This is a genomic window from Agrobacterium sp. rho-13.3, assembly GCF_033957765.2.
Taxonomy (GTDB): domain Bacteria; phylum Pseudomonadota; class Alphaproteobacteria; order Rhizobiales; family Rhizobiaceae; genus Agrobacterium.
In genome coordinates, this window is the sequence record NZ_CP192774.1 from 1,297,492 (window position 1) to 1,412,000 (window position 114,509).

112 protein-coding genes and 4 tRNA genes (2 of these 116 only partly in view) are annotated in these 114,509 nt (G+C 56.1%); 62 read left to right on the forward strand and 54 right to left on the reverse strand.

Annotated features, from left to right (window positions below; translation table 11 throughout):
* From RMR16_RS06490 to RMR16_RS06500, 3 genes are all read right to left on the reverse strand, one after another.
* On the reverse strand, positions 1-49 hold the 5' portion of the coding sequence (locus RMR16_RS06490) for a phosphodiester glycosidase family protein (RefSeq protein WP_413786042.1). 704 nt of this gene lie to the left of the window's left edge; 49 of the gene's 753 nt are visible here — the first part of the coding sequence; its start codon is at positions 47-49; its stop codon lies beyond the left edge, outside the window.
* Positions 50-244: 195 nt separating this feature from the next.
* Positions 245-403 carry an entericidin gene (locus RMR16_RS06495; protein WP_320201608.1) on the reverse strand — a complete coding sequence of 53 codons (159 nt, stop codon included), beginning with the start codon at positions 401-403 and terminating at the stop codon, positions 245-247.
* Positions 404-641: 238 nt separating this feature from the next.
* A complete protein-coding gene (locus tag RMR16_RS06500; protein WP_320201607.1) occupies positions 642-1,580 on the reverse strand; it encodes a LysR family transcriptional regulator in 939 nt (312 codons plus the stop codon).
* A gap of 177 nt (positions 1,581-1,757) precedes the next feature.
* Between RMR16_RS06500 and RMR16_RS06505 the strand changes: the two genes are divergently transcribed.
* Positions 1,758-1,973, forward strand: a complete 216-nt coding sequence (locus RMR16_RS06505) for a hypothetical protein (protein WP_320201606.1) — start codon at positions 1,758-1,760, stop codon at positions 1,971-1,973.
* A gap of 125 nt (positions 1,974-2,098) precedes the next feature.
* Complete coding sequence (glgX, locus tag RMR16_RS06510; RefSeq protein ID WP_320201605.1) at positions 2,099-4,174, forward strand: glycogen debranching protein GlgX; 2,076 nt, start codon at positions 2,099-2,101, stop codon at positions 4,172-4,174.
* A 57-nt stretch (positions 4,175-4,231) separates the two neighbouring features.
* On the opposite strand, the gene RMR16_RS06515 is transcribed toward glgX, so the two are convergent.
* Positions 4,232-4,657, reverse strand: a complete 426-nt coding sequence (locus RMR16_RS06515; RefSeq protein WP_320201604.1) for a response regulator — start codon at positions 4,655-4,657, stop codon at positions 4,232-4,234.
* Between the two features lie 60 nt (positions 4,658-4,717).
* On the opposite strand from RMR16_RS06515, the gene RMR16_RS06520 reads away from it, so the two are divergent.
* Positions 4,718-4,888: a hypothetical protein gene (locus tag RMR16_RS06520; protein WP_320201603.1), complete on the forward strand. Its 171-nt coding sequence runs from the start codon at positions 4,718-4,720 to the stop codon at positions 4,886-4,888.
* A 142-nt stretch (positions 4,889-5,030) separates the two neighbouring features.
* On the forward strand, positions 5,031-6,071 hold the full coding sequence (locus RMR16_RS06525) for a GlxA family transcriptional regulator (protein WP_320201602.1): 1,041 nt from the start codon (positions 5,031-5,033) through the stop codon (positions 6,069-6,071).
* A gap of 98 nt (positions 6,072-6,169) precedes the next feature.
* On the opposite strand, the gene RMR16_RS06530 is transcribed toward RMR16_RS06525, so the two are convergent.
* Positions 6,170-7,642: an NAD(P)H-hydrate dehydratase gene (locus tag RMR16_RS06530; protein ID WP_320201601.1), complete on the reverse strand. Its 1,473-nt coding sequence runs from the start codon at positions 7,640-7,642 to the stop codon at positions 6,170-6,172.
* A 347-nt stretch (positions 7,643-7,989) separates the two neighbouring features.
* On the opposite strand from RMR16_RS06530, the gene RMR16_RS06535 reads away from it, so the two are divergent.
* The 4 genes from RMR16_RS06535 to hspQ all read left to right on the forward strand — a co-directional run bounded on the left by RMR16_RS06535 (position 7,990) and on the right by hspQ (position 11,471).
* Entirely contained in the window at positions 7,990-8,328 is a 339-nt protein-coding gene (locus RMR16_RS06535) for a P-II family nitrogen regulator (RefSeq protein WP_038542987.1), read from the forward strand.
* A gap of 67 nt (positions 8,329-8,395) precedes the next feature.
* Entirely contained in the window at positions 8,396-9,805 is a 1,410-nt protein-coding gene (glnA, locus tag RMR16_RS06540) for a type I glutamate--ammonia ligase (RefSeq protein WP_320201600.1), read from the forward strand.
* A 339-nt stretch (positions 9,806-10,144) separates the two neighbouring features.
* Positions 10,145-11,059, forward strand: a complete 915-nt coding sequence (locus tag RMR16_RS06545) for a DMT family transporter (RefSeq protein WP_320201599.1) — start codon at positions 10,145-10,147, stop codon at positions 11,057-11,059.
* An 82-nt stretch (positions 11,060-11,141) separates the two neighbouring features.
* Positions 11,142-11,471, forward strand: coding sequence for a heat shock protein HspQ (hspQ, locus tag RMR16_RS06550; RefSeq protein ID WP_320201598.1), 330 nt, complete (start codon positions 11,142-11,144; stop codon positions 11,469-11,471).
* A gap of 132 nt (positions 11,472-11,603) precedes the next feature.
* Here the strand turns inward: hspQ and RMR16_RS06555 are convergent, their stop codons facing one another.
* Entirely contained in the window at positions 11,604-12,251 is a 648-nt protein-coding gene (locus RMR16_RS06555) for an invasion associated locus B family protein (protein WP_320201597.1), read from the reverse strand.
* Between the two features lie 322 nt (positions 12,252-12,573).
* Between RMR16_RS06555 and RMR16_RS06560 the strand changes: the two genes are divergently transcribed.
* From RMR16_RS06560 to RMR16_RS06570, 3 genes are all read left to right on the forward strand, one after another.
* Entirely contained in the window at positions 12,574-14,400 is a 1,827-nt protein-coding gene (locus RMR16_RS06560) for an extracellular solute-binding protein (protein ID WP_320201596.1), read from the forward strand.
* A gap of 93 nt (positions 14,401-14,493) precedes the next feature.
* Positions 14,494-15,165, forward strand: a complete 672-nt coding sequence (locus RMR16_RS06565; RefSeq protein WP_320201595.1) for a DsbA family oxidoreductase — start codon at positions 14,494-14,496, stop codon at positions 15,163-15,165.
* Positions 15,166-15,218: 53 nt separating this feature from the next.
* Positions 15,219-16,160, forward strand: a complete 942-nt coding sequence (locus tag RMR16_RS06570) for a DMT family transporter (protein ID WP_320201594.1) — start codon at positions 15,219-15,221, stop codon at positions 16,158-16,160.
* 25 nt (positions 16,161-16,185) lie between these two features.
* Here the strand turns inward: RMR16_RS06570 and RMR16_RS06575 are convergent, their stop codons facing one another.
* The 3 genes from RMR16_RS06575 to RMR16_RS06585 all read right to left on the reverse strand — a co-directional run bounded on the left by RMR16_RS06575 (position 16,186) and on the right by RMR16_RS06585 (position 20,443).
* On the reverse strand, positions 16,186-16,506 hold the full coding sequence (locus RMR16_RS06575; RefSeq protein WP_320201593.1) for a hypothetical protein: 321 nt from the start codon (positions 16,504-16,506) through the stop codon (positions 16,186-16,188).
* Between the two features lie 125 nt (positions 16,507-16,631).
* A complete protein-coding gene (gene mfd / locus RMR16_RS06580; protein ID WP_320201592.1) occupies positions 16,632-20,129 on the reverse strand; it encodes a transcription-repair coupling factor in 3,498 nt (1,165 codons plus the stop codon).
* Positions 20,126-20,443, reverse strand: a complete 318-nt coding sequence (locus RMR16_RS06585) for a succinate dehydrogenase assembly factor 2 (RefSeq protein WP_320201591.1) — start codon at positions 20,441-20,443, stop codon at positions 20,126-20,128. Before RMR16_RS06585 ends, mfd begins: the two co-directional genes overlap by 4 nt.
* Positions 20,444-20,683: 240 nt before the next feature.
* On the opposite strand from RMR16_RS06585, the gene recG reads away from it, so the two are divergent.
* The 4 genes from recG to RMR16_RS06605 are packed head-to-tail and all read left to right on the forward strand — an operon-like array spanning position 20,684 to position 23,748.
* Positions 20,684-22,789, forward strand: a complete 2,106-nt coding sequence (gene recG / locus RMR16_RS06590) for an ATP-dependent DNA helicase RecG (RefSeq protein WP_320201651.1) — start codon at positions 20,684-20,686, stop codon at positions 22,787-22,789.
* A gap of 2 nt (positions 22,790-22,791) precedes the next feature.
* On the forward strand, positions 22,792-23,055 hold the full coding sequence (locus RMR16_RS06595; protein ID WP_432354506.1) for a hypothetical protein: 264 nt from the start codon (positions 22,792-22,794) through the stop codon (positions 23,053-23,055).
* A gap of 55 nt (positions 23,056-23,110) precedes the next feature.
* Positions 23,111-23,368 (forward strand): type II toxin-antitoxin system Phd/YefM family antitoxin, encoded by a 258-nt coding sequence (locus RMR16_RS06600; RefSeq protein WP_320201589.1) that lies wholly within the window; start codon positions 23,111-23,113, stop codon positions 23,366-23,368.
* On the forward strand, positions 23,365-23,748 hold the full coding sequence (locus RMR16_RS06605) for a type II toxin-antitoxin system VapC family toxin (protein WP_320201588.1): 384 nt from the start codon (positions 23,365-23,367) through the stop codon (positions 23,746-23,748). The genes RMR16_RS06600 and RMR16_RS06605 overlap by 4 nt, the downstream gene beginning before the upstream one ends.
* A 3-nt stretch (positions 23,749-23,751) precedes the next feature.
* Here the strand turns inward: RMR16_RS06605 and RMR16_RS06610 are convergent, their stop codons facing one another.
* From RMR16_RS06610 to pcsA, 8 genes are all read right to left on the reverse strand, one after another.
* Positions 23,752-24,420 (reverse strand): DUF502 domain-containing protein, encoded by a 669-nt coding sequence (locus RMR16_RS06610; protein ID WP_320201587.1) that lies wholly within the window; start codon positions 24,418-24,420, stop codon positions 23,752-23,754.
* Positions 24,421-24,586: 166 nt separating this feature from the next.
* On the reverse strand, positions 24,587-26,413 hold the full coding sequence (glmS, locus tag RMR16_RS06615; RefSeq protein ID WP_320201586.1) for a glutamine--fructose-6-phosphate transaminase (isomerizing): 1,827 nt from the start codon (positions 26,411-26,413) through the stop codon (positions 24,587-24,589).
* A gap of 173 nt (positions 26,414-26,586) precedes the next feature.
* Positions 26,587-27,942 (reverse strand): bifunctional UDP-N-acetylglucosamine diphosphorylase/glucosamine-1-phosphate N-acetyltransferase GlmU, encoded by a 1,356-nt coding sequence (gene glmU, locus RMR16_RS06620; RefSeq protein WP_320201585.1) that lies wholly within the window; start codon positions 27,940-27,942, stop codon positions 26,587-26,589.
* Positions 27,943-28,267: 325 nt separating this feature from the next.
* The gene (locus RMR16_RS06625; protein ID WP_320201584.1) at positions 28,268-29,341 is read right to left on the reverse strand and encodes a BMP family ABC transporter substrate-binding protein; all 1,074 of its coding nucleotides are present in this window, start codon (positions 29,339-29,341) and stop codon (positions 28,268-28,270) included.
* 35 nt (positions 29,342-29,376) lie between these two features.
* Entirely contained in the window at positions 29,377-30,297 is a 921-nt protein-coding gene (locus tag RMR16_RS06630) for an ABC transporter permease (protein WP_320201583.1), read from the reverse strand.
* Positions 30,297-31,385, reverse strand: coding sequence for an ABC transporter permease (locus RMR16_RS06635; RefSeq protein ID WP_320201582.1), 1,089 nt, complete (start codon positions 31,383-31,385; stop codon positions 30,297-30,299). The genes RMR16_RS06630 and RMR16_RS06635 overlap by 1 nt, the downstream gene beginning before the upstream one ends.
* On the reverse strand, positions 31,375-32,946 hold the full coding sequence (locus tag RMR16_RS06640; protein ID WP_320201581.1) for an ABC transporter ATP-binding protein: 1,572 nt from the start codon (positions 32,944-32,946) through the stop codon (positions 31,375-31,377). The genes RMR16_RS06635 and RMR16_RS06640 overlap by 11 nt, the downstream gene beginning before the upstream one ends.
* A 172-nt stretch (positions 32,947-33,118) precedes the next feature.
* A complete protein-coding gene (pcsA, locus tag RMR16_RS06645; protein ID WP_320201580.1) occupies positions 33,119-33,850 on the reverse strand; it encodes a phosphatidylcholine synthase in 732 nt (243 codons plus the stop codon).
* A gap of 210 nt (positions 33,851-34,060) precedes the next feature.
* Between pcsA and RMR16_RS06650 the strand changes: the two genes are divergently transcribed.
* A complete protein-coding gene (locus RMR16_RS06650) occupies positions 34,061-35,275 on the forward strand; it encodes a UbiH/UbiF family hydroxylase (protein WP_320201579.1) in 1,215 nt (404 codons plus the stop codon).
* On the opposite strand, the gene RMR16_RS06655 is transcribed toward RMR16_RS06650, so the two are convergent.
* Entirely contained in the window at positions 35,253-36,197 is a 945-nt protein-coding gene (locus RMR16_RS06655; RefSeq protein ID WP_320201578.1) for an AEC family transporter, read from the reverse strand. The genes RMR16_RS06650 and RMR16_RS06655 overlap by 23 nt on opposite strands.
* A 36-nt stretch (positions 36,198-36,233) precedes the next feature.
* Positions 36,234-36,980 (reverse strand): cytochrome c biogenesis CcdA family protein, encoded by a 747-nt coding sequence (locus RMR16_RS06660; protein ID WP_320201577.1) that lies wholly within the window; start codon positions 36,978-36,980, stop codon positions 36,234-36,236.
* Between the two features lie 274 nt (positions 36,981-37,254).
* On the opposite strand from RMR16_RS06660, the gene RMR16_RS06665 reads away from it, so the two are divergent.
* Positions 37,255-37,330, forward strand: a tRNA-Lys gene (locus tag RMR16_RS06665).
* Between the two features lie 218 nt (positions 37,331-37,548).
* Here RMR16_RS06665 and RMR16_RS06670 read toward each other — a convergent pair.
* A complete protein-coding gene (locus tag RMR16_RS06670; RefSeq protein ID WP_320201576.1) occupies positions 37,549-38,613 on the reverse strand; it encodes an NAD(P)-dependent alcohol dehydrogenase in 1,065 nt (354 codons plus the stop codon).
* Between the two features lie 111 nt (positions 38,614-38,724).
* A complete protein-coding gene (gene lipB, locus RMR16_RS06675; protein ID WP_320201575.1) occupies positions 38,725-39,459 on the reverse strand; it encodes a lipoyl(octanoyl) transferase LipB in 735 nt (244 codons plus the stop codon).
* Positions 39,460-39,648: 189 nt separating this feature from the next.
* Between lipB and RMR16_RS06680 the strand changes: the two genes are divergently transcribed.
* A tRNA-Leu gene (locus RMR16_RS06680) sits at positions 39,649-39,733 on the forward strand.
* A gap of 226 nt (positions 39,734-39,959) precedes the next feature.
* On the opposite strand, the gene RMR16_RS06685 is transcribed toward RMR16_RS06680, so the two are convergent.
* Positions 39,960-40,106 (reverse strand): hypothetical protein, encoded by a 147-nt coding sequence (locus tag RMR16_RS06685; protein WP_320201574.1) that lies wholly within the window; start codon positions 40,104-40,106, stop codon positions 39,960-39,962.
* A 248-nt stretch (positions 40,107-40,354) separates the two neighbouring features.
* Here RMR16_RS06685 and RMR16_RS06690 point away from each other — a divergent pair, with 248 nt between their 5' ends.
* Together RMR16_RS06690 and RMR16_RS06695 are read left to right on the forward strand one after the other, a co-directional pair.
* A complete protein-coding gene (locus tag RMR16_RS06690) occupies positions 40,355-40,660 on the forward strand; it encodes an ETC complex I subunit (protein WP_320201573.1) in 306 nt (101 codons plus the stop codon).
* 16 nt (positions 40,661-40,676) lie between these two features.
* Positions 40,677-40,753, forward strand: a tRNA-Arg gene (locus tag RMR16_RS06695).
* Positions 40,754-40,830: 77 nt separating this feature from the next.
* Here RMR16_RS06695 and RMR16_RS06700 read toward each other — a convergent pair.
* Positions 40,831-41,100 (reverse strand): DUF982 domain-containing protein, encoded by a 270-nt coding sequence (locus tag RMR16_RS06700; RefSeq protein ID WP_320201572.1) that lies wholly within the window; start codon positions 41,098-41,100, stop codon positions 40,831-40,833.
* Positions 41,101-41,289: 189 nt separating this feature from the next.
* Here RMR16_RS06700 and RMR16_RS06705 point away from each other — a divergent pair, with 189 nt between their 5' ends.
* Positions 41,290-41,538 carry a BON domain-containing protein gene (locus tag RMR16_RS06705; protein ID WP_320201571.1) on the forward strand — a complete coding sequence of 83 codons (249 nt, stop codon included), beginning with the start codon at positions 41,290-41,292 and terminating at the stop codon, positions 41,536-41,538.
* Between the two features lie 100 nt (positions 41,539-41,638).
* Here the strand turns inward: RMR16_RS06705 and RMR16_RS06710 are convergent, their stop codons facing one another.
* Together RMR16_RS06710 and RMR16_RS06715 are read right to left on the reverse strand one after the other, a co-directional pair.
* Positions 41,639-42,124 (reverse strand): DUF192 domain-containing protein, encoded by a 486-nt coding sequence (locus tag RMR16_RS06710; RefSeq protein ID WP_320201570.1) that lies wholly within the window; start codon positions 42,122-42,124, stop codon positions 41,639-41,641.
* Entirely contained in the window at positions 42,124-42,702 is a 579-nt protein-coding gene (locus RMR16_RS06715; RefSeq protein WP_320201569.1) for a cold-shock protein, read from the reverse strand. The genes RMR16_RS06710 and RMR16_RS06715 overlap by 1 nt, the downstream gene beginning before the upstream one ends.
* Positions 42,703-42,892: 190 nt before the next feature.
* On the opposite strand from RMR16_RS06715, the gene RMR16_RS06720 reads away from it, so the two are divergent.
* Both RMR16_RS06720 and RMR16_RS06725 read left to right on the forward strand, forming a co-directional pair.
* Entirely contained in the window at positions 42,893-43,333 is a 441-nt protein-coding gene (locus RMR16_RS06720; protein ID WP_320201568.1) for a VOC family protein, read from the forward strand.
* Between the two features lie 155 nt (positions 43,334-43,488).
* Positions 43,489-44,700: a YcbK family protein gene (locus tag RMR16_RS06725; RefSeq protein ID WP_320201567.1), complete on the forward strand. Its 1,212-nt coding sequence runs from the start codon at positions 43,489-43,491 to the stop codon at positions 44,698-44,700.
* A 102-nt stretch (positions 44,701-44,802) separates the two neighbouring features.
* On the opposite strand, the gene RMR16_RS06730 is transcribed toward RMR16_RS06725, so the two are convergent.
* The gene (locus RMR16_RS06730) at positions 44,803-45,033 is read right to left on the reverse strand and encodes a hypothetical protein (RefSeq protein ID WP_320201566.1); all 231 of its coding nucleotides are present in this window, start codon (positions 45,031-45,033) and stop codon (positions 44,803-44,805) included.
* Between the two features lie 346 nt (positions 45,034-45,379).
* Here RMR16_RS06730 and RMR16_RS06735 point away from each other — a divergent pair, with 346 nt between their 5' ends.
* Positions 45,380-46,318: a DMT family transporter gene (locus tag RMR16_RS06735; RefSeq protein WP_320201565.1), complete on the forward strand. Its 939-nt coding sequence runs from the start codon at positions 45,380-45,382 to the stop codon at positions 46,316-46,318.
* An 86-nt stretch (positions 46,319-46,404) separates the two neighbouring features.
* A complete protein-coding gene (locus tag RMR16_RS06740) occupies positions 46,405-47,532 on the forward strand; it encodes an S-(hydroxymethyl)glutathione dehydrogenase/class III alcohol dehydrogenase (protein ID WP_432354519.1) in 1,128 nt (375 codons plus the stop codon).
* 37 nt (positions 47,533-47,569) lie between these two features.
* Here the strand turns inward: RMR16_RS06740 and RMR16_RS06745 are convergent, their stop codons facing one another.
* The 6 genes from RMR16_RS06745 to coaD form a co-directional block, all read right to left on the reverse strand.
* On the reverse strand, positions 47,570-48,721 hold the full coding sequence (locus tag RMR16_RS06745; RefSeq protein ID WP_320201472.1) for an aminodeoxychorismate synthase component I: 1,152 nt from the start codon (positions 48,719-48,721) through the stop codon (positions 47,570-47,572).
* Between the two features lie 24 nt (positions 48,722-48,745).
* Entirely contained in the window at positions 48,746-49,876 is a 1,131-nt protein-coding gene (gene tgt, locus RMR16_RS06750; RefSeq protein WP_320201473.1) for a tRNA guanosine(34) transglycosylase Tgt, read from the reverse strand.
* A complete protein-coding gene (queA, locus tag RMR16_RS06755; protein ID WP_320201474.1) occupies positions 49,876-50,958 on the reverse strand; it encodes a tRNA preQ1(34) S-adenosylmethionine ribosyltransferase-isomerase QueA in 1,083 nt (360 codons plus the stop codon). Before queA ends, tgt begins: the two co-directional genes overlap by 1 nt.
* A gap of 72 nt (positions 50,959-51,030) precedes the next feature.
* Positions 51,031-51,540, reverse strand: coding sequence for a peptidylprolyl isomerase (locus tag RMR16_RS06760; RefSeq protein WP_320201475.1), 510 nt, complete (start codon positions 51,538-51,540; stop codon positions 51,031-51,033).
* A 97-nt stretch (positions 51,541-51,637) separates the two neighbouring features.
* Positions 51,638-52,207, reverse strand: a complete 570-nt coding sequence (locus RMR16_RS06765; protein WP_320201476.1) for a peptidylprolyl isomerase — start codon at positions 52,205-52,207, stop codon at positions 51,638-51,640.
* Between the two features lie 19 nt (positions 52,208-52,226).
* A complete protein-coding gene (gene coaD, locus RMR16_RS06770) occupies positions 52,227-52,730 on the reverse strand; it encodes a pantetheine-phosphate adenylyltransferase (protein ID WP_320201477.1) in 504 nt (167 codons plus the stop codon).
* A gap of 416 nt (positions 52,731-53,146) precedes the next feature.
* On the opposite strand from coaD, the gene RMR16_RS06775 reads away from it, so the two are divergent.
* From RMR16_RS06775 to RMR16_RS06820, 10 genes are all read left to right on the forward strand, one after another.
* Complete coding sequence (locus RMR16_RS06775; protein ID WP_320201478.1) at positions 53,147-53,326, forward strand: hypothetical protein; 180 nt, start codon at positions 53,147-53,149, stop codon at positions 53,324-53,326.
* A 43-nt stretch (positions 53,327-53,369) separates the two neighbouring features.
* Positions 53,370-53,504 (forward strand): hypothetical protein, encoded by a 135-nt coding sequence (locus RMR16_RS06780; protein WP_320201479.1) that lies wholly within the window; start codon positions 53,370-53,372, stop codon positions 53,502-53,504.
* Between the two features lie 304 nt (positions 53,505-53,808).
* Positions 53,809-55,701: a peptidylprolyl isomerase gene (locus RMR16_RS06785; RefSeq protein ID WP_320201480.1), complete on the forward strand. Its 1,893-nt coding sequence runs from the start codon at positions 53,809-53,811 to the stop codon at positions 55,699-55,701.
* Positions 55,702-55,729: 28 nt separating this feature from the next.
* Positions 55,730-56,743, forward strand: a complete 1,014-nt coding sequence (gene trpD, locus RMR16_RS06790) for an anthranilate phosphoribosyltransferase (RefSeq protein ID WP_320201481.1) — start codon at positions 55,730-55,732, stop codon at positions 56,741-56,743.
* A gap of 9 nt (positions 56,744-56,752) precedes the next feature.
* Positions 56,753-57,568: an indole-3-glycerol phosphate synthase TrpC gene (trpC, locus tag RMR16_RS06795; RefSeq protein WP_320201482.1), complete on the forward strand. Its 816-nt coding sequence runs from the start codon at positions 56,753-56,755 to the stop codon at positions 57,566-57,568.
* Positions 57,565-58,047 carry a cyclic pyranopterin monophosphate synthase MoaC gene (moaC, locus tag RMR16_RS06800; protein ID WP_320201483.1) on the forward strand — a complete coding sequence of 161 codons (483 nt, stop codon included), beginning with the start codon at positions 57,565-57,567 and terminating at the stop codon, positions 58,045-58,047. Before trpC ends, moaC begins: the two co-directional genes overlap by 4 nt.
* Before the next feature lie 45 nt (positions 58,048-58,092).
* Positions 58,093-59,307, forward strand: a complete 1,215-nt coding sequence (locus RMR16_RS06805; RefSeq protein WP_320201484.1) for a molybdopterin molybdotransferase MoeA — start codon at positions 58,093-58,095, stop codon at positions 59,305-59,307.
* Positions 59,308-59,333: 26 nt separating this feature from the next.
* Positions 59,334-60,089: a hypothetical protein gene (locus RMR16_RS06810; RefSeq protein WP_320201485.1), complete on the forward strand. Its 756-nt coding sequence runs from the start codon at positions 59,334-59,336 to the stop codon at positions 60,087-60,089.
* Between the two features lie 134 nt (positions 60,090-60,223).
* Entirely contained in the window at positions 60,224-60,772 is a 549-nt protein-coding gene (locus tag RMR16_RS06815; protein ID WP_320201486.1) for a DUF3885 domain-containing protein, read from the forward strand.
* Between the two features lie 110 nt (positions 60,773-60,882).
* Positions 60,883-61,227 carry a hypothetical protein gene (locus RMR16_RS06820; protein WP_320201487.1) on the forward strand — a complete coding sequence of 115 codons (345 nt, stop codon included), beginning with the start codon at positions 60,883-60,885 and terminating at the stop codon, positions 61,225-61,227.
* 99 nt (positions 61,228-61,326) lie between these two features.
* On the opposite strand, the gene RMR16_RS06825 is transcribed toward RMR16_RS06820, so the two are convergent.
* The 4 genes from RMR16_RS06825 to RMR16_RS06840 form a co-directional block, all read right to left on the reverse strand.
* A complete protein-coding gene (locus RMR16_RS06825) occupies positions 61,327-62,964 on the reverse strand; it encodes a CTP synthase (protein ID WP_320201488.1) in 1,638 nt (545 codons plus the stop codon).
* Between the two features lie 148 nt (positions 62,965-63,112).
* Positions 63,113-63,535, reverse strand: coding sequence for a preprotein translocase subunit SecG (gene secG / locus RMR16_RS06830; RefSeq protein ID WP_320201489.1), 423 nt, complete (start codon positions 63,533-63,535; stop codon positions 63,113-63,115).
* Between the two features lie 102 nt (positions 63,536-63,637).
* The gene (tpiA, locus tag RMR16_RS06835; RefSeq protein ID WP_320201490.1) at positions 63,638-64,408 is read right to left on the reverse strand and encodes a triose-phosphate isomerase; all 771 of its coding nucleotides are present in this window, start codon (positions 64,406-64,408) and stop codon (positions 63,638-63,640) included.
* A gap of 185 nt (positions 64,409-64,593) precedes the next feature.
* Complete coding sequence (locus RMR16_RS06840) at positions 64,594-65,475, reverse strand: alpha/beta hydrolase (protein WP_320201491.1); 882 nt, start codon at positions 65,473-65,475, stop codon at positions 64,594-64,596.
* A 174-nt stretch (positions 65,476-65,649) separates the two neighbouring features.
* Here RMR16_RS06840 and parE point away from each other — a divergent pair, with 174 nt between their 5' ends.
* Positions 65,650-67,716, forward strand: coding sequence for a DNA topoisomerase IV subunit B (gene parE, locus RMR16_RS06845; RefSeq protein ID WP_320201492.1), 2,067 nt, complete (start codon positions 65,650-65,652; stop codon positions 67,714-67,716).
* Positions 67,717-68,064: 348 nt separating this feature from the next.
* Here the strand turns inward: parE and RMR16_RS06850 are convergent.
* Positions 68,065-68,141, reverse strand: a tRNA-Pro gene (locus RMR16_RS06850).
* A 273-nt stretch (positions 68,142-68,414) separates the two neighbouring features.
* On the opposite strand from RMR16_RS06850, the gene RMR16_RS06855 reads away from it, so the two are divergent.
* The 5 genes from RMR16_RS06855 (at position 68,415) to RMR16_RS06875 (ending at position 73,200) form a co-directional block, all read left to right on the forward strand.
* Positions 68,415-69,710, forward strand: coding sequence for an efflux RND transporter periplasmic adaptor subunit (locus RMR16_RS06855; RefSeq protein ID WP_320201493.1), 1,296 nt, complete (start codon positions 68,415-68,417; stop codon positions 69,708-69,710).
* Between the two features lie 14 nt (positions 69,711-69,724).
* Positions 69,725-70,444 carry an ABC transporter ATP-binding protein gene (locus RMR16_RS06860; RefSeq protein WP_320201494.1) on the forward strand — a complete coding sequence of 240 codons (720 nt, stop codon included), beginning with the start codon at positions 69,725-69,727 and terminating at the stop codon, positions 70,442-70,444.
* Positions 70,434-71,642, forward strand: coding sequence for an ABC transporter permease (locus RMR16_RS06865; protein ID WP_320201495.1), 1,209 nt, complete (start codon positions 70,434-70,436; stop codon positions 71,640-71,642). The genes RMR16_RS06860 and RMR16_RS06865 overlap by 11 nt, the downstream gene beginning before the upstream one ends.
* 67 nt (positions 71,643-71,709) lie before the next feature.
* Positions 71,710-72,192: a transcription elongation factor GreA gene (gene greA, locus RMR16_RS06870; RefSeq protein ID WP_320201496.1), complete on the forward strand. Its 483-nt coding sequence runs from the start codon at positions 71,710-71,712 to the stop codon at positions 72,190-72,192.
* 90 nt (positions 72,193-72,282) lie between these two features.
* A complete protein-coding gene (locus RMR16_RS06875) occupies positions 72,283-73,200 on the forward strand; it encodes an MYG1 family protein (protein ID WP_320201497.1) in 918 nt (305 codons plus the stop codon).
* 136 nt (positions 73,201-73,336) lie between these two features.
* Here the strand turns inward: RMR16_RS06875 and sufA are convergent, their stop codons facing one another.
* The 8 genes from sufA to RMR16_RS06915 all read right to left on the reverse strand — a co-directional run bounded on the left by sufA (position 73,337) and on the right by RMR16_RS06915 (position 80,702).
* On the reverse strand, positions 73,337-73,726 hold the full coding sequence (gene sufA, locus RMR16_RS06880) for a Fe-S cluster assembly scaffold SufA (RefSeq protein WP_320201498.1): 390 nt from the start codon (positions 73,724-73,726) through the stop codon (positions 73,337-73,339).
* Between the two features lie 193 nt (positions 73,727-73,919).
* The gene (locus RMR16_RS06885; protein WP_320201499.1) at positions 73,920-74,303 is read right to left on the reverse strand and encodes an SUF system Fe-S cluster assembly protein; all 384 of its coding nucleotides are present in this window, start codon (positions 74,301-74,303) and stop codon (positions 73,920-73,922) included.
* A gap of 23 nt (positions 74,304-74,326) precedes the next feature.
* Positions 74,327-75,577 carry a cysteine desulfurase gene (locus tag RMR16_RS06890; protein WP_320201500.1) on the reverse strand — a complete coding sequence of 417 codons (1,251 nt, stop codon included), beginning with the start codon at positions 75,575-75,577 and terminating at the stop codon, positions 74,327-74,329.
* On the reverse strand, positions 75,570-76,841 hold the full coding sequence (gene sufD / locus RMR16_RS06895) for a Fe-S cluster assembly protein SufD (RefSeq protein ID WP_320201501.1): 1,272 nt from the start codon (positions 76,839-76,841) through the stop codon (positions 75,570-75,572). The genes RMR16_RS06890 and sufD overlap by 8 nt, the downstream gene beginning before the upstream one ends.
* A gap of 23 nt (positions 76,842-76,864) precedes the next feature.
* A complete protein-coding gene (gene sufC, locus RMR16_RS06900) occupies positions 76,865-77,620 on the reverse strand; it encodes a Fe-S cluster assembly ATPase SufC (protein ID WP_320201502.1) in 756 nt (251 codons plus the stop codon).
* Positions 77,621-77,632: 12 nt separating this feature from the next.
* Positions 77,633-77,860: a hypothetical protein gene (locus tag RMR16_RS06905; RefSeq protein ID WP_320201503.1), complete on the reverse strand. Its 228-nt coding sequence runs from the start codon at positions 77,858-77,860 to the stop codon at positions 77,633-77,635.
* Entirely contained in the window at positions 77,860-79,329 is a 1,470-nt protein-coding gene (sufB, locus tag RMR16_RS06910; RefSeq protein WP_320201504.1) for a Fe-S cluster assembly protein SufB, read from the reverse strand. Before sufB ends, RMR16_RS06905 begins: the two co-directional genes overlap by 1 nt.
* A 203-nt stretch (positions 79,330-79,532) precedes the next feature.
* Complete coding sequence (locus tag RMR16_RS06915; protein ID WP_320201505.1) at positions 79,533-80,702, reverse strand: cysteine desulfurase family protein; 1,170 nt, start codon at positions 80,700-80,702, stop codon at positions 79,533-79,535.
* 214 nt (positions 80,703-80,916) lie between these two features.
* Between RMR16_RS06915 and RMR16_RS06920 the strand changes: the two genes are divergently transcribed.
* Complete coding sequence (locus RMR16_RS06920; RefSeq protein ID WP_042615994.1) at positions 80,917-81,594, forward strand: alpha/beta hydrolase; 678 nt, start codon at positions 80,917-80,919, stop codon at positions 81,592-81,594.
* A 229-nt stretch (positions 81,595-81,823) separates the two neighbouring features.
* Here RMR16_RS06920 and RMR16_RS06925 read toward each other — a convergent pair whose 3' ends face one another.
* Positions 81,824-82,945, reverse strand: a complete 1,122-nt coding sequence (locus tag RMR16_RS06925; RefSeq protein WP_320201506.1) for an anhydro-N-acetylmuramic acid kinase — start codon at positions 82,943-82,945, stop codon at positions 81,824-81,826.
* 148 nt (positions 82,946-83,093) lie between these two features.
* Here RMR16_RS06925 and tyrS point away from each other — a divergent pair, with 148 nt between their 5' ends.
* Positions 83,094-84,347, forward strand: coding sequence for a tyrosine--tRNA ligase (gene tyrS / locus RMR16_RS06930; protein WP_320201507.1), 1,254 nt, complete (start codon positions 83,094-83,096; stop codon positions 84,345-84,347).
* A gap of 51 nt (positions 84,348-84,398) precedes the next feature.
* On the opposite strand, the gene RMR16_RS06935 is transcribed toward tyrS, so the two are convergent.
* Positions 84,399-87,806 (reverse strand): DUF3971 domain-containing protein, encoded by a 3,408-nt coding sequence (locus RMR16_RS06935; protein ID WP_320201508.1) that lies wholly within the window; start codon positions 87,804-87,806, stop codon positions 84,399-84,401.
* 179 nt (positions 87,807-87,985) lie between these two features.
* Here RMR16_RS06935 and RMR16_RS06940 point away from each other — a divergent pair, with 179 nt between their 5' ends.
* From RMR16_RS06940 to RMR16_RS07000, 13 genes are all read left to right on the forward strand, one after another.
* The gene (locus RMR16_RS06940) at positions 87,986-88,453 is read left to right on the forward strand and encodes a peroxiredoxin (protein ID WP_320201509.1); all 468 of its coding nucleotides are present in this window, start codon (positions 87,986-87,988) and stop codon (positions 88,451-88,453) included.
* A gap of 138 nt (positions 88,454-88,591) precedes the next feature.
* A complete protein-coding gene (locus tag RMR16_RS06945) occupies positions 88,592-89,860 on the forward strand; it encodes a M23 family metallopeptidase (RefSeq protein ID WP_320201558.1) in 1,269 nt (422 codons plus the stop codon).
* A 198-nt stretch (positions 89,861-90,058) separates the two neighbouring features.
* Positions 90,059-91,570, forward strand: a complete 1,512-nt coding sequence (locus RMR16_RS06950) for a DEAD/DEAH box helicase (RefSeq protein ID WP_320201559.1) — start codon at positions 90,059-90,061, stop codon at positions 91,568-91,570.
* Positions 91,570-91,986, forward strand: coding sequence for an NUDIX domain-containing protein (locus RMR16_RS06955; protein ID WP_320201510.1), 417 nt, complete (start codon positions 91,570-91,572; stop codon positions 91,984-91,986). The genes RMR16_RS06950 and RMR16_RS06955 overlap by 1 nt, the downstream gene beginning before the upstream one ends.
* A 127-nt stretch (positions 91,987-92,113) precedes the next feature.
* Complete coding sequence (locus RMR16_RS06960; protein WP_320201511.1) at positions 92,114-93,187, forward strand: branched-chain amino acid ABC transporter substrate-binding protein; 1,074 nt, start codon at positions 92,114-92,116, stop codon at positions 93,185-93,187.
* Positions 93,188-93,269: 82 nt separating this feature from the next.
* Positions 93,270-93,947: a ribulose-phosphate 3-epimerase gene (gene rpe / locus RMR16_RS06965; protein ID WP_320201512.1), complete on the forward strand. Its 678-nt coding sequence runs from the start codon at positions 93,270-93,272 to the stop codon at positions 93,945-93,947.
* A 219-nt stretch (positions 93,948-94,166) separates the two neighbouring features.
* Positions 94,167-95,474: an adenylosuccinate lyase gene (gene purB, locus RMR16_RS06970; RefSeq protein WP_320201513.1), complete on the forward strand. Its 1,308-nt coding sequence runs from the start codon at positions 94,167-94,169 to the stop codon at positions 95,472-95,474.
* Between the two features lie 229 nt (positions 95,475-95,703).
* A complete protein-coding gene (locus tag RMR16_RS06975) occupies positions 95,704-96,276 on the forward strand; it encodes an RBBP9/YdeN family alpha/beta hydrolase (protein WP_320201514.1) in 573 nt (190 codons plus the stop codon).
* Positions 96,277-96,649: 373 nt separating this feature from the next.
* Positions 96,650-98,959: a sensor domain-containing protein gene (locus RMR16_RS06980; protein WP_413786040.1), complete on the forward strand. Its 2,310-nt coding sequence runs from the start codon at positions 96,650-96,652 to the stop codon at positions 98,957-98,959.
* 381 nt (positions 98,960-99,340) lie between these two features.
* Positions 99,341-100,105, forward strand: a complete 765-nt coding sequence (gene purC, locus RMR16_RS06985) for a phosphoribosylaminoimidazolesuccinocarboxamide synthase (protein WP_320201516.1) — start codon at positions 99,341-99,343, stop codon at positions 100,103-100,105.
* A 17-nt stretch (positions 100,106-100,122) separates the two neighbouring features.
* On the forward strand, positions 100,123-100,365 hold the full coding sequence (gene purS, locus RMR16_RS06990) for a phosphoribosylformylglycinamidine synthase subunit PurS (RefSeq protein WP_320201517.1): 243 nt from the start codon (positions 100,123-100,125) through the stop codon (positions 100,363-100,365).
* Positions 100,366-100,384: 19 nt separating this feature from the next.
* Positions 100,385-101,056 (forward strand): phosphoribosylformylglycinamidine synthase subunit PurQ, encoded by a 672-nt coding sequence (gene purQ, locus RMR16_RS06995; RefSeq protein ID WP_320201518.1) that lies wholly within the window; start codon positions 100,385-100,387, stop codon positions 101,054-101,056.
* 60 nt (positions 101,057-101,116) lie between these two features.
* Positions 101,117-101,524: a hypothetical protein gene (locus tag RMR16_RS07000; protein ID WP_320201519.1), complete on the forward strand. Its 408-nt coding sequence runs from the start codon at positions 101,117-101,119 to the stop codon at positions 101,522-101,524.
* Positions 101,525-101,574: 50 nt separating this feature from the next.
* Here the strand turns inward: RMR16_RS07000 and RMR16_RS07005 are convergent, their stop codons facing one another.
* Positions 101,575-101,868, reverse strand: a complete 294-nt coding sequence (locus tag RMR16_RS07005) for a DUF1127 domain-containing protein (protein WP_320201520.1) — start codon at positions 101,866-101,868, stop codon at positions 101,575-101,577.
* A gap of 92 nt (positions 101,869-101,960) precedes the next feature.
* On the opposite strand from RMR16_RS07005, the gene RMR16_RS07010 reads away from it, so the two are divergent.
* The 3 genes from RMR16_RS07010 to RMR16_RS07020 all read left to right on the forward strand — a co-directional run bounded on the left by RMR16_RS07010 (position 101,961) and on the right by RMR16_RS07020 (position 105,998).
* Complete coding sequence (locus RMR16_RS07010) at positions 101,961-103,385, forward strand: PLP-dependent aminotransferase family protein (RefSeq protein WP_320201521.1); 1,425 nt, start codon at positions 101,961-101,963, stop codon at positions 103,383-103,385.
* A gap of 125 nt (positions 103,386-103,510) precedes the next feature.
* The gene (gene purL, locus RMR16_RS07015; RefSeq protein WP_320201522.1) at positions 103,511-105,745 is read left to right on the forward strand and encodes a phosphoribosylformylglycinamidine synthase subunit PurL; all 2,235 of its coding nucleotides are present in this window, start codon (positions 103,511-103,513) and stop codon (positions 105,743-105,745) included.
* 19 nt (positions 105,746-105,764) lie between these two features.
* Positions 105,765-105,998 (forward strand): BolA family protein, encoded by a 234-nt coding sequence (locus RMR16_RS07020; protein WP_320201523.1) that lies wholly within the window; start codon positions 105,765-105,767, stop codon positions 105,996-105,998.
* 65 nt (positions 105,999-106,063) lie between these two features.
* Here the strand turns inward: RMR16_RS07020 and RMR16_RS07025 are convergent, their stop codons facing one another.
* Positions 106,064-107,218, reverse strand: a complete 1,155-nt coding sequence (locus RMR16_RS07025; protein WP_320201524.1) for a hypothetical protein — start codon at positions 107,216-107,218, stop codon at positions 106,064-106,066.
* A 111-nt stretch (positions 107,219-107,329) separates the two neighbouring features.
* On the opposite strand from RMR16_RS07025, the gene RMR16_RS07030 reads away from it, so the two are divergent.
* The 3 genes from RMR16_RS07030 to RMR16_RS07040 all read left to right on the forward strand — a co-directional run bounded on the left by RMR16_RS07030 (position 107,330) and on the right by RMR16_RS07040 (position 109,394).
* Positions 107,330-107,587: a hypothetical protein gene (locus RMR16_RS07030; RefSeq protein ID WP_320201525.1), complete on the forward strand. Its 258-nt coding sequence runs from the start codon at positions 107,330-107,332 to the stop codon at positions 107,585-107,587.
* A 126-nt stretch (positions 107,588-107,713) separates the two neighbouring features.
* Positions 107,714-108,049 carry a Grx4 family monothiol glutaredoxin gene (grxD, locus tag RMR16_RS07035; RefSeq protein ID WP_320201526.1) on the forward strand — a complete coding sequence of 112 codons (336 nt, stop codon included), beginning with the start codon at positions 107,714-107,716 and terminating at the stop codon, positions 108,047-108,049.
* Positions 108,050-108,185: 136 nt separating this feature from the next.
* A complete protein-coding gene (locus RMR16_RS07040; RefSeq protein ID WP_320201560.1) occupies positions 108,186-109,394 on the forward strand; it encodes a multidrug effflux MFS transporter in 1,209 nt (402 codons plus the stop codon).
* Between the two features lie 69 nt (positions 109,395-109,463).
* On the opposite strand, the gene RMR16_RS07045 is transcribed toward RMR16_RS07040, so the two are convergent.
* The 5 genes from RMR16_RS07045 to RMR16_RS07065 all read right to left on the reverse strand — a co-directional run.
* Positions 109,464-110,288 (reverse strand): inositol monophosphatase family protein, encoded by an 825-nt coding sequence (locus RMR16_RS07045; protein WP_320201527.1) that lies wholly within the window; start codon positions 110,286-110,288, stop codon positions 109,464-109,466.
* Between the two features lie 26 nt (positions 110,289-110,314).
* Positions 110,315-111,142, reverse strand: coding sequence for an inositol monophosphatase family protein (locus tag RMR16_RS07050; protein ID WP_320201528.1), 828 nt, complete (start codon positions 111,140-111,142; stop codon positions 110,315-110,317).
* Between the two features lie 44 nt (positions 111,143-111,186).
* A complete protein-coding gene (ttcA, locus tag RMR16_RS07055) occupies positions 111,187-112,065 on the reverse strand; it encodes a tRNA 2-thiocytidine(32) synthetase TtcA (RefSeq protein ID WP_320201529.1) in 879 nt (292 codons plus the stop codon).
* 54 nt (positions 112,066-112,119) lie between these two features.
* Positions 112,120-113,049 carry a glutaminase gene (locus RMR16_RS07060; RefSeq protein WP_320201561.1) on the reverse strand — a complete coding sequence of 310 codons (930 nt, stop codon included), beginning with the start codon at positions 113,047-113,049 and terminating at the stop codon, positions 112,120-112,122.
* A 171-nt stretch (positions 113,050-113,220) separates the two neighbouring features.
* Positions 113,221-114,509, reverse strand: partial view of a L,D-transpeptidase family protein gene (locus RMR16_RS07065; RefSeq protein WP_413786041.1) — the 3' portion only. 580 nt of this gene lie beyond the right edge of the window; the window shows 1,289 of its 1,869 coding nt (coding positions 581-1,869); its start codon lies off the right edge, out of view; its stop codon occupies positions 113,221-113,223.

The window sequence follows — 114,509 nt, forward strand, 5'->3', positions numbered from 1 at the left end:
CGGTGGTGGAGAACAGAAACGGCAGTAGATATCGTATGAACTTTCTCATCATGTCCCTTGGCGCGTGTCCAGAATCATCATTTCCCGTTGCAGCGACGATAGGTGATGAGAGGACGGCGAGACTATGGCTTTTGGGCGCAGCCTTAAAACGATGGCGCTGAACATCTCGTGATGAAAACAAAAAAGCTGGCGAGATTATCGCCAGCTTTTTCAAGTCGTCACTATGCCATCGAAGTGGAGATTATTAACGCGCTGCGCGCTCCACACTTCTTCCAGCAGCCTGTGTGCCATCAACAGTGCCTGCCACATCCTTGCCGACGCCGCGGATCGTGTTACCGCAAGAGCTCAGCGAAACGAGAGCGATGAGAACGGCGGCAGTGGTTGCGAAGAAACGTGTGGTCATGCGTGTAAACTCCCCTAATGTCTGCGCAAATGGTGCAGACGATGATCTGAATTGCGCGCTGAAAACGCAGGAAAGAACAACCGGTTCCGCACAGCAGCAAAAATAAATCCAAACCGATTAGAAGACGTGACATTGAGAGGAATATTGGCACATCAGACCCATGGCTTACTGCTATAGGCGACGCCTACTCCTCCCTCATTTCTGTGACAAGCACAGGAATGAGGAGAGAGCCTTTTGGTTAAGCGGCCTGCGCCATATCCCGAAAAGCATTGCGAATGCTGTCGGCGACGGCTTGAACCGGACGAGAGGGCTTGTCCACGGTGATGAGCCGAATATCGAAACAGCCAAGCTCTGGCAGCCCTTCTCTGTCACCCAGAATGACCATGTCGTTTTGCACGTAGGAACGCGGCAATGGAGCAATCGCGAGATCCGCTTCAATTGCTGCCTTTTGCGCCATGGTATGACCGCTGAGATAGGCCACGCGAAAACGGCGGTTTTGTTTTTGGAGGGACTCGATGGCCTCTGAACGCCAGATGCAGCCGTCCTCCCAGATGGAAATCGGCAATGGATCACGCAGATGCGCCGTGCCGCACTTCGCACCCGCCCACACCAACCGCTCACGCATCAAGACTTCACCGGTGTTGCGCAGCGGCAGAGCGGCGCAGTTGACGAGTGCAAGGTCCAGCCGTTGCTCATCCATGCGCTTGTAAAGCTGCGAACTGGAATCGATTGTCACATCCACCATGATGGCCGGGAAAGCATCGGCGAAACGCTTCAAGATGCCAGGCAGCAAACCGCGTTCACCAATGTCTTCCGGCGCGCCAAGGCGCACCACGCCGGTCAGTTCCGGCATGACGAAGCGCGACACGGCTTCGTTTGACAACGCAATCATCCGCCGCGCATAGGTCAGCAGCGTTTCGCCATGTGCCGTCAGTGTCACCGACCGCGCATCACGAAGGAACAGCGTCGTCTTCAACTGCTCTTCCAGCTTTTTGATCTGCATGGAAACAGCGGACGGCGTTCGGAAAACCACTTCTGCGGCCGTGGAAAAATTGCCCGTTTCAGCGATCGCGACAAAGGTTCGCAGAATGTCGTTATCCAACAGGGGCAGCGGCTGGCGAAAGGAAACTGTCATGGCACAAGCCTTCAATTTTTTTGAATGATACATCGATATCATTTCGTTTGATTGATTGTCAACATTTCAGCATTCTCCTCATCAAGACAGAAAGCGTACCCGATAAATCATCACGATTTGTCATCGGTGGCATCACATTCATTCGATTGATTGATGTTCAGCAAGGGCGCATATCAGCACTGTCTGAAACCGAACATGGAGCATGAAAGGAGTTTCAACATGACCATGATCACCCACCACAGCAGGAGCCCATCACGGGTCCGGCTACAGTCACACGACTGGTTATCTCGTTTGGTCGAACTCGGCCGTGATCTGCAAACATCGTGGCGCCGCAGACAGTCGCAGCGCGCACTGGAAGCCCTGCCCGCAGACACACTGAAGGATATCGGATGGCCAACGAGCGACAGCAAGCGTATGCGCATTGTAACAAAGTAAAAGCAGTAAAATTCAGTCATTAGATGGCTCGCAGGATTTGATCCTCGCGAGCCATTTTTTTGCACTGCGGAACAAATACCCGGCCACCACATTTTCCACGGCTCCATTCAAGCACGAGGAAACCTATGGCTCAGTTCGGCTCCAGCATTCTGCCCGGCGATTTCACCCGCCTCGGCGCAAATTTCGACGGTGACGGTGTCAATTTTGCAATCTTCAGCGCCCACGCAGAACAGGTTGAATTGTGCCTGTTCGATGCGGACGGCAAAACCGAAATCGAACGCATTACCCTTCCGGAATTCACCAACGAGATCTGGCACGGATATATTCCCGGTCTGAAACCGGGCGCGCTTTATGGCTACCGCGTGCACGGCCCATATGACCCGGAAAACGGCCATCGTTTCAATCCCAACAAACTGCTGGTCGATCCTTACGCGCGTGAACTGGTCGGCGATATCGAATGGGGTACGGAGCAGTTCGGCTACAAGCTGGACAGCGAAGACAAAGACCTGTCCTTCGACGAGAGTGACAGCGCTGCCAAAATGCCGAAGTGCCGGGTTATCGATCCGAGTGACTATGATTGGGCCGGAGATAAAAAGCCGAACATCTCGTGGTCCAAAACCATCTTTTACGAAACCCACGTCAAAGGCTTCACCAAGCTTCACCCCGCTTTGCCAGAAAACCTGCGCGGCACCTATGAAGGACTGGGCGACAAGCACATTGTGGATTACATCAGAAGCCTCGGCGTAACCTCCGTTGAGCTGTTGCCGATCCATTCTTTCCCCGACGATTCGCATTTGCTGGAAAAGGGCCTCAAGAATTTCTGGGGCTACAATTCGCTTGGTTTCTTCTCTCCCGCATCCCGTTATTACGGGCCAAAAGGCATGGCAGGTTTCCGCGATATGGTGCGGGCGCTGCATGACGGCGGCATCGAGGTCATTCTCGATGTGGTTTACAACCACACGGCTGAAGGCAATGAACTCGGACCAACCCTTTCTTTCAAGGGTATCGACAACTTCTCCTATTACCGCACCATGCCAGACCAGCCACGGTATTACATCAACGACACGGGCACCGGAAACACTGTCAACACCTCCCACCCCCGTGTTCTCCAGATGGTGACAGACTCGCTGCGCTACTGGGCTGAGGACATGCACATCGATGGTTTCCGCTTTGACCTTGGCACCATTCTTGGTCGTGAGCCGGAAGGTTTCGATCAACGCGGCGGCTTCTTTGATGCTGTGGGCCAAGACCCGGTTCTGTCAAAGCTGAAACTCGTCGGCGAGCCTTGGGACATCGGCCCCGGCGGTTATCAGGTCGGTGGCTTTCCTCCCGGTTGGGCAGAATGGAACGACAAATACCGCGATACGGTGCGTGAATACTGGAAGGATGAAGACGGCACGGCTGGCGAATTCGCGGCCCGTGTGCTCGGCTCCGGCGATGTCTACGATCTGCGCGGACGCAGGCCATGGTCCAGCGTCAATTTCATCACCGCGCATGATGGCTTCACCTTGAACGATGTCGTGTCCTACAATGAGAAACACAACGACGATAATGGCGAAGACAACAAGGACGGCCACGACGACAACCGCAGCTTCAACTACGGCGTGGAAGGCCCAACGGACGATCAGGACATCAATGCTGTCCGCGACCGCCAGAAGCGCAACTTCCTCGCCACGCTGTTCCTGTCGCATGGTACACCCATGCTGCTGGCGGGCGATGAGTTTGGCCGCAGCCAGATGGGCAACAACAACGGTTACTGCCAGGACAGTGACCTAAGCTGGGTTCACTGGGAAAACCTGCCCGACAGTGCCGAAGAGCTTCGCGCATTCACCACGCGGCTGATCGAGTTTAGGCAATCCCACTCCATCCTGCGGCGCGAAAGCTGGCGCGATGGCACCCACGCCACCTGGCTGAATCCCGGTGGCGGAGAGCAAACCGAAGAACAATGGGACGATGCCGGCAGCACATCTCTCGGCCTGCGTTTGACGCGAGACGCAGAGAGCGACTCTGAAGAATGGCAGGACGTTCTTATCCTGTTCAACCCGCATGATGGCAGCGTTGAATTCAGGCTGCCGGATGCTGAGCAGGGCTGGATGACAGAACTGACCACGGCAGACCCATCCGCTTCGGTCGGCAACATTGCCAATGGCGAGACCTACACAATGGAAGGCCGCAGCCTTGTAATGCTGCGCGCTGCCTAACGACATCATAAAACGCGCAACGAACGCCGGGGGAAACTCCGGCGTTTTCGTTTGTGATTATTGAACCACCGCACCCCGCAGTCGAAATCCACGTATCTTCCTAGCCATCTTGGCTTTGGTGGCAATGGAGGCGCGCAGCGCAAAGAAAATGTCGTCGAAATGGTAAGGCTTGCTGAAGAAGCGCACATCGCCGGGTAAATCCAGTGCATCCGGCGCATGTCCACCAGAGGTGACAATGACCGCCATGTGCTCTTGGGATGTTCCCAGCATGTGCACGAGGTCGAGACCGGACAGGCCACCGGGCATGTCGATGTCGGTAATCACGGCAGAGATATCGCTTTTATTGCCGATAATCGCCACGGCTTCCAGCACATTCGATGCTTCCAGAACGGTGTAACCGGCCTCTTCCAGTGCATCGGTAAGGGTAAATCTGATGATGGGTTCGTCTTCAACGACCAACACGGTCAGGCCAGCTTCATGCATACGCAATACTCCGCTCAAAAGCACAGGACCCAAACCGCAAAGCAGTTTTCGGACAACCCAATGCTGAAACAAAGATGGAGCGGCGGCCAGGTTTGGTTTCAATCCGCCGTTCCATCACTTCGACAGAACGCGCAATTCGGCGATAGTGATGAAAGGCTGCGCCGAAAAATTGAAAACAATATTAATAAAATGCAAAATACCTTTTTTGGGCTTGGCCACGGGAATAAATAACTTCTGTCAACATCGTTCCGGCAGATTTATTTTGAGGGTAGAACTGACGCGTCGTATTTTGTGGCGATGATGTCGCAAATACGATATACAGAGAACTGTTTCCAAGCAAGGAATTGCGTTTCCGCAATGGAGCACCGTCATAATGAGCAAGATTCCTCCCAAGAAGCGCTCAGTAGTCTTTTTTATGGTTCCCCAGTTTACTCTGTTGCCGTTCACCGCAGCGGTAGAAACGCTGCGTATTGCCAACCGTATGTTGGGTTACGCGGCCTATGAATGGCGCCTTGCATCTGCCGACGGGCTAAAGGTTGCCTCTTCCAGTGGTATTGCGCTGGAAGCCAACACTTCGCTCGCAGAAGAGCGCAAATCAGTCAGCGGCGAAAACCGACCCAACATGGTATTGATCTGTTCGGGCATCGATATCGAAGAATACAACAATAAATCCGTCAATGCGTGGCTGCGCGAAGCGAACAATCGCGGCATCGCCGTCGGCAGTCTCTGTACCGGCGCACATGTGCTTGCCCAGGCGGGTCTGCTGAATGGCAAGCGCTGTGCAATCCACTGGGAAAATCTTCCCGGCTTTTCCGAAGCTTTTCCGCAAGTCGAGGTGTATGCCGATCTCTACGAGGTGGATGGCAATATCTATACCTGCGCAGGCGGCACGGCCTCTCTGGACATGATGCTGAATTTGATTGGTCAGGATTTCGGCGAAAACCTCGTCAACCGCGTCTGCGAACAGCAACTGACCGACCGTGTGCGTAACCCGCACGACCGCCAGCGCCTGCCGCTTCGCGCCCGCCTCGGCGTGCAGAACGACAAAGTCTTGTCGATCATCGAGTTGATGGAAAGCAACCTCTCAGAGCCGCTGTCTCTATTGGATATTGCCGATGACGCCGATCTGTCGCGCCGTCAGGTGGAACGGCTTTTCCGGCAGGAAATGGGTCGTTCCCCTGCCCGCTACTATCTTGAAATCCGGCTGGATCGCGCCCGTCATCTGCTGGTGCAATCCGCCATGCCGGTGGTGGAAGTGGCAGTTGCCTGCGGTTTCGTGTCCGCTTCGCATTTCTCGAAGTGTTATCGCGAAATCTACAATCGCACGCCGCAGCAGGAACGGGCCGAGCGCAAACTGGTGATGAGTGCCTCCCGATTGGCAGCCGCCGCCAGTCAGGGTAAACCGGCTCACTAGAGCATTTCCGCCTTTCTCCGAAACGCGAAAACGCTCTAGCTATTTGTTCTACGCATTATCCGGACGCAAAACCGCTTCGCACTTTTGCTGGAAATGCTCTAAACGAAGGGACGAACCGCCGCCGCCAAATCTTCGGCGGTTAATCCGGGGCCAAGGTGTTGCGCGGTTTCACCGTGCAGCCACACCGCCGCAGCGGCTGCTTCAAAGGCGGGAACCTGCTGCGCCAGAAACCCACCCGCAATTCCTGCCAGCACATCGCCCGAACCGGCCGTCGCCAGATAAGACGGCGCGTTTGTGTTGACCACTGCGCGACCATCCGGGGCTGCGATCACCGTATCGGCCCCTTTATAAACAACCACCGCATTGCTGGCCGCCGCAGCAGCCTGTGCTTTTTCGATTTTGCTCATATCAGCATTCGCCGCGATCTTCGGAAACAGCCGACCGAACTCGCCCTCATGCGGGGTCAGGATTCGTGGCGCGTCCGATGCAAACACAGCGAAAAGCTGCTTGGGATCATCTTTAAACGCCGTGATGCCATCCGCATCCAGCACCAGTGCCTTGTCTTTCAACAGGGAAACGAACCGGCGCGCCTTTTCGAAATCGCCAAATCCGGGACCAAGAACATAGGTCGCGTGGCGCCTGTCATCTCGCCATACCTCAAGTTCCTGTTCGTTTTCGATCACCGACACCATGACCGCCGTGAGCGTTGCAGATAGAACGGGCAAAGCTTCCAGCGGTGCCGCAATCGTCACGATACCGGCACCTGCCCGAAAACCCGCCATAGCCGTCATGCGTGCCGCACCCGTGGCATGGGATGGGCCGGAAAATACCGTCAGATGTCCACGCTTGAATTTGTGCGTACCTTCGTCTGCTTTGGGAAAAGCGTCCCTCCAAAGGGCAGGATGGTTGTCGCAGACTGAACCGGCATGCTCTCTCAAAATCCGATGCGGGATGCCGATATCGAACACCTCGACCACGCCGCACAGCGAACGACCCGGCATAAGCACATGCCCCGGCTTGCGCGCCATGAACGTTATGGTTCGCTCCGCAGGAAAGGCCCGCCCAAGCGGAACACCGCGCCGTCCACACAGGCCGGACGGCAAATCGATGGCGATGACTGGTAAGGCCGCCTTATCCACAGCATTGATGACGTCAGCCACCTCGGCTGGCACATCGCGAGAAAGACCCGCGCCGAAAATGGCGTCGATCACCACATCGCCCGAACGTGGGGTGTAGCTATGGAGTGGCTCGATCGCTAGACCGCATCCCTCGAATGCCTGTTTCGCGGCGCCCTTCAATTTGGCGACATCGCCAAACACATAAACGGCAACATCCGCGCCACTATCCCGCAAGGCACGCGCCGCCACAAATCCATCGCCACCATTGTTACCAATGCCGCAAAAAGCAACATAACGAACGGCTTGCGGGTGATGGCTGAGCGCAGAGGCGGCAACCGCCTGCCCCGCGCGCTCCATTAATGATGCGATTGAAATGCCGCTCGCCTCTGCACTGGAATCGATGCGCGACATGGCGGTTGGGTCGATCAAGGTGTGTTCGGCTGAGACTATCATGCTCACATATTCAGCTCAAATTTCGCGAAAAGGCAATCGGCGCAAAATTAGGCAAATTGCAAAGTATAAAAAACAATCAAATGCGCAATTAATCATCACCAACCCCTGTGGATTTACCTTTTGGTAGCACGCTCAAAATTGGGCAAAATCTAAAAAAATCGCGATATTTTTTATTGCAGACGGTATTTTTGCCCACAAAAACAGGCAAGACGCGCCAAATTTCACTCCATCCTGTTATTTTTTGAAGTTTTTTTATTCAAACACGCTTCCGATCTGGCACGATACGTGCATTCTTGTGGGAGAGCGGAAAGACCGCTTTAACGGAATAAGCGGAGAGATATTTTCTCATGAAAAAGATCGAAGCGATCATTAAGCCTTTCAAGCTCGATGAAGTGAAGGAAGCCCTTCAGGAAGTCGGACTTCAGGGAATAACGGTTACGGAAGCAAAGGGCTTTGGTCGTCAAAAAGGCCATACGGAACTCTATCGCGGAGCCGAGTATGTCGTCGACTTTTTGCCGAAGGTAAAGGTTGAGGTCGTGCTTGCAGACGAGAATGCGGACGCCGTTATCGAGGCTATTCGCAACGCTGCCCAGACCGGCCGCATTGGCGACGGCAAGATTTTCGTCTCCAATATCGAAGAGGTCATTCGTATCCGTACGGGTGAGACAGGCGTAGACGCCATATAAAAAGACTGGGCTTGAGCGAAAGCTCAAGGCTTCACCTCGTCATCAATACACTCAAGGAAAAGTTTCAATGACGACCGCAAACGATATTCTGAAGCAGATCAAGGATAACGACGTCAAGTTCGTGGACCTGCGCTTTACAGACCCCAAGGGCAAGCTGCACCATGTCACCATGGACATTGCCTGTGTGGACGAAGACATGTTCGCCGATGGCGTCATGTTCGACGGCTCCTCCATTGGCGGCTGGAAGGCCATCAACGAGTCCGACATGGTTCTGATGCCAGACACGGCAACCGTTCACATGGACCCGTTCTTCGCACAGTCCACCATGGTTATCCTCTGCGACATTCTCGATCCGGTTTCCGGTGAAGCCTACAACCGTGACCCACGCGGCACTGCCAAGAAGGCTGAAGCCTACCTCAAGGCATCTGGTATCGGCGACACGATTTTCGTTGGCCCAGAGCCGGAATTCTTCGTTTTCGACGACGTGAAGTACAAGGCCGACCCTTATAACACGGGTTTCAAGCTGGATTCGTCCGAACTGCCGTCCAACGACGACACGGATTACGAAACAGGCAATCTCGGCCACCGTCCACGCGTCAAGGGTGGTTATTTCCCCGTTCCTCCAGTCGACAGCCTTCAGGACATGCGCTCTGAAATGCTGACCGTTCTCGGCGAAATGGGCGTTGTCGTTGAAAAGCATCACCACGAAGTGGCTGCCGCTCAGCACGAACTGGGTGTGAAGTTCGACACGCTGGTGCGCAACGCCGACAAGATGCAGATCTACAAGTATGTTGTGCATCAGGTCGCAAACGCTTACGGCAAGACGGCAACCTTCATGCCAAAGCCGATCTTCGGCGACAATGGTTCCGGCATGCACGTTCACCAGTCCATCTGGAAGGGTGGCAAGCCAACGTTTGCTGGTGATGAATATGCGGGTCTTTCCGAGAGCTGCCTGTATTACATCGGCGGTATCATCAAGCACGCAAAGGCCATCAACGCCTTCACCAACCCAACCACCAACTCTTACAAGCGTCTGGTGCCAGGTTATGAAGCGCCGGTTCTGCTGGCCTATTCCGCCCGCAACCGCTCGGCCTCCTGCCGCATTCCTTTCGGGTCCAACCCGAAGGCAAAGCGTGTTGAAGTTCGCTTCCCGGACCCAGCCCAGAACCCATATCTCGGCTTCGCAGCCATGCTGATGGCTGGTCTCGACGGCATCAAGAACAAGATCCACCCCGGCAAGCCGATGGACAAGGATCTATACGACCTGCCTGCCAAGGAACTGAAAAAGATCCCAACCGTCTGCGGCTCCCTGCGCGAAGCGCTGGAAAGCCTCGACAAAGATCGCAAGTTCCTCACCGCCGGCGGCGTGTTCGACGACGACCAGATCGATGCGTTCATCGAACTGAAGATGCAGGAAGTCATGCGTTTCGAAATGACCCCGCACCCTGTCGAATTCGACATGTACTACTCTGCTTAACTGCCAAAGAAAGGCGCTCTTCGGGGCGCCTTTTTTCTTTGATGATTGGCTATCCTTTATGTTGGCGGGATCACCCATGCGGTACATGTCAGCGCGTGTGATGCCCCCCTCTGCCCTGCAGGGCATCTCCCCCACAGGTGGGGAGATCGAATCGTGGACACCTTCCGGCCATCTCTCATGTCGAGATTGAAGTGAAGTCGGCTAGTCTTGCTGATCTCCCTCCTTGTGGGGGAGATGCCCGGCAGGGCAGAGGGGGGTGTGCCATACCCGCTGCCATTTGCCTCGACACCCCATTTGCGGCATATCCGTTGAATAATAATTCGCATACCGGAACATCACATGACATCAGCCACGGACCCGACCCCTCGCCTGCGTGACTGGCTGCTATTCCTCGCAGTGCCCTTCTTCTTTTCCAGCAATGTCATTTTCGGTCGCGGCGTCATTGGTGACGTGTCGCCCTTCGTTACCGCCTTCTTGCGCTGGTTCTTTTCCGCTCTGTTTATCGCACCGTTTATCGTGAGCGACTGGCGGGCCTGCCTTGCCTTCATTCGTGCCAAGACCGCGCTGTGGCTTGTCCTCGGAGTGCTTGGCATGGGCATCTGCGGCGGCGTTGTTTATTGGGGGCTGACGATGACCTCCGCCGCCAATGGTACGTTGATCTATACGACATCATCACTGTTCATCATTCTGTTTCAGCGCATACTCCACGGCCGTTCCATCGGTCGGCTTGAACTTGTGGGAATGGTCATCGCATTCGTTGGCGTCGCGGCCATCGTCCTCAAGGGCGATGTCAGCCAACTCGTGCACCTGAACTTCAATCTTGGCGACCTTGCCATTCTGGCCGCATCGATTTCATTCGCTGCCTATTCGCTGCTGTTGCGCGATCCCGCCGCCAGAAAAATGGCGTCTCTCAGCCTGTTCGGCGTGATTGCGCTGTCGGGAGCGCTGGTCCTTCTGCCGCCAGCAGCCATCGAGCTTGCCAATGGCGGAATGCTGCCATCCTCGGCCATCGCCTGGGCAAAGGTCGGTGGCATCATCCTGTTCGCATCCATCGCCGCATTTTCGTGCTTTACCCACACGGTCAGGGTATTCGGTCCAGCTACGGCAGGCATCACGCTTTACATGATGCCGCCGGTATCGATCGTTTTGGCAGCCGTGTTTTTAGGCGAAAGTTTTGAGCATTATCATGCGATCGGCATTGTGCTTGTCACAGGCGGCGTTGTGCTGGCGACAGCACCCTTCGGCAAAAAATGATGATCTGGTGCGGTACGCATACTAAATATCTTGATATTTTTCATTCATACCCCAAATTGTATGGGGAAAGGATGTGCATGCCATGAAACAAAGAGACGCAAAATTTACGATTGGCGAGGTCGTTCGCCACAAAGTGTTTCCGTTCCGCGGCGTGGTATTCGACGTGGACCCGGAATATGCCAACACGGAGGAATGGTGGAACGCCATTCCGATGGAAATACGCCCGGAGCGCGACCAGCCGTTTTACCATCTCCTGGCTGAGAACGATGAAACGGAGTATGTCGCTTACGTGTCTGAGCAAAATCTCATTCATGATGAGAGCGATCAACCGCTGCGTAACCCGAATATTTCCCGCATATTCGATACGACACCAGACGGAGAGTTCCGCGCCAAGTCGGCCATGACCCATTAAAATATGTCGCGCAAAAGTGTGAAGAGGTTTTGCGAAAACGATATGGGGAAACCAAAGACGTCGAGACATCATCTCGCAACAAAAAACCGGCCTGAAATTTCAGGCCGGTTTTTTTAATTCTATAATCTGCGATCAGTTTGCAGGCTTGGCTTTTGCAGCGTCCTGAGCAGCTTCGAGCTTCTTGCGCGCTTCTTCTGCCTTCTTCTGCATGCCTTCCTGCAACGAACGCTGGCTTTCAGCAAGCTGCGACTGCGTGATCGGCTGACCGTCATAAGCGCCCGTGAAACCGCTCAGAGCGATCTTGATCGGGTTTGGCGCACGGCGGAAGTTGATCGAAGTGAACACAATCTCTGTGCCCTTCTTCATGCTGGCAATCATCGCATCCGTCAGCGGCACTTCAGCGGTGCACTTGTCGGGCAGGCAGACTGCGTAATCCAGTTTCTGGCCCTTGCCGCCATCGATCTGCATCATCACGCCAGGAGGCAGAAGACGGGCAGTTGGAACCGAAACCTGAAGCAGCTTGCGGTTGACCTTGCCTTCAACGCTGATGAGGCCGATCGCCGTGATCATCTGGCCGTTCTGCGCGAGAACAACGTTCTGCACGACGCAAACATCATTGTCTTCTTGCTTGCTGCACGTCTTGAACCAGCCAAGAGGCGGTGCACCGGCAGGAGCGGCAGCCTGCTGCGCCTGCGACACAGCCGGGGCAGACACGGCACCCAGAGAAAGGACGAGAGCAGACAAAGCTGTCCGGGTGAATGTGTTTGCGTTTTGCATCATAAGAGTTCCGTCTCCTAAATTTTTTCCGCCAAGCAGAACGGTACGAACTGCTCAACATCACCGGTATCCGTATGCCCGTTCAACTGTCGTTTAAATGAGGCAAATGCGTGACCCGACTGTTTCGGCAATCCTGTTACATCCCGTACGGCGCGATATCCAGCTTTTCTTTAACTTTTTCTTGCTGGCCCGCAAGATTTCCTCTCGCCGGATGCCCGCCATAGTGTCGTGTGATACATTCCCGCGGGAATCAATACAAGAAGGGCAGCTTGAGCGCCCGGTACAATCGTAATGCTCAACAGCCCGAATGCGACAGGACAACGACATGCGAAGCCTTTTGGCGTTCATCCCAGCCCTCCTTTTTTCAGGCATGGCGCTGGCGGAACCTCTTCATGGAATTTCCATGCACGGCAAACCTGCCCTGCCCGCCGACTTCAAGAATTTCCCCTATGTGAAGCCGGATGTGAAAAAAGGCGGGCGCATGTCCTATGGTGTCGTCGGCACCTTCGACAGCCTTAACCCCTTTATTCTAAAGGGAATGCGTACCACGGCGCGGGGCGTGTGGGATCCCGAATTCGGCAATCTTCTGTATGAGCCGCTGATGCAGCGCTCCAGCGACGAACCTTTTTCGCTTTATGGTCTGCTGGCCGAGACCGCTGAATGGGACGAAGAGCGCAGCTTCATTCAGTTCAACCTGAACCCGAAGGCAAAGTGGCAGGATGGCCAGCCGGTTACGCCGGAAGATGTGATCTTCACCTTCAATCTTTTGAAGGACAAAGGCCGCCCGCCTTTCAACAGCCGCCTGAACGGCGTGGCGAAAATGGAAAAGGTGGGCGAACGCGGCGTTCGCTTCACCTTCAACGACAAAGCGAATCGCGAAACACCCCTCATCCTCGCGTCCTCAACGCCGATCCTGCCGCAACACGCTATCGATCCAAAAACATTCGAGCAGGGAAACCTCGGTTCTGTGGTCGGCTCCGGTCCGTACCGAATCAAAACCTTGCAGCCGGGAGAGCGGATCGTCTGGCAACGGGACGCGAATTATTGGGGCAAAGACGTTCCGGCAAAGGTCGGTTTTGAAAATTACGATGAGATCAGCATTACCTATTTTCTTCAGGTGACGACCATGTTCGAGGCCTTCAAAAAGGGTGATATCGACATTTACCCGGAGGGCGATGCCATCAACGGCACGTCGGACACATCCCATTGGGGGCAAGCCTACAACTTCCCCGCCGTTCAACGCGGCGACATCGCGAGAGATATCTTCGAACCGCGCTTGCCGTCTGGCATGTTCGGCCTCGTGTTCAACACACGCAGACCCATTTTTGCGGATGAGAATGTGCGCGAAGGTCTGTCCTATGCGCTCGATTTCGAATGGATGAACCGCAACATTTTGGGCGGCGCGTTCAAACGGACCCAAAGCTACTGGCAGAACTCCACGCTTGGCGCATTCGGCAATGCCGCAGATGCGCAAGAGCTTGCTCTCCTGGGCGATGCAGCCCGCAAACTGCCGCCGGAACTGCTGGCAGGCACCTATGCGATGCCAGTGACGGACGGGACTGGCGCGGACCGCACCGTGCTGAAACGCTCTGTCGATACGTTGAAACAAGCGGGCTATTCGATCAAAAACGGCAAAATGTCGGATAAGAATAACAGGCCGCTCGCCTTCGAAATCATGACGCAAAATCCGGCGCAGGAACGCATTGCGCTTGCCTATCAACGCTCTCTGAAACTGATTGGCGTGGATATGGCCATTCGCTCCGTGGATGACGGCCAATATCAGTCACGTTCCAACAATTTCGACTATGACATGGTGATCAGGTCGTTTCCCTCGTCCCTTTCACCGGGTGCGGAGCAACTCAACCGTTGGGGTTCCGCCTCGCGTGATGCGCCAGGCAGCTTCAATTATGCTGGGGTCGCAGATCCTGACATTGACCGGATGATCGATGCGCTTTTGCAAGCGCGCTCGACAGAAGACTTCCAGACAGCGGTGCGCGCCTATGACCGGCTGCTGACGGCTGGGCATTATTTCATCCCGCTTTATTATATCGGCGCACAGTGGGTCGCGCGCTGGAAATATATTGGCCGCCCGGACCCCACACCGCTTTTCGGAAACCAGAAACAGACATGGTGGGACGAGCGTGCTCAATAAGCCAGATGCGGTTCCCTTTCGGTAACTGCTTGCACAAGCCGGGCAAGGCTCTTAGATGAAGCCGATATTCCGTTGAGAAAGAGGAAAGCCACCATGCAACGCATTGTTATCGACGTCGTCTCCGACATGGTCTGCCCATGGTGCTATCTCGGCAAGGCGCGGCTCGATCTTGCATTGGCGGAAATTCAGGACGAAATCAGCGTGGACGTGAACTGGCGTCCCTATCGTCTCAACCCGGATTATCCGCCGGAAGGTGTGGACCAGAAAGCCGAACTGGAAAAGAAGCTGGGCGGCAAAGAGCGTGTTGATCAGGCTCACGCTACGCTGACGGAGCTCGGCAGGGACGTGGGCATCAACTACAACTTCGACGCCATCAAGGTCGGTCCGAATACGCTGGACGCACACCGCCTTTCGCTCTGGGCGCACGCCGAAGGCCGCGACATGCAGGACACGGTGATCACGGCGCTGTTCAAGGCCAACTTCGAAGAAGGTCGCAACATTGGCGATCACGCCGTGCTTGCAGACATTGCCGAACAAGCCGGCATGAATCGCGACGTCGTTACGAAGCTTCTCAGCTCCGATGCCGATAAGGATACGATAGTTGCAGAAATTGATGCGGCGCAGCAAATGGGCGTGTCCGGCGTTCCTTTCTTTATCCTGGATCAGAAATACGCCGTCAGCGGCGCGCAAACACAAGACGTGCTCATTAATGCACTGCGGGATATTGCCAAAATGAAAGCAGAAGAGCATAGGGCGTTGAACTAGCCGTCAGCCTCCCACGCCGTCGGTTCCCGGTCCCAATTTTTCTGGTGTTTTCTGTGTCCGACAACACGTTGAAGGGCATCCTGCTCGCCTTCGCCGCATTCGCGGCTTATGCGTGGAGCGATGCCAGTGTAAAGCTCATCGAAGGGCAATTGTCGCCCTTCCAGTCCGCCTTTTTTGGCGCCCTCTTCGGGCTGTTCGCCCTGCCCTTCATTCGCAAACGCAATGATACCTGGCGCGATGTTTTCCGCACGACCAACAGGCCGCTATGGCTGTTGCGCTTTGTCTCGTCGGGCATGGGTGCCATCGGCTCGGTTACGGCCTTCACCTATCTGTCGATGGCGGAAGCCTTCGCGCTGATCTTTCTGCTGCCCGCATTCGTCACCATCATGTCCGTGCTGTTCCTGAAGGAGCAAGTGGGGTTCAAGCGATGGTCGGCCGTTATCATCGGTTTTATCGGCGTTCTCATTATTTTGAGACCAGGTTTCCGTGAGCTGTCCACCGGACATTTCGGTGCAATCGTCGCCGGTCTGGGCGGCGCGATTTCCATCGTCATTTTCCGCGCCATGGGTCCATCGGAAAAGACCATGTCGCTTTACGGTGCTGGCCTGCTGGGAACACTGGTGATCTGCGGCTTGGCCATGACGAAATCCTTCGCGCCGCCAACCGGTGAACAATGGTTGTTTCTCGCCGGGTACGGACTTCTCGGCGCGCTCGGCAACGTCCTCGTGATGTACGCGGCAAAATATGCGCCCGCAGCCGTGATCGGGCCAACGCAATACAGCCAGATGTTATGGGCCATTCTGTTCGGATATCTGATTTTCGGAGACACCGTAGATCGCTGGATGCTGGTGGGCATCGCTCTCATCATGGGGTCTGGCCTGCTGACGCTCATTCGCGAAAAACAGAAAAATGTCCCGCTTCCAACATCGGTTGCGACCGCAGATCAGAACGTTGCCGTCGCCATGACACTGGACAATGGAGCAAAGACGGACTGAGGATCAGCCCGTCTTTGACGAATTTTTAGTAGCAGACGCGGGCGCGATACATATCGCCCCAGCTGTTCTGACGCCACACGATATGGCAGCTTGGATAGGCAGAGTGGTAAACCACTGGTGGTCCGTAGGCGGGACCGTAGGCAGGATCACCATAATATGGCGAGCCATAATAGTGGTTTGATGCACCGGCGATGAGTGCGCCGCCGACAATCGCTCCTCCGATACCTGCGGCAAGGCCGCGTCCAAAATTGTTGCGTGCTTCAGCCTGACTGGAAGTGGCAATTGTGGTGCCCGCAATTGTCAAAGCAACCAGACCAGCGGTGACAAATCTATTCATCGTCCACATAGTCCTGCTCCTTAATAGGTGACGGCGCAGAAACAACTCCATGCCGACACGCTGAGACTATGCCTTTAACGACTACCGCCACATGTCCGTTTCATTAATTCTCTGTAAGGTAGGCAACCTGTCGATCAGGCTTTTGCAAGCTCCGCCAGTTGCGTCATCACCATGGCTGCTCCTGCCAAACGCTTCTCAGGCGTGGGCAGATCGCGGGTCAGGAACACGCTGTGATCCGGCCTGATCTTCGCCATCGAACCCTGTTTGGCAATGTAGCCAACCAGTGCCCCCGGGTTGGGGAACTGCTTGTTGCGGAACTGCACGACGACGCCCTTCGGCCCCGCATCGAGCTTTTCGACGTTGGCGGTGCGGCACAGGGACTTCACGTAAACGATCTTGAGCAGATGCTGCACTTCCTTCGGAAGCGCACCGAAACGGTCGATCATTTCTGCGCCAAAGCCATCGATTTCGCCGAGATCGGTCAACTCGCCAAGGCGACGGTAGAGGCCCATGCGCAGATGCAAATCAGGCACGTAGGATTCGGGGATCATGACGGACGTACCGACAGAAATCTGTGGCGACCAGCCGCTGTCCAGAACTTCGTCTTCGCCCTTCACTTCCGCAACAGCCTCTTCCAGCATCTGCTGGTAAAGCTCGAAACCGACTTCCTTGATATGCCCGGACTGCTCTTCGCCGAGCAGATTGCCGGCACCGCGAATATCCAGATCGTGGCTAGCAAGCTGGAAGCCTGCACCGAGCGTATCAAGCGATTGCAGCACCTTCAAACGGCGCTCCGCCATCGTCGTCAGTACCTTGTTGACGGGCAGCGTGAACAGCGCAAAGGCGCGCACCTTGGAGCGTCCGACACGGCCACGCAGCTGGTATAGCTGCGCAAGGCCGAACATATCGGCACGATGCACGATCAGTGTGTTGGCTGTCGGCACATCAAGGCCTGATTCAACGATGGTGGTGGACAGCAGCACATCATATTTGCCGTCATAGAAGGCGTTCATGATGTCTTCGAGTTCACCCGCGGCCATCTGCCCGTGGGCCACAGCGACCTTCAATTCCGGAACATCCGATTGCAGGAAGGCCTGGATATCGGCCAGATCAGCCAGACGCGGGCAGACATAGAAGCTCTGGCCACCGCGATAATGTTCACGCATCAAGGTTTCACGAATGACCAGCGGGTCGAACGGCGAAATGAAGGTACGCACGGCCATACGGTCCACCGGCGGCGTGGTGATCAGCGAAAGCTCACGCACACCTGTCATGGCAAGCTGCAACGTCCGCGGAATGGGCGTGGCCGACAGCGTCAGCACATGCACGTCGCTTTTAAGTTCTTTCAGTCGCTCTTTGTGCTTTACGCCAAAGTGCTGCTCCTCATCGATGATGAGAAGGCCGAGATTGGCGAAGTTGATGCCAGCGCCCAGCAGTGCATGGGTGCCAACGACGATATCTGTCTTGCCTTCGGCCACTTCCTTCTTCGTCAGCGCAAGTTCTTTCGCCCCGACCAGACGCGATGCCTGTTGCACGCGAATAGGCAACCCACGGAAACGCTCCGAGAAGGTGCGGAAATGCTGACGCGCCAGCAGCGTGGTTGGCACAACGACCGCCACCTGAACACCGTTCATGGCAGCGAGGAACGCGGCGCGCAATGCTACCTCAGTTTTACCAAAACCAACGTCACCGCAAATCAGGCGATCCATCGGGCGTCCAGCACCCAGATCTTCACGAATGGACTCGATGGCAGTGAGCTGGTCTTCCGTTTCATCATAGGGGAAACGGGCAGCGAATTCGTCATAAAGACCATCCGGCGCAATCAGCGCTGGCGCGTGGCGCACCATGCGCGCGGCGGCGATGCGAATAAGATCGCCCGCCATGTCCAGCAGGCGCTTCTTGAGCTTGGCCTTGCGCATCTGCCATGCGCCGCCACCCAGTTTGTCGAGATTGGCTTCCGCCGCATCCGAGCCATAGCGTGACAGAAGATCGATGTTTTCGACCGGCAGGAAGAGCTTGGCCTCATCCGCATAATGCAGCTCAAGACAATCACGCGGTGCACCCGCCGCCTCAATCGTGCGGAGACCAACAAAACGGCCAATACCATGTTCGGCATGGACGACGAGCGAGCCCTCATCCAGCCCGGCCACTTCCGAGATGAAATCTGCACCACGCTTGCGGCGTTTGGAGCGGCGCACCATGCGGTCGCCGAGAATATCCTGCTCACCAATAACGGCGAGATTGCCGGTTTCGAAACCCGATTCAAGGCTCAGAACCGTCGCCGCGGCCTCACCCTTGCCGAGCTTTTCGATTTCCTTGAAGGATTGAATGGATTTGATGTTCTCAAGCCCATGCTCGTTCAAGACTTGCAGCAAACGGTCTAGCGAACCTTCCGACCAGCCGGTGATCAAAACCTTCCAGCCCTTGGAGCGGCGCTCGGCAATATGTTTAACCGCGAGATCGAACACGTTGACGCGGTCTTCGCTTTCGCTTTCCGTAGGAGGCTTCGCCCAACGCGGGCCAACATGGGCATCCAGCGTTGCAACAGGCTTATCCTTGGAGTCCTGCTCGTTAAACGGCGTCAGGCGCACCGCGTTGACGGCATCCAGCGCCGTTTCGAAGCTTTTGTTACCCAGATAAAGCTGGCTCGGCGCAACCGGCTTGTAAGGCGCGCCTTGGGTCGACCCCTTTTTCTCACCGGAACTGCGCCGTGCATCATAATAATCGTGCACCAGCTTGGAGCGCTCAACAGCAGCTTCCCGTGCGGTATGGTCCGTGAAAATGCGGAAGCCTTTGAGATAATCGAACGCCGTTTCCAACTGCTCGTAAAATAGCGGCATCCAGTGTTCCATACCGGCATATCGACGGCCTTCCGACACGGCCTGGTAGAGCGCATCGTCGCGTGTGGCTGCACCGAACATCGACAGGTAATTTTTGCGGAACCGGCTGATCGTATCCGGTGTCAGCGTCACCTCGCTCATGGGGTTCAGGTCCAGAGAGCGAGCCTGGCCGATGGTGCGCTGGCTTGCAGGATCAAAGGTGCGAATGCTTTCCAGCGTATCGCCGAAGAAATCCAGTCGCACCGGCTCTTCCGTACCTGGTACGAACACGTCAAGAATACCGCCACGAACGGCGAACTCACCCACTTCACGCACCGTCGCCACACGGTCGAAACCATTGCGCTCCAACCGGGCGGCAATATCATCCATACGGATCTGGTTGCCGGGCTTGGCTGAGAAAGCGAGGCTTTCAATAACGTCACGCGGTGCCATTTTTTGCAGCATGGCGTTGACGGTAACGAGAACGATGGCCGGATGCGGTTTCTTTTGGTGATGAATGAGGCCAGACAGAGCGGCAAGACGACGAGCCGATGTGTGGGCGCTGGGAGACACGCGGTCGTAAGGAAGGCAGTCCCAGGCAGGCAAGGTCAGAACCGGAATATCCGGTGCGACAAAGCCCAGAATTTGCTCCAGATCGGCCACGCGCTGCCCATCGGACAGAACATAGGCCACGGACGTGCCCTGCCGCGCCATATCCGCCAGAAGAAACGCTTCCGTGCCAGAAGGCACATTTCCGATGGTCAGCGGCGTATCGGCCGATGCCACCAGCCTCACATCGAATCCGGCTATCATTTTGCGGTATGTCCGTTCTGGGCAGTGACGAGATCAAAATCCGGGCGGTAGGAGATGATCTTTTCAAACAAAGGTGTCTGGAATTTTTCAGGGATGGGCGATGCGCCTGTCACCATTTGAATGAGGTCCTGGTCTTCCTCAGCCATAATGGTTTCCAGCTCATCAAGCTGCTCATCAGAAAGGTCGGCGATATTCTCTTCCGAAAACTGGCCCAGCACCAGATCCATCTCGCGAATGCCACGATGCCAGCACCGATAGAGAATCCGTCTGCGCCTCGGGTCGAGGTCGGCACTCGTGCGTACCAGTCCTGTCATCGCATTCACCTGTTTGTTGACTAGTCAACTCTATGTTGCCTTCGCTCTCCTATAGAACAGGACAGGAACGTTTGGGAACCGGTTTTTATGGAAATAATGCCGCAAAGCATGTCTCGCAAAACTGTGTAGCGGTTTTGCGACAAAGACATACGCTCACGATGCAAAAACTGCCGGTGATAAATCGTGTTTATCGCTTTGCCGCTCTTGCATTGCACACCGCCTTCCCCGATTTTGCTGCCCATGCGCCCGGCCCTTCTTGATCCGCTTTTTGCCACCGTTTCGACGCTGACCGGCGTTGGGCCTAAGCTTGCCGATTTTCTGGCAAGGGTTTTGGGTCGGGAGAATGGCGAGGACGCGCGCGTCATCGACCTGCTGTTCCACGCACCCTACAACATCATAGACCGGCGAAATCGCCCCGGCATTGCGAGAGCGGAGCAAGGCGCCATTGTCACCATTCAGGGACGTGTCGATCGGCACCAGCCACCACCACCGGGCAATCGCGCCGCCCCCTATCGCGTTTTCCTGCATGATGAGACCGGCGAACTGGCGCTGACCTTCTTTCGCGCCAAGGGCGATTGGCTGTCGAAAATCCTGCCGATAGACGAAGAAGTGATGGTTAGCGGCAAGGTGGACTGGTTTAACGGTCGCGCTTCCATGGTCCACCCGGACTTCATGGTGAAGGTTTCCGAGGCCGGAAACCTGCCCCTGGTCGAACCCGTCTATCCGTTGACGGCCGGGCTTTCGCCCAAGGTCTTGAAACGCACCATTGATGGTGCGCTCGGCAAACTGCCCGCTTTTCCCGAGTGGATTGACGGACCGCTTGCAGCGCGTGAAAGCTTTCCCGATGTCGCCACCGCGTTTAGGGATCTGCACGATCCGCGGGATGCCGCTGATATCGATCCGCAGGCCCCGGCGCGCCGCAGGCTGGCGTATGACGAGTTTCTGGCAGGGCAGCTTTCGCTAGCACTGGTGCGCCAGAGACTGCGCAAAGTCACCGGCCAGCCCATCCGCGCCAAAGGTGATTTCGCGGCAAAAATTCTCGCGAACCTGCCGTTTTCTCTGACCAACAGCCAAAGCGCTGCCGTCAAGGATATCTTGACCGACATGGCCAGCGAAGACCGCATGTTGCGCCTTCTGCAAGGCGATGTCGGTGCGGGCAAAACGCTTGTGGCACTGATGGCGATGGCAACAGCCGTAGAGGCGGGTGGACAAGCCGTACTGATGGCCCCGACGGAAATTCTGGCCCGCCAGCATTTTGCGACGATCTCCAAATTTGCCGCCACCGCAAATATCACCTGCGAGGTTCTGACCGGCCGCACCAAGGGCAAGGAACGCCGCGAGATAGAAGAGCGTATCGCATCCGGCGAAGCACAGATCGTCATCGGCACCCATGCGCTGTTTCAGGATAGCGTCAGCTACAAAAACCTTGTGCTGGCGGTGGTGGATGAACAGCATCGCTTCGGCGTGCATCAACGCCTGCGCCTCACCGCCAAGGGTATTACACCGCATATGCTGGTGATGACGGCAACGCCCATTCCCCGTACACTGGTTCTGGCCGCGTTCGGCGATATGGACGTCTCCAAGCTCACTGAAAAACCGGCTGGCCGCAAACCAATCCAGACCGTGACCATTCCCACGGACCGGATCGGCGACATTGTCGACCGGCTGCGAAAGGCCATTGCCGAAGGCAAGAAAGCCTACTGGATTTGCCCGCTGGTGGAGGAATCGGAGGAATCCGATCTGATGTCTGCGGAAGAGCGTTACGGCACGCTTGAAAAGTCACTGGCCGCAGACATCGGACTTATCCATGGTCGCATGAGCGGACCGGAGAAGGACGCGGCGATGCTGGCCTTCAAAAGCGGCGAAACCCGGCTGCTGGTGGCGACGACCGTGGTGGAAGTGGGCGTTGATGTGCCGGATGCAACGATCATGGTCATCGAACACGCAGAACGCTTCGGTCTTGCCCAGCTTCACCAGTTGCGTGGCCGCGTCGGGCGTGGCGATGAAGCCTCCACCTGCATCCTGCTGTACAAGGGCCCGCTGAGTGAAAACGGCAAGGCACGTCTTTCCATTCTGCGCGATAGCGAAGACGGCTTTCTGATTGCCGAAGAGGATTTAAAATTGCGCGGCGAAGGTGAGCTTCTCGGCACCCGCCAATCCGGCACACCTGGTTTCCGCATCGCCAGCCTTGAGGCTCATGCAGATCTTCTGGAAATCGCCCGCAAGGACGCAGCCTATATCATCGAGCGCGACGCGGAATTGTTGAGCGAACGCGGGCAAAATCTGCGCACTCTGCTCTATCTCCATCGCCGTGATGAAGCGATCCGTTTTCTGCATGCAGGTTGATGATGAGTGAAATGACCCTACCACCCGCAGCCTTCCGCAAAGGCTACGCGCTGTGCTCCCCGGACAATGCTCTTCAACCGGATACCTTCGCCAAAAGCGAAAAGAAGGCCATTGCAAAACACTTCCAGAAACCGGGCCGCAAAAAGGCTTGGGCAGAGGCACAATCAGCGGGTTGGAGCGTGAGGTTCGTTTACATGCGTCTCTTTGTGCCGGTGTTTCATTCCACTTCAGCGACCACGGACGCGTTCGAGAATGACGACGATTGAAATGGACCACCACATGGTCTATTTTAACTCGATCATGACAAGAGCGAGACCTTGAATGCGGATATCGGTGAGCGAAGCAAAGGGACAACTGACAGAATTGGTGCGGCGGGCTGAGGCTGGTGATGAGGTGATCCTTACTAAACACGGGCATGCCGCCGTTCGTCTTGTACCAGTCAATGCAATCATTGATGTTCAAACCCGAAGACGTGTGATTGAGCAGGTTCGGGCCTCTGCGGCTACAAAGCGTATTGATGGCCCAAGCGCCGCACGGAGTCAGGATTTTCTTTACGGCGACGACGGCCTTCCTGAATGATAGTCATAGACACTTCCGCCTTGATGGCCATTCTTCTCGAAGAGCCAAAGGCCGATGCCTGTGCAAGCGCGCTGGAAGAAGCAGATCGATTGGTTATTTCCGCTGGAACATTCGCTGAGGCGTTGATTGTTGCGTCACGGCGTAACATTGCAGAGGAACTTGATACGCTCATCAAGAGGCTTGGTGTTGAAATCGTTGACGTTACACCCGCCTATGCACGGCTCATTGCAGATGCCTATAACGAGTGGGGGAAAGGCGTTCACCCCGCAAGTTTGAATTTTGGTGATTGCTTCGCCTATGCTCTCGCCAAGTCAGAAAATTGCCCGTTGCTTTATGTGGGCAACGACTTTTCACGCACTGATATAATCAGCGCTCTTTAATTCTCAAACCGGCGCAATTGCCTTTGGCAGCGTGAAATCCGGGGCAACAAGGCCGCCGGAAATGAGGAGCTTTGCGGCATCCTCCGGCGTCATATCCAGCATGACGATCTTGTCTTTCGGCACGAACAGCAAAAATCCTGCGGTCGGAACCGGTGTTGGTGGAAGGAACACTGCGACCATGTCCTGCCCCATCTCATTGAACCGATACGCGATTTCGCCCTTGGTTTCTGAGGAAACAAAAACCATGGCCCATGTGCCGGGAGATGGGAATTCGATCAGCCCCACCTTTTTGAATGAACTGGAGTGTTCTTTCAAAACAGATTCGAAAAGCTGCTTGATGCTTTTATAGATAGGCCGCACAAACGGCATACGGTTGAGCACAGACTCGCCGACACCGACAATCCATTTGCCGATGAGGTTGTTGCCCAGAAAACCGATAACGGTAATACCGATCACAGCGATCAGCAGCCCAAAACCGGGAATGGCAACATCGAAATATTGTTCCGGGTCGTAACGCGCTGGAATATAAGGCTTAACCCAGCTATCTGCCCATTGCAGGAAGCTCCAGACAAGCCACATGGTGATCGTAACAGGCGCCAGAATAAGGATGCCGGTTAGAAAATTATTGCGCAACCGCGTGGCAAAAGAAACTTTGAGTGGGTGATCTGTCATACAATCCGCAAAGCAGTTATTCGGCATCACCAAAGAATGATGGATGATAACGGACAATGCAGGACGGGGTTCCCTGCTGCAAGGGCAGGATCATGAAATGTTTGTCATTATGAAAGCGCAACCATGCAGATCGCGCCTTCAATATACACTGCGGGCCGTTTGACAATCACTCAACCGTCACGGATTTTGCGAGGTTGCGCGGCTGGTCGACGTCCGTGCCCATGAAGACGGCGGTGTGGTAGGCCAACAACTGGATTGGTAGCGAGAAGACCATCGGCGCGATGATTTCGTCGACGTTTGGAAGAACGATGGTCGCCATGGTCTCAAGCTTCGAGGCCGCAGCACCCTTTTCATCGGTGATGAAGATGATTCTGCCACCGCGTGCGGCGACTTCCTGCATATTGGACACGGTTTTTTCAAAGAAGCGATCATGTGGCGCGATGACGATAACAGGCATGTTTTCATCGATCAGCGCAATCGGCCCGTGCTTCAACTCACCGGCGGCATAACCTTCGGCGTGAATATAGGAGATTTCCTTGAGCTTGAGCGCGCCTTCCAGCGCCAGCGGGAAACTGGTGCCACGACCGAGGTAAAGCACGTCCTTGAAGCGGGAAAGATCACGAGACAGTGTTTCGATCTGCGGCTGGATGGCGTTCAAAACTGCGCTCATCACACGCGGCATTTCGATCAGGTGATGGACCAGTTCCTTTTCCTGATCGGCGTTCAAAGTGCCACGCGCCTTGCCAGCGGCAATGGCGAGCGACGCCAGAACGGCGAGCTGACAGGTGAATGCCTTGGTGGAGGCGACGCCGATTTCAGGGCCAGCCAAAATCGGGAACACGGCATCCGATTCACGCGCCATGGTGGATTCGCGCACATTGACGACCGCCCCGATTTTCAGGCCGTTTTCCTTGCAGTACCGCAGCGATGCAAGCGTATCTGCCGTCTCACCGGATTGCGAAATGAACAGCGCCGCCTGCGTGGGCAAAAGCGGCATTTCGCGATAGCGGAATTCCGACGCCACATCGATTTCCACCGGCAGACGCGCATAACGCTCGAACCAGTATTTGCCGATGAGGCCGGAGAGATAGGCCGTGCCGCAAGCCGAAATTGCAAGGCCGGTCAGCTTTGCGAAATCAATAGCCGTATTGGCATCCTTCACGCGCTTTTCAGAGAAATCCACATAGTGGCTGAGCGCGTGGGAAATGACTTCCGGCTGCTCGTAGATTTCCTTTTCCATGAAGTGGCGGTGGTTGCCCTTGTCCACCACATAGGCTGTTGCCTGCGAAATCTGGCGTGCACGCTTTACCGGATTGCCGGAAAAATCGATGATCTCCGCATCCTTGGCCGTCAGGATCGCGCAGTCCCCATCCACAAGATAGGTGATCTCGTTGGTGAAAGGCGAAAGTGCGATGGCATCCGAACCGAGGAACATTTCGCCTTTGCCGTAACCAATCGCCAATGGCGGGCCGGAACGGGCGGAGAGCAGCGTGTCTGGATCATCCTGAAAAATCACGCCCAGCGCATAAGCGCCGGTGACGCGGTTCAACATGGCCAGCATGGCGGCGCGGTGATCCAGCCCGTCACGGGTGAATTTCGCCAGCAATTGCGCCACGACTTCCGTGTCCGTCTGCGTGGTGAAGACCGCACCGTCCGCCGTCAATTCATCGCGCAATTCGGAGAAGTTTTCGATGATGCCATTGTGGACGACGGCAACGCCTTCCACGAAATGCGGATGCGCGTTGGTTTCGTTCGGCACACCGTGGGTTGCCCAGCGGGTGTGGGCAATGCCGGTCAGGCCGGGAAGCGGCTCTTCGGACAGCTTTTTTTCCAGATTGAACAACTTGCCTTCAGCGCGGCGGCGGGCAAGTGCGCCGTTATGGATCGTTGCAACGCCAGCGGAGTCATAACCCCGATATTCCAGACGCTTCAGCGCATCCACGAGGCGCTCTGCAACCGGTTGCGTTCCAACAATTCCAACGATGCCGCACATGCAATTCTCCGAGATTTTTACTGAGCATCGGATTATCCGAAAACCGCTTCACACTTTTCGGTCCGATGCTTTATTTTTAACTAGCGGAATTCCTAGCGATTTCCGCAAAAACCGCAATTGCAACCGCGGTCACTTTCAATGTCTATCCGTTACGATTGCCAGAACCCGAAGAGTTACTTCTTTTTCGCGTCCTTGATCGCCTGCGCACGGGCGCGAAGATCGCTGGCGCGGCCTTCTTTGATCTCCTGTCGCGCACGCCCAAAGGCCAGCGCGTCGGCGGGTACATTCGCCGTAATCACGCTGCCGGAGGCGACATAAGCATGGTCTCCGATGCTGACCGGGGCAACGAGTGACGAATTGGAACCAACAAATGCATTTTTGCCGATTCGCGTTTCGTGTTTGTTGATGCCATCATAATTGCAGGTGATGGTCCCTGCCCCGATATTGCTGCCAGCACCCACGAAGGCATCGCCGATATAGGTCAGGTGATTGACCTTTGCGCCTTCGCCAATCTCGGCCTTTTTGACCTCACAGAAATTGCCGACCTTGGAGTTCGCGGCCAGATTGGCACCGGGACGCAGACGCGCATAAGGCCCAACCGTCGCACCGCCGCTGACATGCGCACCTTCCAGATGCGAAAAGGCGTGAATGACGGCACCCGATTCGATTGTGACACCCGGCCCGATCACCACATTGGGTTCGATCAAGGCATCCTGACCGATCTTCGTGTCCCATGAGAGAAACACGGTTTCCGGCGCAATCATCGACACGCCATCGATCAGGAACTGGTGACGCGTACGTTCCTGCCAGAGCTTTTCGATGTAAGCCAGTTCGGCGCGGTTGTTGCAGCCGGTCAATTCGGTTTCCGGCGCATCGATGGCAATAGCCTTGCCGCCCTGCGAGCGGGCGATTTCAACGATGTCCGTGAGGTAATATTCGCCCTTGGCGTTGCTGTTGCCGATGCGGGTGAGAAGGTCGAGAGCGCGGCGACCATTGACGGCCATCAGTCCGCTGTTGCACCACGTCACCTTGCGTTCTTCATCGGTCGCGTCTTTTTCTTCGCGGATAGCAACGAGTTCACCGTTTTCGACCAGCAAGCGACCGTAGCCGGTTGGCTTGTCCGTGTGAAAACCAATGACCACGACATCAATATTATCAGACAGCGCCTGACGTGCTTTTTGCAACGTCTCAGATGTCAAAAGAGGCACATCGCCGTAGGCGATCAGAATGTCGTCATAGCCCTTTTCGATGGCTTCGCGTGCGGCAAGCACGGCGTTGCCCGTGCCCAACCGCTCCTTCTGGAGATAAGGTTCAACGGATATGCCAATGTCTCGTGCAGCATCCGTCACCTTGTCTGCATCACGTCCGACAACGAGCGCCGCGGCACTGACGCCAGCACCGGCAACCGCCTGCATCACATGCGCAATCATTGGACGCCCAGCGACCGGGTGCAGCACCTTGGACATGGAGGATTTCATGCGTGTGCTTTCACCAGCGGCGAGAATGACGGCAAGGCAACTGCGTTCCATGGAAACTCCCATTCAACAACCATCCGCCTGCACATCGTTCAGCAGGCTCTTTCGCCCGCTATAAACGGTCGCGAATAAAGAAACCATGGAAATTCCATGAACGTCCGAAACCTGCCGTGAGCAGGAAAGGAAAAGCCGCGCATGTGTTTACGCGCGGCTTGATAATACTGTTCTGGTCACAATCCCCAACTCCGTCATACCGGACTTGATCCGGTATCCAGCCGCCGCGCGTCGGCGCGGCGAGAAGAGTCTTTTTGCCTTGCAGACGCAAGACAACTGGACCCCGGATCAAGTCCGGGGTGACGGATGTAAAGCAGTTGCAGCCTTACTTCGGCAGCTTGTCGTCCACGCCAGCAACGTAGAAGTTCAGGCCGAGCAGAACGCCGTCTTCAGCCTTTTCGCCAGCCTTCAACCACTCGGAACCGTCCTGCTTCTTGATCGGACCAGTGAACGGGTGAAGTTCACCAGACTTGATCTTGGCTTCGGTTTCTTCAGCCAGTTTCTTCACGTCATCCGGCATGTTGGTGTAAGGCGCCATGGTCAAGATGCCGTCTTTCAGGCCATCCCAGACAGACTCGGACTTCCATGTGCCGTCGAGAAGAGCCTGTGTGCGCTTGATGTAATAAGCGCCCCAAGTATCGACGATGGCCGTCAACTGTGTGGTTGGGCCAGCCTTGATCATATCGGAAGCCTGACCGAAGGCCTTGATGCCACGCTCGGCAGCAACCTGCATCGGTGCCGTTGTGTCGGTGTGCTGGGTCAGAATATCGACGCCCTGGTCGATCAGCGCCTTGGCGGCATCGGCTTCCTTGCCTGGGTCAAACCAGGTGTTGGCCCATACGACCTTGACCTTGAATTCCGGATTGACCGACTGTGCGCCAAGAACGAACGCATCGATGCCCATCACCACTTCAGGAATCGGGAAGGATGCGATGTAACCGGCAACACCCTTCTTCGACAGCTTGGCGGCAATCTGGCCCTGAATGTAGCGGCCTTCATAGAAGCGCGAATTGTAGGTGCCGAGGTTTTCAGCCGACTTGAAGCCGGTTGCGTGTTCGAACTTCACCTTCGGGAACTTCTGCGCAACCTTTACGGTCGCATCCATGAAGCCGAACGAGGTCGTGTAGATCAGTTCGCAGCCGGAACGGGCCATGCGCTCGATAGCGCGCTCAGCATCCGGGCCTTCTGGAACGCTTTCAAGGAACGGCGTTTCGATCTTGTCGCCGAAATGCTTCTGCAATTCCAAACGGCCAATATCGTGTGCCTGTGTCCAGCCGCCGTCGGTGCGGGTGCCGACATAGACAAAGCAAACCTTCTTGGCATCTGCGGCTTGGACGGCGGGAACCATTCCGATGATTGCGGCGGCAGATGCGGCCAGTGCGATGATGATTTTTTTCATTTTTACCCCTGCTTGGTTAGGCATGATCCGAGTTCTTATCGATCCGGCACGAACGGTTTTCCGAGCGATGCCGGTGTATTGATCAGCGTGGTGCGCCGATTATGGGAGATGATGATGAGGACAACAATAGTCGCCACATAAGGAAGCGCTGAAAGAAGTTGGGAAGGCACTCCAATGCCAAAAGCCTGCGCATGAAGCTGGCCAATGGTAACGGCCCCGAACAGATACCCACCCGCCAGCACACGCCATGGCCGCCACGATGCAAACACCACCAGCGCCAGCGCAATCCAGCCGCGCCCGGCAGACATGTTTTCCACCCATTGCGGCGTATAAACCAGCGACAGCTGCGCACCGGCCAACCCCGCACAGGCACCACCAAACATCACGGCAAGATAGCGCGCCCGGATGACATTGATGCCAAGGGCATGAGCAGAGCCGTGGTTATCGCCAATGGCGCGGAGTTTAAGGCCTGTGCGACTTTTGAACAGAAACCAGCTTATGCCGATCACCAGCGCAATCGACATATAGAAAATCAAATCCTGCCGAAACAGCAGCGGTCCGATGAAAGGAATTTCAGACAGAACCGGGAAGACAATGGGCTGAAGCTTAACGCCTGGAAGGCCGACAAAACTTTCACCCAACATGCCGGAAACGCCAAGGCCAAGGATGGTCAAGGCAAGCCCCGTCGCCACCTGGTTCGCCACCAGCGTCAAGGTTAGGAAGCCGAACAGCAGCGAGAACACGGCTCCCGCAGCAATTCCGGCCAGAATGCCGAGATAGGGCGTGCCGCTCATATGGGCGGCGGCGAAGGCGCAGACCGCACCTATGATCATCATGCCCTCGACGCCGAGGTTCAGCACGCCTGCGCGCTCCGTCACCAACTCGCCCAGAGCGGCGATAACCAGCGGTGTTGCGGCGGTGATGACAGTCAGAAGGATCGCTTGGGTCATATCCATCATGCGGCTCCTTCATTGCTATTGCCGCGCCCGAAACGGACACGGATTTTGTAGATGATCAGCGTGTCGCAAGACAGAACAAAGAACAGCATCAGGCCTTGAAACACCCGCGTGACCTTGTCGGACACGCCGATGGAAAGCTGTGCAGCTTCACCGCCGAGATAGGTGAGCGCCAGCACGAAACCGGATGCGATGATGCCGAGCGGGTTCAATCGACCCAAAAATGCAACGATAATCGCGGTGAAACCATAACCCGGCGAAATCGAAGGCTGCAAGTGCCCGATGGAGCCGGATACTTCCGAAATGCCGGCAAGCCCGGCGAAAGCGCCGGAAAGCAGCAGCGAGAACCAGACCATGCGCGTGGACGAAAACCCAGCAAAGCGCCCTGCCCGTGGCGATTGGCCAAGGACGGTGACCTGAAAGCCTTTGAGCATGTAACGCATCATGAACCACAGCGCGACAGCGGCGACGATGGCGAAAACGATGCCCCAATGGGCGCGGCCAGAGTCCAGAATTTCAGGCAGAACAGCGCTGGTATTGAATGGCTTCGTCTGCGGAAAATTATAGCCCGCCGGATCACGCCAGATGCCGCGCACCAGCCAATCCAGAAAAAGCTGGGCGACATAGACCAGCATGAGGCTGGTGAGGATTTCATTGGTGTTGAAGCGCGTTTTCAACAGCGCCGGAATGCCAGCGTAAAGCGCACCGCCGATTGCGCCCATGATCAGCATCAGGGGCAAAATCATCGGCGACTGCCACTCAGGATACAGCACCGGCAGAATGCAGCCGGTAATCGCGCCGATGGTGAATTGGCCTTCCGCGCCGATGTTCCAGTTGTTGGAGCGATAACAGACGGACAGGCCAACCGCGATGAGGATCAGTGGGGCGGCCTTGATGGCCAGTTCGTGCAGCGACCAGACTTCCAGCAGCGGATCGATGAAGAAGCTGTAGAGCGCGCTGAACGGATTTTTGCCCAGCAGCGCAAACATGATCGCGCCAAATACCAGCGTCAGAAACAGCGCCAGCAAAGGGGAAAGGAATGCGAAGAGATTGGAAACCCCAGTGCGTTTTTCAAGCTCAATGCGCATCGGCAACAGCCTCCGCATGTCCCGCATGAACGCCGCCCATCAGCAGACCAATTTTTTCCCGCGTCATTTCAGCGGCCGGATGCGCTTGCGACAGACGCCCATCGGAAATGACAGCAATGCTTGAGGCCACTTCAAAAATCTCATCCAGATCCTGACTTATCACAATCACCGCCGAACCTTCTTTCGCCAGATCCACCACCGCCTGACGGATGCGGCTTGCGGCACCCGCATCCACGCCCCATGTCGGTTGGTTGACGACGAGCACGGACGGTTGGCGGTCCAGCTCACGCCCGACAATGAATTTTTGCAGGTTGCCGCCGGACAACGATCCGGCGAGCGGGTCGTCACCGCTTTTGCGCACATCCATTTTTTCCGAAATGCGCTTGGCTGCATTTTTGATGACGGAATTGCGGATGATGTGCAGAAAACCGCCGCTCAAAAATGCTTTTCTGTCTGACCGACAGCGGGCAAGAAGAAGGTTGTCCGAAAGCGTCATGCTTGGAACAGCCGCATGGCCGTGGCGTTCTTCCGGCACGAAACCGGCACCCAGCAAGCGGCGTCCATTGATGCCCAGGCGCCCCACAGGCTTTCCGCGCAGGAAAATGGCCTCGTCGTTCGCCACCGGATATTCACCGGAAAGCGCATCGAACAATTCGCCCTGCCCGTTTCCGGCTACACCGGCAATCGCCAGCACTTCACCGGAACGCACCGTCATGGAAATATTCTTGAGCGACACGGCAAACGGCGTGCGCGCGGGAACGGAAAGACCAGCAATCTCGACGCTGATATCGCCAATCGTGCAATGATCATCCCGCTGAATGCCCGCGACATCGGACCCCACCATCATGCGCGCCAAAGACGCCGGCGTTTCCTTGCGCGGATCACACGCGCCCGTCACCCTGCCGTGGCGAAGTACCGTGGCGCGGTCGCAGATGCGCTGCACCTCTTCCAGACGGTGGCTGATATAAAGAACGGAACGGCCCTCAGCCTTCAGTTTTGCCAGCGTTTCAAACAGCCGGTCCGCCTCTTGCGGCGTTAGCACGGATGTCGGTTCGTCCAGAATTATCAGTTGCGGATTTTGCAACAGAGCGCGGACGATTTCGATGCGCTGACGCTCCCCCACCGAAAGATCGGCCACATGGGCATAGGGGTCCAGCGGCAGACCGTAAGCCTTGGAAAGCGCCTCCGCCTCACGGGCAATTTCTTTCAATGAGATTTTAGGGTCCAGCGAAAGCGCGATATTTTCGGCCACCGTCAGCGCTTCAAACAGCGAGAAATGCTGGAAGACCATGCCTATGCCAAGCTTACGCGCTTGTCCGGGCGAGCCGATGCGAACCGGCTTTCCCTTCCAGAGAATTTCGCCGATCGATGGCTCCAGCACGCCGAAGAGCATCTTGACCAGCGTGGATTTTCCAGCGCCATTTTCACCCAGCAGCGCATGAATTTCTCCAGGCGCTATATCGAGGTCTATCTCGCTACACGCCCCGAATGTTCCAAACAGCTTGGTAAGCTGGCGAACAGACAACAGAGGCAAGACCCCAGACGTCACCGATGCCGTCAACCTGTTCCCCTTTTCCACCCGCCGCCGCACTTTCTTTCGAAGTGTTGAACGACCGGATCGATAGTTATGCACTAAATTTGGGCACTGCCCTGTATCGATACTAAATACCGGTTTTATTGCTTCGCACAACTCTAAAACGCATTCAAAACAAAGGTTTTGAACCGATGTTTCTTTATGGTGCTTTTCCGCCCAGCCAAGGCAACAATTGCATCACGCCACCCACGCAATAAAGATAGATGCTGGTGATGACGACGCCCGCCACAACCCAGTCCGGCGTTGAGAAATGCAGCAGCAGCGAATAACCGCCCAAGGCGCACCACAGCAGGAAAATCGCCAAATTCAGCGGCCTCAGCCGCTTGACCCGCACGGGGTGCAGGAAATTGATGGGCAGGAAGGTGAGAACGACCGAAATCGTCACAATGGTCATCGCCGTCGTCGCACTGGCATCGATGACAAACAGCGTGAATACCACCATGTTCCACACCACGGGGAAACCGGAGAAGAAATATTCATCCGTTTTCATGCCCATATCGGCGTAATAGATAGCGCTGGACACGACGATCATGCCCGCCGCCACAAAGGACAATGGCTCGCCAATCATGCCACTTTGATAAAGCGCAAAAGCGGGCAGAAGAACGTAGGTCACGTAATCGATAATATTGTCCAGCGTATCGCCAGACCAGTTCGGCAAAACCTCTTTGACCCGCACCTTGCGGGCAATCGGTCCATCGATGCCATCAACCGCCAGCGCCAGACCAAGCCACCAGAACATATCGACAAAGCGATGTTCCGCCGCGGCAACCACGCCCAGAAACGCAAGAAACGAACCGGAAGCCGTCAGAATATGGACGGAAAATGCGCGCATTTCGGCATAGGGCACGCGCTTGTAATTGAATATTTTCATAATCAGCGCAGGCGCCCCGTTTTTTATCCGCTACGTCTCTTCCGGTATGCGACCATTCACCGCTCTTTGCAACCATTCCCCACGGCTTATCCTAAGACTAATATTGATTTTACATCAGGATCATGGCCTCGCTGACACAGGTGCCTTCTGGATTTGGCCTGGCAAAACTTCTATGTTGAAACCAGATTTGCGTTGAACTGGAACAGAACGATGAAAAACTTCGAAATCGCAATTGTCGGCGCCGGGCTTGCGGGCCAGATTGCAGCCATCGCACTTGCCCGTTCTGGCCGCACGGTGGCGCTCGTCGCGCCGAAGACAGATAAAACAGACAAGCGCACGACGGCGTTGATGGATCAGTCCATCCGCTTTCTGGATCGTCTCGGCCTGTGGTCGAAGGTCGAGCCTTCGGCTGCAAAGCTTTCCACCATGCAGATCATAGACGGAACGGACCGCCTGTTGCGTGCGCCGACCGTGGCGTTTCGCTCGTCGGAAATCGGTCTTCCTGCCTTTGGTTGGAACATGCCCAATGAGGCCTTGTTGAGCGTGCTGAGCGACGCGGTCGCGCAGGAAAACAATATCACAGCGGTTGAAGGCACCGTTGAGACAGTCGAAATCGGCAAGCATGATACGACCTTGACGCTGGCCGATGGCGAGCAAATCTCAGCAAGCTTCCTGATCGGCGCTGACGGTCGCAAATCCAAGGTTCGCGATGCTGCCGAGATCGGCGTTCGCACATGGTCTTATCCGCAGACGGCGCTAGTTCTGAATTTCGCGCATACGCGCCCGCACAGCAATGTCTCCACAGAATTCCACACCCCCACCGGCCCGTTCACACAGGTTCCGCTCGGGGGGGATCGCTCCAGCCTCGTCTGGGTCGTCACCCCCGAACAGGCGGCAGAGCTAACAGCGCTTCCGCTGCAAGACCTCAGCCGCCGCGTGGAAGAGCGTATGCAATCCATGCTCGGTACCGTGACGGTGGAAGACAATGTGCAGACCTGGCCGCTTTCCAGCATGACGGCGCATCGCTTCGGCAAAGGCCGCGTTGCGCTGGTGGGCGAAGCGGGCCACGGTTTTCCGCCCATCGGTGCGCAGGGGCTGAACCTCAGCCTGCGTGATATCATCGTGCTGACCGAACTGTTGGGGACGCTGACAGGCGGCCCGATTCCCGCCGATGCGGGCTCCAAATTCGACCGCCGCCGCCGTGCCGATGTCATCAGCCGCAGCTTGAGTGTCGATCTGCTTAATCGCTCGCTGCTGTCCAGCCTGTTGCCGATGCAAATGGCGCGCGCTGCCGGTCTGCATGTGTTGTCTAGCGTGGGGCCGCTGCGGGGCATCGTCATGCGCGAAGGCATAGAGCCGGGTCGCGGCCTCAAAGCCTTGCCTTCGCTGCTGGTCGGCAGCCTCAGACGTTCATGGAACGAATGAAGTACAGCACCAGCGACACGGTGAAGACTGAAAATACCGTTGAAATCAGGATCGTCGCAGACGCCCTCTCCTGCCAGACCTGATATTGCTGACCGATGACGAACACATTCGTCGCGGTCGGCAAGGCTGCAAGCAGCACAGCGGTTGATATCCACACAGGGTCGAACGAACCGACTGAGGATAAAATCAGATAGGCCAGAAGCGGATGCAAAATCAGCTTGGCCGGAACGATATAACTGATTTCCACCGGCACGCGGCGCAAGGGCCGCAGGGCCAGCGTCACGCCCATCGCAAACAAGGCGCAGGGCGCGGCGGATTGCGCCAGATAATCCACAAGCTGCTGTACAGGTTGAGGCGGTTGCCACGCAGCGACGGCAGCTAGAAAACCCGCGATCACGGATAGAATAAACGGGTGCGTCAGAACCTTGCGCGTCACATCGCCCGCAAGCTTCAATGGCGAACGTTTATCCCCACCCGCAACCGCCATCAGTGCTGGAGCTGTAATGAAGTGCATGGCGTTTTCCAGACAGACAATCAGCGCCACCGGCACCGCCGCCTTCTCTCCTAAAGCCAGCAGGGCCAACCCCGGCCCCATGTAACCGATATTGCCGTAACTGCCGGCAAAGCTCTGGATGGTCGATTCGGCCAAGCCGTTGCGTCTTACGACATAGCCGATCACAAACAGCAGCGTGAAAATACTGTAGGTCGCGACAAGGCTCAGCCCCACGAAGTCCATGCGCGCCAGTTGATCAACGGGCGTTTTGGCAACCAGCTTGAAGAACAGCGCGGGCAAAGCGGCATAGATAATGAAGGTGTTCAGCCATCCCATCGCCTCGGCAGGCTGCTTGGTGATGCGCGCCGCCAGATACCCAATGAAGATCAGCCCGAAAAACGGAAACAGCAATCCGGCGATGTCGGCCATGGCTCCCCTTTCGCCGTGTTTGATGCCGAAGCGGATTTAGCCGATTTGCATGAGGATTGGAAAGCTCTCCTGAAACCAGATCGCCACATTGGTGATGAAACCGGACATGAAGGCAATGCCGGTGAGAATCAGCAGAATGCCCATGCCTTTCTCCACCATGCCCAGATGGCGGCGGAAGCGTGCTAGAAACCGCATGAAGCTTCCAGAAAATGCAGCAGCGATCCAGAACGGAATGGCAAGGCCGGCGGAATAAACCGCAAGCAACATGGCGCCGTCCCCCACCGTCTGCCGTGAGGCGGCAACACCGAGAATAGCTCCCAGCACCGGACCAATGCACGGCGTCCAGCCAAAGGCGAAGGCAAGACCCATGAGATACGCACCAGACAGCGTCGCCGGTTTTCCGCTACTCTGGAACCGCGCCTCGCGCGAAAAAATGCCGATGCGAAACACGCCGAGAAAATTCAGACCCATCAGGATGATGATGCCGCCGCCGATTTTCGCCAGAATGTCGAGATTCTGACGCAGAACCATGCCGATGCTGGATGCCCCTGCCCCAAGCGCCACAAAAACAGTTGCGAATCCCAGGGTGAAAAATAGCGCCGCCAGAAGCACGGCCTTGCGAACCTGCGGCTGCGTTGTCTGGTGTTCATCGCGGAACTGTTCCACCGAAATGCCCGCCATATAACAGAGATAAGGTGGCACGAGCGGCAGCACGCAAGGCGAAAGAAACGACAGTGCACCGGCCAAAAGCGCAGTAAACAGGGATATATCAGCTATGGACAAGGAAGAACTCCGCGACGTTTCCACGTGCTTGTAACGCCGCCAACCCCTTACGACCAATCACCTTTTTGCGCTCGCGACAAAAAAACGCGGGAAGGTGAAATATTCCTGTTTTTATGGGTTGACCGCAGACGTGCCTCTACCTATGTTCCGCCCACTTCCGAAGGGTGCTTCGCCCCACAAACGGAAGCGCGCAGCTCAGACTTCAGAGCAACTGGTTTTTAGACAACTTCCTTCCGGAAAAGTCTCAATCAGCAACGCGAGACGGAAATGATGTGAGAGGCTAGCTCAGCTGGTAGAGCAGCGCACTTTTAATGCGCGGGTCGTGGGTTCGAGTCCCACGCCTCTCACCACTTCCACCCCAAAATTATCATTCCAATAAAAAATTCTCAGAGAGTTGCACCGCTCGTTAAGCGGCGCGGACGCGTCGAATCTCAAGTCCCCAATCTAAAAAACTGAGCCTCTTTTTGGTAAAGGCTCAGTTTTTGATCTTCGAGAATCAACCGCCCAATTTTGTAGAGCCGATCCTAAGTCGAACGGGTCGGGTTGGGATCGTCCGCAAAACCCTCGATCAAGCAGCCTGTTTGGGCAAGCTGTTCATATCGATGACGAATCGGTAACGAACGTCGCTCTTGATCATGCGTTCGTAAGCTTCGTTGATCTGATCGATGTTGATCATCTCAATATCCGCCGTGATGCCGTGCTCAGCGCAGAAATTGAGCATTTCCTGTGTTTCAGGAATGCCGCCGATCATCGAGCCTGCGAATGTCTTGCGGCCCGGTATAAGGCTGAAGGCATGAACAGAGAGCGGCTTTTCTGGAGCGCCGACCTGCACCAGCGCACCGTCACGCTTCAACAGCGCGAGGTAGGCGTTGATATCGTGGTCCGCAGCAACGGCGTCGATGATCAGGTCGAGGCTGGCTGCGCCCTTCTTCATCTGCTCGGGATCTTTGGACACGATGACTTCATGCGCGCCGAGCTTCTTGGCATCGTCTGCCTTGCTCGGAGACGTCGTAATCATCACGACGGTAGCGCCCATGGCGTTGGCGATTTTCACTGCCATATGACCAAGGCCACCGAGACCGACGACACCAACGCGGGTGCCGGGACCGGCATTCCAGTGGCGAAGCGGCGAGTAAGTGGTGATGCCAGCGCAAAGCAGCGGCGCTGCCGCCGCCGGATCAAGGCCTTCAGGAATGTTGAGAACGTAACGGTCGTCGACAACAACGTGTGCGGAATATCCACCCAGCGTATGTGCATCGCCGCCCATGGCCTTGTCTGGCGCATTGTAGGTGCCAGTCATGCCATTTTCGCAATATTGCTCCAGTCCTTCGGCGCAGCTTGGGCAATCGCGGCAGCTATCCACGATACAGCCAACGCCAACGCGGTCGCCTGCCTTGAACTTCGTGACGTCAGAACCGATGCGGCCAACACGACCGATGATTTCATGACCCGGTACGCAAGGGTAAAGCGAACCCGCCCATTCTGCGCGCGCCGTGTGGATATCGGAGTGGCAGACGCCACAGAATTCAATTTCAATTTCGACGTCACGCGGGCCAGGGTCGCGTCGTTTAATGGAGGCGAGTTTCAGCGCAGAAGAGCCATCGTCGCAGGCATAAGCTGAAGTTGTGAACATGTGATGTCACCCATTTTTCTGGTTTATCGGGTTTAAGCAAGCGGCCAGATCAAGACCCGGCTTTGCGGCGCTGGAGAAACGCCAGTCGATGCAGAAGGTTGCGGTTGAGCGTCAGCCCAAATCTTGCCCCGCTTCATTTTCCGCTGAACCAAAGACCTCCTCAAAAGCTTCGCGCAGCAGAACATCGACATCGCTCATCATAACCGGCAATCCGAGATCGACAAGGCTTGTCACGCCATATCGCGTAATACCGCAGGGAACGATGCCAGAGAAATGCGTCAGGTCAGGATCGACATTGATCGACAGACCATGAAAGCTCACCCATTTGCGAAGGCGAATGCCGAGTGCTGCAATCTTGTCTTCCGTAACGGTGCCATCGGGTAGAAGCGGTTTTTCAGGGCGGCGCACCCACACGCCAACGCGATCCTCACGCCGTTCTCCGCGTACGTTCATCTTATCCAGCGTGCGAATGATGACGTCTTCAAGCGCGGCCACGAAAGCCCGCACATCCTGTTTCCGGCGCTTGAGATCAAGCATGACATAAACAACACGCTGGCCGGGACCGTGATAGGTATATTCACCGCCGCGACCCGTCGCAAAAACAGGGAAACGATCCGGTTCGATCAGGTCATCCGAGTTAGCGCTGGTGCCCGCAGTATAAAGAGGCGGATGTTCCAGCAGCCACACGAGTTCGCTTGCCTCACCGGCTGCAATTGCTGCAACCTCGCGTTCCATCTCGATTATGGCGTCCTCGTAAGGCACAAGTCCGTCCGAGATTCGCCAGCGAACGGGCGGCGAACCGGGAATGGCAAACATGTTTGTGTGGAGATCGGTGCGTGTCAGCATGAAAAGTCCTTTCCACAGCCTTCTGTCAGAATGATTTCGAGGCTGCAACCCCAGCATTTCCGGGCTTCTTCGATATAGGGACTAACATGGTGATTTTTAATTTCAAAAATCTGTCATGACGCTCTTGTGCACCGAAAATCGTTTTGCTACATGCACCTTCGTCGGCGCAAGTCGACATCTACCACGGATGCGGTCGTGGCGGAATTGGTAGACGCGCAGCGTTGAGGTCGCTGTGGGGCAACCCGTGGAAGTTCGAGTCTTCTCGACCGCACCAAAGAAACCCGCTTCGGCGGGTTTTTTCTTTTTTATCAATATTGTCGTCGAGTTTGTTAAAGTTATCGCCTCCTCCAACGCGTTCCAAAAAATCTAGCCAAACTTTGGGTTTGGCTTGAAGTGACACGTCACCCTCCCCCCATAGATATGTGCTTTCCCGCATTGCGTCCCAACTCATCGATTAGGTGGGACGCTTTCGCCCGCCTTCAATCGGCTCAACGCACCATTCAGGCCAGAAACCGGAAATAAGCCCAAGCGGCGACGAAAAACGCGATGACGCCAAGTATGGTGAGAAGTTTACGCAACTGCGGGCGTGGTTGTTTGGGCTGCTTGGGTGGTTGCGGTTTGCGAAACTTGATCACGTTCTCATTCATGAAGGATTGTCCTTTTGGAAACTCGGCCAGAGTGAATATCGTTCGGTCGGTTGGTGCAAGCCTGACCGATCCTGTTTTCTACCGGCAAGTGTTTTTCTGTTTCCTTAATCCAACAACTATGTCCCGCTTGACTTCACACAGGAGTCGGTCCAATTGAGTTTCAGTGACCAGGCCGCAACACATCGATTGCGCGTGGGCGCGTGGAAAATGCGGAATGCCGCTTGATCGCAAGACCGGAGCAGTTTGAGATGTCTGCAAAAATTTATCGTCCAGCCAAAACTGCCATGCAATCCGGCAAGGCAAAAACCAATCTTTGGGTGCTGGAGTTCGATGCCGAGGTTCCTCGCAAGATCGATCCGATCATGGGATATACCTCTTCGTCGGATATGAAGCAGCAGCTCAAGCTTTCCTTTGAGACGCAGGAACTGGCGGAAGCCTATGCCCAGCGCAAAGGCATCGAATATCGCGTGATCCAGCCGCAGGAGGCGACGCGCAAGGTTGTTTCCTACACCGACAATTTCAAGTTCAGCCGCACACAGCCCTGGACACACTGATTTCGTTTTCACCATTGGCCCCTTAGCTCAACTGGATAGAGCAACTGCCTTCTAAGCAGTAGGTCGCAGGTTCGAGTCCTGCAGGGGTCGCCACAAAAAAACGCTCCCGGCCAATCGGTCGGGAGCGTTTTTGCTTTCTGGCGTGCGGTCGCTATCAAAACGCGGCGACTTTAATGCACGTTCAATACATGAGCGTGGCCACTGGCGATGAGAAATGATTCTCTCGCTTTTTCCAGATCGCACCGACCCGCAATCGCTGCGAGACAGTTTTTTCTTGCCTCTTCATATTCCGGTCCATGATCGTTGGGCCAGCGATACATCAGCATATCAAGGGCGATCAGCGGACTGTAGATTTCCAAGGCTGCACACAAGGGCAAATGGATGGCCACAGGCTTGATCCATTCAGCGTGGTGGCACGGTTCTGTTCTGTGAATAAGCATGGGATTCTCCTCCCGAAGTTCCAGCGAAGAAACTCCAAACTCACGGAATCGTTCCCGATCACGAAAAACGTGAACGTATTAGGGGTTTCTTTTTTTCAAGATGAATGGAAGATGAACAAATAAATGAACCGGAGATGAACGAAAATTCGATTCGTACGTTACTAATCCCATAACGAAGGAGATCCGATAATGTTCAATCTGTCTGGAATTCAAGAAAGCTTCTTTGGAGACCGCATGGCTGGCGTTTGTCAGGCCATCACATCTGCATTGGCATTTGAATCGGGTCTCGAAAAGTCGAGCATTTCAGCCACTGTTGAGAACGACGTTATCTACCTCGAAGGTACGGCCGATTCTGTCGAAGCAATCGACATCGCTATTAGCCTAGCGTCTTCCATCTCGAATTGCCGCATTCTGAGCCACGTCGAGCCAGTATATTGATTAAAAGCTGCGCCGGGCGCGATCCTTCGCCCGGCTTTTAGTTCCAGATGTGATTTTGAGCTATTTTTGGCAATCGCAATATTACAGATAATATCGAATATTATTTCGCATTGCCGATTTGGGCGCTTCGCACGGTATCACCGATTTTAATGCCGAAGTTCGCCGCTGATCCGCCGCTCAATTCCAGCACATAGCGCACAGCACCACGAGAGCTGATAATAGACTCAGAGTGGGGAACTGCGTTTGCGTGAATATGTTCGATCTTTCCGACTTTCGAGATGAACAACATATCCAGCGGAATGAGGGTGTTTCTCATCCACATCGTCACTTCACGGTCCACACCGAAATCAAACAGCATACCGTTGGTCGGCGCCATGGCTTTCCGGTACATCAGGCCCTGTTGCCGCTGACCATTGGTGTTGGCCAGCTCCACCGAAAATTCGCGGATTTTGCCGTTCGAGGTCTGGATCGTCAGCGGCTCGGATGAAAATGTCTCCTGAGCAGACGATGGCAGCGTGGCGGCGACAAAAAAAGCGAGCGCCGCAATAGCGCTGAGCATCGTTTTGAAGGCGGAGCCGACGGCCATTAGTGTGCCATGCCCACAGGTGCGGGATTGTCTGGATGGATTTCCGCAGCCATCAAGCCTTTCTCACCATCACCGAAACGGACGAGCACCACTTGACCGGGCCGCAACTCCGCAAGCCCGAAACGGCGCAACGTTTCCATGTGCACGAAAATATCTTCCGTGCCTTCACCGCGCGTCAGGAAGCCGAAACCCTTGGTGCGGTTGAACCACTTGACGATGACACGTTCCAGCCCGCTGGATGGCGTGACCTGAACATGCGTTCTGGCAGGTGGGAGTTGCGAAGGATGAACGGCTGTGGATTGATCCATGGAAAGAACGCGGAAGGTCTGATACCCCCGGTCCCGACGCTGGATGAGCGCAACGATGCGTGTGCCTTCATGGATGGTCTGGTAACCGTCGCGGCGAAGGCAAGAGACGTGCAGCAGCACATCCTGCATTCCGTTATCGGGCACGATGAAACCAAAACCCTTGGCAACATCGAACCACTTCACGACGCCGGTGATCTCGGTCAGGTCTACAGCATCGCTCGTAAGGTCTTCGAAATCGACTACATCTTTCGATGACATCCTATCAGCCATTTTTCCGCCCAGCCCCTTTACGCACGCACCACTACCGGTCAACTGATTCCCGAGAAATAGATTAACATCTTGGTAACGGTTCCGCGCAAGCCCTAGTTTTTGATTTATCCACCTGCTTTTATGTTTGCGGGCTTGCTCAAGGCTGACTTACCTGACGTAACGGTAAGATTAAAACACGAAGGAGAAGTACATGCGATATCTGCACACGATGGTTCGTGTTAAAAACCTCGACGAATCCCTGGCATTTTATGGCAATATTTTTGGGCTAGAAGAAGTCAGACGAATCAAAAACGACAAAGGACGCTTCACGCTGGTGTTTCTCGCGGCACCGGACGACGTTTCCGCCGCGAAAGAAAACAAGGCACCCTGCCTTGAACTGACCTATAATTGGGATGCCGAGGACTACACCGGCGGTCGCAACTTTGGCCATCTGGCGTATGAGGTGGACGACATATACGAAATCTGCGCCAAACTTCAGGCCGGTGGCGTCACGATCAACCGCCCGCCGCGTGATGGCCACATGGCATTTGTGCGCTCTCCAGACGGTATTTCCATCGAAATATTGCAGAAAGGCGCAAGCCTGGCACCAGCCGAGCCATGGATATCAATGGGCAATACCGGCTCTTGGTAAGGCGATTCGACCTTTAAAAGAGGTTTTACCGAACTGTTGCGTTCGCATTGCCGGATGAGTATGTATCGTTAACAGACGAAATTGCTCACCCGGCTATGAATACGCGATGTGGCCATTGCCGGTGATGTCTAAACGCAGGATGCGGAGGCTCTGCCTTGAAAATCGTCAATGGCAATCTGGCATATCCGGCTCAACGTTGTCTTGCCGCAGCTTTCCTGCTGGCGCTCACGGGCTGCGTTTCAGCCGTGTCCGAGGACAAAGACGCGTCTGCCGATGTCAAGCCTGCGATCGCAACAGCGCAGGTGCAAGCCACTCCAGAGCAACAAAAACAAGCCGCCGCGCAAGCTCAAAACGGCGGTCATGTCGATCCAGCCATGATTTCTGCATCATCGGCCAGAGCACAGCCGCAAAGAGTTGCCGCGTCACAAACAACAGCCCATGGCTCGCCGCAGCCCTACGGGCAAGCACCTCAGATCACCGGGCTTGCAACGCAACCCACGGGAATTTCAGCGAATTCGCTCAGCATCTATGCAAACTCGGAAAATACCGCCGTGCCAGCCAATGGTTCGGTGACGGGAAGCGTGCCTGCCTATGCACCGGGGCCGAAAATCGTCCCCGCGCTGAACAGCGTGTATTCCTCGCCAACGCCTGTTCAACCATCCAGCACCGCACCGACCCCGGAACCTCAGCAGCATTCTGCCAGTAGCGTAACGCCGCCTGTGGACGCTGCGGCACCAAAACTGGCTTCCCAGGTTCAGCCTGCAAATGAGACTGTGCCCGTTGATGGAAAAAGCGTGCCGATTGCTGCCTTCTTTGCCGGTGCCGCCAAAAAACGGTCCAACGGTCTAACGCAGGTTGCCGCACTGCCATCAAAGGCGTCGGCTCAACTGTCAGCGGGAATATCGCTTGCGGGACGCAGGACGATGACCGATGAGTTTGACGACACCCATGGCGATGAAGATGACAGCAAGCCTGCGGGTTTGATGAAGCTTGCATCGCTGTCCGGTTTGAGCCGCGTTGCACCCAACGGACTGCTTGTACAAACAGAGCAAGTCAATGTCGGCTGTTTCAAGCCGGAACTGATACGGCGAATCAAGGAAGTCGAGGCGCATTATCAAAGACCGGCGACAGTGACGTCGGGTTATCGTCCCCCTAAAGCCACCACGCAGGGCTCAAAACACTATACCTGCGATGCTGCCGACATTCAGGTCAGCGGCGTGACCAAATGGGAACTCTCCAATTATCTGCGCTCGCTGCCGGATCGCGGCGGTGTGGGCACCTATTGCCACACAGAGTCTGTTCACATGGACATCGGCGAACCCCGCGACTGGAACTGGCGCTGCCGGCGAACTGCCCAAAACCTCTGAGTCGACGTTATCTTCAGAAACGCCCCGCCGAAATTTTGGCGAGGCGTTGAGTGCAACGTCCTGACGGGTAGCGTTACAAAATCCACTCCTCTCCGCTGACGATTAAGGCGCAGTCGCAGGTGCAGCAGGCGTTGCTGGCGCTGGCGTAGCGGGAGCCGGTGTCGCAGGCGCTGGTGTGGCCGGTGCCGGTGCAGGAGTGGCTGGCTGTGTCGTCGTTGCAGCTGGCGGGCTTGGAGCCATGCTGGTCGTGGTCTTACTTCCGGTCATAAAGTAAGCAATCGCCAATATGACGACGACCGCCGCGATCACAATTGTCAATGTACGGTTGTTCATGAGTGCTTCCTCCAAATCACCCCCATGCCGATAATCGGCAAGACCGATGACCTTATACTAATGTGGTATCAGCGTGATTGGTTTCAACTGGAGAGATTATTTGTCATGCAAAAATTCTCTGGCCTTCAACCGGAAAGCGGGGATTTAGGACCAAATCTCTTTCCGTTGAGAGATGTATCTCCCATCGTGAGACCTCAATACGAAAAGACGCCCTTGAAACGCGGTCACGGAAAAAGCCGCCGCGCCCGCGTCCTTTTCAGCCAACCCGCTGTTTATGAGCGATATGCTGGTTGCCATCCAACAGCGACTCTGATCAACCTCGCGGAACGGAACAAATGGTGACCATATGAACTCGTCCACGGCTGGTGCCGATGCGCTGAAAGGCATGTTGATCATGGCGGTTTGCATGATCGTGCTGCCGGTCATGGATGCCATTGCCAAATATATGGCGGTCTCTCAGGGCATGTCGCCTGCGCAGGTGACGTTCTATCGGTTTTTCTTTCAGTTGCTCTGCACCCTGCCCTTGCTGCTAGTCATGTCACCGCGTGCCTTGCTGTCGGCCAAACGTCCCTGGCTGAACCTGCTGCGCGGAGTGCTGCACGCAGCCGCCAGTCTGACGTTTTTTGCCGCGGTCAAATACATGCCGCTGGCGGATGTCTTTGCGATTTATTTCGTCGAACCGTTCATGCTGACGATGATGTGTGCGATTTTTCTGGGTGAAAAAGTCGGCTGGATGCGCTGGACTGCCATTGTTGTCGGCTTCGCCGGTGCCATGATCGTCATCCAACCAAGCTTCGAAGTCTTCGGCTGGATTTCGCTTCTTCCGGTCGCCTGCGCTTTCCTGTTCACACTTTATCTTTTCCTCAACCGCGCGATGGGTGATGCGGACAGCCCACTCGTCATGCAGACCATGGCCGGCATCGCTGGAACGGTATTTATGGGTGCTGCGCTTTTGATCGGTCATGGCGTTGGCGATGTGAACTTTGAAATGTCGCTTCCCGGTTGGGGCCATGGTCTGGTGCTGCTCATCCTGCTTGGCTCTATCTCGGGCTATATGCACCTGCTCGTGGTCAAGGCGTTCCGCCTCGCGCCTGTTTCTTTGCTGGCTCCGTTTCAGTATTTCGAAATCATTTCCGCAACGGTTCTGGGCTATCTGCTGTTTGCCGATTTCCCCACCGCGTCCAAATGGCTCGGTATTTTCATCATCGTGGCATCCGGCCTCTTCATCATATGGCGGGAGCGGCGCAACGCGCGACGAACGATCATCGACGTTGCAGAAGTTTGACTAATATACCGCCCCTGCTCTTGTTCCCTTCGGCAAGGTCGGGCAAAAGTCTTTTCAAATGAGACAGATGTAATCAGGAGACAAAAATGGACGTTCGCGCCGCAGTCGCCGTTCAGGCAGGCAAGCCATTGGAAATCATGACGGTTCAGCTGGATGGTCCGCGTTTTGGCGAAGTGCTGATCGAGGTCAAGGCCACCGGTATTTGTCACACGGACGATTTCACGCTCTCGGGCGCAGATCCGGAAGGCCTGTTTCCAGCCATCCTCGGTCATGAGGGTGCAGGCATTGTCGTCGATGTCGGTCCGGGCGTAACCTCGCTGAAAAAGGGCGATCACGTCATTCCGCTTTACACGCCGGAGTGCCGCGAGTGCTATTCGTGCCTCAGCCGTAAAACCAACCTCTGCACCTCCATCCGCGCCACACAGGGCCAAGGCCTGATGCCGGACGGCACCTCGCGCTTTTCCATCGGCAAAAACAAGATTTTCCATTACATGGGCTGCTCGACCTTCGCCAATTTCACGGTTCTGCCGGAAATTGCGCTGGCCAAGGTGAACCCCGACGCGCCGTTCGACAAGATTTGCTACATCGGCTGCGGCGTGACGACGGGCATCGGTGCCGTCATCAACACGGCCAAGGTCGAAATTGGTTCGACGGCCATCGTCTTCGGTCTTGGCGGCATTGGTCTCAACGTGTTGCAGGGTCTGCGCCTTGCCGGTGCCGACATGATTATCGGTGTCGATATCAACAATGACCGCAAGGCCTGGGGCGAAAAATTCGGCATGACGCACTTCGTCAATCCGAAGGAAGTCGGCGACGACATCGTGCCTTATCTCGTCAACCTCACCAAACGCAATGGCGACACGATCGGCGGCGCGGACTACACGTTTGACTGCACCGGCAACACCAAGGTCATGCGCCAAGCGCTGGAATCATCACATCGCGGCTGGGGTAAATCTGTGGTCATCGGCGTTGCCGGTGCCGGTCAGGAAATCTCAACGCGTCCGTTCCAGCTCGTCACCGGCCGCAACTGGATGGGCACCGCCTTCGGCGGCGCGCGTGGCCGCACCGATGTGCCTAAGATCGTGGAATGGTACATGGAAGGCAAAATCCAGATCGATCCGATGATCACTCACACCATGCCGCTGGAAGACATCAACCACGGTTTTGAAATGATGCATTCGGGCGAAAGCATCCGGGGCGTCGTGGTTTACTAAAATTGTGATAGCCGTTCCGGTTTTTTGCCCGGAACGGCTAAACCAACGTCTTCTCGCCCGTCACAAACTTCGCCTTCAGCAAACACTCGTCGTATTCGGCATTCGCTGTCGAATCGAACACGATCCCGCCGCCCACATTGAAGACAGCCTTGCCATCTTCAAACATCGTGATGGTGCGGATGGCGACAGAAAAGCGCATGTCTCCGCTTGGTGAAATGGTGCCAATCGCGCCGCAATAGGCGTTGCGGGAGCCAATCTCCAGATCGTGCAGAATTTCCATGGCCCGCATTTTCGGCGCGCCGGTGATAGAGCCACAGGGGAAGATCGCGGCGAAAATGTCTTCGACTGTTAGATCAGGCAGAAGCTTCGCCCGCACATGGCTTACCATCTGGTGCACGGTCGGATAAGTCTCAATCTCGAAAAGCTTCGGCACATCCAGTGTGCCCACTTCCGTAATGCGGGAGATGTCGTTGCGCAGCAGATCGACGATCATGCGGTTTTCGGCAAGGGTTTTCTCGTCCTTGAGCATATCGGCAATCATTACCGTGTCTTCAGCTTGCGAGGCACCGCGCTTGACCGTTCCCTTCATGGGGTGCGTTTCGATCCAGCCATCTTTGACCGAGAAGAAAAGTTCCGGTGAGCGGGATAACACCACAGGCCCACCGAGGTTGACGAGTGCGCCGTATTTTACCGGCTGCCGTTCGATCAAAGACCAGAAGGCGGTCAGCAGATCGCCGTGCCAGTTCGCATGAACGGGCATTGTCAGATTGGCCTGATAACAATCTCCCTGCCGTAAATGCTGATGCAGTTTCAGGAACCGCGTGCGATATTCCTCTAAAGTCCAGCCGGGTTTTATATCGCTCAGGAAATCATCGGCATTCATCAGTGCGCCGGGTGGCCCTGCCCGCGCATCGTCACCGATTGGTGACTCGAACACACCGAAGCATAATAGCGGGACGTCACGCTCTCCTTCAGCCAGTGGTGCCAGCTTTTTCTCGAACAGATGCCCCGCTTCGTAGGACATGTAACCGGCGAGATATTTGCCGTTTTCACGCGCCGCCTGCATTCGTTGAAGCGCGGGAAAGAAGTCCTCAACCTCATGCGCAACGATGATGTCTTCCGGCTCAGCAAACAGCGTTACCGAACCGGTCGTATCATCGCGAAAAAGCACATAGGGCGCGGTCAGCAATCCATTTGATCCGGCTAAAAAACGTCAGATGCGATCGATATCGCCTTTCGCCCACATTTCAATGGTCTCGGCGTAGAAATCCGCAAAGCGGCCTTCCTCGATCGATTTGCGAATACCCTGCATAAGCTCCTGATAATAGGCCAGATTGTGCCAGGACAGCAGCATACCGCCCAACGCCTCGTTGGAGCGCGCCAGATGATGCAGGTAGGCGCGGGAATAATCGCGGGACGCCGGGCAGTTGGACTGCTCATCCAAGGGACGCATATCTTCGGCGTGGCGGGCGTTGCGGATGTTCACGCGGCCACGACGGGTAAAGGCAAGGCCGTGACGGCCGGAGCGGGTCGGCATGACGCAGTCGAACATATCGATGCCACGCGCCACGGATTTCAGAATATCGTCCGGCGTGCCGACGCCCATCAGATAGCGCGGTTTTTCTGTCGGCAGAACCGGCAGGGTGATGTCGAGCATTCCGAGCATCACCTCTTGCGGTTCACCCACCGCCAGACCACCCACAGCATATCCCTTGAGATCAAGCTGCTTCAGCCCTTCTGCGGAACGGATACGCAAATCTGGCTGGTCGCCGCCCTGCACGATGCCGAACATGGCTTTGCCCGCCTGTTCACCAAAGGCAACGCGGCAACGCTCTGCCCAGCGCAGCGACATTTCCATGGCGCGCTCGATTTCCTTGCGCTCGGCAGGAAGAGCGATGCATTCGTCCAACTGCATCTGAATGTCGGAATCCAGCATTCCCTGAATTTCGATGGAGCGCTCTGGTGACATATGGTGCAAGGAGCCGTCCACATGGCTTTTGAACGTCACGCCCTTTTCGTCCAGCTTGCGCAGGCCCGAAAGGGACATGACCTGAAAACCACCGCTGTCCGTCAGGATCGGGTGTGGCCAGCGGATCAGCTCATGCAGACCACCAAGGCGCTGAACGCGCTCCGGGCCGGGGCGCAGCATGAGGTGGTAGGTGTTGCCGAGAATAACATCGGCCCCGGATTCGCGCACCTGATCCAGATACATGGCTTTGACGGTGCCGACCGTGCCAACAGGCATGAAGGCCGGTGTGCGGATCACGCCACGCGGCATGGCCACTTCGCCAAGGCGCGCGCCGCCGCTGGTTGCTTTTAGTTTGAAGGTAAAGTTCTCTTGCATCAGTTCTTCCGAAACAGCAGGCTGGAATCGCCATAGGAATAAAAACGGTATCCGGCGTCGATGGCGCGGGCATAGGCCTCACGCATCGTTTCCAGTCCGCAGAAAGCCGAAACCAGCATGAACAGCGTGGATTTCGGCAGGTGAAAATTCGTCATCAGGATATCGACGGCCTTGAAGCGATATCCCGGCGTGATGAAGATGCCTGTTGGGCCCGACCATGGCTTGATCTGCCCATCATCGCCTGCTGCACTCTCAATCAGTCGAAGCGACGTGGTGCCGACGCAGACAATGCGCCCGCCTCTCGCCTTCACGGCGTTCAGTTTTGCGGATGTTTCCTCTGAGACATAGCCGATTTCGAGGTGCATTTTATGCTCCTCCGTATCATCAGCCTTCACGGGCAAGAACGTGCCAGCGCCAACATGCAGCGTCACGAAATGCCGCTCGACACCGGCTTTATCCAGTGCCTCGAAAAGTGCTGGGGTAAAATGCAATCCTGCGGTGGGTGCAGCGACAGCCCCTTTTTCGCGGGCGTAGATTGTCTGATAATCGATCTGGTCCTGCGCGTCTTCGGGGCGCTTGGCAGCAATGTATGGCGGCAGCGGAATGTGGCCGACAGAGGCGATCGCTTCATCCAGAACCGGGCCGGAAACATCAAACAGCAGCGTGATTTCGCCCTCTTCGCCCTTCTCCTCCACGGTCGCTTCCAGAAAAGCTGCGCCGCAGGCATTGTCACTCTCGTAGCCGAAACGAATGCGGTCGCCTTGTTTGATGCGTTTTCCGGGACGCGCAAAGGCTTTCCAGCGGCTGGCATCGGCGCGCATGTGCAAGGTCGCGGAAACCGCAGTCTCCGGCGCACCCTCGCGCAACCGCACACCCTCAAGCTGAGCAGGAATGACGCGTGTATCGTTGAACACCAGCGCATCGCCGGGTTTTAGAAAACTTGGCAGGTCGCAAACCTGATGGTCCGTCATACTGTTCGCATTCGGATCGATCACGAGCAGACGCGCACTGTCACGCGGACTGGCCGGGCGAAGCGCAATGTTCTCGTCTGGGAGATCGAAGTCGAAAAGGTCTACACGCATGATGGTACTCTTGAATATCAAAACCCGCCCCGCAGTCACCTGCGAGGCGGGCAGACTATTTACGGCTTAAACTCAGGCTGCGGAAGCGAGGCGGATGGACACGATGGAATCGGGATCCTTCACTGGCTCGCCGCGCTTGATTTTGTCGATGGCTTCCATGCCTTCGATAACCTGGCCCCAGACAGTGTACTGCTTGTTCAGCCAAGGGCTGTCCGTAAAGCAGATGAAGAACTGCGAGTTTGCGGAGTTCGGGCTCTGCGAACGAGCCATGGAGCAAGTGCCACGAACGTGCGGAATGGCAGAGAATTCAGCCTGCAAATCAGGCTTTTCAGAACCGCCCATACCAGCGCGTGCCGGGTTGAAGCTCTCAGAACCCTTTTTGCCGAACTTCACGTCGCCAGTCTGCGCCATGAAATCGGTGATGACGCGGTGGAATACAACGCCGTCATAGGCCTTTTCGGAAACAAGTTCCTTGATGCGCGCAACGTGGCCGGGAGCCACTTCCGGCAGAAGCTGGATCACGACTTTACCAGTCGTTGTTTCCACGATGAGGGTGTTTTCCGGATCCTTGATCTCGGCCATGGTGTCTCTCCTTTTAGAGCATTTCCAGCAAAAGTTCGAAGCGGTTTTGCATCCGGATAATGCGTTGAAACAAATAGATAGAGCGTTTTCGCCCGTTTTATTTCTTGCTGACAGTGACTTTGATCATGCGGTCAGGATCGGAGACTTCGCCGTTTCCGCCCTTGCCACGCTTGATCTTGTCCACGAATTCCATGCCGGACACGACTTTGCCGACAACGGTATATTGTCCGTTCAACGATGAGCCCTGATCGAACATGATGAAGAACTGCGAATTTGCAGAATTAGGGTTCTGCGAACGCGCCATGCCAACCGTGCCGCGCTCAAACGGAACCTTGGAGAATTCAGCTGGAATATCCGGCAGGTCGGAACCGCCTGTACCAGCACGCTGCGCGCTATATCCCTTGCTCAGATTGCCATATTCAACATCGCCAGTCTGAGCCATGAAGCCCTGAATCACGCGATGGAAAGCAACATTGTCATAAGCGCCCTTTTCGGCCAGCGCCTTGATCTGCGCAACATGCTTGGGCGCAACGTCTGGCGATAGTTCGATAACGACAGGGCCATCCTTCAACTGAATGGTGAGGATTTCTGCGGCCGATGCAAGGGTGCTTGCAGCAACGGCGCTGATGAACATGGCGCCAGCAAAGGCAAATCTAAGAAGTTTCATTGGATTGGCTCCAGAATAATCACTGAGATGACGGTTTCAGCTTGCTGTTGAAGGCTTGCAATACGGCTCTCGGCACGAAAGCCTCCACATTGCCGTCCATAGCGGCGATTTGGCGAACCAATGTGGCGGTAATGGGCCGCGATGCCGTTCCGGCGGGCAGAAAAACGGTCTGGATGTCGGGTGCCATCTGCCTGTTCATGCCTGCCATCTGCATTTCATAATCAAGGTCCGTGCCATCCCGAAGGCCGCGAACCAGAAGCTGCGCGCCATGCTCACGGGCGGCATCCACCACGAGATTTGCAAAGGACACGACACGCAGGCGCTGTGCTGCATCCGGCAAGGCCTCGGCGACGGACTTGCGAATAAGCTCCGCTCTTTCATCGAAACTGAACATCGGCGCTTTGCCCGGATGAATACCGATTGCCACGATCACCTCTGATGCCACGTTCAGCGACTGGATCAGCACGTCCAGATGTCCGTTGGTCATCGGATCGAAAGATCCGGGATAAAAGGCAATCGTCATATCGCTCTCGATACTTACGTTGGTTGTGCCGCCTTTTGTCACGGAAGGCCAAGCTTCGCAAGACCTTGGGGTTTTAAGTGCAACGCAACACCCCTGCGCCAAGGCTGAATATCAAATGAATGTGCCATTCAGCGCCGCTTCAAAGCGCTCCTCTATAAAGGTCCACATCGAATGGCAAACGGGCTTACAGCCCAATCGGAGACGAAAATGCTGGTGTTCATCATGGTCCTGACAATCGCGACATCCTTCGTGGTTGAATATGTTTTCATGGATTGACGTGAACTGCCGGCTTTCTGAACGCCAGATGAACGAAGCATTCAAGGAAGCTTCAGAGGCACGATGCTAATCGATTTTTAACAATTACGCGGAACCGGATCAGCGGTGGCGCGTTCAGATCGCAGTAAAGGAACGGACACATGTTTACTAAAGAAAAACAGTCTACTTCGGCGAAAATCGGCGTGATCAGCACAGCTTGGACGATGTTGGTGATTGCAATGGTAGCAACAACGTTCAGCCTTTATGGTCAGAAGCCACAGCACAACGGCCCGGAATACCCGCAACTCACATCTCGCAATCAATATATGAATTATTATTGATCCAGCGGGAGTGAAATACTCATCACTTCTGGAGTTACATGCCATGTTTACATTTTTGACACTGCTCGCAGCCTTGATCAGCATAATGTTTGTGGCATCCGTCATTTCCGCAGTGGCAGAACTTCGGAAGGAAGATGAGGATTTCAGAGCGATGATGGAACGCAGCAAAGCGTTTTGATCGCTCCTCGCGTCGAGAATCGATAAGAGACATCCTGGTTGAAAACCGCCTTTTTGCAGGGCGGTTTTTTTGTGTCTTCTGCCTTCATTTCACACTGGCAGCACGTTTAAATCACCCAACTCACGCCATCGTTTGCAGAAGCCCGCATTTCAACGGAATTTAGCCTTCAATTTCAAAGTGGATTGATTTAAGGAAACCTCAATCTTTGTTTTACGCATGTCGTTATCGCAAAACCGCGGCACACTTTTGCGCGACATGCTTTAGACCCGGCGTAATGGGCGAATACTGTGAGGTTTGCATAACGATGCTCGATTCCCTGAGAAATGCTTCTAGAACTATGGCTGCAAAGCTACTCCTTCTTCTCCTCGTCGTTTCCTTCGGGGTATGGGGCGTTTCCGCATCTCTGGTTTCGACCAATTCGCACGCTGTCATGACGGTTGGCGATCAGACGGTGACACCGAACGAGTTTCGTTTTGCCTACCAGCGCCAGCTTGCCGATGTCGGCCGCCAGTTCGGCACCCGCCTGACGACAGAGCAGGCCAAGGCATTCGGCATTGACCGCCAGGTCTTCAGCCAGCTTGCCGCCGGTGCAGCGCTGGATGAGCTTGCCTCGAAAATGAACCTCGGCCTTTCGGAAGATCGTCTCGCAACTCTGATCGCCGAAGACCCCGCTTTCAAATCTCCAAGCGGCCAGTTTGACCGCGCCCTGTTCAGCCAGCGCCTGCGCGGCGCAGGTTTCAATGAAGACGATTACGTGAAGGAACGCAGCAAGGTTGCTGTCCGTGGCCAGATCGTTGATGCGATTTCTGACGGCTTCAAGCCACCGCAGGTTCTGGTGGATGCATTGAAGCAGTACCGTGACGAACAGCGCTCCATCGAATACGTGCTTCTTTCCAACGCCAATATCGATCCGGTGAAGGCACCGGGTGACGACGTTCTGGCCGCATGGTTTGAAAAGAACAAGACTCAGTATCGCGCACCGGAATATCGCAAGTTCACCTATGTGAAGCTTGAACCATCCGATATCGCCGATCAGGGTGCCGTAACCGACCAGCAGATTTCGGACTATTACGAAGGCCACAAGGATAACTTCCGCACCGCCGGACGTCGCACGATCGAGCAGCTGACTTTTCCGGGCAAGGAAATGGCGGAAGCTGCCGCAACACAGATTCGCGCTGGCACTACCACCTACGATCAGGTCGTGAAGGATCAGGGCAAGCAGCCCGCCGACGTTACCCTCGGTGAATTCACCAAGGACACCGTGCCGGACGCATCCATTGCCGACGCTGCATTCGCAATCCAGAAGGACGGCGGCGTTTCGTCGGTTGTCGATGGCGCATTCGGCCCGGTTATCCTACGCGTTACCGGCATCAAGAACGAAAGCATGAAGACGCTGGACGAGGCGAAGGAAGAAATTCGAACCAACCTCGCCACCACTAAAGCTGCCGAAGAGATGAACAACGTTCATGATCGCTACGAAGATTTGCGTGGCGGCGGTTCTTCCTTGGCTGATGCGGCAACACAGTTGAACCTTAAGCCTGTTACCATCAATGCGGTCAGCGCGAATGGTGAAGACGAAAAGGGCAACGCCGTCGAAGGCTTGCCGACCCCTGCCCTCCTGACGGAAGTTTTCAAGACGGAAGCAGACACGGAAGCGCCTGCCGTCAACATTGGCCGCGAAGGTTATGTCTGGTTCAACCTTGAGCAAATCATCGCACCGCGTGACCGCACGCTGGACGAAGTCAAGGAACAGGTTGTTGCCGACTGGACTGCCGAGCAGCAGCGCACAGCGCTTGCGGCAAAAGCAGATGAGTTGAAGGCCCGCGCCGATAAGGGCGAAGCCCTTGCCGCAATCGCCGGTGAAATGGGTCTTGCCGTGGAAACCAAACTTGGTCTTCGCCGCACAAGCCAGGATGCATTGCTTGGCCAGCAGGCCGTGTCCGCCGTCTTTGCGGGTGCGCAGGGTCTCGTTGGCACTGCACCGGATTCGGACGGCTCCAGCCGCATTCTGTTCAAGGTCACAGAAGTCAACGACACAACACCAGTGGACGCTCTCGATAACAGCGATCAGCAGGTCACGGCCATGGCAACTGCCGCCGGTGACGATATGCTCGATCAGATGGTCAACCGTCTTCAGAACGATTATGGTGTGACGATCAATCAGGCGGTCGCTGATCAGGCGATGACATCCTACTGATACGGCAAAGTTCGGGGGACTTGACGATATGGCTGAACTGAAGCCGCTGATTGCCAAGGTTGCCAATGGCGAGAGCCTGAACCGGGACCAGTCCCGTCAGGCTTTCGACATTCTGATGTCCGGGGAGGCAACGCCATCGCAGATCGGCGCTTTCCTTATGGCGCTGCGCGTGCGCGGCGAAACAGTCGATGAGATTATTGGCGCCGTGTCGTCCATGCGTTCCCGCATGTTGCCCGTTACGGCTCCCGCTGATTCCGTGGATATTGTCGGCACAGGCGGCGACGGCTTCGGCACCTACAACATCTCGACACTGGCCTCCATCATCGTGGCTGGAACCGGCGTTCCCGTTGCCAAACACGGCAACCGGGCGCTGAGTTCAAAGTCCGGCACGGCAGATGCGCTGTCTGTGCTCGGCGTGAAGCTGGACATCGAACCGGATCTGATCAGCCGCTGCGTCAGCGAGGCAAGCATCGGTTTTATGTTCGCCCAGCGCCATCATCCCTCCATGCGCCACGTCAATCCAAGCCGGGTTGAGCTTGGAACACGCACGATCTTCAACCTGCTCGGCCCGTTGTCCAATCCGGCAGGCGCAAAGAAGCAGCTGCTCGGCGTGTTTTCGCCGCGCTGGCTGGTGCCGCTGGCAGAAGTGCTGCGTGATCTTGGCTCGGAAAGCATCTGGGTCGTTCATGGCGATGGTCTGGATGAAATTACCACCACCGGCACCACGCATGTCGCAGCGCTTGAAGACGGCAAGATCAGAACTTTCGATCTGACACCGAAGGATTTCGGCGTCGAAACCGTCACCATCGATGATCTCAAGGGCGGCGATGGCGTTGCCAATGCCGCAGCACTGCGCGAAGTTTTAAGCGGACGCAAAAATCCTTACCGTGACATTTCGCTCTGCAACGCCGCCGCTGCTCTGGTGGTCGCGGGCAAGGCAGAAACACTTGTCGATGGCATGAAGATTGCGAGCGCGTCATTGGACGAAGGCAGAGCAGCGGCAGCCCTCGACAGGCTGGTTGCGGTTTCTAACGAAGAATAAGGCAAGGTTATGAGCGACATTCTGAGAAAGATCGAAGCCTACAAGCGTGAAGAAATCGCCGCTGCCAAGGCAAAGGTTTCGCTGGCAGACCTGAAGGCCATGGCTGCGGATCAAACCGCGCCGCGTGGTTTCTACAATGCCCTCAAGCGCAAGCAGGCCGATGGCCTCTTTGGCCTTATCGCCGAGATCAAAAAGGCGAGCCCCTCCAAGGGTCTGATCCGCCCGGATTTCGATCCACCATCTCTCGCCAAAGCCTATGAGGCTGGCGGCGCTGCGTGCCTTTCCGTACTGACGGACACGCCGAGCTTTCAAGGCGCGCCCGAGTTTCTGACAGAGGCGCGGGACGCCTGTTCGCTTCCAGCACTGCGCAAGGATTTCATGTTCGAGACCTACCAGGTGCATGAAGCCCGCGCCTGGGGCGCCGATTGCATTCTGCTGATCATGGCCTCCCTTTCCGATGACGAGGCAAAACGTCTGGAAGACGAAGCCTTTTCGCTGGGCATGGATGTTCTGGTGGAAGTGCATGACGAGGAAGAAACCGAGCGCGCACTGAAACTCGCTTCCCCGCTTCTCGGCATCAACAACCGCAATCTGCGCACCTTCGACGTCAGCTTGGACACCAGCGAACGCTTGGCGGCGATGGTTCCGGCAGGCAAGCTGCTGGTGGGCGAAAGCGGCATCTTCACATACGACGATTGCACACGCCTTCAGAAAACCGGCATCACCACGTTCCTAGTGGGTGAAAGCCTGATGCGCAAGCAAGACGTCACCGGTGCCACCCACACGCTGCTGACCGGCCAGAACGGCACGCTGGCCGCCGAATGAGCGACGAAGCAAAACTCACCCATATCGGCGCTTCCGGCGAAGCACATATGGTCGATGTTGGCGATAAGGCAGACACAGTCCGTGTGGCGGTCGCCGAAGGTTTCGTGAAGATGAAACCGGAAACACTGGCGTTGATCCGTGAAGGCAACGCCAAAAAGGGTGACGTCATCGGCACGGCCCGCCTCGCTGGCATCATGGCTGCAAAGCAGACGGCCAATCTCATTCCGCTCTGCCATCCGCTGATGATCACCAAAGTTACGGTGGATATTTCCGAAGACGCCGCCCTGCCCGGCCTGCGCGTCGAAGCCACGGTCAAGCTCAGCGGCAAAACAGGCGTTGAAATGGAAGCGCTGACCGCCGTTTCCATCGCCTGCCTGACAATCTACGATATGGCAAAAGCAGCGGACAAAGGCATGGAAATTGGCTCCATACGCCTTCTTGAAAAAACCGGCGGAAAATCTGGCCATTTCAAAGCATAAAACAAAGACGCCTTTTACTCACAGCCACAATGCAGAGGAAACGCCATGAAATCCCTCGTGCCCGTTGCAGAGGCCCAAGCGCGGTTGCTGGGTGCAGCAAAGCCTGTGACGGCCACGGAAACGGTGGCGCTGGCAGAGGCGGATCAGCGCGTTCTTGGGCGTGATGTTCAAGCCCTTCTTACACAGCCACCGTTCAACGCGTCCGCCATGGATGGTTATGCGTTAAGAGCCGTGGACGCCCCGCAGATCGGCTCCATTCTCACCGTCATCGGCACGGCCGCCGCCGGGCACGCCTTTTCCGGCAGGGTCGGCGAAGGCCAAGCGGTCCGAATCTTCACCGGCGCACCCGTACCAGAGGGCGCGGATGCCGTTCTCATCCAGGAAGATGCAGAGGTGCTGGAGGGTGGCAATATCCGCACCAATTTCGAGGTTATGGTAGGCAGACACATTCGCCCCTGCGGGCAGGATTTCGCGCAAGGCGAATCGGCGCTGAAAGCCGGAACAGAACTCACCTTCGCCAATATCACGCTTGCAGCCGCCATGAACCACGCGGAACTGACGGTTTATCGCAAGCCGGTGGTGGCGATTCTCGCCACAGGTGATGAGTTGGTGCAGCCCGGCGGCACACCCAACCCCGCGCAAATCATCGCATCCAACACCTTCGGCGTGGCAGCGCTTGCCCGCAAAGCCGGGGCAGATATTCTCGACCTCGGCATTGTGCCGGATAACGATGCCCTCATCCAAGCCGCCATCAACAAAGCCGTCGCAGCGAAAGCCGACATTCTCGTCACGCTGGGCGGTGCCTCCGTCGGCGATCATGATCTCGTACAGGCCGCGCTGAAATCCCAAGGCATGACGCTAGACTTCTGGCGCATCGCCATGCGCCCCGGCAAACCCCTCATGGTCGGCTCCATCGGTGAAACACAAGTCCTCGGCCTGCCCGGCAACCCGGTGGCAAGCCTCGTATGCAGCCTGCTGTTTCTGGAACCCCTCATCAGAAAACTGGCCCACCGCCAACCCCTCTCCCGCGAAACAACCGCCAAAACCGCCACCCCGCTCAAAGCCAACGACATCAGGCAGGACTACCTCCGTGCCCGAATCATAGGCCACGAAAACGGCATCCCCATCGTTGAAGCGTTTACGAAACAGGATTCGTCGATGATGAAGATCATGGCGCAGTCGGATTGTTTGATCGTGCGTGCGCCGTTTGCGCCGGAACTGGATGTTGGTGGGGAATGTGTGGTGGTTGTGTTAAAATAGCAAATGCGGCTTTTGGAGCGCTGTAAATGGTCGAACCCTTCTTGGCTACCACGGTTTTCGCGTGCCTCCTGTCTGCCTCGCTCGGTGCAATGGCGATTTCTCCACGATTGTCCGCTCGTCATAAAGACGACGAAACCAATACAGTCATCCGTCTCGTCGCCAATATTTTCGTGGTCATGACGTCTCTGGTCTTTGGCCTCATGATCAACTCGTCAAAGAACACATTCGAAACCGTCAACGCGAACTCCCATTCCTATGCCACCAATTTGATTTTGCTCGACCACTCGCTTCGGAGCTACGGCATAGGTGGCAGAGAGGCCCGTGGGGCTTTATCGGATTACATAGAAAAGGCGATTGCACACCCGGCGCGTGCCGATGACAGCGTCCAGGGAGTGCCCGATCCCGCAGGGGAAGCTCTTGACCGGTTGTCCGATACACTCATGACATTTCAGCCGGTGGAACCCTATCATCAAGACCTTGCTTCAGACATCAGGCGACAGTTCCAGCGTCTGGTGGAACAGCGATGGACAATCATCGAGCAGTCCGAAGGTGTGATTCCCATGCCGCTCGTTGGCATACTGGTTGCTTGGCTGGTCCTTATTTTTGGAAGCTTCGGTTATCGCGCCCCGAAGAACGCCATCGTCGTCACATCCTTCATCATCTCCGCAGCACTTCTGGCAGCGGCGTTCTATCTCGTGATTGATATGGACATACCCTTCCGCGGGTTCATCCAGGTAACGGACGAACCGCTCAGGCGTGCGCTTGCTGAAGTAAGGTCGTGAGATCTTATTCTGAGAAACAGCTTCCATGTAAAGCACTCAAGATCACTCGTCAGAATTTGGCCCAAAGCAGACTTTGCGATGCGGCCACGTCGTGACAGACTATCTGAGTGCTTATTACAATGAGGCGAGACAGTATGAGCTCGTTTGAACAAGAGTGGGTCGAGTTTCATGGCGAGGTGCCTCCGCTAGGATTCGAGCTGCGAGAGATGTCAGGGAAACCCTGGGTTCGCTTTCATGCTTTGCCAAATAGTGATCGTTATCCGTCAAATCGTTTTGAGCGCAACGAAGTTCGAAAACGGGCAATCATCTTGGGCAATGAATTTCTGGGCGAAGGCGTACCATGTTGGCTCGTGCAATGCCGAATTGAAGAGTATGAAAAACCGTATTGGAAGCCGCTCACGGCTCAACTCGACCCTCAACTTCGGTATCGCGACACGGAAGATGACTTTCATTGGGTGGCATCTGCGCTCCCGGTAGTATGGAATGCCAAAAAGTTCAACGATCTACTGGTCGACATTTCCAAAGATCGAACGGGACCAACGCTGTGGTTCAGCCGCAAGACTGGCAAAGTTTTCGCTCCGTACGACGGTGGCTTTGATCTCTTTCCAACAACCGAGGCTGAAGTTGTCGAACTAAAGCAACTACACAGTGGATGGCTCTCGCCTGAACCATCGGGTTTGTAGCTACGCAAAAACAGAATGACCGCTTCTGGCGCAAAGTCGAAGACTGCCTTCGGCCCTTTGCGGACAACATGGCTCTGTCGTAAGGTCTCTTTTTCCGTGGAGAGTCTAACATGGCAGCGCCAATCATAGTGTCGGTTGATCCAAACTACTCGTTCACTAAGGCCGACATCGAATGTGACGTATGGATCGTCAGCTCGGCAGCCAACCTTATACTGGCAGATGAGATACGGAGGATATCTGGCACGAAATCGATGACCGTCTTCGATGATCTAGGTTCACCAGTCGAGAACGCAATTTCTATGTTGCCTTCCGTATTCGAGCATCATCCAGATGCAGTCGATGCGAAAGTCCGCGGCCTTACGGATAACGAACGCCGACAGGCCATTCAGGACGCAGCTCCTGAGTGGCTCGGCTCATCTGTTGGCGAGGAAGTTGTGTTTCGACCCAGCGCATGACTGCAAACAACCGATGACCGCTGTTGGCGCAAAGTTGACTTTGAATAAAAAAGGCCGCATCACTGCGGCCCTTTTCACTCTATTCTCAATCGTATCAGCTCAAACCAACCGGCTCCGCTCCAGCGCTGCCTCAATAAAGCTTGCGAACAATGGATGCGGGTCCAATGGGCGGCTCTTCAGTTCGGGGTGGTATTGCACGCCGATGAACCATGGGTGGTCTGGGTATTCCACTGTTTCCGGCAGAACGCCGTCTGGGGACATGCCGGAGAAGACCAGACCGCACTCTTCCAGACGATCCTTGTAGTCCACATTCACCTCGTAGCGGTGACGGTGGCGCTCAGAAATGTCTGTGGAGCCGTAGATTTCGGCAATCTTGGTGTCTTTCTTCAGCGATGCCTTGTATGCGCCGAGACGCATGGTGCCGCCGAGATCGCCCGCAGAATTGCGCTTCTCAAGCTCGTTGCCCTTCACCCATTCGGTCATCAGGCCAACGACTGGTTCTTGCGTGGGGCCGAACTCGGTGGAGGATGCCTTTTCGATGCCGGCGAGATGACGGGCCGCTTCCACGACCGCCATCTGCATACCGAAGCAGATGCCGAAATACGGCACCTTGCGCTCACGCGCAAACTGCGCCGCGCGGATTTTGCCTTCGGAGCCGCGTTCGCCAAAACCACCCGGAACGAGGATCGCGTTGACCTTTTCCAGATAGGGGGCCGGGTCTTCTTTTTCGAAGACTTCCGACTCGATCCACTCCAAGTTCACCTTGGCGCGGTTGGCGATGCCGCCGTGATGCAGCGCTTCGATCAGCGACTTATATGCATCCTTCAGGCCGGTATATTTGCCGACGATGGCAATCGTGACTTCGCCTTCTGGCGTGTGGATACGGTTGCAAACCTCTTCCCACAGTTCAAGACGCGGCTTTGGCGCAGGTTCGATGCCAAAAGCTGCCAGAACTTCGTTGTCGAGACCTTCCTTGTGGTAGGCCATCGGCACGTCATAGATATTGGCCACATCCAGCGCCTGAATGACGGCGGAAGGACGCACGTTGCAGAACAGCGAAAGCTTGCGGCGTTCGGCTTCCGGGATTTCACGGTCTGCACGAACCAGCAGGATATCCGGGTGAATACCCAGGGCCTGCAATTCCTTGACGGAATGCTGCGTCGGCTTGGTCTTCAACTCGCCGGCTGCCGGAATGTAAGGCATCAGCGTCAGATGAACGAAGATCGCTGTGCCGCGCGGCAGGTCGTTCTTGGCCTGACGGATCGCTTCCATGAAAGGCATGGCTTCGATGTCGCCCACCGTGCCACCGATTTCGCAGATGACGAAATCATACTCTTCGTTGCCTTCGGTCACGAAATTCTTGATTTCGTTGGTGACGTGAGGAATGACCTGCACTGTCGCGCCGAGGTAATCACCACGGCGTTCCTTATCGATGATGTTCTTGTAAATGCGACCCGTGGTGATGTTATCCGTCTTGGTCGCCGAACGCCCTGTGAAGCGCTCATAGTGCCCGAGATCGAGGTCTGTCTCCGCGCCGTCATCAGTCACGAACACTTCGCCGTGCTGTGTCGGGCTCATCGTGCCGGGATCGACATTCAGATATGGGTCAAGTTTGCGAAGCCGCACCCGGTAACCACGGGATTGCAACAACGCTCCGAGTGCAGCAGCTGCGATGCCCTTACCAAGAGAGGAGACCACGCCGCCTGTTATGAATACATATCGCGCCATGGGATTCACCGATTACCTTTAAATGAGTGATTCCGCCAGCTCAAATTTCTTAGCATCCGCATTCATCTGTTGATGAAGCGAGCAGGCTTGGCCGGAATGTAAACAAAAGAAAACCGGCAGGGGTGAGCCTGCCGGAGTGTTATGCTTTGGCCGGGGTTTATTGTCCGGTCGGTACAGCGTTCGGATTGGCCGGAGCCGGTGTTGCAGGTGCTGGCGTTGTGGCCGGAGCAGCTGCACCATTTGTCGAAGACGGAGCGCCGTTTGTCGCAGGTGCCGTCGAAGACGGTCCAAGCGTATCCAGAATGCCGTTGCCCTGCCCTTGGGTGGCGGGAATACGGTCCAGAATATCAGTCGGGCGCGATTCGTAACGGGTCAGAAGACCGAGGCCCAAAGACGTTACAAAGAACAATGCCGCCAAAATCGCTGTTGCGCGCGTCAGAGCATTTGCCGTGCCGCGTGCGGACATGAAGCCTGAACCACCGCCGATACCAAGGCCACCGCCTTCGGAACGCTGGATCAGAACCACGCCGACCAACGCCAGCACGATCATGAGATGAATAACAATCAGTACGTTCTGCATGACAATCCATTCCATGCCCCGTTTGGAGCACAATGAAGAAGTTTGCGGCTCTTTACATGAGGCGAAAGCGTATTCCAAGCCCCTGTAAGACGAAAGACGCTATCAAGCGGTCAATTGCTGGTATGCCGCATAGATGGACAGGAAATCGGTCGCTTTCAAGCTGGCACCGCCAATCAACGCGCCATCCACATTGTCTACGCCCATCAGCTCCAGCGCGTTGCCGGGTTTAACCGAGCCGCCATAGAGAATGCGCATGCCCTTGCCTTCCGTGCCAAAGCGCTTCACCAGCTCGTCACGCATGAAAGCATGGGCTTCACGGACGTCCTGGGTCGTTGGCGTCAGGCCGGTGCCGATGGCCCAGACAGGCTCGTAGGCAATCACTGTCGTTGCCGCCGTCGCCTCATCCGGCAGGGAGCCTGCAAGCTGGCGCTTGAGAATGTCCAGCGTCTGGCCCGCCTTCCGCTCATCAGCCGTCTCGCCAATGCACACGATGGCGATAAGCTCTGCCGCATGTGCGGCAGACGCCTTGGCACGGACCAGATGGTCGGTTTCTGCATGGTCGGTGCGGCGCTCGGAGTGGCCGACGATGACGTGTGTGCCGAAGCAATCGGCAATCATTTCAGCGGAAATATCACCCGTATGGGCGCCGGATGGATTTTGGTGGCAATCCTGCGCGCCGATTTTCAGCGGGCTGTCATCGCAAAGTGCGGTCGCCACATACAGCAACGTCGAAGGCGGGCAAATCAGCGCCTCGACCTTTTCGGACAGGGCGCCTTTAACCCCTTCGGCCATGGCCTTGATCTGATCGAGCGAATCGCGCGTTCCGTTCATCTTCCAGTTTCCAGCAACAAGCGGGCGAACATCAGGGGTCATTGGCGATCCATTCCTCATTCTTGACGAGGTGCTCGACATGCGCGAGCACCGCTAGCGGCAATTTTCCTTACCTTTTAATAGGTAGCGATACCATTTGGTACAAAAAAGCAACATTTTGGTTCAGAACTTTGGTTAAAATCGCTGCATTCCGCCGATTTTTTACCGCTCCAAAGCCGTTTCTTTGCTCACTTGGAGAGAATCCAGTTCAGAACCGCACGCCAGTCCGTCATCCGCACCGGCGTGCCATGAGATCCGGTTTGATAGAGCGTGAACCGTGTGGGTTGGTCAGCCTTCAGCATTGTGCGGAAGATTGTTGCCTGCTGCTCTGCCGAATAGACCTTGTCCTCACTGCCATGCGTAAACCACACCGGCTTTTTTGCCTTGGCAAAAGCACTTTTCGGAAAGTCTGGATCGACAGCGCCGCCGAGGATCGCCATGCCTTTGAGGTCGGCCACGGCTTTGTTATCGCGGCTGATGCCGTAGCAAATAAAGCTGCCCATGGAGGCGCAGCTGAGAATAACCGGGCGTCCTGCGGATTTTTGTTTTGCGTCGGCAATCAGCGCGGCAACGTCAGCCACGCCTTTTTCATCGAAACTGCGTATGCTGGGCGCATAATACGTGCCGCCATTGGCAACGGCGAGGTTTTTCAGGCGGTTGAAATTGCCGCCGAATGTATAGTCATTCATGCCCAGCCTGCGGTCTCCACCACGGCCATGGATGAAAATCACCGTGAATGACTGGCCAGAGGCCGGACCAACGCGCCCAACCTCCAGCGCCCTGCCCCCGGCGGAGATCGTTTCAAGCTCCTGAAATTTCTTCGGCGCCATATCGACATATTGCCGCTTCACACGCCGTTCCGGCGTTTCATCACGGCCATTGATGTCGCGCATTTCCTGATAATCGATGATTTGCGACGCGCTGCCATCGCTCGTGGAAAGCACCGTCTGGGCGGAAAACAGATCATCCTTGAAGGGTTTCAACGGCCCCGCGGCATCTTGCGCATAGGCTGGCAGGATCGCAACAGAGGCACAAAAAAGAGTACAAAAGGTGAAAATAGCTGTGGACATGCCGTGAGGAACCGTTTCATTTAAGCCTAAACACTTGCCATCCGGGCAAGCGCGGCGCAATCCTTGAGATAACTCGAAAACCAATTATCCGTGCTTGAGTAGCAAAAATACGATTGCCGTTCCGGCCAATCATACGCCTGCTCGCATGGCCAAATTCTGATTGAACTGGGCACAATGGACGATAGCAACGATCTTTTCTCCGGCAACACCGCAGCGCAGCGTAACGAACCCGAGACTCGTGACAGCACGCCTGCGCCTGCAATCAAACCTGTTGCCCGCGCGCCAAAGCCCGCAGTCGTTTCCACCTCATCGACTGAAGAATACGGCGCTTCGTCCATCCGTGTGCTGGAGGGGCTGGAGCCCGTTCGTATGCGCCCCGGCATGTACATTGGCGGCACTGACGAAAAAGCACTGCACCACCTGTTTGCCGAAGTCATCGATAACTCCATGGATGAGGCCGTCGCAGGACATGCCAACTTCATCGAGGTTCATCTGGATGCGGAAGGTTTCCTGACGGTCAGCGATAATGGTCGCGGTATTCCCGTGGAAAACCACCCGCAGGTTCCGGGCAAATCCACGCTCGAAGTCATCATGACCAAGCTGCACGCGGGCGGCAAGTTTGATGGTAAGGCGTATGAAACATCCGGCGGTCTGCACGGCGTGGGCGTTTCGGTGGTCAATGCCTTGTCTGATCTGCTCGAAGTGGAAGTGGCCAGAAACCGCAAACTTTATCGCCAGCGTTTTTCGCGCGGCGTGCCTATGGGCGGACTGGAAGAACTTGGCGATGTGCACAATCGTCGCGGAACGCGGGTGCGTTTCCATCCTGATCCGCAGATTTTCGGTGATCACGCAAAGTTCGAACCTGCCCGCATTTTCCGCATGGCGCGCTCCAAGGCCTACCTTTTCGGCGGCGTGGAAATTCGCTGGAGTTGCGATCCCGGCATGGTGCCGGCTGATGGCGATATTCCTGAAAAGGCCGTGTTCCACTTCCCCGGTGGCTTGAAGGATTATCTGGCCGCAACGCTCGGCAAAGAATTCACCGTCACGCGGGAAATTTTCTCCGGCCGCACGGAAAAGACCGGCGGCCATGGCGCAATGGAATGGGCTGTCACCTGGTATGGCGGCGACGCCCAGCTGCATTCCTATTGCAACACCATCCCGACCCCTGAAGGCGGAACGCACGAAGCAGGCCTTCGCATTGCGCTCACAAAAGGGTTGAAAAACTACGCGGAACTCACGCAAAACAAACGTGCAAAAGAAATCACCACGGATGACGTGATGATTTCCGCCGTCGGCATGTTGTCCGTCTTCATCCGCGAGCCGGAATTCGTCGGCCAGACCAAGGACAAGCTGGCAACGGTCGAGGCTCAGCGCCTTGTGGAGAACATTCTGCGTGATCCTTTCGATCACTATCTGGCTGGCAACCCAAATGAAGCGGCCAAGCTTCTGGACTGGGTCATCGAGCGCTCCGAAGAGCGCCTGCGCCGCCGCAAGGAAAAAGAAGTCAACCGCAAGACTGCCGTGCGCAAGCTGCGCCTGCCCGGCAAGCTGTCGGATTGTTCACAGAACACGGCGGAGGGTGCAGAGCTTTTCATCGTCGAGGGTGACTCCGCGGGTGGGTCTGCCAAGCAGGCGCGCAACCGCGCCAATCAGGCCATCCTGCCGCTGCGCGGAAAAATCCTCAACGTCGGCAGCGCCAGCCGCGAAAAACTATCCGCCAACCAGCAGATCGCCGATCTCATTCAGGCGCTCGGCTGCGGCACGCGCAGTAAATATCGCGATGAAGATTTGCGTTACGAGCGCATCATCATCATGACCGATGCCGACGTGGACGGCGCGCACATCGCCTCGTTGCTGATTACGTTCTTCTATCAGGAAATGCCGGAACTCATTCGCGGCAAACATCTCTATCTGGCCGTGCCGCCTCTTTACGTCATCCGGCAGGGCGCAAAAACGGTCTATGCGCGCGACGACGCGCACCGCGCCGAACTGATGGAAACCGTGTTCAAGGGCAAAAAGGTCGAAATCGGGCGCTTCAAAGGCCTTGGCGAAATGATGGCCACCCAGCTCAAGGAAACCACGATGGACCCCGGCAAGCGCACGCTTTTGCGGGTCGATATTGATGATGTGGATTTCGAGGGCACCCGCGAAGCCGTGGACAACCTCATGGGCACCAAACCCGAAGCTCGCTTCCGCTTCATCCAGGACCGCGCCGCTTTCGCGGAGAATCTGGACATCTAAAAGTAACTGCCCTCATGTCGATGCCGATATCGTTCGGCATCGATCAAGACGCGCCCTGCAAGCCAACAATCGTCTGATCAGCTAAATCTATCTGCCATATGGCACAGATGAATCGGCGACAGCGAACACCTAACGAAATTTGTCAGAAACACCCCTGCTCATGCACAACAAGCTGCATTGAGAAAAGCGACAATTTATATTCGGGGATGTTGACCTGCTGAGAGACAGCTTCGGCCGCAACGAAAGTTACGCGCAATTTCATCAGACGTGAAAGGATCGTTGTTTCTATCAGTGACACTGAAGAAAAAAAGAAAACGGATAAAAATCAACATCTTCTTTTAATCGCAATGGTCGGAGTGGAGAGATTCGAACTCCCGACCCTCTGGTCCCAAACCAGATGCGCTACCAGACTGCGCTACACTCCGCCTTTGCGATGAGGGGGAGATACACGGTTCGCTCACGCCCTGCAACAGATAAAATCATCTTTTCATTTGTTTTTTATGACCTCGTCTCAAGCCTCGTCAAAAGCTCCGGAGCGATTGATCAACGATAATATTACCAAGTTTTCACTTCACCCTGCCACGAAGCTATGCCAAGCCGGATAAAACAGTTGGAAACAACGTCGACGCGTTTCAATGGCTTAACGGCGCTTCGCTGCCCATAAGTCTTTTCGCTGCATTCTCTTGATGGATAAAAGAATGAAAACTGCCGATAACAATCAAGACAAAACCGATACGTCATTGCCACAGCCTGATCTTCGGGAGATTCTCGTTTCGGCAAAGTCCGGCAAAAAGAAATCGCGGCGTTTTGTCTATGTCGTTGTCGGGCTTTTGGCTCTCACGGGTGCAGCCACGTATTATTACGTGTTCGGCGGCTCCCGCGTTTCCTACACCTACACCACGCAGGCGGTGACCAAGGGCGATCTTTCTGTCATCGTCACCTCCACGGGTTCAGTCCAGCCAACGGACAAGGTGGATATTTCCAGTGAGCTTTCTGGCACCATCCGCAAGGTGAATGTGACCTATAACAGTCCCGTCAAGGCTGGCGATATTCTGGCTGAACTGGACACCAACAAGCTGGAAGCAGACGTGCAAAGCGCACGCGCCAAACTCGCTTCCGCCAAGGCCACCGTGCTGAAGGCCAAAGCCGATCTTGGCTCTGCCAATGCCTCGCTGGAGCGCCTGAAATCGCTGGTGCAGAGCCGAGTCTCCAGCCAGCAGGATCTGGAGGTCGCACAGTTTAATTATGACGCCGCCGGTGCAACGCTGGAAGTCAACGCCGCAGCGGTGCTGTCCTCAGAAGCGGACCTGCGTTTGGCGGAAGTCAATCTCGGCAAGGCCAAGATCGTTTCGCCCATCGATGGCGTGGTTCTGACCCGCAGTGTGGACCCCGGTGCCACGGTCGCCTCCTCCCTCAACGCGCCTGTCCTGTTCACCATCGCCGGAGATTTGCGCGAAATGGAGCTTCAGGTGGCGATTGACGAAGCCGATGTCGGCAAGGTGCAAACCGGCCAGACCGCAACATTCAACGTGGATGCCTACCCGGAAAGAAGCTTTCCGGCAGCCATCGAGACAGTAAGGTTCGCCTCGGAGACCGTCTCGAATGTCGTGACCTACAAAGGCATACTGACGGTGGATAACGCCGAACTGCTGCTGCGTCCTGGCATGACGGCAACCGCGAACATCGTCGTGGAGCAGATCAAAGAGGCCATTCTCGTTCCCAACGCCGCCCTGCGTTATACCCCGCCACGCGAATCCGCGTCTCGTGGTGGCGGGTTGATGAGCCTGTTTCGCCCTCCCCGCATGGGACGTTCCCAGCGCGGTGGCGAACAGGCGCAAATGGCAAAACGCAGCGTTTGGGTTCTGCGCAATAACAACCCGGTGTCCGTTGAGGTGGAAACAGGTTCCACGGATGGCCAATTCACCGCCATCAAATCGGGGGAGATTACACCCGATGATCAGGTCATCACCGATTCCACTCAGCGCAGCAGTTGAGGCGGGAGAAGAACATGACGTCTGAACCACTCATCGAATTTCGCAGCGTCGTCAAACAGTACGGTGTTGGAGAAGCGACGATCCGGGCGCTGGATGGCGTCAGCCTGTCGATCCGGGCGCGGGAGTTTGTCGCCATCATGGGGCCTTCCGGCTCCGGAAAATCGACGTCGATGAACATTATCGGCTGCCTCGACACGCCGACGGCGGGCGAATATCTGTTTCAGGGCGTGCCGACCAGCGGCTTTGACAACGAACAGCTCACGCTTTTGCGGCGGCACATGCTGGGCTTCGTGTTTCAGGGGTTCAACCTCCTGCCCCGCACCTCCGCTGTCGAGAATGTGGAGCTGCCGCTGATTTACCGCGGCATGAAAGCGGGTGAGCGCCGCCCGCTGGCCATGGAAGCGCTGGCACAGGTGGGTCTGGCAGGCCGGGAGCATCATACCACGCAGGAGCTTTCCGGTGGCCAGCAGCAGCGTGTGGCAATTGCCCGCGCCATCGTTACCAAACCCGCTCTGCTTCTGGCCGATGAGCCGACCGGCAATCTTGACACGAAAACCAGCACCGAGATCATGGACCTCATCACAACGCTGAACCGCGAAAAAGGCATCACCGTCGTTATGGTCACGCATGAAGAAGACATTGCCGCCCACGCCAACCGGCTGTTGCGGTTTGTGGACGGCCATCTCGCGTCAGACAGCGCCGCACAGAGTGTGGAGGCCGTCGATGTTTCTTGAAACCGCCCGCCTTGCCCTGCGCGCCATCAGCCGCAACATTCTGCGCTCATTTCTCACCGTGCTGGGCGTCGTGATCGGCGTTGCCGCTGTTATCGCCATGGTCACGATTGGCAATGGCACGACAGCGAAGGTGAAGTCAGAACTCTCGCGCCTCGGCACCAATATGCTGTTCGTGCGTCCCGGCCAGTTCGGACCGGGCCGTGCCAGCACGGAGGCCAAACGTTTTACCGATCATGACGTGCAAGCGATGCGCGACCAGATCAGCGGCATTCGTGCCGTCGCCCCCGTCAACAGAAGCTCGGCAGCAACGGTCATCTACGGTGGCAAGAACCACTCCACCAGCGTCGTTGGTACAACCAATGATTATCTGATTGCGCAGGACTGGACGCTGGCATCAGGCCGGGAATTCCTGCCTGCCGAAGATCGCGGTGGCCAGATTGGCTGCATCATCGGTGAAACCGTGCGGCAGGAACTGTTCGGTTCTGCAAACCCGGTCGGCCAGACGGTTCGTGTCAGCAACATCTCCTGCCCCGTCATTGCCGTTCTGGCACGGAAAGGCCAATCCGGTCTGGGCGATGACCAGGACGATACCATCATCATGCCGCTGAAAATCCACCAGCGACGCATTGGCGGCACCACCACCATCTCCAGCATCATGGTGTCGGCGCAGGACGGTGTTTCAACGGCAAAGGTGCAATCGGATTTGGAAAACCTGCTGCGGGAGCGCCGCAGGGTTGCCCTTGGCCGCGAGGATGATTTCAACGTCAACGATATGGCGCAGATTGCGTCCGCCATGACCGGCACGACGACGCTGTTGACCGGCCTTTTGGGCGCAGTTGCCGCCGTCAGCCTTCTGGTCGGGGGCATTGGCATCATGAATATCATGCTGGTGTCTGTCACCGAGCGCACGCGGGAAATCGGCATTCGCCTTGCCATCGGTGCGCTGGAAAAACAGGTGCTGACGCAGTTTCTGGTCGAGGCCGTCATGTTGTCTGCTTTTGGCGGCATCGCGGGCATTCTGACCGGGCTTGGCCTTGCCTATAGCGTGGTCAGCTTTTTGGGCGTCCCCTTCGTCACCAGCCCGTCAATCATCGCGCTTGCCTTTGCCTTCTCTGCGGCAATCGGCGTGATCTTTGGTTATTTCCCGGCACGACGCGCGGCAAGCCTCAGCCCCATCGAGGCACTGCGGCACGAATAGCCATGCCCGTTGTCATTCCTCTCCCCAATCTCCATATAGGAAGAACAGCATTATATGGAGTTTGAACGTGAGCGTAGCCTTTGTGAAAGAAGAGAGTGCGGAAACGGCTGCGGAAACGCACTTGCCGGACCGCCCCGTTTCGCCACACCCCAACCTCGTCACAGAGGCAGGGTTGAAGGCGCTTGAGCTGCACGTAAAGCAGGCACGCGAAGCTTTTGACGCCGCCAATATCATTGAAGACATCAATGAGCGCAGACGCCAGGCAGCACCGCATATGCGCGACCTGCGCTATTTTTCCGAGCGGCTGCACACGGCCCAGCCACTTCCAGCGCCGGAGAGCAATGATGTGGTTGCCTTCGGCAGCACCGTGACGTTCGAGCGCGATGACGGGCGGGTGCAGACCTATCGCATTGTTGGCGAAGACGAAGCCGACCCCAAGACGGGCACGATATCCTATGTCTCGCCGGTGGCGCGTGGGCTGATGGGCAAGGCCGTGGGCGATGTCATTCCCCTTGGGGACCATGAGCTTGAGATCACAGCGATCAAATAGAAACGACCGGGCGGGTTGCGATAATGTCGCCCAGCAGATATCTGATCCCCAACCAAGACATTTCCCATAAAAAATAAGGCCTCTCCCGATATGACAGCGGATTTTCTCGTCACCCATTCCGGTGGCTTCCACGCCGATGAACTGCTGTCCAGCGTCATCCTCACCCGGCTTTTCCCGGAGGCGAAAATCGTTCGCAGCCGTGCGCCAGAATGGATCACGCCAGCGTCAGATCGCATCATCTACGATGTCGGTGGCGCTTATGATGCGCAGGCCCGTATTTTCGATCACCACCAGCGCGGCGCGCCATTGCGCGAAGATGACCAGCCATACAGCTCTTTCGGGCTGATCTGGAAACATTACGGGCATGATTATCTTGCAGCCTCCGGCGTGCCTGAAACTGACATCGCAGCGATCCACACCTCCTTCGATACCAGCTTCGTGCTGCCCATTGATCTGGTGGATAACGGCGCGCTCAGCCCTTCCATCGCCGGGCAGCTTGCCAGCCTCACCTTGCCCGCACTACTGGAAAGCCTGAAGCCACCGTTCGACAACACTGATCCTGACGCGGACACCCAGGCATTCCACGCTGCCCTTGCCATCGCACGCAGCTTCGTTGAAGCCAGCATCGGCAAACGAGCCGCAAAATTGCGGGCAGAATCGCTGGTTTTGAAAGCAATCGAAGCAACTGGCGAAGGCCGGGTTCTGGAACTGCCCATCGGAATGCCCTTCCGCCCAGCCATCGTCAAAGCCGGCGCCGACCACCTTCTCTTCGTCGTCCACCCGCGCGACAAAGACTGGTGCCTGACCGGCATTCGCCGTGCAGACGAAGGTTTTGAACTGCGCGCCGATCTCCCCGCCGCTTGGGCTGGCCTCACCAATGGCGATCTGGAAGCGGCAAGTGGCGTAGAAGGCGCAACCTTCTGCCACAACGGCCGATTCATCGCTGCTGCGAAAAGCCGTGAGGCTGCATTGGCGATGGCGGATATTGCTGTTCGGAACGTGGTTTAACTCTTCGCTTCGTCACCCCGGACTTGATCCGGGGTCCAGCGCGATCAAGTCCTTGATCGCAAAAAAGTCTCTGGTGCCGCAGACGCGGCACACTGGATCCCGGATCAGGTCCGGGATGACGGAGGAAAAAGCGTCCTCAGACGCTAGCAGCCTCTTCGCGCTGCTTGGCAAGCACCGCCAGATCGGCTGGCTTCAATTCCACGGACTCACCACAGCCACAAGCCGACGTCTGATTCGGGTTGCTGAAAATAAAGCCGGAGCGCATTTTTGTGACTTCGAAATCCATCTGCGTGCCGAGAAGGTAGAGAACAGCGGATGGCTGTATCCAGACTTTGCCGCCGTCGAACTCGATCAGATCGTCCTTGGCGTCAGGCACGGTCACGAGGTCGATGGTATATTCCATACCAGCGCAGCCGCCTTTTTTAATGCCGACGCGAACGCCTTTGGCATCGGGGCCGGAATTTTCGACGATTGCTTTTACGCGAGAGGCGGCGGCCTCGGTTACGGTCATCACTGCAAAGCCCATGGGCCCACTCTCCTTAAACAATCGGGTTCAAGGCCCGATGCTTTCATGGATTCAATCTAATGCCGCCCGAAGGCGGTATCAATAGCGGACTTGAAGCGTGTTGCGTGAAAAAGGATTCGCGCAACACGCTTCAAGTCTTTGTTTTTCGCATGTCGTTCTCGCAAAACCGCTGCACAGTTTTGCGCGACATGCTTCAATACCAGCCGACAGCGACCTGTGCTTCTTCCGACATGCGATCTGCCGTCCACGGTGGATCGAAGGTCATTTCCACCGTGACGCCCGAAACACCCTCGACAGCGCCAACGGCATTTTCCACCCAGCCCGGCATTTCGCCAGCAACAGGGCAACCGGGTGCGGTCAGGGTCATCATGATCTTGACCATGCGATCATCTTCGACGTCGATCTTGTAGATCAGACCAAGCTCGAAAATATCCGCAGGAATTTCCGGGTCGTAGACGGTCTTAAGCGCTGCGATCACGTCATCGCTGATCCGCGCCAGTTCGTCCGGCGAGATGTTGGAAACCTTGGCGGGAGCTTCGGTCACGTCTTGTGTCTGTTCGGTGGTATCGGTGGTCATGATCCCTGATCCTAATTTCGATCTCAGGCGAAAAATTTGCGGGCGTAGTCCAGCGCTTCAGCCAGAGCGTCCACTTCGGCGCGTGTATTGTAAAGTCCAAACGATGCCCGGCATGTGGAGGTCACGCCGAAGCGTTTCAAGAGCGGCATGGCACAATGGGTGCCAGCGCGCACCGCAACACCGCGACGGTCGATGACCATAGAAACATCATGCGCGTGAATGCCTTCAAGCTCAAACGAGAAGATAGCACCTTTGCCGGGCGCATTGCCGATAATACGAAGCGAGTTGATCTCGCGAAGCCGTTCCGCCGCATAAACCGCAAGATCAGCCTCGTGCGACGCGATGGCAGCGCGGCCAAGATTGTCCATATAATCCAGCGCGTAACCAAGGCCAATGGCCTGTACGATGGGCGGTGTGCCCGCTTCGAACCGATGCGGCGGATCATTGTAGGTCACGGCATCCTCGGATACGTCGAGGATCATCTCGCCGCCGCCCTGAAACGGACGCATCTCTTTCAGACGGTCGGCCTTACCATACAGCACGCCGATACCGGAAGGCCCGTAAAGCTTGTGACCGGTCATGACATACCAGTCGCAATCGATATCACGGACATCGACCGGCATGTGCACGGCACCTTGCGAACCATCGACCAACACCGGAATGCCGCGTTCATGCGCGATACGGCAAATTTCCTTAACCGGAACGACAGTGCCAAGCGCATTGGACATATGCGTGATAGCGACGAGCTTGGTGCGCTCCGTCAGGCTGTTTTCAAACGCTTCGATGTGGAACGCGCCATCATCGTCCACCGGCACCCAGACCAGTTTTGCACCTTGGCGCTCACGAATGAAATGCCACGGCACGATATTGGAGTGATGCTCCATGATCGACAGAACGATTTCATCGCCCTCTCCGATTTTTGGCATACCATACCCATAAGCAACCGTGTTGATGGCTTCGGTCGAGGATTTGGTGAAGACGATCTCATCCACCGAACCGGCATTCAGAAACCGCCGTACCTTTTCACGCGATGCCTCGTAAGCGTCAGTCGCGGCGTTGGACAGAAAATGCAGGCCGCGATGCACATTCGCATATTCATTCGAATAGGCCTGAGAGATGGCATCGATAACCACCTGCGGCTTTTGGGCGGACGCGCCATTGTCCAGATAGACCAGCGGCTTGCCGTAAACCTCGCGCGAAAGGATCGGAAAATCCTTCCGCACGGTCTCGACATCGTAAGGGGCAGCCACGACGGCGCGTTCGCTATCAGGCATGATGTTCCAGCCAGCTGGCAATGATCTGTTCCAGCGCTTCCACCAGTTTCTCGTCTTCCAGCTCTTCGATGATCTCGTCCACAAAAGCGTTGACCAGCATGGCACGCGCCTTTGCCCGTGGCACGCCACGCGCCATCAGATAATAGAGATGGTTGTTGCTGATATCGGTAACCGTCGCGCCATGGCCGCACTGAACGTCATCGGCAAAGATTTCAAGTTCCGGCTTGGCCGAAAACTCGCCATCGTCCGACATCAACAACGTGTTGCAGGCCATTTTGGCATCGGTCTTCTGGGCATCGGGGGCAACCCGGATCATGCCTTGAAAAACACCCTTGGCGCGATCGAACACCACGTTGCGGAACACTTCCGTCGAGGTGGTGTTCGGCACGTTGTGGCCGAGAACCATGGTCACATCGGTATGCGTTTCGCCGCCCAACAGGTTGACGCCACGGATGGAAAGGTCAGACCCTTCACCCTCGACATCGACGCGCAGTTCCTGACGAACCAGCTTGCCACCCGCATTGATGACGAACAGACGCAGCTTGGCATCCGCACCCATGATGATGCGCAGCTGGCCCAGATGCGTATCGGCAACACCCTGCTGTTGCAGAATGATGTAGGTCGCTTCCGCGCCATCCTGAACTTCGATATCGCTGACCGAAGATACAAAAGCAGCATCGGAAGTCACCGAAAGGTGACGCTCGATAATCGTTGCCTTCGAGCCTTTGCCGAAGCGAACAGGGAAACGGCTGTGAACCTGCCCTGCCCCATGGATGGCCTGAAGCTCAAGCGGATGTTCGATCTCGGCGTCATCGGGAACGACAACCGAAAGGCCATCGCGCACGAAGCTGCCGTTGATGCGACCGATCGTATCGTCCTTGCTGGCAGCAACCAGCGCAGCGGCTGCGGTGCCATCGGACAGGTTTGCCGCATAGCTTGTGACGTCGAAATCTTCGATCTGAGCATCAGCCGCAGTGCCGTGCAACACATAAGCAACCGCTCCGCCAGAAACGAGCGGCGCACGCTTTTCGATCACGGGTGCCGGCGCATCTTCAGGAATGCCACGCAGCAGCGTCTTGAGGTCGGTGTAGTGCCAGGCCTCGATACGGCGGGTTGGAAGACCAGCGGTTTTAAGGTCATCGAACAGCACATCGCGTGCCGCAACCACATCGCCATTACCCGGCAATGCGCTGAACTTGGTGGTGAAGGCTTCGACCAGCGCGGTTTCCGCTGGCGTTTGCCGGTTTGTTGTTTGCATATTCATGGACATCAGCTCCTCGCCTGCAATCAGGCTGCTTCACCGATGATGTCGGCGTAACCGTTGTTTTCCAGTTCCAGCGCCAAGTCCTTGTCGCCCGAACGGATGATCTTGCCCTTGTAAAGAACATGAACGCTATCCGGCACGATGTAGTCGAGCAGGCGCTGGTAGTGGGTAATGACGATGGTGGCACGGTCCGGAGACTTCAGCGCGTTGACGCCATCAGCAACGATTTTCAGCGCATCGATGTCGAGGCCGGAATCGGTTTCGTCCAGCACGCAGAGTTTTGGCTCCAGCAGCGCCATTTGCAGAATTTCCGCACGCTTCTTCTCACCACCGGAGAAACCAACGTTCAGCGGACGCTTCAGCATGTCCATGTCGATCTTCAGATCGCCAGCAGCTTCCTTGACCTTTTTGATGAAGTCAGGTGTCGAAAGCTCGGCTTCGCCGCGTGCCTTGCGCTGCTCGTTCATCGCAACTTTCAGGAACTGCATGGTCGCAACGCCGGGAATTTCGACTGGATATTGAAAAGCAAGGAAGATGCCCTTTGCCGCACGCTCGGCAGCATCCAGTTCCAGAATGCTTTCGCCGTTGTACAGAATGTCGCCAGAGGTGACTTCGTAGTCTTCACGGCCAGACAGAATGTAAGACAGCGTGGACTTGCCAGAACCGTTCGGTCCCATAATGGCCGCCACTTCACCAGCCGCAACCTTCAGGTTCAAGCCCTTGATGATCTCGGTTTCGGTATCGGCGATCTTTGCGTGCAGGTCGATGATTTCAAGCATGGTTGTTATCTCTCAATCTTGTTTTCTCTTACGAAAAGAGAAACGGTCAAATGTCTCTGGTTTCAACGCATCGGTGAGCCAAAAAATGGCTACCAGCCCAATACCGCTGCCTATCAAAAGAGGCTTGGCGAACACCCAGCCCGCCAAAAGCCCGCCTATCCCAAGAAATACCCCGCACATGACGACGAATATGCACAACACAATAAGCCGTGACGTGCCGCCCAAACGGGATTTTTCCATCAGCCAACAGAGCCTTCCAGCGAAATGCCAATCAGCTTCTGCGCTTCAACCGCAAACTCCATCGGCAACTGCTGGATCACGTCCTTGACGAAACCGTTGACGATCAGTGCGATGGCGGCTTCTTCGGGAATGCCGCGTTGCAGGCAGTAGAACAACTGATCTTCGGAAATCTTCGACGTCGTTGCTTCGTGCTCGAACTGGGCCGAAGAATTCTTTGCTTCGATGTAAGGCACGGTGTGTGCGCCGCACTTGTCGCCGATCAGAAGGCTGTCGCACTGCGTGAAGTTACGCGTGTTGGTCGCCTTGCGGTGGGCCGAAACCTGGCCGCGATAGACGTTTTCCGAAAAACCGGCAGCAATTCCCTTGGCGATGATGCGGCTCGACGTGTTCTTGCCGAGGTGGATCATCTTGGTGCCGCTGTCGATCTGCTGATGACCGTTGGACACGGCAATCGAGTAAAACTCGCCACGGCTGTCATCGCCGCGCAGAATGCACGATGGATACTTCCACGTAATCGCAGAGCCGGTTTCCACCTGCGTCCACGAAATCTTCGAACGGTGGCCACGGCAATCGCCGCGCTTGGTCACGAAGTTGTAGATGCCGCCCTTGCCGTCCTTATCGCCCGGATACCAGTTCTGGACGGTCGAATATTTGATTTCGGCGTCATCCAGAGCCACAAGCTCGACCACGGCAGCGTGAAGCTGGTTCTCGTCGCGCTGCGGTGCCGTGCAGCCTTCAAGGTAGGACACGTAAGCGCCCTCTTCCGCGATGATCAGCGTGCGCTCGAACTGGCCGGTGTTCTTCTCGTTGATACGGAAGTACGTCGACAGTTCCATCGGGCAACGAACACCCTTTGGCACGAACACGAACGAACCATCCGTAAACACCGCGGAGTTCAGCGTCGCATAATAGTTGTCAGTCGTTGGAACGACCGAACCGATATACTTCTTGATCAGCTCAGGATATTCGCGAATGGCTTCCGAGATCGACATGAAAATCACGCCGGCCTTCATCAGCTCTTTCTTGAACGTGGTTACGACAGATACGCTATCGAACACCGCATCCACGGCCACGCGGCGGTTCTCGACGCCAGCCAGAATTTCCTGTTCCATCAGCGGAATGCCGAGCTTTTCATAGACCTTCAAAAGCTCAGGATCGACGTCCTCAAGCGACTTCGGACCCGGCGTGCTCTTTGGCGCTGCGTAATAATAAAGATCATTGAAGTCGATCTTTGGGTAATTCACGCGCGCCCAAGTGGGCTCTTCCATGGTCAGCCAGCGCTTGTAAGCCTCAAGACGCCATTCCAGCATCCATTCCGGCTCTTCCTTCTTGGCGGAAATGAAACGGATAACCTCTTCGGAAAGACCTTTTGGAGCCTTGTCCACTTCGATTTGAGTTTCAAAACCGTATTTATACTGGTCCACATCGATCTGGCGAACCTGATCGATTGTTTCCTGAACCGCAGCCATATTCGTTCTCCAATCTCGCCGGATCCAAGGTCCGGTGGCTTGTCAACGTCTCAAGACGGGGTAGCCCGTCTTCATTCGCGCTTGCATAAATGCGACGGCTTCATGAAGCCAGCGCTTTTACGTATTATTTAAGGGCGGGTTGGCGCTTTTCACACCGCACCGCAAGCGAAATTTTGACATTCCGCAATTTTCTCACCGCCAGATCAGGCAGCCTGCACGGTCAGCTTTCGCCGACCGGCTATTTTTGTAAAAGCCGCAATAGCCTTTTCAATATCCGCCTGCGTGGTTGCAGCCCCTAACGAAATGCGCAAGGCACCAAGCTTGGGGTCATGGCCCATCGCCGTCAAAACATGGCTTTCGCCCACCTTGCCGGAAGAGCAGGCAGCACCAGCCGAGAGCGCCACGCCTTCTATATCAAAAGCAATCTGCCCGGTTTCGGATTTCAGGCCCGGCAGCGTGAAGAAGGTGGTGTTGCAAACCCGCGCCGCATCGTGGCCATGGACGATAACATCAGGTGCTAGAGCCCGCATCGCGTCTTCCAACTGCACCTGCAAACCCTTCAACCGCGTATTTTCAGTCTCCAGATTGCGCGCCGCTTCCGCAGCAGCCACGCCGAAACCGATAATCGCCAAGGTGTTTTCCGTGCCGGAACGATGCCCCTTTTCCTGCCCACCGCCATGGATCAGAGGTTTCGGCATCATCACTTCACCACGGGAGATCAGCGCGCCGACACCTTTCGGACCGCCAATCTTGTGGGACGAAATGATCAGGAAATCCGCACCCAGCGCTTCGATATCCACCGGAATGCGACCAACCGCCTGTACGGCATCCACCACGAGCAAGCCGCCAGCCGCATGAACCAGACGCGCAGCTTCTGCCACAGGCTGAATAATTCCGGTCTCATTATTCACCAGCATTACCGCCACAATCGGCAGGCCGGTAGTGGAATCATGTGAGGCCAGCGCAGCTCCAAGCGCAGCCAGATCAATCAAGCCATCCGCCGTTACCGCAATCTCGGTGACATGAGCCTTATCGAAGCGTCCGCCTTCGCGGATGGCCGGATGCTCGATGGCAGACACATAAAGATGACCGATGGACAGTGCCGCACGGCCCATCTTGAACACAGGCGAAAGCACCAGATTGGACGCTTCCGTCGCACCGCTGGTAAAGACGACATGAGCGGCCTGCCCGCCAACAAGAGCGGCCACATCGCGACGCGCCGCATCCAAAGCGGCGCGGGCGGCACGGCCTTCCTTATGAACGGACGATGGATTGCCCTGCACATCCAGCGCTAAGACAAGCGCAGCCCGAACGGCGGGCAGCAAAGGTGCCGTCGCATTCCAGTCCAGATATGTGCGCGTTGTCGTGTTCATGCGGAAATTGTTTCTGTCTGACCTATGATTGATGCGCAGACGCGCATTTTCCTTGAAATTTCCGTCGCGCTTGCCTTATGACACGTTCAACTGTGCTGAAGGCACGCGAAGTTTCGAATAATTCTAAACTGGGTTTTAGAAAAGCTGACCATCCGCGTCAAGTCTTCTTGCGCATGGAAAGCGTCAGAAACTGAAAAACACGACCGGAGTACCAATGCCCGAAGTCATTTTCAACGGCCCCGCGGGTCGCCTCGAAGGCCGTTACCAGCCGTCCAAGGAAAAAAGCGCGCCGATTGCCATCATCCTGCACCCGCACCCGCAGTTCGGCGGCACGATGAACAACCAGATCGTTTATCAGCTTTTCTACCTGTTCCAGAAGCGCGGCTTCACGACGTTGCGGTTCAACTTCCGCTCCATCGGTCGCAGCCAGGGCGAATTCGATCACGGCGCGGGCGAGCTTTCGGACGCAGCATCGGCACTGGATTGGGTCCAGAGCCTGCACCCCGATTCGAAGAGCTGTTGGGTGGCCGGTTACTCGTTCGGCGCGTGGATCGGTATGCAGCTTCTGATGCGCCGCCCGGAAATCGAAGGTTTCATGTCGATTGCTCCGCAGCCAAACACCTACGACTTCTCCTTCCTCGCCCCCTGCCCATCCTCTGGCCTCATCATCAATGGTGATGCGGACAAGGTAGCGCCGGAAAAGGACGTCAATGTTCTGGTGGAAAAGCTGAAGACACAGAAGGGCATCCTCATCACCCATCGCACCGTCCCCGGCGCAAACCACTTCTTCAACGGACAGGTGGATACGTTGATGGGCGAATGCGAAGACTACCTCGACCGCCGCCTGAATGGCGAGCTGGTGCCGGAACCGGCTGCAAAGCGGATTCGGTGAGACTGAAATAAGACGACCTTCAAAACCGCCGGTGTCCCCGGCGGTTTTTGTTTGAGAGAAGCCTTCTTGAGCAGGTCAATTGATTGCATACCTCTCCTCAAACTCCGTCACCCCGGACCTGATCCGGGGTCCAGCCGACGGGATTGGTTGGAGAGGTGTCCTCTCGCCTTGCAGACGCAAGGCGGCTGGATGCCGGATCAGGTCCGGCATGACGTAGGAGTTGGTTCTCTCACACTCTCACCAAAACCCCACCCGTCACTGGCTCCTTCACGCCTGTCGTGCCGGGATAGGTCAACGGCAGTCCTCTCAGCGAACGCACGGCGAGATAAGCCCAAGCCTCCGCTTCCATCGCACCACCGTCAAAGCCTGCTTCTTCTGCTGCGATAACCTTCGCGCCGTGCTTCGCGGCCTGTGCAGACAACTCAGCCATGATAACCGGGTTCAATCGCCCACCACCGCAGACAACATAGGTTTTGGCTGCTTCCGGCAGATAACTCGCGGATTTGAGGATGGCGGCGCCGGTCAGATGCGCCAAGGTCCGTGCGCCATCGCTCAGAGACACCTCGCCTTTTTGCGGGGCTACAAAATCTGACCGATCCAGTGAACGACGAATATTGGCGGAGAAAAACGGGCTTTCCAGATATTGCGACACCAGTGATGGAACGACGGTTCCTGTTGCCGCCGTCGCGCCGCCCTTATCATAGGTTTTGCCGGTGTGCGCTTCGATCCATTGATCGATCAGCATATTGCCGGGGCCGCTATCGAAAGCCGATAACGCGCCGCCGTCTCCTACATAAGTCAGATTGGAGATGCCGCCGATATTGACGAAAACCGCAGGTGTTTCGAACTGTTCCGGCAGATTGGCGGCAAGGGCGGCGTGATATACAGGAATGAGCGGCGCGCCCTGCCCGCCCTGCACCATGTCATTGGCGCGCATGTCGTATACCACATCGATGCCGGTTTCTTCCGCCAGCAATGGCCCATCGCCAATCTGCACGGTCAGCGCGTCATCCGGGCGGTGCAGAACGGTTTGGCCGTGAAAACCGATCACATCGATGGCTTTTGCATTTAACCCATGGCGTCGCAAAAACGAATTCACCGCAGCGGCGTGTGCCAGCGTCAGTTTGCGCTCGGCCTGCGCCAAATCTCCGGGTCGCTCGGTGCGCTGCGTGATGGACTTCGCCGTCACCAGCGCCTTTTGCCACACGGCGCGCAGCTGCGGATCATAGGGGAAATAGCCGCTCGGGCCGTGCTTGACGATCGTTTCGCCATCGGTGTGCAACAGGGCGATGTCGATTCCATCCATGGACGTGCCGCTCATCAGTCCTAGTGCCGTTTTCACTTCACCCATGCACCGCTCTCCCGCAAAAGGAATCATCTCAACCGTGATCGAAACATTCATGGCTGAATCGGGTGCATTTATCAAAAAACAATGCTAAGGGCGCGGCATTCATTGGCATTTCAGTGAAAACGAAGACCCAGCCAGAAAGAAAAAGGTTATGTCCAGGTTCAAGTCCGATTTCCTCCGCACGCTTGATGAGCGCGGCTTTATTCACCAGATCTCCGACGAGGCAGGTCTCGATGAACTCTTCGCCAAGGAAACCGTGACTGCGTATATTGGCTTTGATCCGACCGCGCCGAGCCTTCACGCTGGCGGTCTGATCCAGATCATGATGCTGCACTGGATGCAGAAAACCGGCCACCAGCCGATTTCGCTGATGGGTGGCGGCACCGGCATGGTTGGCGATCCTTCCTTCAAGGATGATGCACGTCAGCTGATGACGGTCGACACCATCGAAAGCAACATTGCTTCCATCAAGCGCGTGTTCGCCAACTACCTCGATTACGATCAGGCGGTGAAGCCCGCCATGATGATCAACAATGGCGACTGGCTGCGCGATATCAACTACCTCGAATTCCTGCGTGATGTCGGCCGCCACTTCTCGGTCAATCGCATGTTGTCCTTCGACAGCGTCAAGTCGCGTCTGGACCGTGAGCAGTCGCTGTCCTTCCTCGAGTTCAACTACATGATCCTTCAGGCCTACGATTTCGTCGAACTGAACAAGCGCACCGGCTGCCGCCTGCAAATGGGCGGATCGGACCAGTGGGGCAATATCATCAACGGTATCGACCTCGGCCACCGCATGGGAACGCAGCAGCTCTACGCGCTGACCTCGCCGCTGTTGACCACCTCTTCCGGTGCGAAAATGGGCAAATCCCTGAACGGTGCCGTGTGGCTGAATCCGGATATGCTGTCTGCCTATGACTTCTGGCAATACTGGCGCAACACGGAAGATGCGGACGTGTCTCGCTTCCTGAAGCTCTACACGACATTGCCGATGGATGAGATTGCGCGGCTTTCGGCGCTTGGCGGTTCGGAAATCAACGAGGTCAAGAAAATCCTCGCGACCGAAATCACCGCCATGCTGCATGGCCGCCAGAATGCCGAACAGGCCGCGGAAACTGCCCGCAAGACCTTCGAAGAAGGTGCGCTGGCAGATGACCTGCCCTCCATCGACGTGCCGAAGGGCGAGCTGGAGGCAGGCCTCGGCCTGTTGTCGCTCATCGTCCGCGCCGGTCTCGCCACCTCCAATGGTGAAGCCCGCCGCCATATTCAGGGCGGTGCGGTTCGCATCAACGACCAGAGCATTACCGATGAACGCCAGGTCATCGGCGCAGGCGAAGTCACTGCCGATGGCGTCATCAAGCTATCGCTGGGCAAGAAAAAGCACATTCTGGTGCGGCCTGCCTGATTTGGGCTGGTGAAAAACGCAGAAGACATCGGGCCGCGAAAGCGGCCCTTTTTATTGGAACTCGAAGATTTGTCGGAACACGCCGGGCGCGATCAGCGATAGCGGGTTGATCGCCAAGCGCGGCGCATCCGTTTGGCCTGTCAGCTTGAAGGTAATGCCCAACAATCCGCGATCCCGGCCATTGCCGAGGAAGATGCCGATAAACGGCAATTCACCAAACAGGCGGTTCAGGCCATAGGCAGGCATGAATGTACCCGTCATATCCATATTACCGCTCTGATCCTTGACGATACCCTGGAATGTCGCGCCGATCTGCTCACCACGGATAACGCCGTTTTCAAGCGCCAGCGTACCGTTCACATAAACCACCCGCGCAAAACCACGCTGGAATTTTTCGGAACTGACATCGATATTACGGCGCACCGCCGTGTTCAGGCTTCGGCCATCCTCGCCCGAGGGCGTCGTGACGATATCCTGAAGTTTGGCCTCGTTCAGCACAGCAAAGTTGCGCATGTCGAGCGAGCCGCTCCAGTCATTGCCGTTTGCCGTCGTCAAAGCAAGGTTTAACAGGCCGCCACGAACACGGGTGTAGAGGTTGGTAAAACGCGCAAACGAACCGGCGTCACTGCTGGTCAGATTGATCGTTCCGCCATCTCCACGGTTTGTGGTCTGCGCAACCACAGCTTGTCCGCGGCTTGTGACGCCCTTGAAATCGACCGTGCGAAGCTTGCCGTCGCGCAGGTTGATGTCCGCATTGACGTTGCTCATCACTTCGTCGTTGAAGCCGTAAATCTTGTCCAGTTGCGCCTTGACGGAGAACGCGCCGAAATCGCTGTTGCCGGATGCAGAATTCCCAGAGGCAGCACCGGCACCTTTGGTCGAAGGATTACGCAACCGCGCAATCAACGGCCTTAAATCGGCAGATTTGCCACTGGCATTGACCGTGTAGTTCTTGCGTGACGATGAGACCGAGACGGCAAAGTCATCGAGCGGCGAAAGCTGAAAGCGCGAAAAATTCGCTGATATCAGCCCGCTTTTATCAAAGGCCAGATCACCTGCGGCACCGAAACCATCACCCTTCAGCGAAAAATTGCTGATACTGGTGCGGCCATCGACGGTTTCCATGGTGAATGAAGCACCGGCAGGAATGCCCGCCCCCTTGCTCCAGCCTATGCCTGGCAAGACGATCGAAGCGTTGGACAAGTCCAGCTTCACGCTCTGGCGACGCGGATCGGTGCTGTTGATTTCCAGAACGGACGTGCCGCCCAACACCTTGGTCAACTCCGGTGCCAGCTTCGCAACCTGTCCCGGCTCAAGCGTTGCCTTGAGCAACAGTTGCCGCGCCACCGTGCTTGCTTTGCGGGTCGGCTGCACCAGATCGATGTCCATCGCCACATCGTCAATACGGCCCTTGCCCTTCAAACGCAGGGCATCATTGTCCACGGTCAGCGGTCCATTGATCGAAGAGACGTTACGACCGGCAAAAGGCCGTGTCATCGCCACATCGTCCAGATCGAGCCGCGCCGTCCACACCGGCGCCGGAGGCTGCTGGCTGCTCAGCAATCCAATTCTCAGCTTGGTGTTGGCTGTCACGTTGCCAGAAAAATCAGCCGGCTTGAATTCCGTATCTTTCATGGCATTGATCGGCTGAAATGTCGCAATTTCCGCAACGGCGTCCGCGGAACCGGACACGTTGAGGTCGAGATCAGCCATCAACGGCTTGTCATAGACCGATTGTATCGAAAATCTGCTGTTGTCCACCGTCAACGTGCGATTTGACGGGAAAAACGACGTGGCCTTGGTGATGTTGACATCGATCTTTTCACCAATCAGCTCAAAATGCGCCGACGCATCGCGAATGGGCGGAATGTCGCCGGTCACATTCAGGCGCGTATTGTCTATGTCGAATTTGATCTGCAATTCGCTGGCATAAAGCTCCAGCGGGCAACCCGGTCCGCACATGCGTCCCTGCGGAATGAAGACCGCAATCGACCCGTTTCTGACCGTACCACCAAATATGTTGGAAACGACCCAAGGCCGCGCTTTGCGCGCCATCCAGAACGGCCACAATTGCTTGACAGCCGTAGCCTCCATCTTGGGAATCTGCCCGCCAAAACTGATCTCGGGTGAGCCTTGCCCGAAATGCACCTTCAGCGAACCGGCCATGTCGCCTAGCGCGCTCTTTACGTAAAGACCGGGAACATCAAGCTGGCGTGTGGCCTTGTTATAGGTTCCATCCGCCGTGAGGTTGAAGGTGACCGGTGGTTCCCCCCCCGCTTCGGCCACCGCCACCGCCTGTTCTATCCGCAGCGCCAGATCAAAGCCGGTGTCGCTGTCTTTTATCTGTCCACGGATCGGCAAAACGGTGCGACCGAATGTGAGACTTGAATTGTCCACGGCGATTGTGCCCTGGTCAAAATCATAACGCGCATTGATTTGCCCGCCAGACACCGGCTGCGCATCGCCACCGATATAAAGCTTGCCGTCGCCAATACCCACAGAGGCAGCAAGCGATGGCTTGCTTTCGCCGCGATCTCTGCTGCCGACAATATTGACGCCCGCTTTGACATTCAGCCCTTGGTGCAGAAGACCCTCAGGATCGTGCTGTTCAAGAAGTGGGCCTATATCGAAACCATCGAGCCGGGCGGTGAAACGGTCTATGCCGCCGCCAGCGCCTTCTGCGGCAAGAGACAGTGTGGCCACCTCTCCGTTGAACGCCACGCTTCCATCCAGAGAATATCCGCCAGCGCCATCGGGCACGAGCGATATTTCCCGCAGCGCAATTGTCCGTAGCTGGCCATCTTCGCGCGCTGGCAGGCGAATGGCGATATCTGAAAGATCGATTTCTTCCGTGCCGCTGCGTTCAAACGCCTGCGCAAATCGATCCAGTTCCGTAAAGGCGATATTCAGAAAATCGGGAACTTCATCGACCCGCAATGCTTCAACGTTCAGCCCCTGTCCTTTCGGCAAAAGCGCCGTGTCCAGCTCCATCCCCGTCGCTTCAAGGCTTTGGACGGAAACACGCCCGGTCAGCAGCGCCAAGGGATTGAGCGCCATGCCGATGGCACGGGCGCGGCTCAGATGCTCACCAGAGCCTTGTTCGATAATATCGACATCCTGCGCAACCAGCGCCAGTTGAAATCCGGATGCGAAACGCACGGAGGTGGAGCCAATGCGCGCTTCATAACGAGGGCCAAGCGCATTTTCGAGCGCTTGCTTTGCCTGTTTTGACAAAGCACTGTCGATAGAACCCGTTTCGATGGACAGAATAATGCCGCCGATGGAGATAAAGGCCAAAACCACAAGTGCCGTGAAGACCTTCAACAGCATCCCGGTCATGGAACGCGGCATCGGGCAGTGCACGATAATAGGGTCATGCACCTGAGCAGATGGCATAGCATGCAGCGGCACGATATCGCGCTTGCTGAAGCTCACTTTTTCGCCACGAATTTCCGCCATCCGTCTGTGCTTGCTCCCGGAATTGCCTGGCCCCGCAATCATAATCAAGGCCCATTCGGAGTGACGGTCTCAACCAACCACACCGTTTGACTCGCCACAAGACTGGACGAAGCTCTTATTCGGTATATATCGAATATTGTCCCCCTTTACTCAATAATCCGGCGAAAGAAAGGTCACACATGACAGATTTGACAATAGGCGAAAAAGCCCCGGATTTTACACTTCCCAGAAACGGCGGCGGCGATGTCAGCCTGTCCGGCCTGAAGGGCAAAGCCGTCGCGCTTTACTTCTACCCCAAAGACGACACCTCCGGCTGCACGGCAGAGGCCATTGATTTCAGCGCGCTGGGTGCGGAATTCGAAGCGGCCAATGCCGTCGTCATCGGCATTTCTCCCGATTCGGTAAAAAGCCACGACAAATTTGCTGCCAAACATGCGCTCACCGTCATGCTGGCTGCGGATGAAGAACGGCAGGTTCTGGAAGCGTACGCCGTGTGGAAAGAAAAAAGCATGTATGGCAAAAAATACATGGGCGTGGAACGCACCACCGTCCTCATCGCACCAGATGGCACAATCGCAAAAATCTGGAACAAGGTTAAGGTTCCCGGCCATGCGGCAGATGTTTTAGAGGCGGCCAAAGCGCTCTGAGCTCGCGTTAACGCAGATGCCTCGTTTTTATTCCGGTTTTGACGTCCATCAGCACTCACTGAAAAGATAAAGTCAAAACTTCGTTAACCTTAACAAAATACTATTCCAGCGAAGACGACCTTGGCTGGAGTAGAGATTTTGACGGAAGCGGGTAAAAACCTGGCATTTGGCAAAAAGCGCCAGCAGCACGTTTTGATTTTGGCGAGTGGCGACAAGGTTCGCCATTTGACGATCAGGCCATGGCTTGCGGCCACTGCCCTGTGCATCGCAGGCCTGCTGAGCGTGGGTTATATCGGCGCGACCGCCTATCTCATCTTGAGAGACGATCTCGTTGGCGCAACCATTGCCCGCCAGTCTCGCATGAAGCAGGACTACGAGGACCGTATTGCAGCCCTTCGTTCACAGGTAGACCGCGTCACCTCCAAACAATTGCTGGATCAACAGGTGGTGGAGCGCAAGGTCGAACGCCTTCTTGCCCAGCAAAACGCCCTCACCTCCCGTCACGGTCGCATGAGCGAATTGCTGGAAAGAGCCGATAAATCCGGCGTTTCCGGTGCGAAAGATGACGCACCGCCGGTCAATGCCTACGCGCCAGACAAAAGAGCCAGCCTTTCCGGTGCATCCTCTGCCATAGAGCAACTGGTCGGTGCCTCAACCGCAGACATCGGAATGAAGGGCAGCCTGCCCTATCGTCAATCGGACCAGCGCACCTCTGATCGTGCACTGTCAAAAATGATCGCGTCGTTGAGCAAAGTCGAAAGCGACCAGCTTAGCCGAATCGCATCCCTGACCGTTGGCGCTGAAAACAAGGCGGATGCGATGGCGGATATCATTCGCAGAACAGGCATCAAAATCGAAGACAAGGCCCATGACGCCATCGGCGGACCTTTCGTGGAACCCACGACCAATGATGCGTCGTTCGAAGCGTCGCTGAGCAATCTCGACAATGCGCTGAACCGTCTGGACAGCGTGCGCGGCGCAGCAGAAGCATTTCCCTTCGGAAACCCTGCCCCCGGCCACGACATTTCCAGCCGTTTCGGCAACCGGATGGACCCGTTTTTAGGGCGTCTCGCCCTTCATGCCGGCATTGATTTCACCGCAGAAACGGGCGCGGACATTCGCACAACGGGTGCGGGGACGGTCATAAGCGCAGGCTTTTCAGGCGGTTACGGAAACATGGTGGAAATCGACCATGGCAAAGGCATCACCACCCGTTACGGCCACATGTCGCAAATTCTGGTGAAGGAGGGCGACAAGGTCAATGCCGCAGACGTCATCGGCAGAGCTGGAAGCACGGGCCGTTCGACGGGTCCGCATGTGCATTATGAAGTACGCCTGAATGATAACCCGGTTGATCCGATGCGGTTTCTGGTTGCCGGAACGGAACTCAAAACCTATCTTCAGTAGGAACCGTCTGCCTGCTTCCAATGCAGATGCAATTGCCGGTCATGCTGCCCCAAGTGCGGCAACCTGCATCATTTTGGGATAAATCCCTGTTTCCTTGACTTTCTGGCGATTTCGGCATATGTCGCGCTGACGGTCTGCGGCGTCGCCGTATTGACAGCTAAGTGTTCTTTTCGAACCAACATGGAAACAGTTTTTCCTTTGACAACATTCTCTGATCTTGGCCTTAGCCAAAAAGTTCTCTCCGCTATCACTGATGCCGGCTACTCAACGCCGACACCTATTCAGGAAGGCGCAATTCCGCCGGCACTGGAAAGACGCGACATTTGCGGTATCGCGCAGACGGGAACAGGCAAAACGGCATCGTTCGTTCTGCCCATGCTGACACTGCTGGAAAAAGGTCGTGCGCGCGCAAGAATGCCGCGAACCCTTATCCTTGAACCGACCCGCGAACTGGCGGCACAGGTTGCAGAAAACTTTGAAAAATACGGCAAGAATCACAAGCTGAACGTCGCACTTCTGATCGGCGGCGTGTCCTTCGATGAGCAGGATCGCAAGCTGGAACGCGGCGCAGACGTTCTGATCTGCACACCGGGCCGCCTGCTGGACCATTGCGAACGCGGCAAGCTGCTGATGACCGGCGTTGAGATCCTCGTGATCGACGAAGCCGACCGTATGCTGGATATGGGCTTCATCCCCGATATCGAACGCATCGCGAAGATGATTCCCTTCACACGTCAGACACTGTTTTTCTCGGCCACCATGCCAACGGAAATCCAGAAGCTGGCTGACCGTTTCCTGCAAAATCCTGTTCGCATCGAAGTGGCAAAGCCATCTTCCACTGCAAAGACAGTCACGCAGCGCATCGTTGCGACGCATGACAAGGATTACGAGAAGCGCGCCATTCTTCGCGATCTCATCAATGCCCAGACCGAACTGAAAAACGCGATCATCTTCTGCAATCGCAAGAAAGATGTCGCAGACCTGTTCCGCTCGCTGGAGCGTCACGGTTTCTCGGTCGGCGCGTTGCATGGGGACATGGACCAGAATTCCCGCACGAAAATGCTGGCTGGCTTCAAGGACAATCAGATTACCTTGCTGGTTGCCTCGGACGTTGCCGCACGCGGTCTGGATATTCCCGATGTCAGCCACGTCTTTAACTTCGACGTTCCTATCCATGCGGAAGATTATGTCCACCGCATCGGTCGTACCGGACGCGCTGGCCGCTCGGGCGCAGCGTTTACGCTGGTCAATCGTCGCGACACGAAATATCTGGACGCCATTGAAAAGCTGATCAACGAAAAGATCGAATGGCTGAACGGCGACCTGACGGCGCTTCCGGCACCGATGGAAAGCTTTGCCTCAGAGCGTCCGCGCCGTGGCAAGGAAAAAGAACAGCGTGGTGGTCGTGGCCGTGACAGAAACCGTCGTGATGCTGCCCCGCAGCAGGCCGTGACAGAACCCGAAATCAAAATCATTCAGCCAGCAGAACCTGTAGAGATTGCGGCAAACGGAGGCGACAAAGTGAAGGCAGAGCGTAAGCACGAAAAGGCACCGCGCAATTTCGAGCGGAGCCACACTGCGCCTCACGCCAACGACGACAATCGTGATCGTCGCCGCCACTACCGCGACCATGATGATGGTCCGACACCGGTTGGCTTTGGTGATGACATTCCGGCATTCATGCTGATCGTTGCAAACGCGAAAGCCTAATGTCCAAGCCGGGCATTCACTTTCCGGGCGTCGGTGCTGGTCTCGTCATAAAACGAGATGGAAAGGTGCTGCTCTATAAAAGAGTGAATGCACCCGAAGCCGGACATTGGAACATTGTTGGCGGCAAGGTGGACCATATGGAAACCGCCGCCACTGCCGCCAGACGCGAAGCAGAAGAAGAAACCGGCCTTGCCATTGGCAATGTCGATTTCCTGTGCATCAGCGAACAGATCATTCCGGCAGATGGGCAGCACTGGTTGTCGCTCATCTACGTTACCGATGATGTGCAGGGTGAGCCGAGCCTCACCGAACCCGATAAACTGTCGGATATGGGCTGGTTTGATATCGATGAGGCTCCCGCCCCGCTGTCGCTTTTCGCTCAGGATGCGTTTCAGCATCTGCGTAATCAGCAATAGTCAGCCTATATCGCTGAAAATACGCGAAAATTTCTCCTAGTCGCGCATTTTCGAAAGCATTTCCTCTTTTGCAATCCGCTCTGTGTCGATAAACATCGCAAGACAGGAAGAGGAAAACAGCCGCCAGATGCATTTATTTCGCCTCCTCACCATTGGTGCCAGCCTTGCCCTTGCGGGAACCGCAAGTGCTGCGACAATTGGCGTTGTCGCGCCGCAGAACGGCCCCTATGAAATGCTTGGCCTTCAAATCCGCCAGGGCGTGAAGATTGCGGCTGCGAAAGCAGGGCTGGACGTGATGGAAATTCACGAGAGCTGCGAACAGGGCAGCGGTGGCGCCATTGCAGATGGTCTGGTTGCGGCCAAAGTCGTGACGGTTGTGGGCTTTCTGTGCACGGAAACATTGGCGGACGCGCTGCCGACGCTGAAAAACGCATCGATCCCCGCACTGACCCTTTCAAGCCGCGCATCCGGCCTTATGGAAGACGCGCTCAAGCGTGGCTGGCCGCTCTTTCGTCTTGGGCCATCCGAGGCCGATGAAGCGCAAGCGGCCATCGACGTCATGCTGCGCGATTGGAAAGGCCACTCCTTCGGGCTTATCGACGATGGCACCATTTACAGCCGCGAACTGGTGGACCGCATCCGCTCCAAACTGGAAGAATCCGGCCTCAAGCCAACCTTCACGGACACCTTGCGCCCGGCGCAGGAGCAGCAGATAGCGCTTGTGCGACGCCTGACCCGCACCGGCATTACCCACGTCTTCATCGGCGCAGAACGCAACGACGTGTCCATCATCGCCCGCGATGCCGCAGCCGAGAAAATTGCGCTGACGATACTGTCGGGCGACACGATGAGAGCCGCCAACACGCCCGTTGCCTTGCAGCCCGGCGTGCTTGCCATCACCACGCTCGATTATTCGGCACTTCCCGCCGCCGCTGATGCCGTCAAGGAACTGCGCGCCACCAAGGTGGAGCCAGATGGATATGTGTTGCCAGCCTTCGCAGCCACACAAATCACGGCAAAACTTGTCGAACTGACACAGGCACAAGAAAAGCCAGCGGCCACGCTGCTCGTCGGCACGGTGTTCGACACCGTTCTTGGCCAGATCTCCTTTAATGACAAACAGGAGCTTCAGACAAACCCCTATCGTTTGCAGCAATGGAATGGCACAGCCTTCGTTCCTGTGGAACGCGCCGAGCGGTAATAACAATCGCTTAGTCGACGATTGTTGACGCTTGATATCAATGATATGGCCGACAAAACCTTTGTTTTAGGAGATTTTGCAAATGTCCCTTCCCGTACGGATTGCCCCGTCCATTCTTGCCGCAAACTTCGCGAAACTCGGTCAGGAAGTGTCCGATGTGACCGCAGCCGGTGCGGACTGGATTCATCTGGACGTGATGGACGGACATTTCGTGCCGAACATCTCCTTCGGTCCTGATGTCATCAAGGCGCTGCGCCCACACAGCCAAGCCTTCTTCGATTGCCATCTGATGATCGCGCCTGCCGATCCATATCTCGAAGCCTTTGCCAAGGCCGGTTGCGACGGCATCACGGTTCACGCCGAAGCTGGCCCGCATCTGCACCGTTCGCTACAAACCATTCGCTCATTGGGCAAGAAGGTTGGCGTCACGCTCAATCCGGCCACGCCACTGTCCGTTCTGGAAAACGTACTGAACGATGTGGACCTCATTCTCATCATGAGCGTCAACCCCGGCTTCGGCGGCCAGAAGTTCATTCCTGCCATGCTGGACAAAATCCGCGCCACCAAGTCCCTGATCGGTGACAGGCCGATTGAAATCGAAGTCGATGGCGGTATCACCATTGCCACAGCGGGCAGTGCCATTGCAGCCGGTGCAAATGTGCTGGTGGCCGGTTCCGCCATCTTCAAGGGTGACGGCGTCGAGGACTATCGCACCATGGTCACCGCCGTTCGCGCCGCAGCAGAACAAGGCCGCAGTTAAGTCGCATCGTATTTACCCTTTGGCCGGGATTTCGCACTCAAACGCCGAATGCGTTGAGATTGCGGGAACACTTTGCTAAAGGGACAGAAAATTTACCCGTTAGAGCGTCTCCGCATTTCTTCAAAATGCGAAAATGCTCTAACATTTTGTTTAACGCATTGTCCGGACGCAAAACCGCTTCGCACTTTTGCTGGAAATGCTCTAGAGAAAGCCCTCGCCATGATCCCTCGTTATTCCCGGCCGGAAATGGTCGCAATCTGGTCGCCGGAAACAAAGTTCCGCATCTGGTTCGAAATCGAGGCACATGCCTGCGACGCGCTGGCCGAAATCGGCGTTATTCCAAAAGAAGCTGCCAAGACCATCTGGGAAAAGGGCGGCGCTGCGGAATTCGACGTTGCGCGCATCGATGAGATCGAAGCCGTCACCAAGCATGACGTCATCGCCTTCCTCACGCACTTAGCGGAATTCGTCGGTCCAGACAGCCGTTTCATCCACCAGGGCATGACCTCTTCGGACGTTCTGGACACGACGCTGAACATCCAGCTCGTGCGCGCCGCCGATCTGCTGCTTGCCGATATGGACCGCGTTCTGGCTGCGCTGAAAACCCGCGCTTTCGAACATAAGGACACGGTCCGCATTGGTCGCAGCCATGGCATTCACGCCGAGCCAACGACCATGGGCCTGACCTTTGCCCGTTTTTATGCCGAAATGGACCGCAACCGCGCCCGTCTCGTCAATGCCCGCGAAGAAATCGCCACCGGCGCTATCTCTGGCGCTGTCGGCACCTTCGCCAACATTGACCCATCGGTGGAAGAACACGTCTGCAAGGCGCTCGGCCTATCGCCAGAGCCTGTGTCCACGCAGGTCATCCCGCGTGACCGCCATGCCATGTTCTTCGCAACATTAGGCGTCATCGCCTCGTCGATCGAAAACGTCGCCATCGAAATCCGTCACATGCAGCGCACCGAAGTTCTGGAAGCCGAAGAGTTCTTCTCTCCCGGCCAGAAGGGTTCGTCTGCCATGCCGCACAAGCGCAACCCGGTTCTGACCGAAAACCTCACCGGCCTTGCCCGTCTGGTCCGCATGTCGGTCGTTCCTGCCATGGAAAACGTAGCGCTCTGGCACGAACGCGATATCAGCCACTCTTCCGTCGAGCGCGCTATCGGCCCGGACACGACGATCACGCTCGATTTTGCGCTGAACCGTCTGGCCGGCGTTGTTGAAAAGCTGGTTATCTACCCGGACAACATGTTGAAGAACATGAACAAGTTCCGTGGCCTCGTGCATTCGCAGCGCGTGCTGCTGGCACTCACGCAGGCTGGCGTGTCGCGTGAGGATTCCTATCGTCTGGTCCAGCGCAACGCCATGCGCGTCTGGGAAGAAGGCAAGGACTTCCTCGAGGAACTGCTGGCCGACGAAGAAGTCCGCGCAGCTTTGCCGGAAGAAAAAATCCGCGAGAAGTTCGATCTCGGCTATCACACCAAGCATGTGGACACGATTTTCACGCGCGTGTTTGGCAAGGCTTGATCGACACTCTATTATCCGTCATTCCGGCCTTGAGCCGGAATCCAGCAGCGCCGCGTCCGCGGTGCGAAAGAGTCTTCTGCGATCAAGGACTTGATCGCACTGGATCCCGGATCAAGTCCGGGATGACGGAAATAGAGAAAGCTTGTCTGCTATAAACAGCATCGCCGATTACTTTGTCTGTAATTAAGCGGACCTTGATTATAGCAACCACAACACCAAGATATGGCACATGAAAGCATCAGAAGCAGATATCCTCATCGTCCCCGGCTATACCAATTCCGGCCCCGACCACTGGCAGAGCCGGTGGCAGGAAAAACTGTCGACTGCGCGTCGCGTCGAACAGGCGGAATGGGCAAAACCCGTCAAGGATGATTGGGTGGCAAAGCTGGTCGAGGAGGTCAACGCCTGCACGCGGCCCGTGGTGCTGGTTGCGCATTCGCTGGGCGTGCCAACTGTTATTCACGCGTTGCCGCAGATCAAAGACAAGATCGCCGGTGCCATGTTGGTATCTCCGCCGGATGTTGCCAACCCGGCGATACGGCCCAAGCACCTGATGACGTTCGGCCCCTATCCACGTGATCCTCTGCCCTTTCCGACAATCACCATCGCCAGCCAGAACGATCCGTTTGGCAGCTATGAACATGCGGGCGATATCGCCAACGCCTGGGGTTCCACATTGATCGATGCTGGCATGTCCGGTCACATCAACAAGGAATCCGGTCACGGCCCCTGGCCGGAAGGCACTATGGTTTTTGCGCAGTTTATCAGCAAGTTGAAGCCACCTGCCGGATTCGGCGAATAAATTTAAAAAAATATTGTTTTAGGCTACAACTTTAGTGTGCGGAATACAAAATTCCGCACCTCCCTTTTAACCACGGCTTAAGTCTGCAACAATAGTCTGCGCTCTGTGTCAGCGTGCGCTGGTGCGCGATTTAATATATTCAACATCATGGCAGGATCGCGTGGCCGAAGATCTGTTGCTGAAAGATATTCTTGACGCCCTGCCCGTTCCCGCCCTTCTAATTCGGACGAGCGGTGAGATTATCTGTCATTCACAGCGCTTGCCGATACCCGCCACACACGAACAACCCAGCAATCTGGTAGACTTCATCCATGCAGATGACCACGGCAACGTCTTGGCGGCGCTTGCGTCTTTGACAACCCTTTCCCCTGTCATGCTGGAGGTGCGGCTGCGCAGTAAGGGCTACGCCGTTCTGTCACTCGGATTGAACGGCACCAACGCTCTTGCGCAATTTACGGACATCACCGAGCAGCGGGAACGTGAAAAAGAAATCGCAATCCGTGAAAGCCGCTGGAACAACGCGCTTGTCAGTTCGCTGTCCGGTGTCTGGGACCAGAATTTCGCGACAGGCGAAATGTATGGTTCGGAAACATGGCGCGCCATTCGCGGCATGACGCAGCAAGACCAGTTTGAAAGCAACTTCGACAAATGGGCGGAACTGCTGCATCCGGATGACCGCGAACACACGCTGCATTGCATCGAACGGCAAAACGCCGGTGATCCGGCTTACGCGGTATTCCAGTATCGTGAGCGCCACAAGGACGGCCACTGGGTCTGGATCGAATGTCGCGGCGCCTGCATCGAGCGCGATGAGAACGGCAAGCCAGTGCGCATTGTGGGCACGGATACCGATGTGTCAGAGCGCAAAGCCAGCGAACAGGAAATGGAGCGCATTTCGCGGCATCTGAAACTTGCACTCGACGCTTCGCAAGTTGGCGTATTCGAGGTTGATTTGGAGTCAGGGGTCACCATCTGGGACGACCGCATGTATAAAATTTTTGGCGTCGACCAAAAAATACCTGTCATGGTCGGCGGCCTGTGGGACAGCATCATCCACCCGGACGACCTGAAGCGGGTAGACGACAATGTCTGGGACAAGATCGAAAAGCTGCAACTCTTCTCGGAAGAATACCGGGCCATCATGCCGGATGGTTCCTTGCGCTACGTTCGAGCGCGCTCGCTGCCGTTCATCGATGTGGATGGCCGCAAAAAAATGATCGGCGTCAATTGGGACGTGACGGCGGATGTGCAACTGCGCAATGATCTGGAGCGGGCCAAAACACTGGCGGAGGCCCGCAACCACGAACTGGAAGCGGCCAAAATCAGCATCGAATATAATGCGATGCATGATTATCTCACGGGCCTGCCCAACCGTCGTTATCTGGACGAAATGCTGGAACGGCGCACCGCTGAAAGCAGCGAAAACGGCAACGGCATCGCGATATTGCACATCAACCTGGATCGCTTCAAACGGATCAACGATACGCTCGGCCACCGCGCCGGCGATGTCATTCTCAAGCATGTCGCCGAAATGCTGCGCAAAAACCTCAAGCCGAACGAGTTCGTGGCACGCATCGGCGGTGATGAATTCCTGCTTGTCTCACCGTTTAACGGCAAGACGCGAAAAATCGCGACGATCGCCGACAGGCTTATCAGGGAACTCAGGAAACCAGTGCGTCACGAAGGGCATGATTGTCGGTTCGGTGCCAGCATCGGCATTGCCTGCGGCCTGGGGTCTGATCTGGACTACAAGCAAATCCTGCTGAATGCCGATATCGCGCTGTACAACGCCAAAAAACGCGGTCGCAACAGACATGAATTTTTTTCGTCGGATACTCAGGACTGGCTCATCAATACCAAGCGCGTTTCAGATGAAATATTGACTGCCCTGGAGCGAGACGAATTCATTCCCTATTACCAGTTCCAGTTCGATGCACGGACGCTGAACATTTCAGGCGTCGAAACGCTGGCCCGCTGGAACCACCCGGTCGAGGGTATTCTGACGCCGGATAAGTTTCTGGCCGTTGCGGAAGATCTGGACGCCGTGGCCGCCATCGATGGCGTCATTCTCGAAAAAGCGTTGGCGGATTTCAAGCGATGGCAGGCGGCGGGCCTGCCGATCCCCAAAGTGTCCGTCAACGTCTCCGCACGGCGTCTACACGACCCGGCTCTCACCAAAACACTGGATAGTCTGAAGATTGAACCAGAGACATTGTCCTTCGAATTGCTTGAATCCATCTTTCTGGATGAGAGCAATGATGTGGCAAACGTGAATATGAAAAAGCTGCGCGAACTGGGCATCGACATTGAAATCGATGACTTTGGGACCGGCCATGCCTCGATCATCAGTCTGCTACAGGTCAACCCCAGCACGCTGAAAGTGGACCGCGAGCTTGTGCGCCTCATCTCGCAATCCAAAGAACAGCGCAAGCTGCTAAGCTCCATTGTCGATATCGGTCATTCGCTCGGCATTAAAGTTGTTGCAGAGGGCGTGGAAACGGCGGAACATATCCGCATTCTGCAAGAAATGGGGTGCGATTCGCTTCAGGGTTACGCGCTTTGTCGACCCATACCGCCAGATCAGGTGCCAAGCTTCGTTGCCGCAGAGGGATGGCGGTCCGCACCGTTTCAAACACAGCGGCCAAGCCGCATCAAGGCAAGCAGCCTGACAGTTTTAAAATGAGGCTTTGACAGCCGCGAACAACGCATCGGCACTACCTGCCAAAAACCACGACATGGCAGCGTAGAAAAAGCGATCAATGCTGATTGTCTGAGCATATATTTTCGAGACATTTCGGATATCTTTTCAGCGAAAACATAATTTAATCCCTGTTTTTATTGGATAGTTATTTTGGCTCTCACCGTGAGGACTATTTGCCTGTGAAATAAAACTGTTGAAAAGGCCTATTGAGGCGTCTGCCGTCTCGCAGAAGTGACGTGCAACAGCCAGAATTGGAGGGAACCTGCCGCACCCGCATTGTGGAATTGCTTCTTTTCCTTTATGGGACCGCCTTAACACACGAAACGAGCGCCACGACAGGCGCCAACCAAGAGATTTGTGATTATGAATCGTCGCCGCCGTATTTACGAAGGCAAGGCCAAGATCCTTTATGAAGGTCCAGAGCCGGGAACTCTCATTCAGTTCTTCAAGGACGACGCAACTGCCTTCAATAAGAAAAAGCACGAAGTCATCGATGGCAAGGGTGTTCTGAACAACCGTATTTCGGAATATCTCTTCACGCATCTGAACAAGATCGGCATTCCCACGCACTTCATCCGCCGCCTCAATATGCGCGAGCAGTTGATCAAGGAAGTGGAAATGATCCCGCTTGAGGTTGTCGTGCGCAATGTCGCCGCAGGCTCGCTCTCCAAGCGGCTCGGCATCGATGAAGGCGTGGTTCTGCCGCGCTCCATCATCGAATTCTATTATAAGTCGGATGCGCTCGAAGACCCGATGGTGTCCGAAGAGCACATCACGGCTTTCGGTTGGGCAAACCCTGCCGAACTCGATGACATCATGGCGCTTGCCATTCGCGTCAACGACTTCCTGTCCGGTCTCTTCCTCGGCGTCGGCATTCAGCTGGTCGACTTCAAGATCGAATGCGGTCGCCTTTTCGAAGGCGATATGATGCGCATCATTCTGGCAGATGAAATTTCTCCGGATAGCTGCCGCCTCTGGGACATCGAAACGCAAGAGAAGATGGACAAGGACCGTTTTCGTCGCGATATGGGTGGACTTGTCGAAGCCTATTCGGAAGTTGCGCGCCGTCTCGGCATCATCAATGAAAACGAACCACTCCGTGGCACTGGCCCGGTTCTAGTCAAGTAAATTCAGGAGAGTATCAGGTGATCAAGGCACGGGTGACTGTTACGCTGAAAAACGGCGTTCTCGATCCGCAGGGTAAGGCAATCGAAGGCGCGCTTGGCAGCCTCGGTTTTGATGGCGTAGGCCAGATCCGTCAGGGCAAGGTTTTCGATCTTGAACTGAACGCAGCTGACAAGACGAAGGCTGAAACCGATCTGAAGGCGATGTGCGAAAAGCTGCTCGCCAACACGGTTATCGAAAACTACTCTATCGCTATTCTCTGACGCTCAGGAGCCGATGCCCATGAAATCCGCAGTCGTCCAGCTTCCGGGCCTCAATCGCGACCGTGACATGATCGCGGCTTTGACACGGATTTCCGGCAAGGCTCCTGTCACCATCTGGCAGACGGAAACGGAAATCCCCGATGTCGATCTGATCGTCATTCCCGGCGGCTTCTCCTACGGCGATTATCTGCGCTGCGGCGCGATTGCTGCCCGTATGCCCGTCATGCAGGCCATTCGCGAAAAAGCCGAACAGGGCGTCAAGGTTCTTGGCGTCTGCAACGGCTTCCAGATTTTGGTCGAAGCCGGCATGTTGCCGGGCGCTTTGATGCGCAATGCATCGCTCAAATTCGTTTGCCGCGAAGTGAAGTTGGAAGTCGTCAACAACGACACCGAATTCACCCGCGCCTACGACAAGGGCCAGATCATCCGCTCTCCCGTTGCCCACCATGATGGCAACTATTTCTTGGAGCAGGAAGAGCTGAAGGCACTTGAAGCCAATGGACAGGTCGTGTTCCGTTATGCGGAAGGCACCAACCCCAACGGCTCGCTGAACGACATTGCTGGCGTCATCAATGCCAAGGGCAACGTTCTGGGCATGATGCCACACCCGGAAAACCTCATTGAAGCCGCACATGGTGGCAATGATGGTCGCGGCCTGTTTGCATCTGCCCTCGGCGTCATCGCAGCATAAATATTAACAAAGCCGGTTTAAACCGGCTTTTTTTACATCCCACTGTCATGGATTGAAGCGATGAACCGCCTGCCCCGTCGTCATGTACTGAACATCGCAGGCCTCGGCCTCATCGCGCTTTCCCTTGCAGCCTGCCAGTCCGAGAGAAAACCAGCCGCTTCATCCGTATCGCACGCAGCACTCCCCACCATGGAGCGCGTGGCCCTGGGCGCGAACGCCTGCTGGTTCAAGTCGGGCGATCCGGTTTTCAAAGCCTATCGCCTTGCACCGGAACTGAATTCCTTCTCCGGTCGTCCACGCATTCTGCTGGTGCCACGCAACAGCCCGGAATCGCGCCCCATGCTGGTGGTGCAGGCCGAAGGAAATCCGGCAAAGGTGGATGCATTCGGCCCGGCCATGAACGAACCACACGCCGCCCGCATGACCACGGACATCAAACGCTGGGTCAATGGCGGCAAGGGTTGCTGATTGTCAGCAACCGCAAAGGCAGACGTCATGCGCCTGCCATCTGACCGCTTTTAGATCATTCGCGACGGCCACTGGAGCAGCCTTGTTTTAGACAGTTCCTGCGTTGCCTCGTATTTTGTCAGCCCAACATCGGACAATTGCTCATCTGACAACGCACCAAGCGCAAGACGGCTAGCCCGCTTGCGACGCCATGCAGCGAAGCTGCCCAGCAGGCGCTCCAGCACGTTACGTGGTGGCGCCTGGAATGGCGCAGCATCGACCATATCGCTGAACACACGCTCTCGTGTGTAATTGTCCGAGTAGATTGTATCTATTGTCGAAAGATATTGATCCAGCTTTCGCATATTGCACCCCTTCTGGATTTCACGAAAAACAATTCAATTCGCACAATCAATACAATTGACATGGGTACGGGTACAATGCATAAATTGTCACCATGACAACTTGGCTTCCAGACTTATCGGATGGCGCAGGGCCGATTTATCTTCGCCTTGCGGACAACATCGAAACGGCAATTAACGAGGGCACGCTGGCGCCCGGTACAAAATTGCCGCCCCAGCGAAACCTTGCCTTCGATCTGGGGGTGACAATCGGCACGATCAGTCGCGCCTATTCGCTGATCCATGAACGTGGCCTTGTCAGCGGTGAAGTCGGCCGCGGCACCTACGTCAATGACCGGCAGGCCGCAGCGGCGGCTCCCTCCTCCAAACCAATCAATCCTGAAAACCCGTTTGGCAGCACCCGCGTGTCATCAGAGGTTGCCGGCCATATCGTTCTGAACGGCACGGCTGCGCCCAATATCGGGCAGCAGGAGGTCGTTAACGCCCACATCGCCGCCATCATGGCCGAGCATCCCAACGACATTACCGATTACACCCGTGGCTTTCCCAAGGGCTGGGTGGAGGCTGGCACACGATGGCTTTCACAGGGGGACTGGTCGCCCAAACCGGCAGGCATCGTCGCCACGCTCGGTGCCCATGCGGCAGTCATGAGTGTCATCGGAGCCATGACGGCACCGGGAGATCGCATCGTTTTTGAACCCGTCACATACTCGCAGGTCAGCCGTGCCGCCGTGTTGAACGGACGCCGTGTCTCGCTTGTGGACATCGATGAGCACGGCATCGTGCCGGATGATTTTGAGCGCGTTTGCGCGCAGCAACATCCAAAGATGATATTCGTCATGTCCTGCGCGCAGAACCCGACATGTACGGTGCTGTCACTGGAGCGCCGCAAGGCCATTGCCGAGATCGCGAAGCGTTACAATGTCTGGATCGTGGAAGACAATCTTTATGGCGCGATGCGCAGTGATGGCATTCCCCTGATTGCGGAACTTGCACCGGATCAGACGTTTCTGGTCGGTGGCCTGTCGAAATCCGTCGCTGCCGGTCTGCGTGGCGGCTGGGTCGCCTGCCCTCCGCACTTCGCTGCACGCGTCCGTGTTGCCCATAAAATGCTGACAGGCGGCTTGCCGTTTTTGCTTGCGGAATTGTCCGCACGCCTCGTCAACAGCGGCGATGCAGACGATATCCGCCACGATTGCGTCCAGGAAATCATCAAGCGCGAGGCAATCGTCCGCCAAACCTTCACAGGACTGGAATTCAATTCCGCACCGGAAATTGCTTTTGCCTGGGTAAAACTGCCAGAGCCTTGGCTTTCCGGCACGTTCCGCAGTGCAGCCGTCAAAGAAAGCGTCTTCATCGATGACGAAGACGAGTTCAAACCCGGTCGCACCGAGAGGATTTTCCACCGGGTCCGCGTCAGTTTCTCGCTTCCGAAATCCCATGCGGAGTTGAAGCAGGGGCTTGGCATTCTGCGCAGACTGCTCGACAACGGCACGGCGGGGTATGACAGCGTCGGCTAATCACCCCGGCGACCGCCATAAGCAGTGAATTTGCGGGGTCTGACAGGCATTTTCCTGTCGCAAGAAGCCATCTCTTAGGGTAAAGAACCGGAAACTCCCGTACCGGCTCGAACCCCGTGAGACCTATGACACTTCCAAATCATATCCAGATCACCCCGGAACTCGTTGCATCCCACGGGCTGAAGCCCGATGAATACCAGCGTATCCTAGACCTGATCGGGCGCGAGCCGTCCTTTACGGAACTTGGCATTTTCTCTGCCATGTGGAACGAGCACTGCTCTTACAAGTCCTCCAAGAAGTGGCTGAAGACCCTGCCGACCACCGGCCCCCGCGTTGTACAGGGACCGGGCGAAAACGCAGGCGTCGTGGATATCGATGATGGCGATGTCGTCGTGTTCAAGATGGAAAGCCACAACCACCCGTCTTACATCGAACCTTATCAGGGCGCGGCAACCGGCGTTGGCGGCATTCTGCGTGACGTGTTCACCATGGGCGCGCGCCCAATCGCTGCCATGAACGCGCTGCGCTTCGGTGCGCCAGACCATCCAAAAACACGCCACCTCGTGGCTGGCGTTGTGGCCGGTGTCGGCGGTTACGGCAACTCCTTCGGCGTGCCGACGGTTGGCGGCGAAGTCGAGTTTGACGCGCGCTACAACGGCAACATCCTCGTCAACGCTTTCGCCGCTGGCCTTGCCAAGTCCGACGCGATCTTCCTGTCTGAAGCCAAGGGTGTTGGCCTGCCGGTCGTTTACCTCGGCGCAAAAACAGGCCGTGACGGCGTTGGTGGCGCGACCATGGCCTCTGCGGAATTCGACGAATCCATCGAAGAAAAGCGTCCCACCGTTCAGGTCGGCGACCCCTTCACTGAAAAGTGCCTGCTGGAAGCCTGCCTTGAACTGATGAAGACGGGTGCCGTCATCGCCATTCAGGATATGGGTGCCGCTGGCCTCACCTGCTCCGCCGTTGAAATGGGTGCCAAGGGCGACCTCGGCATCGAACTCAATCTCGATCAGGTTCCGGTTCGCGAAGAGCGCATGACCGCTTACGAAATGATGTTGTCTGAAAGCCAGGAGCGTATGCTCATGGTTCTGGAGCCTTCCAAGGAAGATGTTGCCAAGGCGATTTTCGTCAAGTGGGGTCTGGATTTCGCCATCGTCGGCAAGACCACGGACGACCTGCGCTTCCGCGTTCTGCACAATGGCGAAGAAGTCGCCAACCTGCCGATCAAGGAACTCGGCGACGAGGCACCGGAATACGACCGTCCTTGGACACCCGCCAAGGTTCCAGCACCTCTGGCTGCAAACGACGTGCCGGATGCAGACGTGGCTGACGCCCTGCTCCAGCTCGTTGGCTCCGCCAACAACTCGTCGCGCCGCTGGGTTTACGAGCAGTACGACACGCTCATTCAGGGCAATTCCTTGCAGTTACCGGGCGGTGACGCCGGTGTCGTGCGCGTGGAAGGCCATGAGAAGAAGGCACTGGCTTTCTCCTCTGACGTCACCCCGCGTTACGTCGAAGCCGACGCCTTCGAAGGCGGCAAGCAGGCCGTTGCCGAATGCTGGCGCAACATCACGGCAACCGGCGCCTTGCCGCTGGCCGCCACTGATAACCTGAACTTCGGCAATCCTGAAAAGCCGGAGATCATGAGCCAGCTCGTTCATGCCATCAAGGGCATTGGCGAAGCCTGCCGCGTGCTGGAATTCCCGATCGTATCCGGCAACGTCTCGCTCTACAACGAAACCAACGGTCAGGCGATCCTGCCAACCCCAACCATCGGCGGCGTTGGCCTGCTGGGTGATTGGGGCAAGATGGCCCGCATTCGTTTTGCCGCTGCCGATCAGGTCATTCTTCTCGTCGGCGCGCCTGAAGGTCTCGGTTTGCACATCGCGCAATCCGTCTACATGCGCGACGTCCATGGCCGCATCGATGGCCCTGCCCCGCATGTCGATCTCGTACATGAAAAGAAGAACGGCGATTTCGTTCGCGCCATCATCACCGATGGTTTGACGACAGCCGTTCACGATTGCTCGTCCGGCGGCCTGGCACTTGCCGTTGCCGAAATGGCAATCGCGTCCGATATCGGCGCGACGGTCGAGGCCGTCGAAGGCCATAACCCGATCCTCACATTCTATGGTGAAGATCAGGGCCGTTACGTTCTGACGGTGAGCCAGAGCGACCTCGAAACCGTCAAGGCTCGCGCCTCTGCGGCAGGCGTTTCTATTGCCGTCATCGGCAAGACCGGCGGCTCCACGGTAAAGCTGGGAATGGCCCGCGCAGTCGAGATTAATGAATTGCGCTCCGCCCATGAATCATGGTTCCCTCAATTCATGGACGGCGAGACTCTCGTCGCAGCAGAATAATAATTGAGGAGTGAACACCATGCCCATGAAACCCGGCGATATTGAAGACATGATTAAGGCCGGAATTCCCGGAGCAAAGGTAACCATTCGTGATCTCGCCGGTGACGGCGATCACTATGCAGCGGAAGTCGTGGCAGATGCCTTCAAGGGCAAAAGCCGCGTGCAGCAGCACCAGATGGTTTATGATGCCCTGAAAGGCAATATGGGCGGCGTGCTGCACGCACTCGCCTTGCAAACGTCTGCCCCGGAATAAGCCAATCAAGACTACAAAAAAGGCCCGCGTGATGATGTCACGCGGGCCTTTTTCGTTATTCTACCCTATCGAAACATCTGCGGCGGCACGTCCGAGCGCAATTCCGCAAAAGACGCCGCAGGCAGCGGCCCTGCCGTCAAAAGCGTAAAGTCAAAACCGGATTTGCGGTCCGAGCCCAGCACATATTGGCGGTGCATACGCAGGAAGTTGCGCTTATTTTTCTGGTAGCGCTCATCGGACAGCGAATGCTTGAACCTTATCGTGACAATCTTCGGCTGGTTAGCATCCGCATGGCCCGTCAGGTCAGCCGTGTTGCATTTGTAGAGGTGGATCGGGTCGGTCAGGCACTGGATATCGAACCAGTTCACATGGCTGTTGCGCGCCAGCACGCCGATGCTTTGGCGCAGCCGTGATGCGCTGGAAAGCAGCCCGCATTGTAACGCAGCACCGCCCAGCGTGACGAAGGACACATTGCGCCCATCAAACGCATCCGGCTTCAATTCCAGCACCCGGCCAGCCACCGCCAAAGCAAGGCTGGCGCCCATGCTGTGCGATACGAACAGCACTTCTTCGGAAGATTGTTCCAGCGCCGCAATCACAGCGCCAGCCTTCTCCTCGATCCAGTCGCGAGCAAGCGCCTCATCCCGGCCAACAACCAGCGCAAAGCGCCAGTCGGCAAACAGATGCAGGGTGTGAAACCGATCCGAAAACGGCATCAGACCTTTTGTGAAAAACAGATAGGCCAGCGGAATGCTGAGAAGACAGAGGAACGGCGAAAGACCGAACAAAAACGGCAGAGCCGCGATGACTGCCGCCAAGGCCAAACCAACAGCAATCAGCAAAAACGGAAAGAAGAAAAACAGCCCGAAGCGCCAAGCGTGCTTCAAATAGGCCCACGCTCCACCTTCCGCGATAATTCCGCCAGCCGCCTTGAAGCCGAGCGCAATCTGCTTCCAGACGGAAACGGAACGCAAATGCGAAATCAGGCTGTTATGGTCATGGATAAAGATGGTCGATTGCGTGTCGTGGCCATCAAGCTTTCCGACCACATTCATGCGGGCACCCGCATCCGTCGGCACCACGCCACCAACCTCATAATCAATGCCAAATGTCTTGCCGGATTGGGCGGCACTGCGCTCATAACGGCGCTGGTGGGCCGCTGCGTCCAGAGGGTCGAAACCGGGAAAATAAAACACCAGACGCGACGAAATCTTCGCCATCAAAAGCAATCCTAAAATGGGCAACCCACAAGGATCGCTTGATACGTTGGGCGACGCACGTATAGTATAAATCAGGGTATTCCTAGGCAAATTACAGCATGAGGGGCGCAATTGTCCAAAATTGTCGATCAGGTGATAAACAGCGTCGTGAAGGGCGCGATGTCCGAAATCCTGAAGAAAACCGGCGTCGGGCAGACGAAGCGCACCAAGCGACGGACGAAAGCCAGCACCTCACTGGCCGGTGGCATTGTCGGTAGCATCCTGGAAGCAGCCCTCGGCACGAAAACAACGGCAAAACCCAAACGCCGCCCAGCCGCAAAACAGGTCAGCAAACGCCGCACCGCAGCATCCAGAAGTCGGCAACGCTAAGTCGCATGGTTGATATGCGACATTGGGCTTCATTTTTTAGCTTCGATGACTAGAAATCACGCGCCACCATGTTATCTAAGAACAAACGAAGCAGCGGCCTTGAACCGCATGTGAAAGGAAATGGCCATGAGCGGCATCAACGAATTGATCGACGGCGAAGTGAAGAGCAATGACATCGTTCTCTTCATGAAGGGCACCCCACAGGGACCACAGTGTGGTTTCTCCGGTCAGGTCGTACAGATTCTCGATTATCTGGGCGTGGAATACAAGGGCATCAACGTGCTTGCAGATGCCGATCTGCGCCAGGGAATCAAGGACTACTCCAACTGGCCAACCATTCCACAGCTCTACATTAAGGGTGAGTTTCTCGGCGGCTGTGACATCATAAGAGAGATGTTCCAGTCCGGCGAACTTCAGGACCACCTTCAGGAACAGGGTATCAGCGTCCGCGGCGCGGCCTGATTACGGCCGGGATTTCCCGGCCCCTCTGACTTTTTAAAACTTGTATAGGCGTTGTCACAAGCAACGCCTTTGCCGTTCTTTTGGGACAACGTCTGTGACAAATCCTTCACAATTGGGTTCTACGCGCACCATCGCCATGGGGCGTACGGAATTTATCGCGCTTGCAGCAGCGCTTATGGCGCTCAACGCGCTTGCTATCGACATCATGCTTCCGGGCTTGCAGGAAATCGGTGCCTCGCTGGGTGTCGACAATGAAAACCACCGCCAATACGTCATCTCGGCGTACCTGCTCGGCTTCGGCATTTCGCAACTGTTCTACGGCCCGATTGCCGACCGTTACGGACGCCGTAACCCCATGCTCTTCGGCTTGGCGATTTACATCATCTCGTCCATCGCCGTGGTTTTCGTACCGTCCTTCGCAGGGCTTCTGATCCTGCGCTTCATTCAGGGCATCGGCTCTGCGGCAACCCGCGTCATCACCATCTCCATCGTTCGCGATGTCTATGGCGGACGGCAGATGGCGGAAGTCATGTCGCTGATCATGATGGTGTTCATGGTCGTGCCGGTCATCGCACCGGGAACAGGCCAGGTCGTGCTGTTCTTTGGTGATTGGCATCTGATTTTTGGCTTCATGGCCGTCATCGCCACGGCGGTAACAGTGTGGATGTATATCCGTCTGCCGGAAACCCTCCATGCCGAAGACGTTCGCCCGCTTTCCGTTTCCTCGGTTATCGGCGGCTTCAAGATCGTTCTGACGAACCGTGTGGCGCTCTGCTACACCATCGCCAGCACGATCATTTTCGGCGCATTGTTTGGCTTCATCAACTCTGCCGAACAGGTCTACAAGGGCATTTATGATCTTGGCGCCTGGTTTGCAGCAGCCTTTGCCGCAGTCGCTCTGTTCATGGCGCTGTCGTCTTTCCTCAACGCCCGGCTTGTCGGACGTTTCGGCATGAGAAAGCTGTCGCACGGTTCGATGATCGGCTTCATCGTCATCACCTTCATCTGGTTGATGGCGCAGATTTACGGCCCGCAGCCGATGCCGTTCCTGCTGTTCATCGTGCTGTTCGCCCTGTCGATGTTCCAGTTCGGCCTCATTGGCTCGAACTTCAACTCGCTGGCCATGGAACCCCTCGGCCACGTCGCAGGCACGGCCTCGTCCGTCATCGGCTTCATGAGCACGATTGGTGGTTCGTTGATCGGCGCTGCAATTGGCCAGGCCTACAACGGCACGGCGCTACCAATGGTGGCGGGATTCTTCGTCGTGTCGGTGATTGGCCTTATCTTTGTACTGATCGGAGAAAAGGGCGTTCTCTTTCATGCGCAGAACAAGCCGACACACTGATAACGACAGATAAAAGAAAGGCGCGGATGCTGACATCCGCGCCTTTTGCATGTGTAGGGATAACGCCGTTTACACGGTGAAAATCTTCTCGCGCAACAGTTCCCAGGTTTCTTCATTGGGCGCCAGCAACAGCCCGCCGCTGACATGGTGCGGCAGGTATGGCGAACCATCCAGACGCGCCGCATAAGCACCCGCTTCCTGGGAAATCAGCGTGCCTGCCAGATGGTCCCAAGGCATCAGCTTGTTGTACATCAGGAAGTGCATGTGCCCGCCGCAGAAGATGCGATATTCATGGGCCGCACAACGGTAGCTGGTGAACAGGCGCACATCAGCCAGATTGTTCAGAAGCGTACGGCGTGTTTCGCCCTCGAAATAACCGACATTGGCAATGCCGACCATCTGCGAAAGCTCAGGCGCAGGCACGACATTCAACTGTGACTGAGATCCATCGGCGCTGCACATCCATGCGCCAGACCCTTTTTCGGCAATCACCCAGTCATTGCCCATCGGGTCGTAGATGATGCCCGCAACCGTCTCGCCCTTCGACACGACGCTCAACATCACGCCGAACAGCGGCAAACCAGCGGCGAAGTTGAACGTGCCGTCGATCGGATCGACCACAACAGCCAGATCGGCCTCACCAAGCTTGGTCAGAAGCGAAGGATCGGCAGCCACCGCCTCTTCGCCCACGAAAAGCGCATCGGGCATGAACTCGGCCACGCGTGCGCGGATCAGCCGTTCAGCCGCTTCATCGGCTTCCGTGACAAGATCGATGGCTTCGGTTTTCACCCGCACATCGCCCTCGCCCAGATTGCGAAACCGAGGCAGAATTTCCACCGCCGCCGCTTCTTGCAAAGCGTTGGCGAGGGAGGCGATGTCGAGTTCAACGGGCATTTTGCGTTCCTTCATACATTCCGTCATTACAGTCCGACAATTTCGCGGCGAAGCATTTTCCAGCTTTCCTTATCGGGCGCGGACAAAATACCGCCCGTCAAATCGCCGGGGCGGTAAGGTGTTCCATCGAATTTCGCGGTGTAGCCACCGGCTTCCTGATGCGTTAGCACACCGGCAAGGTGGTCCCAAGGCATAAGCTTCTCATGGCCGATGAAATGCAATTTGCCGCTGGAAACCAGCCAATATTCATGCGCCGAGCAATTCAGCGAAAGCGCCATTTTTGCTTTGGTCATATTGGCGGCAATCACCGGACGCCGATCCGGGTGGGTTGCTCCCCATGAATAAAGGCCGACCATTTGTGAAAGATCGACCGCTTCGGCGACCTGAACTTTCGCTTCGGTGCCTTGCTTGCGCTTCAACGTCGCACCAGCACCTTTGACAGACACAATCGTGTCCCCCATCACAGGATCATGGATGATGCCCGCAACCGTTTCACCCTTGATTGTCACCGCCAGCAATGTGCCGAAGGCTGGAAAGCCGGATGCATAATTGAACGTGCCGTCGATTGGATCGATCACGAAGGCAAGCTCGGCATCGACCAGCGCCGGAATGACCGAATGGTCGGAATCGTAGGTTTCCTCACCCACGATATGCGCCTTGGGAAAACGCTCCAGGATCGCTGCGGTGATGTGCTTTTCCGCCAGAATATCGGCTTCCGTCACAAGATCGATCACGGAGGTTTTTTCAGAGATTGCAGAGGCGCTGAGATTGCGGAAGCGCGGCATAATCTCGTTCACACCGGCGTCGGTCACGGTGGCGATGAGGAAATCAAGATCGGAATCGGAAAAAGTCATGAAGGGGTTCTTTGCATATGAGAGGCGTGCGCCTCACTAATCTCCTAGGATGACGGATCGGTGACACTCAGCCCCGAAAAGTCGAAAAGCTTGGGGTCGAGAAGATGCGACGGGTTCACATGCGAAAGCGCACGCAACATCACATCCTTGCGCCCCGGCATACGCCGTTCGATATCCGCCAGCATATCCTTCATGGCGTTGCGCTGTAGGCCATCCTGCGAACCGCAAAGGTCACAGGGAATAATCGGAAACTCCATGGCGCTGGCAAATTTCGCCATGTCGTCTTCCGCGCAATAGGCCAGCGGACGCAGCACCATCAGGTCGCCTTCGTCATTCATCAGCTTGGCAGGCATACCCGCGAGCCGCCCGCCGTGGAAGAAATTCATGAAGAATGTTTCGAGAATGTCTTCGCGGTGGTGGCCGAGCAGCAGCGCATCGCAGCCCTCTTCGCGGGCAATGCGGTAGAGATTGCCGCGGCGCAGACGCGAACAGAGCGAACAGTACGTTCCGCCCGCTGGCACTTTCTCTTTCACGATGGAGTAGGTATCGCGATATTCGATGCGATGCGGCACGCCGATTTTTGCCAGATAGTCCGGCAGAATGTGCTTGGGAAAATTCGGCTGGCCCTGATCCAGATTGCAGGCAATCAGTTCCACCGGCAGAAGGCCTCGCCATTTCAGGTCCAGCAGCAGTGCCAGCAGGCCATAGCTGTCCTTGCCACCGGAAAGGCCGACAAGCCAGCGTTTCTGGCCTTTCAGCATATCGAAATCATCGAATGCCTGGCGGATATTGCGCAACAGCCGCTTGCGCAGCTTGTTGAACGATACGGAGCGCGGCGCATGGGCAAACAGCGGATGCGAACCGCCAGCCTCTTCCGGCTCAACGCTGTCCTGCATGTCATCGATGTTTGCGACAATGTTCATGGCGATCCGCTCATTGCTTTTGACAACAGGGAATGCCCGCATACGCCTTGAAGATCAAGCCCCGAATACGGACCAGCCCATTTCGTTGGCCAGCATTTCCAGCGCAACAGAGCCAAGTGCGGAGTTGCCGACCTCGTTCAGACCCGGAGACCAGACGGCAATGGACGCCTTGCCGGGTGCCACCACCAGAATGCCGCCGCCCACGCCGCTCTTGCCCGGCAGGCCGACATGATAGGCAAAATCGCCCGATCCATCATAGTGCCCGCAGGTCAGCATCAGCGCGTTGATACGCCGTGATCGTTTTTCAGACACAACGGAATGGCCGGTCAGCGGATTACGTCCGCGATTGGCCAGAAACAGCCCCGCCCGCGCCAGCTGAACGCAGTTCATGGAAAGCGCGCACTGGTGGAAATAAACGCCCAGCGTATTGTCGACCGGATGATGCAGATTGCCGAAGCTGCGCATGAAATTGGCCAGCGCGAAGTTTCGATATCCCGTTGCGTGTTCGGATTTGGCAACCGTGTTGTCGATGGAAATCGTGTCGTCATCGGCCAGATACCTGATAAAGCGTAGCAGCTCACCAATCGCTTCACGCGGCTGGTGCCCGGCCAGCACCATGTCCGTCACTACGATAGCACCGGCATTGACGAAGGGATTGCGCGGAATGCCCGCTTCCCGCTCCAACTGAACGATGGAGTTGAACGAGGAACCGGATGGCTCCCGCCCGACCCGCTTCCACACACTTTCACCTGTCTTGCCGAGCGCCAGCGTCAGCATGAAAACCTTGGAAATACTCTGGATGGAAAAGGGCGTCAGCGCATCGCCCGCCACGAAAGTCTCGCCTTCCACAGTGGTTACGGCAATACCGAACTGTTTCGGGTCCACCTTGGCAAGCTCGGGAATATAGTCCGCGACCTTCCCCTCACCCAAGCGGGGCTGCATTTTTTCGTAAATGGAATCGATGACTGCCTGAATGTCCCGCATGACCCTGCCTGAAAAAAGAACCTCGTTAGGCATTTAGGCCAATGCCATCCCATCACACTCAACGTCATCCTCGGGCTTGACCCGAGGATCTGCTACGTCCGACGTGGTTGGATCCTCGGGTCAAGCCCGAGGATGACGGAGGAGAGCGTATCGTCTCCTCGCTTGGATACGTCAGATAGACGAAGCCCGCGCCTTCGTCGTGACGTCGAAAGCCTTCATGACGAAGCTGTCGCGGTCATAAACGTCATCGAAATACTGCACCTTGCCGTCCTTGTCCGGCCATGCGGTGAAGTAGGCCACATAGACCGGAATCTTGGTCGGCACCTGAACGGCGCGGTTCTGTCCGGCAGCAATCTGCTTGTTCACGTTATCCAGAGACGTGCCGAGAACGGCAGCGGCCATGCGGCGCGGATCGACCAGACGAATACAGCCGTGGCTGAGCGCGCGCATATCGCGGTTGAAGAAGCTCTTGGACGGCGTGTCATGCATGTAGATGGCATGTGCGTTCGGGAACAGGATTTTCAGATCGCCGAGCGCGTTGTCACTGCTTGGTGGCTGACGAACCGAAACCGCGTTTGTGGAGCCATACCAGTTGACGCTGGACGACGACACCGCACGGCCGTTGACGGAAACCTCGTAGCCGAGGCGATCCAGATAGGACGGATCGTTGCGAAGCTTCGGCAGCATTTCGTTGATGATGATGGACTGCGGAACGCCCCAATAAGGGTTGAATTCAACGGTCTGGATTTCATCCTGGAAGAAGTAGGTCTGGTTCGCCTTGGAACCGACAACCACCTTCATGCCGAACTCTTCTTTGCCCTCATTATGGTAGTAGGCCATGAATGCGGGCTGGTTGATGAGTACGAAACGTTCACCGAGATCAGCAGGCAACCAACGGACCTGCTCCATGGCAACTTCCAGCTTGGCAATCTTGGCTTCGTTGCTGTCGCCCGTCATGGCACGCACGGTGGCGCGGCCGATAACACCATCAGCCTTCAAGCCGTTTTCGCTCTGGAATGCTTTGACCAGATCAACCAGGTCAGGCGTATATTCAGGCGTCTGCTGATAGGCTGAAAACGTGGCCGCGTGGCCGCTTTTCAAGGCAGCGGAAGACCGGTGCGCGATGGCGTTGACGACACTTGCCATATCGGCGGTGTTTTCGCCGGGCTTCAGAACCAGATTTGCAGGCACGACAACCTTGTTGTCACCGCCCTTGTCTTCATCACGCAGCTTTGCAAGCTCGGCCTTCAGACCCTGATATTCTTCATTGGAAGGTTCGCGGCTGCGCAGATAAGACGTCACATTCGGGCTCATGCTGGCGAGCTTCAGCACGGGCGCGAGGTTCACCGTCTTGCGCTTGAAATCATGGTAGCCAGACAGCTTGTTCGGGTCCACGCGGCCACGCACGGTGTCCTGCACATAGGCCAGAACCTTTGCGGAAAGCGCCAGTTCGAACTGCA

Bases quoted from the DNA above. Each gene is read 5' to 3' on its own strand.
- RMR16_RS06670 (WP_320201576.1), bottom strand. From the start codon at position 38,613: ATGTTCACAACTTCAGCTTATGCCTGCGACGATGGCTCTTCTGCGCTG.
- RMR16_RS06585 (WP_320201591.1), bottom strand. From the start codon at position 20,443: ATGACAGGACTGGTACGCACGAGTGCCGACCTCGACCCGAGGCGCAGA.
- sufA (WP_320201498.1), bottom strand. From the start codon at position 73,726: ATGGGCTTTGCAGTGATGACCGTAACCGAGGCCGCCGCCTCTCGCGTA.
- RMR16_RS06805 (WP_320201484.1), top strand. From the start codon at position 58,093: ATGAAATCCCTCGTGCCCGTTGCAGAGGCCCAAGCGCGGTTGCTGGGT.
- glmU (WP_320201585.1), bottom strand. From the start codon at position 27,942: ATGGAACGCAGTTGCCTTGCCGTCATTCTCGCCGCTGGTGAAAGCACA.
- RMR16_RS06525 (WP_320201602.1), top strand. From the start codon at position 5,031: ATGAGCAAGATTCCTCCCAAGAAGCGCTCAGTAGTCTTTTTTATGGTT.
- purC (WP_320201516.1), top strand. From the start codon at position 99,341: ATGAATCGTCGCCGCCGTATTTACGAAGGCAAGGCCAAGATCCTTTAT.
- RMR16_RS06560 (WP_320201596.1), top strand. From the start codon at position 12,574: ATGCGAAGCCTTTTGGCGTTCATCCCAGCCCTCCTTTTTTCAGGCATG.
- RMR16_RS06760 (WP_320201475.1), bottom strand. From the start codon at position 51,540: ATGGCCGAGATCAAGGATCCGGAAAACACCCTCATCGTGGAAACAACG.
- RMR16_RS06530 (WP_320201601.1), bottom strand. From the start codon at position 7,642: ATGATAGTCTCAGCCGAACACACCTTGATCGACCCAACCGCCATGTCG.
- RMR16_RS07040 (WP_320201560.1), top strand. From the start codon at position 108,186: ATGGGGCGTACGGAATTTATCGCGCTTGCAGCAGCGCTTATGGCGCTC.
- RMR16_RS06605 (WP_320201588.1), top strand. From the start codon at position 23,365: ATGATAGTCATAGACACTTCCGCCTTGATGGCCATTCTTCTCGAAGAG.
- RMR16_RS06655 (WP_320201578.1), bottom strand. From the start codon at position 36,197: ATGGCCGACATCGCCGGATTGCTGTTTCCGTTTTTCGGGCTGATCTTC.
- RMR16_RS06535 (WP_038542987.1), top strand. From the start codon at position 7,990: ATGAAAAAGATCGAAGCGATCATTAAGCCTTTCAAGCTCGATGAAGTG.
- RMR16_RS06545 (WP_320201599.1), top strand. From the start codon at position 10,145: ATGACATCAGCCACGGACCCGACCCCTCGCCTGCGTGACTGGCTGCTA.
- parE (WP_320201492.1), top strand. From the start codon at position 65,650: ATGGACGATAGCAACGATCTTTTCTCCGGCAACACCGCAGCGCAGCGT.
- ttcA (WP_320201529.1), bottom strand. From the start codon at position 112,065: ATGAACATTGTCGCAAACATCGATGACATGCAGGACAGCGTTGAGCCG.
- RMR16_RS06855 (WP_320201493.1), top strand. From the start codon at position 68,415: ATGAAAACTGCCGATAACAATCAAGACAAAACCGATACGTCATTGCCA.
- RMR16_RS06710 (WP_320201570.1), bottom strand. From the start codon at position 42,124: ATGGCCGTCGGCTCCGCCTTCAAAACGATGCTCAGCGCTATTGCGGCG.
- purB (WP_320201513.1), top strand. From the start codon at position 94,167: ATGATCCCTCGTTATTCCCGGCCGGAAATGGTCGCAATCTGGTCGCCG.
- sufC (WP_320201502.1), bottom strand. From the start codon at position 77,620: ATGCTTGAAATCATCGACCTGCACGCAAAGATCGCCGATACCGAAACC.
- RMR16_RS06600 (WP_320201589.1), top strand. From the start codon at position 23,111: ATGCGGATATCGGTGAGCGAAGCAAAGGGACAACTGACAGAATTGGTG.
- RMR16_RS06720 (WP_320201568.1), top strand. From the start codon at position 42,893: ATGCGATATCTGCACACGATGGTTCGTGTTAAAAACCTCGACGAATCC.
- RMR16_RS06905 (WP_320201503.1), bottom strand. From the start codon at position 77,860: ATGGAAAAATCCCGTTTGGGCGGCACGTCACGGCTTATTGTGTTGTGC.
- sufB (WP_320201504.1), bottom strand. From the start codon at position 79,329: ATGGCTGCGGTTCAGGAAACAATCGATCAGGTTCGCCAGATCGATGTG.
- RMR16_RS06815 (WP_320201486.1), top strand. From the start codon at position 60,224: ATGAGCTCGTTTGAACAAGAGTGGGTCGAGTTTCATGGCGAGGTGCCT.
- RMR16_RS06575 (WP_320201593.1), bottom strand. From the start codon at position 16,506: ATGTGGACGATGAATAGATTTGTCACCGCTGGTCTGGTTGCTTTGACA.
- RMR16_RS06705 (WP_320201571.1), top strand. From the start codon at position 41,290: ATGTTCAATCTGTCTGGAATTCAAGAAAGCTTCTTTGGAGACCGCATG.
- RMR16_RS06630 (WP_320201583.1), bottom strand. From the start codon at position 30,297: ATGGATATGACCCAAGCGATCCTTCTGACTGTCATCACCGCCGCAACA.
- trpC (WP_320201482.1), top strand. From the start codon at position 56,753: ATGAGCGACATTCTGAGAAAGATCGAAGCCTACAAGCGTGAAGAAATC.
- tyrS (WP_320201507.1), top strand. From the start codon at position 83,094: ATGTCCAGGTTCAAGTCCGATTTCCTCCGCACGCTTGATGAGCGCGGC.
- RMR16_RS06700 (WP_320201572.1), bottom strand. From the start codon at position 41,100: ATGCTTATTCACAGAACAGAACCGTGCCACCACGCTGAATGGATCAAG.
- RMR16_RS06960 (WP_320201511.1), top strand. From the start codon at position 92,114: ATGCATTTATTTCGCCTCCTCACCATTGGTGCCAGCCTTGCCCTTGCG.
- purL (WP_320201522.1), top strand. From the start codon at position 103,511: ATGACACTTCCAAATCATATCCAGATCACCCCGGAACTCGTTGCATCC.
- moaC (WP_320201483.1), top strand. From the start codon at position 57,565: ATGAGCGACGAAGCAAAACTCACCCATATCGGCGCTTCCGGCGAAGCA.
- RMR16_RS06940 (WP_320201509.1), top strand. From the start codon at position 87,986: ATGACAGATTTGACAATAGGCGAAAAAGCCCCGGATTTTACACTTCCC.
- tgt (WP_320201473.1), bottom strand. From the start codon at position 49,876: ATGCAAGAGAACTTTACCTTCAAACTAAAAGCAACCAGCGGCGGCGCG.
- grxD (WP_320201526.1), top strand. From the start codon at position 107,714: ATGAGCGGCATCAACGAATTGATCGACGGCGAAGTGAAGAGCAATGAC.
- lipB (WP_320201575.1), bottom strand. From the start codon at position 39,459: ATGCTGACACGCACCGATCTCCACACAAACATGTTTGCCATTCCCGGT.
- RMR16_RS06610 (WP_320201587.1), bottom strand. From the start codon at position 24,420: ATGACAGATCACCCACTCAAAGTTTCTTTTGCCACGCGGTTGCGCAAT.
- RMR16_RS07025 (WP_320201524.1), bottom strand. From the start codon at position 107,218: ATGGCGAAGATTTCGTCGCGTCTGGTGTTTTATTTTCCCGGTTTCGAC.
- RMR16_RS06685 (WP_320201574.1), bottom strand. From the start codon at position 40,106: ATGAATGAGAACGTGATCAAGTTTCGCAAACCGCAACCACCCAAGCAG.
- RMR16_RS06505 (WP_320201606.1), top strand. From the start codon at position 1,758: ATGACCATGATCACCCACCACAGCAGGAGCCCATCACGGGTCCGGCTA.
- RMR16_RS07045 (WP_320201527.1), bottom strand. From the start codon at position 110,288: ATGCCCGTTGAACTCGACATCGCCTCCCTCGCCAACGCTTTGCAAGAA.
- RMR16_RS06975 (WP_320201514.1), top strand. From the start codon at position 95,704: ATGAAAGCATCAGAAGCAGATATCCTCATCGTCCCCGGCTATACCAAT.
- glmS (WP_320201586.1), bottom strand. From the start codon at position 26,413: ATGTGCGGCATCGTTGGAATTGTTGGAACGCAACCGGTTGCAGAGCGC.
- RMR16_RS06810 (WP_320201485.1), top strand. From the start codon at position 59,334: ATGGTCGAACCCTTCTTGGCTACCACGGTTTTCGCGTGCCTCCTGTCT.
- RMR16_RS06860 (WP_320201494.1), top strand. From the start codon at position 69,725: ATGACGTCTGAACCACTCATCGAATTTCGCAGCGTCGTCAAACAGTAC.
- RMR16_RS06765 (WP_320201476.1), bottom strand. From the start codon at position 52,207: ATGAAACTTCTTAGATTTGCCTTTGCTGGCGCCATGTTCATCAGCGCC.
- pcsA (WP_320201580.1), bottom strand. From the start codon at position 33,850: ATGAAAATATTCAATTACAAGCGCGTGCCCTATGCCGAAATGCGCGCA.
- RMR16_RS06500 (WP_320201607.1), bottom strand. From the start codon at position 1,580: ATGATATCGATGTATCATTCAAAAAAATTGAAGGCTTGTGCCATGACA.
- RMR16_RS06935 (WP_320201508.1), bottom strand. From the start codon at position 87,806: ATGGCGGAAATTCGTGGCGAAAAAGTGAGCTTCAGCAAGCGCGATATC.
- sufD (WP_320201501.1), bottom strand. From the start codon at position 76,841: ATGAATATGCAAACAACAAACCGGCAAACGCCAGCGGAAACCGCGCTG.
- RMR16_RS06595 (WP_432354506.1), top strand. From the start codon at position 22,792: ATGAGTGAAATGACCCTACCACCCGCAGCCTTCCGCAAAGGCTACGCG.
- RMR16_RS06565 (WP_320201595.1), top strand. From the start codon at position 14,494: ATGCAACGCATTGTTATCGACGTCGTCTCCGACATGGTCTGCCCATGG.
- hspQ (WP_320201598.1), top strand. From the start codon at position 11,142: ATGAAACAAAGAGACGCAAAATTTACGATTGGCGAGGTCGTTCGCCAC.
- RMR16_RS06625 (WP_320201584.1), bottom strand. From the start codon at position 29,341: ATGAAAAAAATCATCATCGCACTGGCCGCATCTGCCGCCGCAATCATC.
- RMR16_RS06495 (WP_320201608.1), bottom strand. From the start codon at position 403: ATGACCACACGTTTCTTCGCAACCACTGCCGCCGTTCTCATCGCTCTC.
- RMR16_RS06735 (WP_320201565.1), top strand. From the start codon at position 45,380: ATGAACTCGTCCACGGCTGGTGCCGATGCGCTGAAAGGCATGTTGATC.
- tpiA (WP_320201490.1), bottom strand. From the start codon at position 64,408: ATGACCCCTGATGTTCGCCCGCTTGTTGCTGGAAACTGGAAGATGAAC.
- RMR16_RS07000 (WP_320201519.1), top strand. From the start codon at position 101,117: ATGAACCGCCTGCCCCGTCGTCATGTACTGAACATCGCAGGCCTCGGC.
- RMR16_RS06515 (WP_320201604.1), bottom strand. From the start codon at position 4,657: ATGCATGAAGCTGGCCTGACCGTGTTGGTCGTTGAAGACGAACCCATC.
- queA (WP_320201474.1), bottom strand. From the start codon at position 50,958: ATGCGTGTAGACCTTTTCGACTTCGATCTCCCAGACGAGAACATTGCG.
- RMR16_RS06650 (WP_320201579.1), top strand. From the start codon at position 34,061: ATGAAAAACTTCGAAATCGCAATTGTCGGCGCCGGGCTTGCGGGCCAG.
- coaD (WP_320201477.1), bottom strand. From the start codon at position 52,730: ATGACGATTGCCTTTTATCCCGGATCTTTCGATCCGATGACCAACGGA.
- RMR16_RS06915 (WP_320201505.1), bottom strand. From the start codon at position 80,702: ATGAACACGACAACGCGCACATATCTGGACTGGAATGCGACGGCACCT.
- trpD (WP_320201481.1), top strand. From the start codon at position 55,730: ATGGCTGAACTGAAGCCGCTGATTGCCAAGGTTGCCAATGGCGAGAGC.
- RMR16_RS07005 (WP_320201520.1), bottom strand. From the start codon at position 101,868: ATGCGAAAGCTGGATCAATATCTTTCGACAATAGATACAATCTACTCG.
- RMR16_RS06555 (WP_320201597.1), bottom strand. From the start codon at position 12,251: ATGATGCAAAACGCAAACACATTCACCCGGACAGCTTTGTCTGCTCTC.
- RMR16_RS06785 (WP_320201480.1), top strand. From the start codon at position 53,809: ATGCTCGATTCCCTGAGAAATGCTTCTAGAACTATGGCTGCAAAGCTA.
- recG (WP_320201651.1), top strand. From the start codon at position 20,684: ATGCGCCCGGCCCTTCTTGATCCGCTTTTTGCCACCGTTTCGACGCTG.
- RMR16_RS06890 (WP_320201500.1), bottom strand. From the start codon at position 75,577: ATGCCTGATAGCGAACGCGCCGTCGTGGCTGCCCCTTACGATGTCGAG.
- glnA (WP_320201600.1), top strand. From the start codon at position 8,396: ATGACGACCGCAAACGATATTCTGAAGCAGATCAAGGATAACGACGTC.
- RMR16_RS07010 (WP_320201521.1), top strand. From the start codon at position 101,961: ATGACAACTTGGCTTCCAGACTTATCGGATGGCGCAGGGCCGATTTAT.
- RMR16_RS06875 (WP_320201497.1), top strand. From the start codon at position 72,283: ATGACAGCGGATTTTCTCGTCACCCATTCCGGTGGCTTCCACGCCGAT.
- mfd (WP_320201592.1), bottom strand. From the start codon at position 20,129: ATGATAGCCGGATTCGATGTGAGGCTGGTGGCATCGGCCGATACGCCG.
- purQ (WP_320201518.1), top strand. From the start codon at position 100,385: ATGAAATCCGCAGTCGTCCAGCTTCCGGGCCTCAATCGCGACCGTGAC.
- RMR16_RS06820 (WP_320201487.1), top strand. From the start codon at position 60,883: ATGGCAGCGCCAATCATAGTGTCGGTTGATCCAAACTACTCGTTCACT.
- RMR16_RS06690 (WP_320201573.1), top strand. From the start codon at position 40,355: ATGTCTGCAAAAATTTATCGTCCAGCCAAAACTGCCATGCAATCCGGC.
- RMR16_RS06955 (WP_320201510.1), top strand. From the start codon at position 91,570: ATGTCCAAGCCGGGCATTCACTTTCCGGGCGTCGGTGCTGGTCTCGTC.
- glgX (WP_320201605.1), top strand. From the start codon at position 2,099: ATGGCTCAGTTCGGCTCCAGCATTCTGCCCGGCGATTTCACCCGCCTC.
- RMR16_RS06520 (WP_320201603.1), top strand. From the start codon at position 4,718: ATGCTGAAACAAAGATGGAGCGGCGGCCAGGTTTGGTTTCAATCCGCC.
- RMR16_RS07020 (WP_320201523.1), top strand. From the start codon at position 105,765: ATGCCCATGAAACCCGGCGATATTGAAGACATGATTAAGGCCGGAATT.
- RMR16_RS06925 (WP_320201506.1), bottom strand. From the start codon at position 82,945: ATGGGTGAAGTGAAAACGGCACTAGGACTGATGAGCGGCACGTCCATG.
- RMR16_RS06775 (WP_320201478.1), top strand. From the start codon at position 53,147: ATGTTTACTAAAGAAAAACAGTCTACTTCGGCGAAAATCGGCGTGATC.
- RMR16_RS06840 (WP_320201491.1), bottom strand. From the start codon at position 65,475: ATGTCCACAGCTATTTTCACCTTTTGTACTCTTTTTTGTGCCTCTGTT.
- RMR16_RS06980 (WP_413786040.1), top strand. From the start codon at position 96,650: ATGCTGGAGGTGCGGCTGCGCAGTAAGGGCTACGCCGTTCTGTCACTC.
- RMR16_RS06715 (WP_320201569.1), bottom strand. From the start codon at position 42,702: ATGGCTGATAGGATGTCATCGAAAGATGTAGTCGATTTCGAAGACCTT.
- secG (WP_320201489.1), bottom strand. From the start codon at position 63,535: ATGCAGAACGTACTGATTGTTATTCATCTCATGATCGTGCTGGCGTTG.
- RMR16_RS06635 (WP_320201582.1), bottom strand. From the start codon at position 31,385: ATGCGCATTGAGCTTGAAAAACGCACTGGGGTTTCCAATCTCTTCGCA.
- RMR16_RS06920 (WP_042615994.1), top strand. From the start codon at position 80,917: ATGCCCGAAGTCATTTTCAACGGCCCCGCGGGTCGCCTCGAAGGCCGT.
- RMR16_RS07050 (WP_320201528.1), bottom strand. From the start codon at position 111,142: ATGACTTTTTCCGATTCCGATCTTGATTTCCTCATCGCCACCGTGACC.
- RMR16_RS06740 (WP_432354519.1), top strand. From the start codon at position 46,405: ATGGACGTTCGCGCCGCAGTCGCCGTTCAGGCAGGCAAGCCATTGGAA.
- RMR16_RS07060 (WP_320201561.1), bottom strand. From the start codon at position 113,049: ATGCGGGACATTCAGGCAGTCATCGATTCCATTTACGAAAAAATGCAG.
- RMR16_RS06730 (WP_320201566.1), bottom strand. From the start codon at position 45,033: ATGAACAACCGTACATTGACAATTGTGATCGCGGCGGTCGTCGTCATA.
- rpe (WP_320201512.1), top strand. From the start codon at position 93,270: ATGTCCCTTCCCGTACGGATTGCCCCGTCCATTCTTGCCGCAAACTTC.
- RMR16_RS06865 (WP_320201495.1), top strand. From the start codon at position 70,434: ATGTTTCTTGAAACCGCCCGCCTTGCCCTGCGCGCCATCAGCCGCAAC.
- RMR16_RS06780 (WP_320201479.1), top strand. From the start codon at position 53,370: ATGTTTACATTTTTGACACTGCTCGCAGCCTTGATCAGCATAATGTTT.
- RMR16_RS06885 (WP_320201499.1), bottom strand. From the start codon at position 74,303: ATGACCACCGATACCACCGAACAGACACAAGACGTGACCGAAGCTCCC.